At 52.6% G+C, this 115,343-nt stretch carries 101 protein-coding genes and 1 pseudogene (1 of these 102 running past the window's edge); 36 read left to right on the forward strand and 66 right to left on the reverse strand.

Annotated elements, in window-relative coordinates:
- The 7 genes from FFS57_RS04570 to FFS57_RS04600 form a co-directional block, all read right to left on the reverse strand.
- The coding region (locus FFS57_RS04570; protein WP_171013617.1) for an MFS transporter at nt 1-578 on the reverse strand (578 nt) is incomplete at its 3' end.
- On the reverse strand, nt 575-1,549 hold the full coding sequence (locus tag FFS57_RS04575) for a nucleoside hydrolase (RefSeq protein WP_137936586.1): 975 nt from the start codon (nt 1,547-1,549) through the stop codon (nt 575-577). The genes FFS57_RS04575 and FFS57_RS04570, both read right to left, overlap by 4 nt.
- Nucleotides 1,550-1,642: 93 nt before the next feature.
- Nucleotides 1,643-2,152 (reverse strand): VOC family protein, encoded by a 510-nt coding sequence (locus tag FFS57_RS04580; protein ID WP_137936587.1) that lies wholly within the window; start codon nt 2,150-2,152, stop codon nt 1,643-1,645.
- A 13-nt stretch (nt 2,153-2,165) separates the two neighbouring features.
- Nucleotides 2,166-3,161 carry a formylglycine-generating enzyme family protein gene (locus FFS57_RS04585; RefSeq protein ID WP_137936588.1) on the reverse strand — a complete coding sequence of 332 codons (996 nt, stop codon included), beginning with the start codon at nt 3,159-3,161 and terminating at the stop codon, nt 2,166-2,168.
- Between the two features lie 15 nt (nt 3,162-3,176).
- Nucleotides 3,177-3,845, reverse strand: a complete 669-nt coding sequence (locus FFS57_RS04590) for a GTP cyclohydrolase II (RefSeq protein WP_137936589.1) — start codon at nt 3,843-3,845, stop codon at nt 3,177-3,179.
- 68 nt (nt 3,846-3,913) lie between these two features.
- Nucleotides 3,914-5,353, reverse strand: a complete 1,440-nt coding sequence (locus FFS57_RS04595; protein WP_249383883.1) for an HD domain-containing protein — start codon at nt 5,351-5,353, stop codon at nt 3,914-3,916.
- A 123-nt stretch (nt 5,354-5,476) separates the two neighbouring features.
- A complete protein-coding gene (locus FFS57_RS04600) occupies nt 5,477-7,156 on the reverse strand; it encodes a WD40 repeat domain-containing protein (RefSeq protein WP_137936591.1) in 1,680 nt (559 codons plus the stop codon).
- A 663-nt stretch (nt 7,157-7,819) separates the two neighbouring features.
- Between FFS57_RS04600 and FFS57_RS04605 the strand changes: the two genes are divergently transcribed.
- Together FFS57_RS04605 and FFS57_RS04610 are read left to right on the forward strand one after the other, a co-directional pair.
- Nucleotides 7,820-9,505 (forward strand): DUF1800 domain-containing protein, encoded by a 1,686-nt coding sequence (locus FFS57_RS04605; RefSeq protein ID WP_137936592.1) that lies wholly within the window; start codon nt 7,820-7,822, stop codon nt 9,503-9,505.
- Nucleotides 9,506-9,517: 12 nt separating this feature from the next.
- Complete coding sequence (locus FFS57_RS04610; protein ID WP_137936593.1) at nt 9,518-10,900, forward strand: DUF1501 domain-containing protein; 1,383 nt, start codon at nt 9,518-9,520, stop codon at nt 10,898-10,900.
- Nucleotides 10,901-11,168: 268 nt separating this feature from the next.
- On the opposite strand, the gene FFS57_RS04615 is transcribed toward FFS57_RS04610, so the two are convergent.
- Complete coding sequence (locus FFS57_RS04615) at nt 11,169-11,903, reverse strand: alpha/beta fold hydrolase (protein WP_137936594.1); 735 nt, start codon at nt 11,901-11,903, stop codon at nt 11,169-11,171.
- 14 nt (nt 11,904-11,917) lie between these two features.
- A complete protein-coding gene (locus tag FFS57_RS04620) occupies nt 11,918-12,943 on the reverse strand; it encodes a LacI family DNA-binding transcriptional regulator (protein ID WP_137936595.1) in 1,026 nt (341 codons plus the stop codon).
- Nucleotides 12,944-13,541: 598 nt separating this feature from the next.
- Between FFS57_RS04620 and FFS57_RS04625 the strand changes: the two genes are divergently transcribed.
- Nucleotides 13,542-14,294 (forward strand): M949_RS01915 family surface polysaccharide biosynthesis protein, encoded by a 753-nt coding sequence (locus tag FFS57_RS04625; RefSeq protein ID WP_137936596.1) that lies wholly within the window; start codon nt 13,542-13,544, stop codon nt 14,292-14,294.
- A 152-nt stretch (nt 14,295-14,446) separates the two neighbouring features.
- Here FFS57_RS04625 and FFS57_RS04630 read toward each other — a convergent pair whose 3' ends face one another.
- Entirely contained in the window at nt 14,447-15,097 is a 651-nt protein-coding gene (locus FFS57_RS04630) for a TetR/AcrR family transcriptional regulator (RefSeq protein WP_137936597.1), read from the reverse strand.
- A 203-nt stretch (nt 15,098-15,300) separates the two neighbouring features.
- Here FFS57_RS04630 and FFS57_RS04635 point away from each other — a divergent pair, with 203 nt between their 5' ends.
- Both FFS57_RS04635 and thrS read left to right on the forward strand, forming a co-directional pair.
- On the forward strand, nt 15,301-16,533 hold the full coding sequence (locus FFS57_RS04635; RefSeq protein WP_137936598.1) for an arabinose transporter: 1,233 nt from the start codon (nt 15,301-15,303) through the stop codon (nt 16,531-16,533).
- A gap of 239 nt (nt 16,534-16,772) precedes the next feature.
- Nucleotides 16,773-18,677: a threonine--tRNA ligase gene (thrS, locus tag FFS57_RS04640; RefSeq protein WP_137936599.1), complete on the forward strand. Its 1,905-nt coding sequence runs from the start codon at nt 16,773-16,775 to the stop codon at nt 18,675-18,677.
- A gap of 33 nt (nt 18,678-18,710) precedes the next feature.
- On the opposite strand, the gene FFS57_RS04645 is transcribed toward thrS, so the two are convergent.
- The gene (locus FFS57_RS04645) at nt 18,711-21,320 is read right to left on the reverse strand and encodes an EAL domain-containing protein (RefSeq protein WP_171013619.1); all 2,610 of its coding nucleotides are present in this window, start codon (nt 21,318-21,320) and stop codon (nt 18,711-18,713) included.
- 705 nt (nt 21,321-22,025) lie between these two features.
- Between FFS57_RS04645 and FFS57_RS04650 the strand changes: the two genes are divergently transcribed.
- From FFS57_RS04650 to FFS57_RS04660, 3 genes are all read left to right on the forward strand, one after another.
- On the forward strand, nt 22,026-22,583 hold the full coding sequence (locus FFS57_RS04650) for a TRAP transporter small permease subunit (RefSeq protein ID WP_137936601.1): 558 nt from the start codon (nt 22,026-22,028) through the stop codon (nt 22,581-22,583).
- Nucleotides 22,580-24,073, forward strand: a complete 1,494-nt coding sequence (locus FFS57_RS04655; RefSeq protein WP_137936602.1) for a TRAP transporter large permease — start codon at nt 22,580-22,582, stop codon at nt 24,071-24,073. The genes FFS57_RS04650 and FFS57_RS04655 overlap by 4 nt, the downstream gene beginning before the upstream one ends.
- 82 nt (nt 24,074-24,155) lie before the next feature.
- On the forward strand, nt 24,156-25,253 hold the full coding sequence (locus tag FFS57_RS04660) for a TRAP transporter substrate-binding protein (RefSeq protein ID WP_137936603.1): 1,098 nt from the start codon (nt 24,156-24,158) through the stop codon (nt 25,251-25,253).
- A gap of 115 nt (nt 25,254-25,368) precedes the next feature.
- On the opposite strand, the gene FFS57_RS04665 is transcribed toward FFS57_RS04660, so the two are convergent.
- Together FFS57_RS04665 and FFS57_RS04670 are read right to left on the reverse strand one after the other, a co-directional pair.
- Nucleotides 25,369-26,073, reverse strand: coding sequence for a GntR family transcriptional regulator (locus tag FFS57_RS04665; protein WP_249383884.1), 705 nt, complete (start codon nt 26,071-26,073; stop codon nt 25,369-25,371).
- Nucleotides 26,074-26,124: 51 nt separating this feature from the next.
- On the reverse strand, nt 26,125-27,075 hold the full coding sequence (locus FFS57_RS04670) for a LysR family transcriptional regulator (protein ID WP_171013621.1): 951 nt from the start codon (nt 27,073-27,075) through the stop codon (nt 26,125-26,127).
- A 117-nt stretch (nt 27,076-27,192) separates the two neighbouring features.
- On the opposite strand from FFS57_RS04670, the gene FFS57_RS04675 reads away from it, so the two are divergent.
- The 4 genes and pseudogenes from FFS57_RS04675 (at nt 27,193) to FFS57_RS25730 (ending at nt 30,405) form a co-directional block, all read left to right on the forward strand.
- A complete protein-coding gene (locus FFS57_RS04675; RefSeq protein WP_249383885.1) occupies nt 27,193-28,191 on the forward strand; it encodes an MBL fold metallo-hydrolase in 999 nt (332 codons plus the stop codon).
- A 261-nt stretch (nt 28,192-28,452) separates the two neighbouring features.
- On the forward strand, nt 28,453-28,680 hold the full coding sequence (locus FFS57_RS04680; protein WP_137936604.1) for a hypothetical protein: 228 nt from the start codon (nt 28,453-28,455) through the stop codon (nt 28,678-28,680).
- A 251-nt stretch (nt 28,681-28,931) separates the two neighbouring features.
- Nucleotides 28,932-29,478: pseudogene (locus FFS57_RS25725) on the forward strand (serine hydrolase domain-containing protein); the annotation flags it as partial.
- Nucleotides 29,479-30,048: 570 nt separating this feature from the next.
- Nucleotides 30,049-30,405, forward strand: coding sequence for an ATP-binding protein (locus FFS57_RS25730; RefSeq protein WP_249383895.1), 357 nt, complete (start codon nt 30,049-30,051; stop codon nt 30,403-30,405).
- Here the strand turns inward: FFS57_RS25730 and FFS57_RS04695 are convergent.
- From FFS57_RS04695 to FFS57_RS04730, 8 genes are all read right to left on the reverse strand, one after another.
- The gene (locus FFS57_RS04695; RefSeq protein WP_171013625.1) at nt 30,374-34,579 is read right to left on the reverse strand and encodes a PAS domain S-box protein; all 4,206 of its coding nucleotides are present in this window, start codon (nt 34,577-34,579) and stop codon (nt 30,374-30,376) included. The two genes, FFS57_RS25730 and FFS57_RS04695, sit on opposite strands and share 32 nt — an antisense overlap.
- A 736-nt stretch (nt 34,580-35,315) precedes the next feature.
- On the reverse strand, nt 35,316-36,221 hold the full coding sequence (locus tag FFS57_RS04700) for a hypothetical protein (protein WP_137936607.1): 906 nt from the start codon (nt 36,219-36,221) through the stop codon (nt 35,316-35,318).
- A gap of 6 nt (nt 36,222-36,227) precedes the next feature.
- Nucleotides 36,228-36,746 (reverse strand): disulfide bond formation protein B, encoded by a 519-nt coding sequence (locus FFS57_RS04705; RefSeq protein WP_137936608.1) that lies wholly within the window; start codon nt 36,744-36,746, stop codon nt 36,228-36,230.
- Between the two features lie 47 nt (nt 36,747-36,793).
- The gene (locus tag FFS57_RS04710; RefSeq protein WP_137936609.1) at nt 36,794-37,609 is read right to left on the reverse strand and encodes a potassium channel family protein; all 816 of its coding nucleotides are present in this window, start codon (nt 37,607-37,609) and stop codon (nt 36,794-36,796) included.
- Nucleotides 37,610-37,741: 132 nt separating this feature from the next.
- Nucleotides 37,742-38,947, reverse strand: a complete 1,206-nt coding sequence (locus tag FFS57_RS04715) for a patatin-like phospholipase family protein (protein ID WP_137936610.1) — start codon at nt 38,945-38,947, stop codon at nt 37,742-37,744.
- Between the two features lie 130 nt (nt 38,948-39,077).
- On the reverse strand, nt 39,078-39,449 hold the full coding sequence (locus FFS57_RS04720; RefSeq protein ID WP_137936611.1) for a DUF6697 family protein: 372 nt from the start codon (nt 39,447-39,449) through the stop codon (nt 39,078-39,080).
- Nucleotides 39,450-39,592: 143 nt separating this feature from the next.
- Nucleotides 39,593-40,828 (reverse strand): patatin-like phospholipase family protein, encoded by a 1,236-nt coding sequence (locus FFS57_RS04725; RefSeq protein ID WP_137936612.1) that lies wholly within the window; start codon nt 40,826-40,828, stop codon nt 39,593-39,595.
- 188 nt (nt 40,829-41,016) lie between these two features.
- Complete coding sequence (locus FFS57_RS04730) at nt 41,017-41,871, reverse strand: phasin family protein (RefSeq protein WP_137936613.1); 855 nt, start codon at nt 41,869-41,871, stop codon at nt 41,017-41,019.
- Between the two features lie 398 nt (nt 41,872-42,269).
- Between FFS57_RS04730 and FFS57_RS04735 the strand changes: the two genes are divergently transcribed.
- The gene (locus tag FFS57_RS04735) at nt 42,270-42,926 is read left to right on the forward strand and encodes a DUF8198 family protein (RefSeq protein WP_137936614.1); all 657 of its coding nucleotides are present in this window, start codon (nt 42,270-42,272) and stop codon (nt 42,924-42,926) included.
- A 50-nt stretch (nt 42,927-42,976) separates the two neighbouring features.
- Here FFS57_RS04735 and FFS57_RS04740 read toward each other — a convergent pair whose 3' ends face one another.
- Together FFS57_RS04740 and FFS57_RS04745 are read right to left on the reverse strand one after the other, a co-directional pair.
- The gene (locus FFS57_RS04740) at nt 42,977-43,252 is read right to left on the reverse strand and encodes a polyhydroxyalkanoic acid system family protein (RefSeq protein WP_137936615.1); all 276 of its coding nucleotides are present in this window, start codon (nt 43,250-43,252) and stop codon (nt 42,977-42,979) included.
- Between the two features lie 183 nt (nt 43,253-43,435).
- Complete coding sequence (locus FFS57_RS04745) at nt 43,436-45,424, reverse strand: SDR family oxidoreductase (protein ID WP_137936616.1); 1,989 nt, start codon at nt 45,422-45,424, stop codon at nt 43,436-43,438.
- Nucleotides 45,425-45,784: 360 nt separating this feature from the next.
- Here FFS57_RS04745 and FFS57_RS04750 point away from each other — a divergent pair, with 360 nt between their 5' ends.
- Nucleotides 45,785-47,299: a WS/DGAT/MGAT family O-acyltransferase gene (locus FFS57_RS04750; protein ID WP_171013628.1), complete on the forward strand. Its 1,515-nt coding sequence runs from the start codon at nt 45,785-45,787 to the stop codon at nt 47,297-47,299.
- Between the two features lie 88 nt (nt 47,300-47,387).
- Here FFS57_RS04750 and FFS57_RS04755 read toward each other — a convergent pair whose 3' ends face one another.
- The 8 genes from FFS57_RS04755 to orn form a co-directional block, all read right to left on the reverse strand.
- Nucleotides 47,388-47,585, reverse strand: a complete 198-nt coding sequence (locus FFS57_RS04755; RefSeq protein WP_137936618.1) for a hypothetical protein — start codon at nt 47,583-47,585, stop codon at nt 47,388-47,390.
- 202 nt (nt 47,586-47,787) lie between these two features.
- Nucleotides 47,788-49,887 carry an EAL domain-containing protein gene (locus tag FFS57_RS04760; RefSeq protein ID WP_249383886.1) on the reverse strand — a complete coding sequence of 700 codons (2,100 nt, stop codon included), beginning with the start codon at nt 49,885-49,887 and terminating at the stop codon, nt 47,788-47,790.
- Between the two features lies 1 nt (nt 49,888).
- A complete protein-coding gene (locus FFS57_RS04765; protein ID WP_137936619.1) occupies nt 49,889-50,335 on the reverse strand; it encodes a response regulator in 447 nt (148 codons plus the stop codon).
- Nucleotides 50,336-50,552: 217 nt separating this feature from the next.
- Nucleotides 50,553-53,195, reverse strand: a complete 2,643-nt coding sequence (pepN, locus tag FFS57_RS04770) for an aminopeptidase N (RefSeq protein WP_137936620.1) — start codon at nt 53,193-53,195, stop codon at nt 50,553-50,555.
- Nucleotides 53,196-53,293: 98 nt separating this feature from the next.
- Nucleotides 53,294-55,114, reverse strand: a complete 1,821-nt coding sequence (locus tag FFS57_RS04775) for a M61 family metallopeptidase (protein ID WP_137936621.1) — start codon at nt 55,112-55,114, stop codon at nt 53,294-53,296.
- Nucleotides 55,115-55,326: 212 nt separating this feature from the next.
- Complete coding sequence (locus tag FFS57_RS04780; RefSeq protein WP_137936622.1) at nt 55,327-55,815, reverse strand: CinA family protein; 489 nt, start codon at nt 55,813-55,815, stop codon at nt 55,327-55,329.
- The gene (gene pgi / locus FFS57_RS04785; protein WP_137936623.1) at nt 55,805-57,463 is read right to left on the reverse strand and encodes a glucose-6-phosphate isomerase; all 1,659 of its coding nucleotides are present in this window, start codon (nt 57,461-57,463) and stop codon (nt 55,805-55,807) included. Before pgi ends, FFS57_RS04780 begins: the two co-directional genes overlap by 11 nt.
- Before the next feature lie 322 nt (nt 57,464-57,785).
- Nucleotides 57,786-58,331 carry an oligoribonuclease gene (orn, locus tag FFS57_RS04790; RefSeq protein ID WP_137936624.1) on the reverse strand — a complete coding sequence of 182 codons (546 nt, stop codon included), beginning with the start codon at nt 58,329-58,331 and terminating at the stop codon, nt 57,786-57,788.
- Between the two features lie 74 nt (nt 58,332-58,405).
- On the opposite strand from orn, the gene FFS57_RS04795 reads away from it, so the two are divergent.
- Nucleotides 58,406-59,650 (forward strand): M48 family metallopeptidase, encoded by a 1,245-nt coding sequence (locus tag FFS57_RS04795; protein WP_137936625.1) that lies wholly within the window; start codon nt 58,406-58,408, stop codon nt 59,648-59,650.
- Nucleotides 59,651-59,758: 108 nt separating this feature from the next.
- Complete coding sequence (gene rsgA, locus FFS57_RS04800; protein WP_137936626.1) at nt 59,759-60,631, forward strand: ribosome small subunit-dependent GTPase A; 873 nt, start codon at nt 59,759-59,761, stop codon at nt 60,629-60,631.
- Between the two features lie 86 nt (nt 60,632-60,717).
- Here the strand turns inward: rsgA and FFS57_RS04805 are convergent, their stop codons facing one another.
- The 3 genes from FFS57_RS04805 to FFS57_RS04815 all read right to left on the reverse strand — a co-directional run bounded on the left by FFS57_RS04805 (nt 60,718) and on the right by FFS57_RS04815 (nt 64,362).
- On the reverse strand, nt 60,718-62,508 hold the full coding sequence (locus FFS57_RS04805) for an acyl-CoA dehydrogenase (RefSeq protein WP_137936627.1): 1,791 nt from the start codon (nt 62,506-62,508) through the stop codon (nt 60,718-60,720).
- Nucleotides 62,509-62,671: 163 nt separating this feature from the next.
- Complete coding sequence (locus tag FFS57_RS04810) at nt 62,672-63,610, reverse strand: electron transfer flavoprotein subunit alpha/FixB family protein (RefSeq protein ID WP_137936628.1); 939 nt, start codon at nt 63,608-63,610, stop codon at nt 62,672-62,674.
- Between the two features lie 2 nt (nt 63,611-63,612).
- Nucleotides 63,613-64,362, reverse strand: a complete 750-nt coding sequence (locus FFS57_RS04815) for an electron transfer flavoprotein subunit beta/FixA family protein (protein WP_137936629.1) — start codon at nt 64,360-64,362, stop codon at nt 63,613-63,615.
- 367 nt (nt 64,363-64,729) lie between these two features.
- Here FFS57_RS04815 and FFS57_RS04820 point away from each other — a divergent pair, with 367 nt between their 5' ends.
- From FFS57_RS04820 to FFS57_RS04830, 3 genes are all read left to right on the forward strand, one after another.
- Nucleotides 64,730-65,155 (forward strand): MaoC family dehydratase, encoded by a 426-nt coding sequence (locus FFS57_RS04820; protein ID WP_137936630.1) that lies wholly within the window; start codon nt 64,730-64,732, stop codon nt 65,153-65,155.
- A 223-nt stretch (nt 65,156-65,378) separates the two neighbouring features.
- Entirely contained in the window at nt 65,379-66,182 is an 804-nt protein-coding gene (cysE, locus tag FFS57_RS04825; RefSeq protein WP_137936631.1) for a serine O-acetyltransferase, read from the forward strand.
- Nucleotides 66,183-66,250: 68 nt separating this feature from the next.
- Complete coding sequence (locus FFS57_RS04830; RefSeq protein ID WP_137936632.1) at nt 66,251-67,207, forward strand: acyltransferase family protein; 957 nt, start codon at nt 66,251-66,253, stop codon at nt 67,205-67,207.
- 63 nt (nt 67,208-67,270) lie between these two features.
- On the opposite strand, the gene FFS57_RS04835 is transcribed toward FFS57_RS04830, so the two are convergent.
- A complete protein-coding gene (locus FFS57_RS04835) occupies nt 67,271-67,762 on the reverse strand; it encodes a low molecular weight protein-tyrosine-phosphatase (protein WP_137936633.1) in 492 nt (163 codons plus the stop codon).
- Between the two features lie 198 nt (nt 67,763-67,960).
- Here FFS57_RS04835 and rraA point away from each other — a divergent pair, with 198 nt between their 5' ends.
- The 6 genes from rraA (at nt 67,961) to FFS57_RS04865 (ending at nt 72,193) form a co-directional block, all read left to right on the forward strand.
- A complete protein-coding gene (gene rraA, locus FFS57_RS04840) occupies nt 67,961-68,437 on the forward strand; it encodes a ribonuclease E activity regulator RraA (RefSeq protein ID WP_137936634.1) in 477 nt (158 codons plus the stop codon).
- 139 nt (nt 68,438-68,576) lie between these two features.
- The gene (moaA, locus tag FFS57_RS04845; protein ID WP_137936635.1) at nt 68,577-69,557 is read left to right on the forward strand and encodes a GTP 3',8-cyclase MoaA; all 981 of its coding nucleotides are present in this window, start codon (nt 68,577-68,579) and stop codon (nt 69,555-69,557) included.
- 161 nt (nt 69,558-69,718) lie between these two features.
- Nucleotides 69,719-70,054 (forward strand): hypothetical protein, encoded by a 336-nt coding sequence (locus FFS57_RS04850; RefSeq protein WP_137936636.1) that lies wholly within the window; start codon nt 69,719-69,721, stop codon nt 70,052-70,054.
- 222 nt (nt 70,055-70,276) lie between these two features.
- Nucleotides 70,277-70,837, forward strand: coding sequence for a DUF1993 family protein (locus FFS57_RS04855; protein ID WP_137936637.1), 561 nt, complete (start codon nt 70,277-70,279; stop codon nt 70,835-70,837).
- A 69-nt stretch (nt 70,838-70,906) separates the two neighbouring features.
- Nucleotides 70,907-71,263, forward strand: a complete 357-nt coding sequence (locus FFS57_RS04860; protein ID WP_137936638.1) for a YkgJ family cysteine cluster protein — start codon at nt 70,907-70,909, stop codon at nt 71,261-71,263.
- A gap of 183 nt (nt 71,264-71,446) precedes the next feature.
- A complete protein-coding gene (locus tag FFS57_RS04865; RefSeq protein WP_137936639.1) occupies nt 71,447-72,193 on the forward strand; it encodes a lysophospholipid acyltransferase family protein in 747 nt (248 codons plus the stop codon).
- A 60-nt stretch (nt 72,194-72,253) separates the two neighbouring features.
- Here the strand turns inward: FFS57_RS04865 and FFS57_RS04870 are convergent, their stop codons facing one another.
- Nucleotides 72,254-72,652, reverse strand: coding sequence for a hypothetical protein (locus tag FFS57_RS04870; protein ID WP_137936640.1), 399 nt, complete (start codon nt 72,650-72,652; stop codon nt 72,254-72,256).
- 212 nt (nt 72,653-72,864) lie between these two features.
- Nucleotides 72,865-75,546, reverse strand: a complete 2,682-nt coding sequence (locus tag FFS57_RS04875; protein WP_137936641.1) for a bifunctional acetate--CoA ligase family protein/GNAT family N-acetyltransferase — start codon at nt 75,544-75,546, stop codon at nt 72,865-72,867.
- Nucleotides 75,547-75,792: 246 nt separating this feature from the next.
- On the opposite strand from FFS57_RS04875, the gene cysS reads away from it, so the two are divergent.
- Together cysS and FFS57_RS04885 are read left to right on the forward strand one after the other, a co-directional pair.
- A complete protein-coding gene (cysS, locus tag FFS57_RS04880) occupies nt 75,793-77,169 on the forward strand; it encodes a cysteine--tRNA ligase (RefSeq protein WP_137936642.1) in 1,377 nt (458 codons plus the stop codon).
- Complete coding sequence (locus FFS57_RS04885; RefSeq protein ID WP_249383889.1) at nt 77,138-77,680, forward strand: NUDIX hydrolase; 543 nt, start codon at nt 77,138-77,140, stop codon at nt 77,678-77,680. The genes cysS and FFS57_RS04885 overlap by 32 nt, the downstream gene beginning before the upstream one ends.
- Nucleotides 77,681-77,701: 21 nt before the next feature.
- On the opposite strand, the gene FFS57_RS04890 is transcribed toward FFS57_RS04885, so the two are convergent.
- Both FFS57_RS04890 and FFS57_RS04895 read right to left on the reverse strand, forming a co-directional pair.
- Entirely contained in the window at nt 77,702-78,436 is a 735-nt protein-coding gene (locus FFS57_RS04890) for a substrate-binding periplasmic protein (RefSeq protein WP_171013630.1), read from the reverse strand.
- A gap of 380 nt (nt 78,437-78,816) precedes the next feature.
- Complete coding sequence (locus FFS57_RS04895; protein WP_212749157.1) at nt 78,817-79,935, reverse strand: patatin-like phospholipase family protein; 1,119 nt, start codon at nt 79,933-79,935, stop codon at nt 78,817-78,819.
- A gap of 235 nt (nt 79,936-80,170) precedes the next feature.
- On the opposite strand from FFS57_RS04895, the gene FFS57_RS04900 reads away from it, so the two are divergent.
- The 6 genes from FFS57_RS04900 (at nt 80,171) to FFS57_RS04925 (ending at nt 84,714) form a co-directional block, all read left to right on the forward strand.
- Nucleotides 80,171-80,656: an aminoacyl-tRNA deacylase gene (locus FFS57_RS04900; RefSeq protein WP_137936644.1), complete on the forward strand. Its 486-nt coding sequence runs from the start codon at nt 80,171-80,173 to the stop codon at nt 80,654-80,656.
- A 467-nt stretch (nt 80,657-81,123) separates the two neighbouring features.
- Nucleotides 81,124-81,882 carry a substrate-binding periplasmic protein gene (locus FFS57_RS04905; protein WP_137936645.1) on the forward strand — a complete coding sequence of 253 codons (759 nt, stop codon included), beginning with the start codon at nt 81,124-81,126 and terminating at the stop codon, nt 81,880-81,882.
- A 432-nt stretch (nt 81,883-82,314) separates the two neighbouring features.
- On the forward strand, nt 82,315-82,914 hold the full coding sequence (locus FFS57_RS04910; protein WP_137936646.1) for a trimeric intracellular cation channel family protein: 600 nt from the start codon (nt 82,315-82,317) through the stop codon (nt 82,912-82,914).
- Between the two features lie 52 nt (nt 82,915-82,966).
- Nucleotides 82,967-83,593 carry a CoA pyrophosphatase gene (locus FFS57_RS04915; RefSeq protein WP_249383890.1) on the forward strand — a complete coding sequence of 209 codons (627 nt, stop codon included), beginning with the start codon at nt 82,967-82,969 and terminating at the stop codon, nt 83,591-83,593.
- Nucleotides 83,594-83,829: 236 nt separating this feature from the next.
- Entirely contained in the window at nt 83,830-84,321 is a 492-nt protein-coding gene (locus FFS57_RS04920; protein WP_137936647.1) for a hypothetical protein, read from the forward strand.
- A 48-nt stretch (nt 84,322-84,369) separates the two neighbouring features.
- The gene (locus FFS57_RS04925) at nt 84,370-84,714 is read left to right on the forward strand and encodes a hypothetical protein (RefSeq protein WP_137936648.1); all 345 of its coding nucleotides are present in this window, start codon (nt 84,370-84,372) and stop codon (nt 84,712-84,714) included.
- 129 nt (nt 84,715-84,843) lie between these two features.
- Here FFS57_RS04925 and FFS57_RS04930 read toward each other — a convergent pair whose 3' ends face one another.
- The 14 genes from FFS57_RS04930 to FFS57_RS04995 all read right to left on the reverse strand — a co-directional run bounded on the left by FFS57_RS04930 (nt 84,844) and on the right by FFS57_RS04995 (nt 94,840).
- On the reverse strand, nt 84,844-85,497 hold the full coding sequence (locus tag FFS57_RS04930; RefSeq protein ID WP_249383891.1) for a flavin prenyltransferase UbiX: 654 nt from the start codon (nt 85,495-85,497) through the stop codon (nt 84,844-84,846).
- Nucleotides 85,498-85,508: 11 nt separating this feature from the next.
- Nucleotides 85,509-86,012: a surface-adhesin E family protein gene (locus FFS57_RS04935; RefSeq protein ID WP_137936649.1), complete on the reverse strand. Its 504-nt coding sequence runs from the start codon at nt 86,010-86,012 to the stop codon at nt 85,509-85,511.
- Complete coding sequence (locus FFS57_RS04940; protein ID WP_249383892.1) at nt 86,009-86,470, reverse strand: Gx transporter family protein; 462 nt, start codon at nt 86,468-86,470, stop codon at nt 86,009-86,011. The genes FFS57_RS04935 and FFS57_RS04940 overlap by 4 nt, the downstream gene beginning before the upstream one ends.
- Before the next feature lie 37 nt (nt 86,471-86,507).
- Nucleotides 86,508-86,882: a NusG domain II-containing protein gene (locus FFS57_RS04945; RefSeq protein WP_137936651.1), complete on the reverse strand. Its 375-nt coding sequence runs from the start codon at nt 86,880-86,882 to the stop codon at nt 86,508-86,510.
- Nucleotides 86,883-87,719: an RNase adapter RapZ gene (rapZ, locus tag FFS57_RS04950; RefSeq protein WP_137936652.1), complete on the reverse strand. Its 837-nt coding sequence runs from the start codon at nt 87,717-87,719 to the stop codon at nt 86,883-86,885.
- Between the two features lie 263 nt (nt 87,720-87,982).
- Entirely contained in the window at nt 87,983-88,933 is a 951-nt protein-coding gene (hprK, locus tag FFS57_RS04955) for an HPr(Ser) kinase/phosphatase (protein WP_137936653.1), read from the reverse strand.
- Nucleotides 88,920-89,390 (reverse strand): PTS sugar transporter subunit IIA, encoded by a 471-nt coding sequence (locus tag FFS57_RS04960; RefSeq protein WP_137936654.1) that lies wholly within the window; start codon nt 89,388-89,390, stop codon nt 88,920-88,922. Before FFS57_RS04960 ends, hprK begins: the two co-directional genes overlap by 14 nt.
- A 199-nt stretch (nt 89,391-89,589) precedes the next feature.
- A complete protein-coding gene (gene hpf / locus FFS57_RS04965) occupies nt 89,590-89,928 on the reverse strand; it encodes a ribosome hibernation-promoting factor, HPF/YfiA family (protein ID WP_137936655.1) in 339 nt (112 codons plus the stop codon).
- 19 nt (nt 89,929-89,947) lie between these two features.
- Nucleotides 89,948-91,381 carry an RNA polymerase factor sigma-54 gene (locus FFS57_RS04970; RefSeq protein ID WP_137936656.1) on the reverse strand — a complete coding sequence of 478 codons (1,434 nt, stop codon included), beginning with the start codon at nt 91,379-91,381 and terminating at the stop codon, nt 89,948-89,950.
- A 58-nt stretch (nt 91,382-91,439) separates the two neighbouring features.
- The gene (lptB, locus tag FFS57_RS04975) at nt 91,440-92,162 is read right to left on the reverse strand and encodes an LPS export ABC transporter ATP-binding protein (RefSeq protein WP_137936657.1); all 723 of its coding nucleotides are present in this window, start codon (nt 92,160-92,162) and stop codon (nt 91,440-91,442) included.
- Complete coding sequence (lptA, locus tag FFS57_RS04980; protein ID WP_137936658.1) at nt 92,163-92,765, reverse strand: lipopolysaccharide transport periplasmic protein LptA; 603 nt, start codon at nt 92,763-92,765, stop codon at nt 92,163-92,165. It abuts the gene before it with no gap.
- A complete protein-coding gene (lptC, locus tag FFS57_RS04985) occupies nt 92,746-93,324 on the reverse strand; it encodes an LPS export ABC transporter periplasmic protein LptC (RefSeq protein WP_137936659.1) in 579 nt (192 codons plus the stop codon). Before lptC ends, lptA begins: the two co-directional genes overlap by 20 nt.
- A complete protein-coding gene (gene kdsC, locus FFS57_RS04990) occupies nt 93,321-93,845 on the reverse strand; it encodes a 3-deoxy-manno-octulosonate-8-phosphatase KdsC (RefSeq protein ID WP_137936660.1) in 525 nt (174 codons plus the stop codon). Before kdsC ends, lptC begins: the two co-directional genes overlap by 4 nt.
- 8 nt (nt 93,846-93,853) lie before the next feature.
- Nucleotides 93,854-94,840 (reverse strand): KpsF/GutQ family sugar-phosphate isomerase, encoded by a 987-nt coding sequence (locus tag FFS57_RS04995; RefSeq protein WP_137936661.1) that lies wholly within the window; start codon nt 94,838-94,840, stop codon nt 93,854-93,856.
- Between the two features lie 79 nt (nt 94,841-94,919).
- Here FFS57_RS04995 and FFS57_RS05000 point away from each other — a divergent pair, with 79 nt between their 5' ends.
- The gene (locus FFS57_RS05000; RefSeq protein WP_137936662.1) at nt 94,920-96,887 is read left to right on the forward strand and encodes a monovalent cation:proton antiporter family protein; all 1,968 of its coding nucleotides are present in this window, start codon (nt 94,920-94,922) and stop codon (nt 96,885-96,887) included.
- A 108-nt stretch (nt 96,888-96,995) separates the two neighbouring features.
- Here the strand turns inward: FFS57_RS05000 and FFS57_RS05005 are convergent, their stop codons facing one another.
- Both FFS57_RS05005 and FFS57_RS05010 read right to left on the reverse strand, forming a co-directional pair.
- Nucleotides 96,996-98,597, reverse strand: a complete 1,602-nt coding sequence (locus FFS57_RS05005; RefSeq protein ID WP_137936663.1) for a M64 family metallopeptidase — start codon at nt 98,595-98,597, stop codon at nt 96,996-96,998.
- Between the two features lie 302 nt (nt 98,598-98,899).
- Nucleotides 98,900-99,538, reverse strand: a complete 639-nt coding sequence (locus tag FFS57_RS05010) for a type II secretion system protein (protein WP_171013632.1) — start codon at nt 99,536-99,538, stop codon at nt 98,900-98,902.
- Nucleotides 99,539-99,796: 258 nt separating this feature from the next.
- Between FFS57_RS05010 and FFS57_RS05015 the strand changes: the two genes are divergently transcribed.
- The gene (locus FFS57_RS05015) at nt 99,797-101,473 is read left to right on the forward strand and encodes an ATP-binding protein (protein WP_137936665.1); all 1,677 of its coding nucleotides are present in this window, start codon (nt 99,797-99,799) and stop codon (nt 101,471-101,473) included.
- 132 nt (nt 101,474-101,605) lie between these two features.
- On the opposite strand, the gene FFS57_RS05020 is transcribed toward FFS57_RS05015, so the two are convergent.
- The 9 genes from FFS57_RS05020 to mshL all read right to left on the reverse strand — a co-directional run bounded on the left by FFS57_RS05020 (nt 101,606) and on the right by mshL (nt 112,466).
- Nucleotides 101,606-102,331 carry a prepilin-type N-terminal cleavage/methylation domain-containing protein gene (locus FFS57_RS05020; protein WP_137936666.1) on the reverse strand — a complete coding sequence of 242 codons (726 nt, stop codon included), beginning with the start codon at nt 102,329-102,331 and terminating at the stop codon, nt 101,606-101,608.
- Nucleotides 102,332-102,334: 3 nt separating this feature from the next.
- Complete coding sequence (locus FFS57_RS05025) at nt 102,335-103,402, reverse strand: hypothetical protein (protein WP_137936667.1); 1,068 nt, start codon at nt 103,400-103,402, stop codon at nt 102,335-102,337.
- Between the two features lie 113 nt (nt 103,403-103,515).
- The gene (locus FFS57_RS05030) at nt 103,516-103,893 is read right to left on the reverse strand and encodes a hypothetical protein (RefSeq protein WP_137936668.1); all 378 of its coding nucleotides are present in this window, start codon (nt 103,891-103,893) and stop codon (nt 103,516-103,518) included.
- A complete protein-coding gene (locus tag FFS57_RS05035) occupies nt 103,890-104,528 on the reverse strand; it encodes a hypothetical protein (RefSeq protein WP_137936669.1) in 639 nt (212 codons plus the stop codon). Before FFS57_RS05035 ends, FFS57_RS05030 begins: the two co-directional genes overlap by 4 nt.
- A complete protein-coding gene (locus FFS57_RS05040) occupies nt 104,525-106,090 on the reverse strand; it encodes a hypothetical protein (RefSeq protein WP_171013634.1) in 1,566 nt (521 codons plus the stop codon). The genes FFS57_RS05035 and FFS57_RS05040 overlap by 4 nt, the downstream gene beginning before the upstream one ends.
- Before the next feature lie 8 nt (nt 106,091-106,098).
- Nucleotides 106,099-107,307 (reverse strand): type II secretion system F family protein, encoded by a 1,209-nt coding sequence (locus FFS57_RS05045; RefSeq protein WP_137936671.1) that lies wholly within the window; start codon nt 107,305-107,307, stop codon nt 106,099-106,101.
- Nucleotides 107,308-107,311: 4 nt separating this feature from the next.
- Entirely contained in the window at nt 107,312-109,039 is a 1,728-nt protein-coding gene (locus tag FFS57_RS05050; protein WP_171013636.1) for a GspE/PulE family protein, read from the reverse strand.
- A complete protein-coding gene (locus tag FFS57_RS05055) occupies nt 109,036-110,547 on the reverse strand; it encodes a tetratricopeptide repeat protein (protein WP_137936672.1) in 1,512 nt (503 codons plus the stop codon). Before FFS57_RS05055 ends, FFS57_RS05050 begins: the two co-directional genes overlap by 4 nt.
- On the reverse strand, nt 110,544-112,466 hold the full coding sequence (mshL, locus tag FFS57_RS05060; RefSeq protein ID WP_137936673.1) for a pilus (MSHA type) biogenesis protein MshL: 1,923 nt from the start codon (nt 112,464-112,466) through the stop codon (nt 110,544-110,546). The genes FFS57_RS05055 and mshL overlap by 4 nt, the downstream gene beginning before the upstream one ends.
- Before the next feature lie 686 nt (nt 112,467-113,152).
- Between mshL and FFS57_RS05065 the strand changes: the two genes are divergently transcribed.
- On the forward strand, nt 113,153-113,644 hold the full coding sequence (locus FFS57_RS05065) for a hypothetical protein (RefSeq protein ID WP_137936674.1): 492 nt from the start codon (nt 113,153-113,155) through the stop codon (nt 113,642-113,644).
- Between the two features lie 63 nt (nt 113,645-113,707).
- On the opposite strand, the gene FFS57_RS05070 is transcribed toward FFS57_RS05065, so the two are convergent.
- Together FFS57_RS05070 and FFS57_RS05075 are read right to left on the reverse strand one after the other, a co-directional pair.
- Entirely contained in the window at nt 113,708-114,070 is a 363-nt protein-coding gene (locus FFS57_RS05070; RefSeq protein ID WP_137936675.1) for a DUF1428 domain-containing protein, read from the reverse strand.
- Nucleotides 114,071-114,337: 267 nt separating this feature from the next.
- On the reverse strand, nt 114,338-115,343 hold the 3' portion of the coding sequence (locus tag FFS57_RS05075; RefSeq protein ID WP_137936676.1) for an AAA family ATPase. It continues 311 nt past the right edge of the window; only the last 1,006 of its 1,317 coding nucleotides appear in the window; the start codon falls outside the window, past its right edge; its stop codon occupies nt 114,338-114,340.

The following is a 115,343-nucleotide window of genomic DNA, read 5'->3' on the forward strand; positions in this document are numbered from 1 at the left end:
GCTCCTGCAGGCATCAATCCACCCACCCCCACCGCCAGAGCCAGCAACAAAGCCCCATGCCCCAACAGCAAACCTTGCACGCCATAGTGCGCCAACACTGGCGCGGCAAACAGGCTGGCTAAGGAATAGGCCACCCCAAAGAAGGTCCCCCACAGCCCCATGGCAATAGCACGATGCTGTGGCGCACTGAATACATGCATCAAAATTGGCGCCACAATCACCAACACCAAATGCGAGATCCCTTCAATCACCCGGCTCAGCATCAATATTGACAGCGGTGGCAGCATAGCCTGCCCCAGCGATAACAATCCACCAACTGCCAAAGCCAGTAATAGACTGTTGCGATAATCCCATTGCCGGACCATCACACCAGCCGTGGCACCAAAAATCAGGCCTACGATGCCAATCATCGACAGCAACCAGCCCGTTTGCGGCAGTGACAACTGGTATTGTGTGCCCAGGGCATCAAACCCAACCGAGACCTTGGCAAACTGCATGGCGCTGCCAATACCGCACCACCAAAGCAGCAGGATGATTCCCCACCGCGTTCTGGTCGGTGCCAGCTCAGCTTGCGTCATGACACGCATGCTTCATCGGCAGTCAATGACAGCGTGGCCACCATCAATTCGACAAACCGCTGTCGATCAGCACTGAAGGCCACCCTGGCATTCGCTGGTCGATCACCACGCTGGTGGACATCCATCACACTTCGTCCCACCGTCAAGCTGCCCGCCGTTTCCACATCCACATGCACCTGACGTGTGATGATCAATTCCGGGTCCAACAACGCACCGATACACAACGCATCATGCACCGGGGCCGACCCCGGAATGGGCATCTTCTCGGTTTCCTCATGCACATCGATCCGCTGACGGATGAACAATTCCGCCGCCAATGCAGCCGGTGTACCAGCCTGTACCAGGCGCTCGCAATCCTGATAGGTAATCAGCGCGGTATGGGTCGCATCCAGCGGCACCACGGTGACATCCTTGAACCCGGCATTGAACACCACCGATGCGGCTTCTGGGTCAGCCCAGAAGTTGAACTCGGCGGATGGCGTAGTGTTCGCCACCTCATGACCACCGCCCATGATGATCAATCGACGTACATGGCTTGGAAATGATGGATCAAGCTCAACAGCCAGGGCCAGATTGGTCAAAGGGCCAACTGCGACCAGCATCAAGTCCTCACCGTACTGAGCAAAGTGCTCGACCAGAAATTGTGCAGCATGGCGGGCCTCCGCTTGCCGGGATGTTGCCGGTAGCGGCAAGGTCAAACCATGTAAAGCCTTTGGCTTGGCCGGATCGCGAGGCTTGGGGAAATCTGGCCGTACCAAGGGTTTGTGTGCACCACGATAAACCGGTACATCAGCTCGTCCAATGTTATCCAGTACCCGCAACGTGTTGTCGGTGCAATAGTTGACCGGCGCATTACCGTTGACCACCGTGCAGGCCACCAGGTCAAGCCTTGGATGCAGGGCTGCCATCATGATGGCGACCGCATCGTCGGTACCGGTATCCACGTCCAGAACTAGCTTCAATCGTGTCATGTTTTCAGTACTTTCAAGCGTGGCTTACAAAATTCGGCAAAGCGCCTTTGGCAAAGCGGCACAAGGCAGTATCAGGATTTTCGTCCGCCATGCTCAATGTTCGCCGTGTGGGTCACCATACAGCTTGTCGTAATGGTAGGTCTCATGCCGGTCAATGCGTTCGTCGTAACATACCAGCTCCACGGTGTTCCCTTCCGGATCAATCAGGAAGATCGAGCGCCAGCCAATCCAGGTATGCACAGCAATGTTGTGAGGGATCTGCTTCTGTTCCACAAACGCCTTCATCGCCTCGTAATCCGACACAGTGATGGTAAGCGCAATATGGTGTAGTGTTGATTGCTTGGCATCCCAACCAGGCCAGGGCTTGTCATCAAAATTGGAATGCTTGCGACGATTGAACAGTGTCAGCGTTTGTACTTGCCCCGCGACCCCGTCCGCAATCTTCATGAAAGCGACTTCGTCATCGAAGCGCCGCAACAGCTGCAGGCCGATGGTCTCGGTATAGAACTTCAGCATGGTGTCCATATCCGCCACACGCAGCACGACTTCACCAATACCCAAAACCTTGAACGGCCCCTTCTTAGGTACCTGCAATGAATCCATTGTGTTGTCCTGTTCAAATATCTTCAGCCAACCGGAACCCTATGGCGTACAGACTGCTGGGATAGGCACCATGCCGGCGCTGGCAACGTGCCAGATCCGAGAAACGGTTGAATGCGCCCCCTCGGGCAATCCGGTATGCGCCCAGTTTCAGGTAAAGGTCATCCATGACAACCTGCCCACCCGGATACGGGCGATAGGTATCACTGACATATTCCTCGACATTACCAGCCAAATCAGCCACGCCCGCCGGTGTATTCCCCAACGGGAAGGCACCAACCGGTGAGGTACTGAGCAGGCCAGCCTCCATGGTATTGGCGGCATCTGCGGTGAAGCGATCGCCCCATGGGAACGACCGGCCGGTAGCGCCCGCCGCCACATATTCCCATTCAAACTCGGTCGGCAGCCGGAACGCTCGGCCGGTTTTGCGACTGAGCCAGGCAGCATAGGCTTCAGCAGCCTCGGCAGTGATGGTATAGACCGGCGAATTGAGCGCATGCGCAGGTGGTTTGCCATAGGGCCAGCTGGATGGAATCGCTGGGAAATGGGTATCGCTCAGAAATGCCATGAATTCACCATTGGTGACCGGATATTTGCCGATGGCAAACTCACCGATATCAACAGCGAACCTTGGGCATTCTTTTTCAATCCACAAACGTTTGACGCCAAATTGAACATAGCGCTCAAACAACGCATCGACCGTCGATAGATCGGTGCCAATCACGCCACGCCCCCCCTGGACCTTCACCATGGTCGGCTCAAGCGGATTCAGCCGTGGATCGCCTATCAGGCTCAACATCCAGCCCGCCGCAATACGCCGGGCTACCTCGGCCGTTGCATCTTCCACCAACAACGCCAAGTCATGGCTGCTGGCTGAACGGACGCTGTTCATCACGGCTGGCGTAATTGCCAGCGGCGGTGCGACAAAATGCTCGGGCAACCCCATTGCCGCCCGATCGGTAATCTCGTTGATTTCACCCACTACCCGGTCCGGCCACATGTTTGCTTGCATGTAAGGATCCTGTTTTCAAGAAAGCGAATGACATGCCTCGCCACACTGGGCAGCATGGTGGGTGCCATGACCGGCGTCACCAAGACGGATACTATGGTCGGCCTGTTCGGATTTGGATTTCAGGTAGCCCAGATTGTGGTGATTGGAGAACACCCCCGTCGGCAGTTGCTCTACCACCTCAATCCCCAACCCAGCCAATTGCTGCGCTTTGTCCGGGTTATTGGACAACAGTCTGATCTTGGCAACACCCAGTGCCAGCAACATCTCTGCAGCACACCGGTAATCTCGCTCATCGTCCGCAAAATTAAGCGCACGATTGGCGGCAAACGTATCCATACCTTCCGACTGCAACGCATAAGCATCGATCTTCGGGTACAGCCCAATCCCTCGACCTTCCTGTCGCAAGTACAGCAGGTAACCGCCACTGGCATTCAAACGGTATAAGGATTCGGTCAACTGCGGGCCGCAATCGCAGCGTTGCGAACCGAATACATCCCCGGTCAGGCATTCGGAGTGCAGCCGGACCAAGGGAATATCGCCAGTCACCGGCCCCAGCCGCAGGGCAATGTGTTCACGACCATCACTGAGATGATCAAAAGTGCTGAGCCTGGCAATGGCATTGCCTCCCAGAATTGGCAGATCAACTGTCTGTCGAACACTGGCACTGAATTGAGTTGACTTCATGAGATGTACTTTATGCGCTGGTTTAAGTCATACCGTATGGCGACGATTACGCTTTTTTCAAGACGACATCAAGCAAAGACAGTAACCGGCCCGGCAATCATGTCACCCAAATCCCCCACCACCACTTGCGGCGGTGTTGTTTCTGGCAAAACAGCATAGAACTTGTCACTCAAATCGCCACTGACATCACCGGCATAGATGGTCAACGGACGTTGCAACCGCGCAGCCATATGACGCAATGCATTGATGGCAACGCCTGTCGTGTGCACCGTCAGCACGATGAATTCCTGCACAGTTGGCGCCAGCTCGATCATCATCGCCATCAATGACACGCCGCTTGCCATGGCACCATCCACCATCACACACCGTCGATAAGCCGAGGTGGGTGGAATCAGATCACAGCCCACCACCATCCCCCCTGCATGCTTGAAGCGCTTGGCGTGGGGGGCAAGGTAGCGACCGTCGGGTAACCAGCCCAAGCTGTCGGCGAGTAAATATCCTTCACGACGCGGCGCAACGACCAGCGTATCTGAAGCTGACACCAATGCCATCACATCCACAGGCAAAGCACGGTAAATATCCAATAAAATGGCCTTGTAGACGCTTCGGTCTTCAGCCGCGTGTGATGGCTGCCGCGCCAGATTACCCAGTTGGCGAATCTGTTGTGGAATACGCGCCACACCCCAGGAGGCAATCTCCACACGGCTTTGGCTGGCATCCCCATCAAATGGCTGGTGATGCAGTTCATGCAGTTCATCATGCTCGAACGAGATCACCGTCGGCAGCTTGATGTCGTAGGCGTCCTCCATTGCCCGCAATTTGTCACGCAGCGCGTTATCTGCCTGCTCCGAAGCCTGACGCAGAAACGGTGATGGCTGGGCGATATCAGAAGATACCGCCGCTGGTGCAGTACGCAGGATGCCCTGCCTGACTGCTTCATCCAGCAGCGCTTTACCGTGCTGCCATAGCAATGTGGACCCCTGCCCAATCACCGACTTCTTGGCAACCACTTTGTCGTAATGGACTTGTGGATGCTTCCAGGTACCGCCACCACTGTAGAAATTGATCAATAACGGCTGAAAGCGATCCAACCCACGCGCGAAGCGGGCTTCTGGCGTATCGCCGGTTTCAAATTCAAGCCAGGCAGCTTTCAGTCGCTCTCCCAAGTGGGCCGGCAGCATGCCGAACAGGCGATTGGCAGCCTGTTGTTCGTTGTCGTGCTTGTTGTCACTGCCTTTGTCGTCATAAAGAAATACGTCACCTGCATCGATCTCGACAATATCGTGCAGCAGCAACAGCTCGACCACACGTGCCACATTCACCGGTTGGTCGGCATAGTCAGCCAGAATCATGGCCATGACCGCCATGTGCCAGGAATGCTCGGCAGAGTTTTCACGACGAGTACCATCCAGCAACGGAGATTGGCGGTAGACGGATTTGAGGCGATCCATTTCCAGAATGAATCGGACCGTCGCAGCAAGGTTCGGATCAGCAGCAGATTGTGTCACCGTAAAAAGCTCCATCACGTAAAAACAGAGGCTGGACGAGGCACACCCCGTCCTTTTTCAAAATCTGGGGCAAGCGATAGCTGGGTTCTCTGGCATGGTTTCATGGCTCGAGCAAAACCTAGGTTATGAGCAAACCTGATAAACGCGGCCATCATAGGAACTGGCCAGAAAACCATTGGATCGCTGATCGCTGACCAGGCAGGAAATGCCACTGGCGGTAGGCTTGCCCATCTCGATCCAGTCACGTGCCTCTACATCGAAAACGGCAATAGTACCGCCGTAACTACCAGTAGCAATCAAGCGCTGATCTGCAGAAGCTGCAATACATTTCACCGAATGGGTGTGAGGGGTATCGAACACTTCGCTCTCCCCACCCCGCCAGATCCGTAATTTCAAATCACGGCTGATACTGGCAAAGCCACCATCGATGCGTGTACAACCATTGGCTATACGCTCGTGAGCGTCATCGATGTAGCTTTCCAGACTGAAATCGGCCACACGATGAAACGCGACGGCTGATGTTGCACATACGCTGAACAACAGTTCGTCATCAGCAGTAATGCCTTTGATGGCATTGTCGTGCATCGCAACATCACCTTGATACTGCACCTGATCATTTTCATCCAGCACCAGAATGATGGCTTCACCGGTATAGGTACCGATGGCGGCATGCAATCGGCCATCCTTCATGAAAGTGGTAGCACAATTGAGTGGGGAACGATGCCGATGCAATACTTGACCGGAAATAGCGTCAAAGACCGTACCCATTTGTCCACCAGTCAACAGTAACGACCCGAATGGCTGCAGAAAATTGCACAGGCTGCCCACATTGACCGATGGCTCGCCATTGATGTGGAGCACGCCGGCATCGCCAATGGTGTATTCATCGCCTTCTACCAACGCCACGGCATTCAGGCTGATGGCAGGCTCGATCCCATCCAGCTCCCAGCTGTCCTGCCGATGATTCCAGGTGGCGTAACGTGAGCCGAATGTGGCGAATACAATCTGGTCATCCCCCAGCAACGCACAGCTACGTGGCCAGATGACACTGGGTAGTGCCGACTGCGCTATCTGCTGCAAGGTACCTTGGGCATCCGCCCGCCACAGAATTACCGAACGGTCATAGCTCAGACTCACCAGCAAACGACGTACATCATCAAATACGATGCGTTTGATACCCGCCACGTGGGCTGGGATGACGCACGTTTGTACAGGCGTGATCACCGTAATGCGGCCTTCGTCGTCACCCGCGAAGATGGTACCGTCACGTGCCAAAGCCAAGGTATCGGTTTCAACCCCACCCAAGTCGATCAAATCCGTCTGATGGCCACTGGCGACATCCCACCGACGGATCGAACCATCATCACTGCTGGACACCAGACTACGACTATCCGCAGCCCAACTGACCGAGATCACATCCGCAGTATGACCACGCAACACCTTCAGGCATAGTCCAGTCAGGTCAAACAACCGGATGGTGTGATCTCGCGAGCAGGTAGCCACCTGAGAACCATCCGGCGAAAATGCTGCCATTTCAATATCGTCTTCATGCCCAATCAACGCGGCTTTCAAACGAAGTGTCGGCACCGCCCAGATGCGGGCGGTATGATCACTGCTGGCACTGACCAGTAATCGGCCATCGGCGCTGAATGCACACTGATTGGCGAGATGATCGTGCAATACGCGATGAATTGGTTTCTGGCTAATGGCATCCCATAAAATCACCTGATTATCATAGCCAGCAGTTGCAATATATTGATTTTTAAAACAGGCAATACCACTGATCGGGGCAAAGTGTTTCATTATTTCCCTTAATGAAATAAAGCCGTCACCATTTGATAAACCCAGGCCAATAGCTATCAACCAACTCAGGAGCAAATGGCAGCAAAAATAATGGAATGACTGCAGACTGGCCTAGCAAGCGCAACACCTGCCTGGTTTGCACCAAGCCCAACGGGGCATTCACACATGGTGAAACTTCATCACCATGCACAAACAAGCAAGATCGCCTTGGCAAGGCGGCGATCAACATGACATATCAACGAGCCTTATTTTAATTACCTGTACAGCGGTCCTAATCGGGAATTATATTATCCACTAGAAAATAAAACTGCAATCTCGAAAGTCAATTAAATGAAATATTCAATATATCAAAAATGACATCAGACTGATTTAACTAAAAATTAATTTCCAGCTATCATTTATTCAATACATGGCGAGAAGCCAATAATGACACAGCAATGTTTTTCATCAATGTGACAGGCGAGGACCATTTAGTCGCATCAACGTCGAATATACGCATAGGCACAATAAATTCCATTTGATCGGCTATCAGAATTATTCTTCCGCCGATCGGTGAACGGTTTGTTCCATCGGGTTCAGGCACTAAAACAGAGATTCCCGATATCCGTATTCGTCCGCTTTTGAATACCGCACAACTGATGCCAGAACGATGGAGATCTCGCCATGAAACCCATATGCTGTCTTATTTCCACCCTGCTTTATCTGGTCAACCCGGCCGGCGCAAACGCCAACGAAACCCCATCCCTGACAACATCGCCATTGGTTGTCGCCCTGCCGCAACCTGAAGCAGCACGCTTTCTGGCACAGGCTACTTTTGGCCCCAAGCCGGGCGATATTGAGAAATTGGCACAGCAGGGCTTCATCAGCTGGCTGAACAACCAGTTCACAGCACCGCCGACATCGCACAAGGCCTATCTGGATCAGATCATCAGCGGCCTGCCACCTGGCAGCAAAGCATTACCCACCCACGTTTACCAAAGTTTCTGGAGGCAGGCAGCCACCGGGAATGATCAGCTGCGACAGCGTCTGGTATTTGCGTTGTCGGAATTGTTCGTGATCAGTGTGGATGGCAGTTTGAGCAACTATCCGCGCGGAGTGGCCGGCTATCTGGATGTATTGGGACAACATGCCTTCGGCAATTTCAGGCAATTGCTGGAAGCCGTCTCGACCAGCCCGATGATGGGTATTTACCTGTCGCACTTGAAAAATCGCAAGGAAGACCCGCAACGAGGCCGGGTCCCGGACGAGAACTATGCACGGGAGGTGATGCAGTTGTTCTCCATCGGCCTGTATCAATTGAATCCGGATGGCACACCACGACTGGTCAATGGCAAACCTGTCGAAACGTATGGAAACGACGATGTCACCGGGCTGGCCAAGGTATTTACCGGATGGAGTTGGGGCGGGCCGGATCTGTCTGATGCCCGGTTCAATGGATCGGTCAAAGATCCGAACAGAGATGTCATACCGATGCAGAATTACCCGAAATTTCATTCGACCAGTGAAAAACGCTTCCTCGGCGTCATCATCCCGGCAGGTACCAATGGGCCGGACAGTTTGCGTATGGCGCTGGATCGGCTGTTCAACCACCCCAATACCGGGCCGTTCATCACCAGGCAATTGATTCAACGGCTTGTCACCAGCAACCCAAGTCCCGCTTACGTACAACGCGTCGCCAATGTGTTTGCCAACAATGGGCAGGGCATACGGGGTGACATGAAAGCCATCATTCGCGCCATCCTGCTGGATAACGAAGCCCGTAACTTGAACCAACTCAACAGTCCTGCGTTCGGCAAACTGCGAGAACCTGTGGTGCGGTTGGCCAACTGGATGCGCGCTTTCGGCAAACCGTCCAATTCCGGCAATTATCTGGTTGGCAATACCGACAGTACCACCACATCGCTGGCACAAACGCCAATGCGCTCGCCCTCGGTCTTCAACTTCTTCCGGCCAGGTTATGTACCACCTGGCACTGCTATTGCCGACCGGGGCCTGGTGGCGCCGGAATTTCAAATTACCCATGAAACCTCGGTCGCCGGTTATCTGAACTTCATGCAGAACGTGGTGGCAAAAGGCGTAGGCACAACTGCCAATAATGTACGTGATATACCGCCGGATTATGCCGCCGAACTGGCATTGGCCGACAACCCGGATGCTTTGTTAGCCAGAGTGGAGTTGCTACTCGCATATGGTGGTTTAAGCTCAGGCAATCGGCAAACAATCCGTAACGCGGTGGCATCCATTACCATCCCTGCCGATCCAGTCAAAGCGGCCACGGCACGGCGCAATCGCGTGCAATTGGCCGTCTATCTGGTGATGGCATCCTCAGATTATCTGGTACAACGTTAAGGAGGCCCAATCATGACTACACATCAAGCATCACGCCGTGCCTTCCTTCGTCATGCCGCCTCGCTTGGGCTGATGGGTGCAGCAGCACCCTTCGCGCTGAATCTGTCACTATTGAATACAGCTTCGGCAGCCAATGCCAACGACTACCGGGCAATGGTCTGTGTGTTTCTGTTTGGTGGTAATGATCATTACAACACGGTCATCCCCTATGACACTGCCTCCTACCAGCAGTATCTGGACGCAAGGTCAGGTATCGCCCACCCGTACGATGCATTGCAGGAAATCGTCCCAACCAATCCACAAGGTGGGCGGCGGTTTGCCCTACCCCTTGAGTTGGCACCGCTGAAAGCCTTGTTTGATCAGGGCCATGCCGCTGTGCTTGCCAACATCGGTACGCTGTTGGCCCCCATTGCTGATGCGGCGGAGTATCGATCCGGCCGGGTACCGGTTCCACCCAAACTGTTTTCACACAATGACCAGCAGGCCATCTGGCAGGCCCTGTTACCCGAAGGCGCAAAAATCGGCTGGGGCGGCCGCATGGGTGATCTGTTGATGAGCCAGAACAGTGCCGCACAATTCACGACGATCTCAGCCGCATCCAATGCGGTATTCCTGACTGGTAACCAAGTCAGGCAATATCAGATCGGTACTGGTGGCCCCGTCGGGATCTCACACCTGTCCGATTCGCTGTTTAGCACCCCCCAAGGCAGTACCGCACTGCGCAATCTGATTACGCAGGCCCGCAGCCACTTGTTACAGGATGAACTGGGGAATATTACAGAACGCTCCATCCTTGCGTTCGATACGCTCAACACCGCATTGGCGGGGCTGCCGGCAACTGACCCACGCGTTGCACTCAGTGATGCCCAGGCAGGTAACAGACTGGCACAGCAACTGCAGATTGTCGCTCGCATGGCAGGCATCAGTCAGACGATTGGGGTGAAACGACAGGTCTTTTTTGTCAGCCTGGGCGGCTTCGATACGCATGATAATCTACTGACCACACAAGCAGATTTGCATACGATACTGGCGCAAGCGATCGCCTATTTCTACAGTACAACCGTCCAGCTAGGGCTGGATCAGCAAATCACCCTATTCACCGCATCTGACTTTGGGCGCACCCTGACCAGTAACGGCGACGGCTCTGATCATGGCTGGGGCGGTCATCACATGGTTGTCGGCGGTGCAGTCAAAGGCAGGCAGATTGTCGGGACGATACCGGAAACACGTCTTGGGATACCGGAAGACGTAGGCTCGGGCCGACTGATTCCTAAAATTGCGGTGGATCAATATGCAGCCACACTGGGGCAATGGTTAGGCGTGGCAGCATCCGATCTACCGCTGATATTGCCGAACATCGGTAGGTTTACCACAGCCAACCTTGGCTTTTTATAAGCATCCGTGGTCGTAGTCTGCATAACCCAGACCCACCAATAAAAAACCGGCCCAAATCAATGGGCCGGCTTGAATTGAACGGCGATATATTAGTCCGATATTTACTGATTCGGGCATGGACCATGCTGACACAACGAATCAATCACATTGAAATTGGAGGTACTCCATCCATCAGGCTCAATGTATGAAGTGACATTCATAATCCTGCTGGTGATACTGACTGCACACTTCGTCCATAGGAATGCCACCGTGTAAAACGGCCTTGGTTTCAGGCAGGGCTGACTTGTTGATCGCAGTCGTCGATAACAGACCGACTCTCGAGAGTAGACAGAAAGTGCCGGATTGCAATTGCTGCTGCAACAGGGCTGGCTTGCAACAAGCCATGTGGACCTGCAAGCGGTGATACCTGCATGCTGGGTAGCATGGTTTTGAGCAGACTGACCTGCGATGCAGGAATCAGTAAATCATGGGTAGCTTGCAAGTAGCAAACCGGGAGGGCGATTCGCTGCCAATCCGGCAGCACATCCACGTCCAATACTGCTTGCAGACGATGTTGTAGAACGCGCTGCGCAACCTGGGCCAACGCCTTTTCCAGTAGCTTCCGCAACTGAACATGTGCGCCTCGGCCATATAGCAGCATTGCCAGCAAACGTGACGGAAGCCATCGGATCGGAGTCAGGCCAATCAACGGACGCAACCCTATCAAGCTCGGCCGAGGACTGCAAGCGAAGGAGCAGCATAAAATGAGCCCCACCATATGTTGATCTGCTTGTGCTGCAAGTTGTATAGCCACCGGGCCAGAAAAGGATTCACCCAACACCACATAGGGGCCATGGCGAGGCAACGCTTGTTTCACCAACGCCACCAATGCTGAATAACCCAAAGTTTGCTCGGGCGGATAATGGATCGGACATATCCGGACATGAGGTGGCAGATACGGGAGCAGTGGCTCAAATAAGGTTGCCGTACCATCCAGCCCTGGTAACAGCACCAGTGTCAGCATATGTCCACCTGTTTTCAGGAAAGGATCATGCGAGTTGAACGTCTGACTTGCAATGTCAACGCTGGCATGTCCCATTCAATTGGTTTGCGATCCAACAGGCTGAGCATGGCTTTGACGGCAGTAATGCCGATTTCGGCTAGTGGCTGGCGCACGGTGGTCAGTGGAGGGGTCGCATAGGCAGCACCTGGGATATCATCGAAGCCGACGATCGAGATATCCTCCGGCACCCTCAGCCCATGCTCAAACAATGCCAGACGCGCGCCAAACGCGCTTTCATCATTGGCTGCAAACAAGGCAGTAAAAGGCTTGTTGCGGGCAAGTAACGCTTCAGCTGCCGCATAGCCGTCAGTCTGGACAAAATTTCCGCACGCAACCAAATCCGGGTCGAATGGTATATCGTACCTTGCTAATGCATCGTGATAACCGCGCAAGCGTGCTGCAGCATCTTCGTGACCCAACCGGCCATCAATATAGGCAATACGGCGATGGCCTTGCTTCAACAAATGCTCGACCGCCAGCAATGCCCCATCCTGATTATCCAGGGTAAAACCAAACACACCTTCACCATTCAGATGCCGCCCTGTGACAACAATCGGTGTTTTGCGTGCATAGTACAATACCCGTTCATCCGGCAACTTGCCGGCCAATAGAATAATACCGTCGACACGGCGCGCTGTCAGCAGCTCGATCCGCTGCGCCTCCACCGCTTCGGACCAATGCCCAGTCACAATCAGTGGTACATAGCCAGCTTCGGCCAACGCATGTTCAATATTGGTAAGGATCTCGGCAAAATATTGGCTGACCATATTGTGCGCAATCACCCCGACGGTCATTGCCCGGCCCTTCTTGAGGCTTTTAGGCAGTAAATTCGGGGTAAATTGCAGCGCTTCCACCGCCGATTGAATACGTTTGCGACGCTTTTCGGACACAGGTACGGCACCATTGAGAAAACGGGATACTGTACTGGTGGACACCCCCGCCAGCTTGGCGACATCTTCCAATGTGGGGGCATGGGTGGAAATATTGCTGTATTTATTCATGTTCCACCCGTTGCCGACTTGAGATCCTGGACATCACAGCATGATTTGAAACGACGTCAACAGTACCAAGTGGCTGACTATGTAGAGATTTCGATCATGTTCGAATGGGCCAGTAGACTTTACATTTGACCGGCCACTTTTTTGTAACATGGTGCCTGTGGATGACACGCTTGTGAAGCGCGGCGAATGGCTGAATCGACCAGTGGTCTGGCCACGGGATCACCCGGCAGGATGGTCAGATTTATCTGCGCCCCCACACAACTTGCCATCACCAAGTCAAGGCAACCGTCTTTCAGATACGGCTGTCCACCGCACCGAATGGCAACGTGGATTTTGGCTTCCGGGTCAGTTAAAGGGGAACATCACCTCTGCCCATCCAGGTCAATGTGGCGGACCCGGGCTACCATATCAGGATGAAATGGCCAATCTCAGCGCCATGCATGATGGTGCGTGCTGACATCATGATCCCACACCCAGCACAGCACCCAACTACCGTGCGCGCCAAGTCACTTGTCACCAGCCCGGTTTGACACCTTGCACAGCCCCCAACCATAATCCGCGATTATTGATGTGGCCCTGGTCTGGACCAGTGTCCCAAATGTCTGACCTACCTGTATTCCCAATGCGACGACCCTCCCTGTTACTTTCGATGGCAGTCACATTGCTGGTGACAGCCTGCGACCGTCATCCATCAACAGCTCCTGCGGCAAGTACACCCCCACCTATCGACACCTTGCAGGCATTACCCACCGGCCTCAAGCACAAGGGCACCATCGACAAGATTCTGCGTTGGTCAGAGGCAGATGGCGAGCACGTGCTGGTTGCTAGTCACGGTACCCGTGAATTCCATTCAGCGGAATATGGTGATGCGGTAGAAGACTGGCTGTATGCCGCACAATACCGAAAAGTCGGTGACACCTATGACATGTTATGGAAATTGAACGACAGCACGTCACCCTGCCCGGTTGATCATGTGGCTGCGTACTATCAACGTGGTATCCAGGTAACAGACTTGGACAGCAATGGCGTGCACGAAGTCACCCTGGCTTACCGTGTGACTTGCGCTGGCGATGTCAGCCCCTTGACCCAAAAGGTGATCTTGCGTGAGCGCAGCCAAAAATATGCCCTGCGAGGGACGACGATGGATGGAATCCAGATCAGCAATGGCGAGCTCCCGCCAACCGAGCCCCGCTGCCCGCCTGACGCTCAACCTTATTCAATCAATGGCTGCTACGAATCCGACAAGGATTTTGTCGACGCACCCCAACCATTTCTGGCCCATGCACAACAAGTTTGGAAGACGGTATTGAAGGAACACCCGATCCCACAAGAACCGGAATCAGGCAAGTAAGACTACAAACACCGCATGGATACGCAAGGTCAGCTAATCCAGCTTGACAGGCATACCCACTCGGTGCGAATTGACGATACTTCGCCTACCTTTGTTTGATAAGGCAGATGGGGCTGCGGTTTCCAAGGAAACAGTTCATTTCAATGTACCGCTCAACCGCTTCCCTTCAAAACATGAACAGGTGCGTTGCCTACCCTACCTGTCAGATACCCCATCACCGCATCCACGATCGCCCGTTCAATGGCATCCATCGGAAAGTCCGGTGGATCGATGACCGCAGCGTGCACCATGGACTCCAGCATACGTAAGACCACCCAGGTAGCCAGATCCAGATTGTCTGGCACGACCTGTTCTCGCCAATCGCTCAGCAAGCGTCGCACACGCATGAAAATGCTCTGATCGGTTTTGCTTTCCGTCGCTGGCTCGTCAAAGAACGGAAACTCCCGTTCCAGCATTCTGTGCAGTGCCGGTTCAATCAGGTGGGCGGCCAGCATGGCCCGAACCATGCCTGCTACATGTTCCTGCAGTGTTGTCTTGCCCGTTGCAGACAACACCACGTCAATCACCTGATACATCTGCGCGGCATGGCGATCGTGCAAGGCAGCCACCAGTGCATCCTTATTGGGAAAGTATTGGTAGATCGACCCCACGCTGACGCCAGCGTGTTCCGCCACCAGATTGGTATTGGTCCCGGCATAACCTTTCTCAGCAAAAATGCGAGCCGTAGCTTGCAAAATGATCTCGACCGTCTGCTGCGAACGTTGCTGGCGCGGGGCTTTGCGCGGTTTTGGGATGTCTGTCATGGCTTGCCTGGATGCGAGTTTTCAATAGGTGGCGGAATTTATATCATCTGCAGCAACAGTGAGCAAATACTCGCATTTCATGGTCGCGATCGACCACACCAGCCAGGATCAGCCCGCACCATATTGTCATTCGTGCAGGGAACCGCTGAACACAGGTGATTTGCCCACTGGCATCAGCCTTTTCTCATTACAGGAAACTCAGCATGGATACCCACCATCGCACATCACCATCCAATCGTCCGGTAAATGTGATCGACACTTCAAATGTCTTTCTGACGTTACTACCCATCACCCTCGCGGTCCTGGTCGGCTTTTTGACCTTTGGGCTACCGCTACCGGTTCTACCGGTACATATCCAGCATCAATTGGGATTCGGCCCCATCATTGTCGGCATCCTGATCAGCAGCCAGTTTGCGGCCGCGCTACTCACCCGCGCCTGGGCCGGCAACATGGCGGATGGGCAGGGGGCCCGACAAGCGATGACGACCGGCTTCTGGCTGGCAACCGCATCGGGTTTCGCATACCTGGCTTCTCATCTGGCCTTTCGTAACGCCAACATGTCACTCATCCTGCTCTTGATCGGGAGAGTAATCTTGGGGGCCGCAGAAAGCCTGATTGTGACCGGCGCACTGGCCTGGGGTATCGGGCTGGTTGGGCCGCAGCGTGCCGGCAAGGTCATGGCTTGGGTCGGCATGGCCATGTATGCAGCTTATGCTGCGGGGGCACCGATCGGTACACAGCTGTATGCGCGATTTCACTTCAGTGGTATCGCCTTGGCGGCCATCTGCATTCCACTGCTGGCCCTGCTGATCATTCAACGCACACCGGCCGTCAAACCCTCTGGCCAACGTCGGGTACCATTCTACAAAGTATTGGGGGATGTCTGGTTGCCAGGGTTGGGGCTAGCCGCCACCAGCATCGGGTTCGGTGTCATCACCGCATTCATCGCCCTGTTGTTCGCTGCCAAGCAGTGGGAACAAGCATCGCTGGCCTTCACCACCTTCGGCATCGCCTTCATCGTAGCGCGTCTCTTGTTTGGACATTTGCCAGATCAATTGGGCGGCGCCAAAGTCGCCTTGGTCTGCGTCGTGATCGAGGCCGGCGGCCAATGGCTGATCTGGCAAGCATCCACCCCCGCTGTCGCGTACCTGGGCGCAGCATTGACTGGCTTTGGTTATTCACTGGCCTTTCCCGGCTTTGGTGTGGAGGCGGTCAAGCGGGCTCCGGCAGACAGCCGCGGAGTCGCAATGGGCGCCTATGTCGCGTTTCTGGATATTGCACTGGGCCTGACCGGTCCGGTAATGGGTTGGATTGCTGGTCAATTTAGCGTAAAGAACGTCTACTTGGTCAGCACCCTATGTGTTGCCAGTGCGGTACTGATTGCGAGCCAATTGTTACGCCAGCCCGGTCGGCAGGCACAAGCCGTTGCACGCTGACAAAAAGCTGTGTTAGCCTGAAAACATGAACCGAGACGCCGCCCATGCCCTGGTGAACCAGGGATCGATGCAACAAGGTCTGCAATCCGCACACCTTGCGGCCCGGTTTATTGTCACCACCACAACCACCACCTCCACGGCTACCTAGCACGTGCGGAGGTAGCCATCCAAGGCTGCCTCCGGTGATTGAGTGTGAATCCTGCGAGTCAGCCAGGACAACATTCAATCAGGAGTGCACCATGCCCATCATTTCATTACCCGATCGATCGCAACGACAATTCGATCAACCCGTTTCCATCCTCGATATTGCAGTTGCCATTGGCCCACGCCTGGCCAAAGCAGCCCTAGCAGGTCAGGTCAATGGCCAGCTGGTGGATATCAGCCATGTCGTCACTGCGGACGCACAGGTTGCCATCGTGACGGCTGACCACCCGCAGGCTTTGGACATCTTGCGCCATTCCTGCGCGCATTTGCTGGCCATGGCGGTCAAACAACTGTTCCCTGCCGTACAAGTCACCATTGGCCCGGTCATTGAAGATGGCTTCTATTACGACTTTGCCAGTGACCAGGCCTTTACGCCCGATGATCTGGCCGCCATCGAAGTGCGCATGCATGAGTTGGCCAAGCAGGATTGGCCGATCGTGCGCCGCGAACTGCCTCGCGAGGCGGCATCCGCCTATTTTGGTGAGCTGGGCGAAGTCTACAAACAGCAGATCATTGCCGACATTCCGGCCGGTGAGGTGTTGTCGTTGTATCGCCAGGGCGATTTCGAAGACCTGTGCCGGGGACCGCACGTCCCCTCCACGGGCCGAATCGGTGCGTTCAAGCTGCTGAAAGTGGCCGGGGCCTACTGGCGTGGCAATGCCAACAACGCGATGCTGCAACGTATCTATGGCACATGCTGGCGTAACCAGGCCGAGCTGGATGCCTATCTGCTACGACTGGAGGAAGCAGGTAAGCGTGACCATCGCAAGCTGGGCGCGCGGCTGGACTGGTTTCATTTTCAAGACAACGCCCCTGGGGCGGTTTTCTGGCATCCAAAGGGTTGGTCGGTATTCCAGCAACTACTGAGTTACATGCGCGGTCGGCATGATGCGGAAGGCTATGTTGAAGTGAACACGCCGGACGTGATGGACCGATCGCTGTGGGAAATATCCGGCCATTGGTTCAACTACCGCGAGCACATGTTCACGACGCAAACAGAAGATGAACGAGTCTTCGCACTCAAACCCATGAACTGTCCAGGAGCCGTGTCGCTGTTCAAACATGGCCTGCGCAGCTATCGCGAGCTGCCGTTACGCATGGCCGAATTCGGCAAGGTACACCGTTATGAGCCTTCCGGGGCATTACATGGTCTGATGCGGGTTCGCCATTTTACGCAAGACGATGCCCACATCTTCTGTACGCCAGCGCAGTTGGGGGCAGAATGTAAACGGGTAGTAGAACTGGTGCTGGCCATCTATCGCGATTTCGGGTTTGAAGAAGTCGCCATCAAGCTGTCCACACGCCCCGATAACCGCATGGGATCAGACAGCCTGTGGGACCAGCTGGAGCGTGCGTTGTCTGACGCACTGGACGAACTGAACCTACCCTACTCGCTCAACCCTGGAGAAGGTGCGTTCTATGGCCCGAAGCTGGAATTCGTGCTCAAGGATGCAATTGGCCGCGACTGGCAATGTGGCACGTTACAGGTGGATTTGAACCTGCCTGAACAGTTCGACATTCATTACGTGGCAGAAAACGGCGAGAAACAACGCCCGGTCATGTTGCATCGCGCCTTGTTCGGCTCCCTTGAACGCTTCATCGGCATCCTGCTGGAACACTATGCAGGCGCCATCCCCAGTTGGCTGGCACCGGTGCAACTGGCTGTTCTGAACATCAGTGAAGCGCAGGTGGAATACGCCCTGCAATTGGGGGCAACATTGAAAGCAATAGGCATACGGGTTGACGTCGATACGCGCAATGAGAAGATCGGCTTCAAGATTCGCGAAAAAACGCTGGAAAAAATCCCCTATCTGGCGATCGTCGGCGACAACGAAATAGCAAGCGGTCTGATTGCCGTGCGCAGCCGACATGGCGATGATCTGGGCAGCATGCCACTGGCCCAACTGGTGGAAAAGCTGAAAGCTGAGCGACCACACTAGGTTCGGTTGACACGGTTTCATGGCCCGCGCCCTTTACACCCCTTCCCGCCGTGCCAGCAACGGCGGGACCAGGTCATTGCCTTCCATTCTCATCAACCAGTTGACCAACTGTTCTGCGGGCATGGGGCGTTCAATGTAATAGCCTTGAATCAAGTCACAACCCAGCATCTGCAATCGCCGACAGACAATTTCGGATTCCACTCCCTCGGCAACCACTTGCAATCCCAGATCATGTGCCATGTTGATGGCCGTTCGAACAATTGCAGTGTCATCCGGCTGACGATCCAGCGCAAAAATGAATGACTTGTCGATCTTCAGCTCGCTGATCGGCAGGCGATTCAGATAGGCCAACGACGAATAGCCAACGCCAAAATCGTCCATCGATACCTTGATACCGGCATGACGAATGGGGTGCAGCACACGCAGTGCAACATCCTGATCCTGCATCATGGCGGTTTCAGTCAACTCCAGCGTCAGGCAATCAGGCAATGCCTGTGAATCGCGTAACAGGCCCAGCAGATACTCGCAAAAATGCGCCTCTCGCAGATTCTTGGCAGAAATATTGATCGACATATCCAACTGGATTCCAGCTGCACGCCATGCCATCAATTGCTTCAGAGCCTGTTCCAATACCCAGCGTGTCAGTGGCTTGATCAGGCCAGTATGTTCCGCCATGGTCACAAACTGGTCTGGCGGGATAGGACCGTGAACCGGATGTGGCCATCTGAGCAACGCTTCCACCCCGACAATGCGTCGATCCCGCAGGTCGAACTTGGGTTGATAATGCAACTGCAATTCATTGGTAGTCAGGGCTTGCCGCAGTTCGCCCATCATTGACAAGCGACGAGCACTATAGCGGTTTTGCCGGTCAGAATAGACCGAGATATCGTGTTCACCATGGGCAGCCATTTCTACCGCCACCTCGGCACAACGTAACAGGCTGTCGAACTCCTGTGCATGCAGTGGACACAGGCTGATGCCAATCACAACCGGTACATCGATCGACATCTCCAGGTAATTGACCGTCTCCCGCATCGCTTTGGCCAGCTGATTGGCACGCGCTTGGATCAGATCCTCATTGTCAGCCGACAGGATGGCAGCAAAGCTGACTCCTTCAATATGCGCCAATACGTCGCCAGATTCGACATCCAGCAACTGAACCCCAGGTGTGACAGACACAGCCTGCGCCAGCCTTGCGACCACCAGTTTCAATAGTCCATCACCGGCCTGATGTCCCAGTGTGTTGTTGATCTCCTGAAAATGCGGAAACTTGATCAGCAAAAAACCAATCATCCGCCTGGACGCCACCGCCTGGGTAATGATGTTGGTTGTGGACTGCTCCAACAGCAACCGGTTTGGCGTCCCGGTCAGCCGATCGTGCAGTGACTGATGAAGCAGCCGGGATTCCGCGACAGCCCGTTGCTGCGCTTCTTCCAAGGCTGTTTTTTGCGCCATATAGCGTTGACGCCGTTCGTGATTGATGCGATCAGCCAAGGCAATCGACAACACCACAACTTCAAATATCGATCCCAGTTGCACACTGTATTCTGTGACCAGATTACGCGGCAACATGCCATATTTCTGCAATGCATACAGCAGAATGCCTGTCAGGAAGACACTCCAAGCTGCCACGAAATAGCGGGCTGGCACACTGCCTTGATGCAGGCTCAGCAAACCGGCGATAAATGATACCAAGGCTGCCAGCAACGCCAAGCTCACCGCTACGCGAATCATCACCGCATAAGGCAGGAACAGTGCACCAACCGCGACACCTGCTGCCACGACCGATAGCGATCGCAACAGAAACGACAACCTGCGTCGGCCAAGCCACAGCCGCAAAAACTCGTCGGTGAACAAACAGACAAATGTGACAAACAGGGCAGACAACACGGCCATCGACACATCCTGCCACCAGACACTGCTTGGCCAGAGGTATTGATAGCCAAACCCCTGGATGGCCATCTGCCCCAGCAACATCGTCGCCACATAAGCGATGTAATAAAGGTAAACCCGTTCACGAATACTGAACCAGATAAAGGCGTTGTATAACAACAGCACCAACAGCATGCCGAAATACGCCGATTGCGGTACCAGTCGTGCCTGTTCCGTTTCAATGTACCGGGATTGGGTCGACAAGGTCGCCGGTAACTGCACAGTACCCTGCGATGCAACAAAGATCCATACTTGGTAGGTAGACCCTGCTTCCAGATCCAATGGGAACAGAAAATTCCGATGCGACAGCGGCCGTTGATAGAATGGCTCAGCGTCACCAGTACGCCAGTGTGAAATCAGTCGATCATCCCGTATCAGCCATACCTGGACATAGTCGAGTACCGGGTAGGCAATTTCCAGCAACCAGTTGTGCGGTAAATCGTTTTCGACTTTCAGACGTGCCTGGAACCAGTAACCTTTTTGGGAATACCCGAAATTGGGGACATTGGACAGATCCGACTCCCAGACCTGCTCCGGCAATTGTCGAATGATTTCCAGTTGGGTCTGTCCTGTAGCATCGGCATAGACTGACAACGACGGCCCCAACGGTACAACCGCATCTGCATCGCTCAAGACCAGGACTCCGGCAACTGTCACGCTTGTCCACAGCAGCAGGCCCATGCCAAGCAGCCAACCCACAAGCCATTGCATCACCCCATGCCGAGCAAGGCCCAACCGCCAGGACAACATGATCAGTCAACCCTTCCAGTTCGAGAGGTTTTCCCATTTTAGGAAAAAAATCAGGCCCACGTTCAGCCACCAACCCCGAATCGCGGTTGCTATTCAATTGTATTGTGGCAATCCATAACTCATTTTGCAGCGCAGCAATATTTCGCAATTGCAGCAATTAATTTTAGTTCGTTGATTTAAATATTTAAATCAATTAAACAATACAAGCACTGAATCAACGTACGACATACAGAATATATGACTTCGGAAATCCACAAGAAAATCTCTGTTGCCAAGTCATACTTTTTGCGTATGATCATTCCCAGTGCTGCACCAAACCGACAACCAACCAAGCTTTTCATCTCTTGTACATATTGAACCAGCTTGGGTTGCAGCACCGTTTCAGCTTGTCCCGCCCCGCATTCGCAAGTTGAAACACACAATAAAAAAATCATAACAAGAGCACGATCACACAACGGTAGTCATATGTCGCCAGGTTCCCTTGCGCGCAAGCCGCCTGCTGCCCTCAGCTGTCGTTGACGCCGACAGCACTGGCCCTGTGTCGCCTGCGACCTACCACTCCGTTGCCCAACGTGCCCGATTCCGGATCACCAATGCACCTGCATACTTGATGGGCAGAGTGATCAGGAAGCCATGCATCCCATGACACGTTAGAGGAGTCGTTTCATGAAGTTCCTGCTGCAGCTCTCACGGATGATCGATACCATGACCGAGTTCGTTGGCAAGTCGGCTATGTGGCTGGTACTGATCATGGTATTGATCAGTGCAGGTAATGCCATTATCCGCAAGGCTTTCGACATCAGTTCCAACGCATTTCTGGAAATCCAGTGGTACCTCTTTTCTGCCGTCTTTTTGCTTGGGGCAGCCTATACGTTGCTACGCAACGAACACATTCGCATTGACCTGATTGTTGGCAAGCTCAGTCAGCGTGGACAGGTCTGGGTGGACATTCTGGGTGGCGTGTTCTTTCTGCTTCCGATGGCCTGCATGATGGTTTACTACGGCTGGCCTTTGTTTACCCAGGCATTGATATCGGGCGAAATGTCACCGGATGCTGGCGGGTTGATTCGATGGCCCGTGTGGGCACTGATTCCCGCCGGTTTTGGCTTGCTGATCCTGCAAGCGATCTCCGAGATCATCAAACGTGTCGCATTCCTGCAAGGTATGGCACCGTTCCCTGGGGATGCCAAGCATCACACCCATCATGAGGAGAACCGCACATGAGCCATTCGATGATGGCCCCGATCATGTTCGCGTCGCTCATCGCTTTTCTATTGATGGGTTACCCGGTCGCCTTTGCACTGTCCGCTGTCGGCTTGCTGTTTGCCATCATCGGTATCGAAATGGGCCTATTGCAGCCTGCCTTGCTGCAGGCATTGCCTCAGCAGGTGTTCGATATCATGAAGAACGACACGCTGCTGGCAATTCCATTCTTTACCTTCATGGGGTTGATTCTGGAACGATCCGGCATGGCTGAAGACATGCTCGACACCATTGGTCAGTTATTCGGTCGATTGCGTGGTGGGCTGGCCTATGCGGTGATCTTTGTCGGCGCCTTGCTGGCAGCAACCACTGGCGTCGTAGCCGCTTCCGTGATTTCCATGGGCCTGATCTCGCTGCCCATCATGATGCGCTACGGCTACGATGCACGACTGGCTACCGGGGTCATTGCCGCATCCGGCACATTGGCACAGATCATCCCACCCAGCTTGGTACTGATCGTATTGGCTGACCAGTTAGGCGTATCCGTAGGTGACATGTATGAAGGTGCACTGGTCCCCGGCCTGCTCTTGACGGCCATGTACGCCGCTTATGTATTCATCGTCAGTATGCTGAAACCCAGCAGTGCACCCGCCTTGCCACCGGAAGCTCGCACGCTGCATGGCATGAAGCTGTTACTGCGGGTCTGTACTTCATTGCTGCCGCCATTGGTCCTGATCTTTCTCGTATTGGGCACCATCTTCCTCGGTATTGCCACGCCAACGGAAGGTGGTGCCATGGGTGCAGTTGGTGCCTTGATCCTGGCCATGATGAATGGTCGTCTGAATATATCGATGACCCGCCAGGCGATGGAATCCACACTCAAGCTGTCGACTTTTGTCGTATTCATCCTGATCGGTGCGCGGGTCTTCCGCATCGCCTTTCTGGGTGTCGATGGCGATCAATGGGTGGAAACCTTGCTGGAAACCATCCCCGGTGGCCCGATGGGCTTCCTGATCGCTGTCAACGTGCTGGTATTCTTGCTCGCCTTCTTCCTCGATTTCTTCGAGATCGCCTTCATTCTGGTACCACTGTTGACCCCAGTGGCCCAAAAACTGGGTATCGATCTGGTGTGGTTTGGTGTTTTGCTGGGCGTCAACATGCAGACTTCCTTCATGCACCCACCTTTCGGTTTTGCCCTGTTCTACCTACGGTCAGTCGCGCCAAAGGAGATCAAGACCACCGACATCTATTGGGGTGCCATTCCGTTTGTCGTGATCCAGATCATCATGGTGGTGCTGGTCATCAGCTTCCCGCAGTTGGTGGGCCATCATCCGACACCAGACAAAGGTAGCGAAAACGTGGATCTGTTGTATCAGCAAGCGCCAGCCAACAACGATCACACTACAGAACTGCAAGCACCAGATGGTGCCACCATCCCTGCCCCGGAACCGACCGAGGAACCCGACCCTGCCGCTGCCCTGATGGAGGAAGCAGCGAAACAGCAACCCTGAGCCAATCCTTGGCGGTGGCGCCACCGCCAAGCGAGCAACCATAGCGGATGGTCATTAATAAATCAGCAAGAGGAGCCAACACATGGAACGTCGTTCATTTCTGAAAAAGGCAGGCAGCGCAGGCCTGGCTGCAGCTGCCGTTTCCGCCCCTGTCTTTGCCGCAGAGCCTCAGGTCAAGTGGAAGCTGGCCTCCAGCTTTCCCAAAAGCCTGGACACCATCTACGGTGCAGCCGAAACCCTGGCCAACCGGATTGCACAAATCACCGAGGGTAAATTCCAGATCCGTGTCTATGGTGGTGGCGAACTGGTTCCCGGTCTGGGGGTGATGGATGCGGTACAGCAAGGCACCGTCGAATGCGGTCACACCTGCAGCTATTACTATGTAGGCAAAAACAAGGCGTTTGCCTTTGATACATCCATGCCCTTTGGCCTGACTGCCCGTCAGCAAAATGCCTGGATGTACTTCGGTGGCGGCTTGCAACTGATGCGCGAGCTGTTCAAGGAATACAACATCATCCATTTCCCAGGTGGCAATACGGGTACACAGATGGGTGGCTGGTTCCGCGAAGAAATAAAATCCCTGGCGCAACTCAAGGGGAAAAAAATGCGCATCCCCGGTATCGGCGGTGAAATCATGGCGCGCCTGGGTGCGGTGCCGCAAACCATTGCTGGTGGCGATATCTACCCTGCGCTTGAGAAAGGCACCATTGATGCCGCCGAATGGGTTGGCCCTTATGACGACGAAAAGCTTGGGTTCTATAAGGTAGCCAAGCATTACTACTACCCAGGCTGGTGGGAGCCGGGGCCCCAAGTATCGTTCTATGTGAACATAGATCAGTGGAACAAATTGCCGAAGGAATTTCAAGCAGCCTTTGAAGTAGCAGCGGCAGAAGCCAACATAACCATGATTGCCGAATACGATGCCAAGAACCCCGCCGCCTTGGTTCGGCTGTTGGGCAATGGCGTGAAACTGCGCCAGTATCCTGCCGATATCCTGGCTGCAGCCGAGGTGGAAGCCTTCAAGCTGTATGACGAAGAAGCGGAAAAAAATCCGAAATTCAAGAAAATCTATACCGAGTGGCAGAAATTCCGCAAGCTGCAACATGGCTGGCATGCTATTGCGGATTCGACGATGGAACGGGTGATGTACGCCCCTAAAAAAGCACCCACGAAAAAGTAGGCCGATTCCATCGTTGCAAGCCTGTCACCTTGTGACAGGCTTTTTGTTTTCCTCAGAACACCCAGAAGCGGTGGCCACGGGTAGCGTCAAGCTGGTTGGAATCCCAAAGCAGATCTCAGCAATGGCGAGATGAGCGAACCGACATCGGCCCGACCTGTTGACCTCGAAAATAGTCTTCCAATGCTGCCTCGGCACTCAGGATGTGCTCACGCAAAAAAGCCACTGCCCCGATGGCATCCTTGCGTCGGCACAGATTCAACAATTCGGTATGCTCAGCCTGGGCTTTGCCACCCACGTCCGACAACATCAGTTGCATACGGGTATAGCGCTCGGTGCGGTTATGCAACTGTTCCACGATTGCCATGGTCTGTGGCCGTCGTGCCGCCCGGTACAAAGTCATGTGGTAACGGGCATTCAGAATACCCCAGTCCTGTACATCCCTTGACGCCAGGGCCGCGTCAAATTCCGCCAGTACTGCGGTGGCGGCATCGATGTCGGTCTGAGTCTGGCGCGGTACCGCTTCCAGCAGCAGATCGCATTCCAGCAACACCCTGACCCGTAGCAACTCGACAATTTCTTCCAGCGCCAGTGTCGTAACCACGGCACCCTTATGCTCCACGATCCGCACCAAACCTTCGGCCTCCAGCTGCCTCAGGGCCTCGCGCACCGGGACCCGGCTCATGCCCAGATCCCGCGACACAGCCTCCTGCCTGAGTTGCATCCCCTCCGGATAATGGCCAGACAAGATCCGGTTACGCAGGGTTTCAGTGGCAATGGCAGTCAGGGTGCCCTGAGGCAGCACACTGGTCAGGTCTGACATGGTGAACGATCTCCGACATCGGGGGAAGCGGCCATTCTGGCGGTTTTGTCATCAACAAAGCAAGGATGCGGCTGTCCCCTCAGCAACCGGATTGACAATCGACTCAATCTGCGAAAGCAGCCACTGCAAGGCCGGATCACTGTCACGCGTGGCATGCCATGACATCGACACGGTAAACGACGGTAGCGGAATAGGAACGGGGCTGACCTGCAAACCCAAGTTGTTTTGCCAAAGTGTACCCAACACGGCCGGCACCGTCGCCAGCACTGAAGATTGTTGCAATATGGCAGGCAAGGCGGCGAAATGCGGCGTAGAAAAGGCAACTCGGCGACTTAAACCACGTTGTGCCAATTCGTTATCGACCACACCATGGAATGCTCCCCGATAGCTGACCAGCAAATGCGTGTGCTGCACGTATTGCGGCAGCGTGATCGGACTGGCGCTGCCCAGTTGCCGGGCGTCATACACACAGCAATAACCCATCGTCTTCAACGGCCTCATCCGCATCCAGCCTGGGCCTGTTGTGCATACTGCAATACCGGCATCCATCTCCTTCTTTTCCAGCATGTCGATAGTCTGGTATGGGCCACTCGTCTTGACTGCAATCCGGATATGGGGCGCAGTGGCCTGCAAACGGGCAAACAGCAATGGCATCAACCAGATGTCTATCCAGTCTGGCATTCCAAGTGTGAAAGTTCGTTCATCACATGCCGGATCAAAGACCACGGGCTCAAACAGTGCCGACTGCAACTGGCCGATTGCCGGGGCAATGGCAGCTTCCAGCATCAGTGCCTTGGCCGTGGGCTGCATGCCTTGTGCAGTGCGTACCAACAGCCCATCGTCAAATAGTTCGCGCAGGCGCGCCAAGGCGCCACTGACTGCGGGTTGGCCAAGATGCAGCTTGTCTGCAGCCCGCGATACGCTGCGTTCTCGCATCAACACCAGAAAGGTGACCAACAGATTCAGGTCGACCCCTCTGAAATCTCTTTCAATGATATTCACTATCAAACCAATCGATTTGAATGATATTAGCCATTATTGGATCATGGCAATCCACGCAGCGCAACCAGTCCAGGCTTGGTGCTGCAGCAGATTGCACCCCAACCATACTCGATAAGGATGAATCCCGTGTCCATCTTCAAAACCATTCGGTCCCGCGCTATGTTGCTGAGCCAACTGTCAGCACTGGCAATAGGTAGCACACTGCTGACCACACCGTCAGCGCAAGCTGTGCCACCCCAGGTCAAAACGCAGGCACCGGGTTATTACCGCATGATGCTGGGTGATTTCGAGATCACCGCCTTGCTGGATGGCACAGTGACACTCCCTATTCATACCCTGCTGACCAACACCACGCCTGCCGAGGTCGAAAAGCGTCTGGCAGGTGAATTCCTCAAGCCCCAGCTCGAAACGTCGATCAATGCCTACCTGATTCATACCGGATCGCGGTTGATCTTGGTCGACACGGGAGCCGGTGTCTTTTTTGGCGAGAAAGGGGGGGGGCAGTTGCTGACCAGCCTGAAGGCGGCTGGATACCAACCGGAAGACATTGATACAGTGCTGCTTACCCACATTCATGGCGATCATTCGGGTGGATTGACCTTGTCGGGCGAAGCATCCTTCCCGAATGCAACCGTGTATGTAGACCAACACGAGGCTGATTTCTGGCTGAACCCAGCCAACGAGGCGAGTGCCGCAGCCAATCAAAAGGCCGGGTTCGCCACCGCTGCAACATTGTTCGCCCCCTATCTGGCAGCGGGCAAGGTCAAGACCTTTCAAGGAAACACCCAGTTGTTCCCAGGTATTCGTACGGTGTCCAGCTATGGACATACCCCAGGCCACAGCTTCTATGCGATCGAAAGCCAGGGGCAGCAGCTTCAGCTTTGGGGTGACTTACTTCATGTCAAGGATGTGCAATTTGCATCCCCATCGGTCACCATTCGTTTCGATGTGGATTCACCCGCCGCAGCGCAGCAACGCCAGAAGGCCTTTGCCAATGCGGCAAAACAAGGCTATTGGGTCGGTGCTGCCCATATTTCCTTCCCTGGCATAGGCCATGTACGCAAGTCAGGTAACGGGTATGCCTGGGTACCCGCCAATTACAGTCTGCCGCGATAACCCTTGTGACATGATCTTGGTGGTAGCCAAACAACAGCTACCACCGATCATTCAGTAATCGGCACATTGGCACAAGGGCCATTTGCCAGCATCTGCAAGTCACACAGTCGGTCGCCATGCCGATCTGATTGCATGACGGCCAATCATGGGTAATTGACCCAATCATCCGAGGTCGCTCACAATTTCCCAACAGGATGCGAAAGATTGATCTGAACAGGCTGCATACGATGCTGGGTATCCCATGTTGATGAAAGCCAACCCATGCGTAATGCGCTTACCAGCCTTACCTTACCCATGTTGCTGATGTTGACCGCTTGTGACAATGACACCAGCAGCCAATCCACCGATTACTCGACAGCCATCGCACAACTGCAGCAATCGATTCGCCAGAACATGGCCACCCACCAGGTCACCGACCTGACTGTAGCACTGGTCAACGATCAACGAGGGTGGCGTGCCGGCTTTGGCAGTGCCGATACAAGCCAGTGACGCCGGATATGGCATTCCAGGTGGTATCGGTTGCCAAGATATTTACCACCATAGCCATCAGCAATTGGCCGAACAAGGGAAGTTGCCACTGGACACCCCACTCAATTCAGTGCTGCTGATATTTCACGTCCAATCCCGGTTTCTGCCACACCAGAGCAGGCAGATACCAACGTTACCTTGCGGCGTATCATGACCCACCGCGCTGGCTCCCTGAGGCTTATCTTGCCGGCACCCATCTGCCACTGGCCAGCTTGGCCACCCGTACCAGCGGTACCTGGCTGGCAGCCCCACTGGACATGATGCACGCCTACTCGAATCTGGGGTTCAGTTTGCTGGGCGCTGCGGTGCAGCAAGTGGCAGGCAGGCGGTTTGAAGATCAGATGCGGGAGGCGATCTTCCAGCCACTCAACATTTCGCATCACATCAGAGATGCAGCCTTGGTTGGCACAAGGCCATGCCGATGGCAAACCTGCAGACGAATCTGATGACGGCACCAGCTTGATGCCCACCGGCGGGATGTGGGCCAGCGCCAATGACTTGGCTCGCTTCGCGCACATGATCTTTGCCGATGGCACGCTGGATGGCAGACGCATCTTGCGCCCGGCAAGCCTAGCGCAGATGTTCACGATACAGAATCCGGGCACCCCTTATGACATTGACTGCAGCATGGGCTTGGCATGGATGCTCGCCGCATGTGGTGACGCCCCCTTCGCGGCAGATGAACTGATTGCCCAACATGGTGGCGACCAGGATCTGTTCCATGCGCAGATGGTCCTGCTGCCCAAGCGAAAACTGGCCGCCATCACATTGACCAACTCGAAAGATAGCGGTGAAGTGGCCGGCCCACTGGCATACCAGGCAGCACGCCTGATGTTGACGGCCCAAACGGGCAAACCGATACCGCAACCGACTCATCCCACACCGCAACTATCCCCGCCCACCAAGGCCGACCGTCAACGCTTTACCGGCATCTACACGATGATCGGGTTAGGCAATGCCAAGATTCACACCCAGGGGGATGAGTTGCACTTTGCACTTGGGGGAAAAGACCTGGTGCTGATGCGTGATCAAAATGGTTGCAGCCCCGACACCAGTCCCTCCTCAACTGACTTGCCGGAGAGCTTGGCCAACCTGCGACTGACCCTACGCGAACTGGATGGACATCATGTATTGATAGGGCAAAACAACGTCAGTACCCGCATCATGGGTGAACGGCTATTGTCTGTTGCAATCCCGCCAGAATGGGCTGCCATGATCGGTACATACACCACTATTGATCCCGACAGTGGCTCATCCAACCCGATCAACATTTTCGTGACACAGCTGGATGCAGGGAGTATCGACACGATTCAGGTCGACCTGAAATTCATGGCACGCGCGGTCATCAACCTGTTGCTCAATGGCATTCGGCATGCCATTGAGCAACAGGTCAATTTATCCCTGCATCAACTACCTGATCGCATGGAGCTGCATGTGGATGACGATGCCCCCCGGCGTACCAGAGGACGACCGGGTACGTATTTTTTCGCCCTTTGTACATTTGGACACCAGCCGTACCCGCAGTACGGGGGCATCGGGCTTGGGTTAGCTATTGTCAAACGCATCGCCATCGGACACGAAGGCAGCGTCATTGTCCGAACAGCCCCACTGGAGGGCGCTTCCTTCATTCTGAGTTGGCCATTGCCGCCGTCAGTCAACCCACCATGCCAGATCCAAACTGCTTGATCGACAACCAGGGTTTGGTGTTGTACCACATGGCACACCATTGCGGGAACAGCTCGGGCGGCATCGGCTTGGCAATGCCGTAGCCTTGAGCATGGTGGCAGCCTAGTTGGCATAACCTCGAACCGTGCTCCAGCGTCTCGACCCCTTCGGCAATCACTTGGCGGTTGAACACCGATGCCAACAGAATGACCCCTTCAACAATACCCAGATCATCTTCGTCGGTCAGCATGTCACGTACAAAGCTTTGATCGATCTTCAAGGTATCGACAGGTAACTTCCGGAGGTAGGTCAATGATGAATAGCCGGTGCCAAAGTCATCCAACGCAAAGTGCACACCTAACTTCCTACAATTGAGTAATACGTCGATCGCCTGATCAACATCAGCAATTGCCGCACTTTCCAAGACTTCCAGCTCCAGATTGGATGGCAACACGGTGGGGTATTGGTTCAAGACCGTTTGCAAATATTCACCAAATGGCGGTGTCAGCAAGTGATTGGCACTGATGTTGACGCTGACACACACCGTCAGTTGTTGCGTCAGCCAACTTGCCAGTTGAGCCATCGCCTGCTTGATCACCCATTCGCCGAATGCCACTTCCAAACTACTACCATAGATATGTGGCAAGAATTCGGCCGGTGAAACCAAGCCCCGTTCCGGATGCTGCCAACGGATCAATGCTTCGGCCCCAATGATGGTGCCATTCAACAGATCCACCTTTGGCTGGTAATACAGTGTGAATTCATTATTATCCAGTGCAACCCGCAACAGCTCCATGTAACGCCGGCGAGTCTGCGCCTTGCGATCACTTTCCGGGTCAAACAGCTGGAAGCGATTCTTGCCGGCCTCTTTGGCCTGATACATGGCTTGATCAGCATGGCGTAGCAAAGTATCAGGGTCAGCATTGTCGTCGGGATACAGGCTGACGCCAATGCTGCCTGACACGCGAAACACTAAGTCTCCATAACCCACCTCGGTGTTGATGGCTGCCAGCACACGCTCCAGAATCAGCGTGCACTCCTCTGGAGAATCAATGTCGGATAGCAACAGCACAAACTCGTCCCCACCCAGACGAGCCAGGGTGTCATCAGCCCGCATGATCGCCTTCAGGTTCTCGGTCACGCCGATCAACAATTGATCACCTGCTTCATGGCCGTATTGATCGTTGACTGCCTTGAAGCCATCCAGATCAAGAAAGCAGACAGCACAGGTTTTGCCACTGCGTGTTGCCCGCACAATTGATTGATTCAATCTGTCGGATAACAGGCGACGATTGGGTACACCTGTCAACGGATCAAAGTTGGCCACCCGGTCCAGCTCTGCCTCATGCGCTTTCAACTGACTGATATCGGAAAAAATACCGATGTAGTGCTGTATGTCGCCTTTCGAATCACGCACAGCTGATATCGACAGCAACTCGGCGTACAACTCGCCATTCTTGCGCTTGTTCCAGATTTCCCCACGCCAGAAATCGCGCCGCTGCACCGAATCCCACATGTCTATATAGAACTGCTCCCCCTGCTGGCCGGAAGACAGAATACGAGGCGTCTGACCGACTGCTTCTTCTGCACTGAATCCAGTAATACGGGTAAAGGCGGCATTGACCTTGGTAATCACCTTATCCGGATCAGCCACGATAATGCCTTCGTAGCTGTTGTCGAACACCACCGAGGCCAACTGCTGCGCCTGTTCCAACCGTTTGCGCTCAGTGATGTCAGTATGCGTACCTGACATCATCAACGGCCTGCCAGCACCATCCCACTCCACCACTTTGCCCCGCATCAACACCCAACACCAATCACCAGCCTTGGTCCGGCACCGGGTTTCAGCTTCCACGCTACCAATGTCTCCGGCAAGGTGACGCTTGATGGTTGCCTTGATGGCAGCAAAATCATCTGGGTGAATGATATCCGGCCAATGCTCAAACGATACGTCCACCTCCCCTGGTGCATAACCCATCATCCGTAACCAGCGATCGCTTCCCTGAAAGTCATCAGTCTGCACGTTCCAGTCCCAATAACCCTGATCCGCGCCTTCGATCACGCGTTCCAGCTGCTGCTCCCGCTCCCGCAATGCCCTTTCCGCCCATTTCTGTTCGGTCAAATCGCGGCCGAATACCATGTAACGCCCATCGTTCATTCGTTCGGTGGTCAACTCAACAACGATGTGATGGCCATCGGCACAGCTCAGTGACCACTCACGACGGATATACCGCTCTTGGTCCAGCAATGATACGTGTTCGGCAAACGCGGTCTGATTGTCCGCTGCCAGCAAGTCACCAAACGCCATGTACATAAGGTTATCGGCCTGATAACCCGTCATCCGGCACGCTGCCGGGTTGGCAAACAGCACACGTAATCCATGATCCATCAACCAGATCGCATCCCCTGCTTCATTCAACACGAACCGCAGATCATCATCCGTCCGCTTCCGCTCAGAGATATCAGACAACGAGCCAACCAAGCGTAACGGTTTGCCCGATGCATCCCTGGCGACCACACGCCCCCGGCCCAATATCCATTTTGTTTCTCCGTGCCCGCTCACCATGCGGAACGTAAACTCAAGTTGCGGGGTGACTCCGTTGAGATGCGACTCAAGGCTAGCCATCACGCTGGCAAGATCATCGGGGTGAACCAGTCGCTGAAAAGCCGCCAGATCACCGGCATCGTGCTCCGGCGCATATCCAGTGACCTCAAAATACCGTGATGACCGATATATCTCACCAGTGACCAGATCCCAGTCCCAAAAACCATCACTGGTTGCATCAACCACCAACTGCAATCGCTCTTCGCTGGCCTTCAGCTGCAAAGCCATCTGTTTACGTTCGGTGATATCCAGCACGGTACCTTGCAACTTGACAATTTCCCCCTGCTCGCCACGCATGGCATCGCCTCGGGCAGTAATCCACCGGGTACTGCCATCGGGCCGCACGACTTCGGCATCGCATGCATAGGATGTACCTTCGGTGAGACAGCGTTCGATGGCTTCCGCCAACTGGTTGCGACTTTCTTCACTGAAATACTGCATCACCTCCGGATAACGAAGTGGTGGCAAGGTCGGATTCAACCCAAAGATCAGATAAACCTCTTCCGACCATTTGTGTATATCGGTCTGTAAATACCATTCCCAACTTCCCAACCCCGCGAGCCACTGCACCAATCTCAATGAAGCCTCGCTGCTTCTCAAGGCCTCTTCCTTCGCTTGTAGTGCTGTCACATCACGAGAAATGCCAAACAGGCCACATGACTTGCCGAAACGATCGAATACCGGCCCCTTGGTAACCAGAAACACCAACGACTGGCCACCTTGAAACGAGAGATGTTCGAGATGGGTCTGCACCCGGCCTGCAGCCAGGACTGCCTGATCTTTTTCACGCAATTGTCGGGCAGAGGACTCGTCAAACAATGCCTCGTCATTCAAACCGAGAATCGCCTTACGAGAACGGCCCGTGAAAGCCGCCCCTGCGTCATTCACCATCAAATACCTTCCTTGCAGATCTTTCACAAAAACTGCATCGGATGTACCCGATACGATGGCCTCCAGCAGATGATGACTGGTTTCCTGCCTGGCGATTGAACGCCACAACAAACCGCTCAACAGGCTCACGGCGATACCGTTGCCACACAGAAACAGCCACTGCAACTGCAATACCGGGTCGCTTTCCAACATATGTAGATGTGGCTCAATAGCAAAATCGATCCCGATTACCGCGATGGCAGTGGCTAGCAATCCAGGCCCTACCCCACCGATCAGCGCACTGAGGATGATCGGAAACATGAATACAATCATCATCGGGCGTTCAGCCACATTGTCAGACATGCTCAGTCGGAACATCAGTGTAAGCAGCGTCACCACAATGGCAAAAACATAGACCATCCCCTGCAACCAGCGGTTACGCCGTTTGCCAAAGAAGGAGTCGCTTCCCACCAGGCCAGCATCGCTGCGTTCAGTGGGTGGTACCGACAACAAAGCCACCAAGAACATTGCTGCACTCACCACCACGAAAAGTGCACCTTTCATCGTGGACAACCAGACGATTGAACCCTTGTCAGGTAACCGCGCAAGCAATTGGTCGGAGAAATAGATCCAGGTCAATGCCAACAACACGTAGCTGGTAACGGCGAACACAATAAAGCAGGCTCGGGCTGAAGGTCGACGTGGTAGATGTCGGTTCATGAAGAGCATTAACCTCCAAGCCGAGTCGATATCGGGCAACTCGTTGTTGCCGGGCGCTTGAGGGGCGGGCAATACCGTACTCCTGTTACCTGGCCTTCATCCAATCAGGCAGCCCTGACGACACATTTCATTCAGGAAAATCACGGCATCAACAGGCTGACGTGAACATTTTGTCATCATCGGGTCTTGTACAGCTGTTCGTTCCTCACCCGTTGAATCGATGGTCTTCTTGACGTTATAGTCAAGATGCCTGCCATTGACAGCCGGCATCCTGTTGCTCCCGTCAGTGCAAACATCATCACCAGTCACCAACCTGCACTCATCGATTGGTCAACATTCACACGTTTTTAATGCACTATCCCGGCAACCACACGCACCACTTGTATACAAAAACTCACCCGGTTTTAGCCAGAAAACACGACTATCACACTGATTTCAGCCAAACCAGTCACACCTTCCTGCGCTTTCCTCAGTAAAATCAAAATCCATCCGAGGCTACATACACACACCACTGCACATGTTTGCGGTTGCGTGGTCTCTAATTTTGTATACAATCAGCAAAAACAACACAACGAACACCCGAGGTAAGCACGCGGTAGATAAGGCAAGTCAGCAGCAGCCATCGACAGAGTGGCGCGATTGACCATAAGCCACCGCAGTCAGCACGCCATGACGATTGCACACGTCATGGCGTTTTTGTTTTCTAGTTCAGGGAAATGAACAATTTGGACGAAGCTCAATGGGCATCGGTTTTGGGCTTGGGTACCGTCGCTTTTTCAACGGACTTGTCTGTATCTGTGGATTTCTTGGCAGCATCTACCGGTTTGGTAGGGTCTGCGGGCTTGCTGGGCAAGCCCAGGCAATTTCGTAAGCTCTCTCGAATGGCGGCCGGGTCACTACCTTCCAGACTGCAATCACCAGCAAATGCGGGCTTGGACTCGGTTGCCGGGGCAGCTGACTTACCCTTGGCACCTTGCTGCGCTTCGAAGGCCTTACGAGCTGCATCCAACGCCTGTTTTTCCGCTGCCAATTGGGCTCGTTCCTGTTCCAACTGTTTACGTGCCTCGGCAAGCGGGTCGGCCGGTGCCGATGAAGGTAGCTGATTTGCTTCAGCTTGTGGTGAGATATGAACAGCATCGCCAGATTCCGGCGGTTTGGCTTCCTCTGGCTTGGCGGAACGCATTACATCAGGCTGCTTGTTGGGTGCAGGGGGGGCCTTGATGGCCGGCTTCGTGGGTACACTGTGAGCCGTCACCGTGGCATTGGGCGGTGTTTTACGCTGTTTGGCCACAACCATGACAACCAGCGTGATCACCACCCCCAACAAAACCACACCAGTCAAGATTACAATCAACAGCACCTGGGCACGGACGAACGCCATGAATCCCCCTGTCCTGGTCGACGCTTCCTCACCGCTCGCAGCATGGGGTTCACCTTCAGCATCCGGCTGGCGCCGTAACGACGCCAGCAATCGACCGATGAAACCAGGACGCACAGCAGGCGCGTCGGCTGTGGTCAAGGTATCTGGGGATTGTGCTGCCGCAGGAGAGCGGCGCAAGCGCCCCAACAGCCGGGCGAGGAAGCTCGGCTTGGGGGGGGATGCAACGTCAATGGAGTCAGTCGCTACAGGTCGGTCTGACATGCATGATCAATTGGACATACGCTTCAGATCTTTATACACCACCAATAGCGTATAGACGATCAGGCCTGCGAAGCAGACCATTGTCCAACTGGGAATAGTCAGCCCCAGAAAACGCCAACCGGCCTCGGCACACTCACCAGAGCCATGCAAAACCTTGGCCAGCGCAGCCGACCACGGCATGGTCTCCAGCATGAACTCCAAACCGGGGCCGCATGATGGCACCAGCTCTGGTGGCAGATTCTGAATATAGACATGGCGGCCAGCAATCCCCAATCCAACCAACCCTGGCAACATGATCAATGCGGCCCACAGTTTGGCACCCAACTTACCCTTTGGGTGAAAAACCGCTGCCAGCAAGAACATGACACCCATGGCGATCACGGCGACCCGTTGCAGAATGCATAGTGGGCAAGGTACCTGGAACTGGAAATACTGGAGATACAGTGCATAGCCAATCAAACCGGCACAAAACAAAAAACCAAGCGCATTACCAAGACGGCGGGAGGGGATCAGTTTGAGCAACATGATATCCAAAAAAAGGTCAGTGAAAGCCGCTGCGATACGGCAGATAATCAGTCATCGCGTTTTGGTTGCTGATTGTGCATCAGAAGTTCCCGCATGGCACGCAGTTCCTCACGCATTTCATGGATATCGTGATGTAGCTTTTGAATATCGTGATGCATTTCCCGCCGCAGTAACTTTTCGTCCTCACCAATGAAAATCGACGCAATACTGGCGGTCACCATCCCAAGCATGCTGTATCCGACCAGCACCAGAATCACCGCAAACACACGAGAGGCCGGTTCCGTGGGAACCAGGTCGCCATATCCAACGGTAGCTGCTGTAGTAAAGGCCAGCCAGACACCTTCACCAAATGATTGAATGGTCGGCTCCAGCCAGAAAAAGATCGCGCCACCACACAACATGGTAGCCACCCCAAACAACAATACATAAGGCAAGCCATCTGGCGAAAACAGATGTCGAACCGAACTCATGACCCGAATCATCATCATAGCCACAGCAGTCAAGCGTAATAACCGTGCAACCGCCACCCATTCGGTACCAATGCCGGTAAAGCTGGCAGCACTGGCCAGGATGATCATGATGTCCAACCAATTGTGTAGTAGATAGCGTTGACGCTGCTGTACCACACGCAGCATCCAGATCAGCTCAAAACTGAATGCCATCAAAATCAGGACATCCAACCAACGCCCAATCTGGTGCAGCGGACTGCCCACAGCAATCTCTTCCAGATAATACGTTGGCAATGCCAGCAAAGCGACAAACAGCATCAGCCAGTGCAGTCTACGCTCCCAGGCATAGGCTTCAGGCCTGTCACCCGGTGGCACACCTGCGGCTCCGAAATACACGCGGAATTTGTTATACACAGTTGATGTCCAGCAGTTGGTTATTCACAAACCGTGCAGGATGAAGCCTGTAACGGCTTGACAACGATGGAATCAGTTTGGCAGGTTTAAGCAGGGCTTGTGTTGATCCGTAGCAATGTCAATTGACAATCGTTAACTGGGCTCCGTCTCCATTTGCTGGACCGGGCTGGATGTGGGTTCTGGATGGTAATTGAGGAAGCGCAGCACGGCTTCCTTTTGCTTCATCGTGTCATCGTATCCCAGCCGAATCAATTCACGGGTATAGTGCTTATCAAATAACAAATAGCTGGCCAACACCGAGCCACGACGACGTAACCCTCCAAGACCACGCAACAGAAAGCGAATCATGTGTGGAAAACGGTGAACATGTCGGGAGGCCACTTCGTCGATGTCACGACTGGGGTGAATCACCAGTACATCAACCTCATGCAGTACAAATTTGGACTCTTCTTTCACGGCCGACGGGATCAATTGCACGGTACGATTCACCCGCTCCAGTCGCTCCAGATCGGCCGCCATCCCATCCAGAAACACGCTGTTCAGCATATGGCCAATCACCTGCGCCATGGACGGGTAGCCATTACTTTTGATCCGCTCCGGATTGCTGCGTATCTGCCGACTGACACCAACCACCAGCACTTTCTCTGCGCCAAGATGCAAGGCGGGGCTGATTGGCGCTGTTTGGCGGATCGAACCATCGCAGAAATATTCCCGATTCAGATGCACCGCCGGGAACACAAAAGGAATGGCCGATGAGGCCATGATGGTGTCGATGACAATGTTGCTGGGTACCCCCAGCCGATGCACACGGTTCCAGCCAGCCAGCTCCTGACGTCCCTGAAAGAATGTGACCGATTGGCCTGACGTCAACCCGGACACGGTCACTGCCAATGCATCCAGCGAGCCGGTTTCGATGGCCCGCTCCAGACCTGTCAGATCGAAGTTTCGTTCCAGCAAGCCTCGTAGTGGCGTGTTGTCCAGTAGCGAGCGCGGGTTGTGTTTGCCGAAACCACCCAGCAGAATCGAGAAGATCCAGTGCCAGATGTGACCAGAAACCGACACGAAATCGGTTCGATAGATTTTGTCTGGTGTCAGATTCTTCCAGAGATAATCCAACCGGCAAATACCATTGCGAAATTGCTTGGCTGCCATGGCCACGCCTATTGCGTTGAAAGCGCCTGCGGATGTTCCGCAAATGATTCGGAACGGGTTCCTTGCATCCTTGGGTAACATATGTGCAATCGCACGTAGTACTCCTACCTGATAGGCCGCACGAGCCCCACCACCAGACAATACCAGCGCTATTTTCGGTTCATCAGATAAATCTTGGTCGGACATCACATACAGCTCGCAGTTTTATTTCAGCCTAGGCACTGCCGACTGAAAAATAAAGGCGACTATATGTGCGAATGCACAATTAAAAACCGGCCTCACGGCCGGTGCTGACTGCAACGGATAAGCCGCAGAATCAGCAGCGTTTCAACTTGATGACACGGGAAACCTGCCCCGCCGTAAAGCTGCTGTTACGGGCAAAGGGAGCACAATCGTTCGGTGTAGTCAGCGACGCTATGGGTGAGAAATTCCCGACATAACGCCATTTATCCGTTTGTTGACGAATAAATACCGGAATCGGGTCAATCTGCTTGGCCAATGTCCTTCCTGCCGCACGGGCTGCCCCACCACTATTGCACAGAATCACATCGGGTGCATGCGGATTGAGATCCGGTCTCAAGCAGGCCGCGACTACCTTGCCTTTGTAAACGGGCAAAAATGCCTGCTTGTTTCCGCCACAGTGGCTATGGATATCATCACGCGTGTAATCCTTGCCAATTTCGAACATAGTTTTCTCCGAGGAAATACACAGTCCATGACTGCGAAATCAATCCTCAGACATTAACGATACTCGTATAAAACTGGTGTAAATTTGAATTCAGCCCAATATGGGCCGACGTTTGAGCAGGACGAGATGTTGCAGCAAGATGATCAGGCAGCTCGTTTTTCAGCTCGGGCCACATGCTTTAACCAAAGCTCCAACTGATCCAGCGTATCACTGAGCTGCTCCGTTGTGGTGCGTTCATCAGCAACCTGATTCACGATATTGCCAAGCACACGACTTTGATCGAGAAGACGATCCAACCGCACTTCAATGCCATGGCGTGCAAAAACCGGTGCCAGTTCTTCATAACGCGCCAATAGGTCTTGCCGGGTACGTTGATAGGCGTGTTCTGCGATCTTGTGACGGTCGGTGTAGCTGAACACATTGGCAAAGAACATTTCGGCATCGGCATGACTGGGTTCAAACAGCACCACATCGGCATGCGGATAAAGGTTACGGTATTTCGCCATCCCCACCTTCATGCGGGAATGGATGATGGCGCGGAACGTTTGCGACAACACCAACGGCAATCCCCCCGCTGCCAGTTTATCGTGCTGAACCAAACCTACCTTTGGATATTGACGCGCATCGTAAGGTACCAATGGGTTCAGACACAGCACCAAGTCGGCGCCTTCATCCAGCGACACAGATGCATGCAAGGTACGCAGCAATGCACCGTCTACATAGAAATTGCCATCGATTTCCACCGGCGGATACAGACCGGGTAAAGCACAGGACGCAGCCACCGCAGTCGAAACTGGTATGTGATCGTGCCCACGGGCGCCAAACTTGACTGATCGACCAGTATCCAGGTCCGTTGCAATCACATACAGCCGCTTGCTCAACTCTCGAAAGTCATTGCAATGGCCAGGCGCAGAGAATACCCGTGCCAAATATTCGCTGATGGCACCAACATCAAACACGCCAGTCGGAATAGCACGCCCCAAGGTCGCCAATGCCCCTGGCAATGACACATCCTCCGACCGCGTCACCATACGCCATGCAGCATCCAGCAACGCTTTCGGAATCGCCAATGCACGTTGCCAGTATTCGCGATAGGCCGGCTGCAGGAACAGCTCCGGCCGGAATGGATCGTCGTAGCGCGGGTCCTGATCGATCATGATGCGATACATCTCGGCAGGCGAATAGCCATTGGCCATGGCCGCAGCCACCAAGCTACCAGCGGAAACGCCAACATACACATCCAGATCGTTGAAATCCAGACCATCCAGAGATTCCTGCAGCGCACACAGGGCACCAATCTCATAAATGCCGCCCAAAGGCCCCCCACCGGCCAGATTCAAGCCAATTCTCGGGCACCCGTCTTCACGCGGCTCAAGCATATGTCCAGTCCGATTCATGCGTGTTTTTACTGCTTCCAGAAACGATGCAAAACGATGACGACGTGGCAGCTTGGGCTTCGCTGAAAGCCAACATATTCCAACCAACGAGTCGCTCTCGTTTGCCCCCCTCACAATGGGAAGGAAACGCGCCCCGCAAATGACCAGTCAACAGCGAAGCGCAGTCATGGTCAACCGTTATTGTCACCTGAACCCGTTGCTGCAGTAGGCGTTGGCTTGGCTTTACTGGTAGCAGGCTTGGCTGCAGGTTTGGTAGTCTCCGCTTTAGGTGCGGCAGGTTTCTTGACCGGGGCAGTTTTTACAGCAGGTGCTGCCACTTTGACTGCTGCCGGTTTGGCTGTTTTCTCCGTGGCAGGTTTGGCCGCTTTGGCAGCCACTGGCTTAACCGCAGCCTGATTGGCAGTAGCCGGTTTGGCTGCAGCCTTGGTGTCCGCAGGTTTAGCCACAGCAGCTTTAGGCGCGTCCACTTTTTTCGCTGCGGGCTTGGTTACTGTAGATGGAGTTGTTGCAGGTTTGGCTGCTGCAGGTTTGGCTGCGGTAGGTTTAGCTGCTGCAGGTTTGGCTACGGTAGGTTTGGCAGTGGCAGGCTTGGCATCTGCTTTGGGTTCAACAGCCTTTACATTGGCAGCTGTGGGTTTGGCCGCGGCTTTGCTAGCGGGCTTCCCCAGCAGAGCGTTGACACTGTCGGTCAGTTCTTCTACCCGCTTGCTCAATGCCTTGACATCCGATTCGGTCGGCACTCCCAGTCGGGACAAGGAGCGTGCAACCCGATCCTGAAACACGGTTTCCAGCTTGTCCCAAGTTTCAACTGCCCTGCCTGTTGCCTCACCAACCCGATCCCCAGCAATGCGCTTGCCTTCTTCTTCAATTTTGCGGCCGGCATCAACCAGGGCTTCAAATACCTTATTGCCCTCAACCTGAGCACGGGCCAAGGCACCTAGCCCGGCAAGCCAGATCTGATTGGCGGAATCGACGATCACGGAGGTCAGTTGCTTCTGCGGTGCGTTCTTTTTGAGTGATTTCATTGCTCTTCTCCTAACTTATTTCAATTTGTCTTCTGACCGCAGCATATCCTGACAACGCTCGGCACCAACTCGGTGCAGATCAAATTGGGAACAGCTTGACAGCAGGTTCTATTGCTTATTCTGATTTACTTATTATCAATATCCAGTATCTTGCCGACGTTGATCAATGTCAATCTCGATACTGCGAATTCATGGCATTTTCCGACAATGTCGCGTATTTGATGCAGAGTCTTGTGCCATGAGGCCTCCAGACTTGTTTCAAGACTTGTCTGCTTCCGATTTGCTCGCGATACTTCGGCATAGACCAATTCACGCCGGCTTGCAGCCTCATTTCACCCCCAACAGGGCAAATAGGCCTGATAACGGCTTTTCAATGGCTTGTTTCCATCGAGTTGCACATGTTCACGCCACAGCGTCTTCAACTAGCTCAATGGCAGTCGGATCGACTAGCCTACACTCACCGGGATTTGCTGGCTCATCCACGTTATCACGATGCCACTGACTATTTTCTGTGCGATCTTTATGCCGCACGTGACTTCAGCCTGCGAGATCAGCAGATCGAACGCGTGCACCACAAATTGCAAACCATGCTGCCAGAGCATATGGTCATTCCGCTGACCGATGCACTGAATCTGAATCAACTCAGTCAGCAATTGGATCAACGTATAACCGATATGCTGTTCGATGAAATGAAGGTGGATGCCATCACGGAAGCCAATTATTGCGAGGCTTATCGGCGATGCGACAATGCCGTGCTACGAGAACAACAGATCGATCTGACCGAACGTCTGGGTATGGATCTGGATAAGCTGATCCGCAAACCCATGATCAAATCGTTACTCTATATGTCGCGCCTGCCCGCCAAGATGGCAGGACTGGAAGAACTACAGCAATCGCTGGAGCGCGGATTTGCTGCCTTTCGCGCCATACGCGGCTCACAGGAATTTGTTGAACTGATCATCAAACGTGAACGCCAGTTCATGCATCGCATCCTGGTGAGCGATCCGCATCCATTTGCAGCGGTCGATGCAGCCGCGCCAATCTGCCCCAACTGAAATCAATATTGAGGCTGATCGACAACAGGCTGCTGATCAGGGAAAACTGATCACTTCAAGTGCTGATCGAGATAGCGAGTCAACTCCTGCTCAATCTTACCCTTCAGGCCAGAAAGCAGCATACCGAGCTTGACCTCTACCTTGACGCGTTTATCACTGACCAGGAACTGACCACTCACACCCGGCCGATCGAAATGCAAGGCGTCACCTGACCATCGGTAATCCAGGCCAACATCGCGTTTCAGCTCATCCGCAGCCTGCTGAACCAGATTGCGTGCTTTTTCCAGCGGCAACTGATGCTGCCGTTCAATTGAAATATGTGCCATCTACATCACTTGAATCAACGGAATGCCCAATAGGACTGGCTATCAGGCAAGTTGTCTTCATCCAGCCCACCATCATGGCAGGCAGAACCCCTGCTTTATTGTGAGACGAAACAAGGGGAGGTGACAACCACCAGACACAAGCCACCTTCCCTATTACATGCCAATCCCTCGCTGACAAAGCACTTACATATAGATGCCCTTCATGATCTGGGTAAAGGCGATCTGGTCAGGTGTCATGTTGGTGCTACCACCTTCCTTCTTCCCTAGTGCCGCATCCGATTCACCGAACATGCGATACGAGGTATTCATGATCACTTGGCTGACCTTCGGCATCAGTGCATGCACTACCTGCGCAAAAATACCCAGCTTGGTGGCAATCCGCTGTGGCCGGTAGATGATGGCTTGTGCAATCAGATCAGCAGCTTCATCCGGTGTGGCCATGGGCACGTTCTGATACAGCTTGGTCGGTGCGGTCATGGCTGTCTTCACCAGTGGCATGTTGATGGTGGTGAACTCAATGCCCTTGTCGGCAAACTCCGATGCTGCACAACGGGTAAAGGCATCCAGCGCTGCCTTGGAGGCTACATAAGCCGAGAAACGTGGGGCATTGGTCAATACGCCGATCGACGAGATATTGATTACATGCCCTTTACGGCGCGATGCCATATGTGGCATCAAACCCATGGTCAACCGCAAGCAACCGAAGTAATTGAGCTGCATAGTGCGCTGGTAATCGTGGAAACGATCATAGGAATGCTCAATACCACGTCGAATGGACCGACCGGCATTATTGATCAGTACATCCACCCCGCCTTGTTCATCCAGCACCAACTTCAGCATGGCGTCAATCTCGTCCAGATTCGCTAAATCGCAGCTATAGGTGACCACCTCACCGCCCACCGCTTCGATTTCGGTCTTTGCTGCAGATAACTTCTCCGGGTCACGTGCCACCAGAATCAATTTGCCACCGGCTTGCGCAATTTTCAACGCAGCTGCCAGGCCAATCCCTTGCGACCCACCAGTGATCAGCACAGTCTTGCCTTTCACCGCGCCATTCAGAGTACGGTCAATGTGCAGATCCGGGTCCAGATGACGTTCCCAGTAATCCCACAATACCCAGGCGTAATCCTGCAACCGAGGCACCTTGATGCCTGCAGGCTTCAACAAAGCCGCCGCATCGCGGTTGTCAAAGCGGGTGGGGTAGTTCACGAAGCGCATGATATCGGGCGGCAAGCCCAGATCGCGCATGACCACATCACGAATTCGTCTAACGGGCGTCAGCATCATCATCCCTTGCTTGATAATGGGCGGGATGAAGCCAAACAGTGCGGTGTTCAAGCGCACCGCAATATGCGGTGCATGGGCTGCACGGGCAAAGATCTCAAGAATTTCCCCAACACGGTACGGTTCGGTATCGGTCAGATGGAAACACTTGCCATCCTGTCCTTCCACGTGGGCGATATGGTCAATGGCCTTGACCACATAATCAACCGGTACCAAGTTGATGCGGCCACCATCGATTCCGATCGTAGGCATCCAGGGCGGCAATAGCTTCCGGTATTTCTGGATCAGTTTGAAGAAGTAATACGGCCCATCGATTTTGTCGATTTCACCGGTTTTCGAATCGCCCACCACCAAGCCGGGGCGATAGATGCGCCAAGCACCTTTGTATTCTTTGCGAATGATCGCTTCCGAATCATGCTTGGTACGGAAATAGGGATGTTGCAGGTTCTCTGCTTCATCGAACATGTCTTCGCGGAAAATCCCCTCATAGAGGCCTGCCGCCGCAATGGAACTGACCAGATGAAAGCACCCTGCCTTCACGCCTTCGGCAAAGTGGGCTGCATTGCGTGTGCCTTCCACATTCGCTACCTGCTGATCTTCATCAGATGCCTTTAGATCGTAAATGGCAGCCAGATGCAGCAAATGCTTGATCTTGCCCTTGAGCTTCTTGATCTCGGTGGTTTTCACACCCAACTGCGGCATGGTTACATCACCGATCACCGGCACAATCTGGCCACGAGCATCACCCCACTTGGCCTTCAGCTCATCCAGCTTCCCCAGTGACGATTCGCGTACGAGAACGTAGATGGTGTCTTGCGAGCGGGCCATCAATAGCGGAATCAAATGTCTCCCAATGAAGCCTGTTGCTCCCGTCACGAAGTACGACATATTTTCTCCTAAGAATATTTTAATTTACTTCTACAACCCAACCAAAACATACTCGATCATTTAAATTACCAATTCAACAAATACGAAAATAGCCACTAAAAGCAATAGCATAAATTCGCAATCCATCTGCGCATTATGTCATAGCAATCCGAAAAATATTATTATCCCACCTGTCAAAAATGTTTGGGTATACTCTTTTTCGAAAATAAATTTCGCAGGCCGCAGTCAGCAAAAAAGTGCAACCCAGCGCGATCTAGGGTGCCGGGCAAATCATCGCACGTCTTCTAAACTTCAAAATATAAAGCAGACATGTGGCCAGTTGAGATGAGCTTGTTTTTTAGCCTATTGGATGGAGTCAAAATGATCTGGAACCTCAATGGTCCGGAAAAACGCAGTATGTCTGCAGTGGATACCGCCTGGCTTCGCATGGATAGACGCACCAATCTGATGATGATTGTTGGCATCCTGATTTTCGAATCCCCGCTGGATATTGATGAATTTAAGCAATTATTGGAAACCCGTTTTCTAAAATACCGGCGCTTCAAACAATGTCCTGTTGGCAGTGGCACATCCTATTACTGGGAGGATGATCCCGACTTCTGCCTCGATAACCATATCAGCCGGCTACAACTATCTGACCATGCAGATCACGGTGATCTGCAAGCTTTCGTATCAGAGCTTGCCAGCACCAAGCTGGACGACCGACGACCGCTCTGGCATTTCCATCTGGTGGAAAACTTTGAAGGTGGGACTGCGCTGATTGCACGCATCCATCATTGCTACGCCGACGGTATTGCGTTAATTCAGGTACTGCTAGGCATGACTGATAATGCCCCTGCTGCGGGCGGCAAAAGACGTAAACAACGCCATGAAGAAGCCGATAATGATCTGTGGAACAAGCTGTATCGCCCATTTGCAGGAGCTGTCACAGGTGCGATCAAGCTGTATTGGGATGTGATTGAAGGCACTATTGATCTGGTGAAATCCCCTTCCAAATTGATGAAATACACCAATCTGGGTTTGGGTATCACAGCCGATGCGGCACGTGTGCTGAGCATGCCGAACGATCCGCAGACCAGCCTAAAAGGTGAACTGAGCGACCGCAAGAAATGCGTTTGGGCCGAACCGCTGGATTTGAATGAGGTCAAGCAGATTGGCAAGGCACTGGATTGCACCATCAATGATGTATTGCTCGCCAGTGTGGCCGGCTCATTGCGCAATTATCTGCTGGAGCGTGGCGACGATCTCGATGGAAAGGATATCCGCGCCTTCATTCCCGTCAACATGCGGCCGGCTACCAAAATGGACAGGCTGGGCAACTATTTTGGGCTGGTTGCACTGTCGCTGCCGATTGGCATCGCTAATCCATTTGAACGACTTTATGAGTTGAAGCGGCGAATGGAGGAATTGAAGAACTCGCACGAAGCGATTGTCGCGCTGGGTTTGTTGGGTGTTGCCGGTGCCTTGCCGAATGCGGTACAACAATTCTCGTTCGATCTGCTGACCAAGAAAGGGTCAGCAGTGATGACGAATGTACCCGGCCCGCGTGAAGCCTTGTCGATGGCTGGCAGTAAATTGAAGGATATCCTGTTCTGGGTGCCGTCATCTGGCGAGATTGGTCTTGGGGTGAGTATTCTCAGCTATAACGGGCAGATTCGCTTTGGCATCATTGCCGACAGTCATCTGATCCCCGACCCGGAAAACATTGTGAATCGGTTGCAATGTGAATTTGACAAACTGCTGTATGGCACGCTGCTGAATTCGTGGGAAGCCCCGCTGTCACCGATGGTCATCGAACAGGAAATCCATGACTGGGTAGCAGTTCAACAACTGGAATCCGTGCTGGAAGCAGCGCGCATGCCACAAGAAGCCTGATCCAGCTCAATCGCTGATTTGGCGATCTTTACCTTACTACAAAAAAAACGAGCGGTTGACACCGCTCGCTTTTGTGAACAAACGCCGATTACTGCTTGGGCGCCTCTTCTTTTTTCTCTTCAGCTTTAACAGCTTTCTTAGCCTTTTTGGCTTTCTTGGCCTTCTTGACTGGCTTGGCTTGCTCAGTTGCAGCAGCCTCAGCAGGCTTGGCCTCTTCGGCAGCCACAGCGGAGAAGGATACAGTAGCAAATACGGCGGCAATCAATGCGGACAGAAGCTTGTTCATTGCAATCCTCTTTTCAGTTGAAAGGTCACAGCAACCGTTCGGCGTGCGTGTGACACCGAAACCGGTAGCCAGATGGAACCGTCGTTCCACCCTTCCAACAACGTGACGTTACAAAGCTGGTTGACACAAACCCAGACCTGCCTCAAAAAATGGCTGCTTGATCCACCTTGCACGGGAGGAGGAATGGGGTAATGTTCTGGTATCACCAACGTGGATTGGTACGAATCAATTCGGTTGCTGCTTCAGCGCTGAGTGGTTTGGCAAAATGATAACCTTGGGCCAAATCGCAATTGAGTTCGCGCAGTACTTCCAGATGGCCCGCCGTCTCGACACATTCCGCAATGACATTCATACCCAAGTTATGCGCCAGCATGACGATGACACGAACAATCTCTTTACCCTCGATCTCCTCAGTAATGCGACGCACGAAAGAACCGTCGATTTTCAGCGTATCGCAAGGGAAGCGATGCAGATAGGATAGCGATGAATACCCTGTGCCAAAGTCATCCATCAACACCTTGATATTCTTTTCCCGCAACCGGGTCAACATCTGCCGCGCGGATTCCGGGTTTTCCATCAACATGGTCTCAGTGATTTCCAGCTTCAAATGCGAAGCGGATAAACCAGTCTCACCAATCACACTTTCGATTTCTTCCACCAGATCCGGCTGACTGAATTGCTTGCCAGACAGATTGACACTGACCGGAATCAGGTGATGGCCCGGAAAGATTCGTTGCCACTCCACCATTTGCATGCAAGCCATTTCCAGCACCTGCTTGCCGATTTCAATGATCAAACCAAGTTCTTCGGCCAGTGGAATGAATTCATTCGGCGAAATCAACGTGCCACTGGGTTTGAGCCAACGGATCAACGCCTCAAAGCTGGCCAGCTCGCCGGTTTTCAGATCAACAATTGGCTGATAGTGAACCTGAAATTCCCGGCGCTCGACTGCACGACGCAATTCGTGCTCCAACTGCAAAGTCGTGACAGCGCTATCATGCATGGTGGCATCGAAGACCTCCATCTTCTTTTTACCACGCTTGCGGGCCCTATGCATAGCCGTATCAGCATCACGCAGCATGTCTTCCGGCAAGGTATAACCGCCACTGCTGAATGCCACGCCGATACTGCACCCTGGAAAAAATTCATGCCCCCCCAGCCCCAGCGGCCGACCAAGTACGCTTTGCAGCATCTCGGCAAAACGGGTCGCCTCTGTTGGGTCACGCACATCATCCATCAGTACTGCGAATTCATCCCCACCAAAACGTGCGGCAGCATCCCCTGGTCGCAATACCGAACGGATTCTCGATGCAATCTCGATCAGAAACTGATCACCGATGCGATGGCCGAAGCTGTCGTTGACGTAGCGAAAGCGCTCCATATTCAAAAACAGGACAGCAGAAAGATAGGCTTCATTACGCTGCCGGTGTTCCAGCGAAAAACCGAGTAGGTCTGTGAACAAAGCGCGATTTGGCAGACCGGTCAGTCCATCGTGAAAAGCATCATGCAGTAATTGCTCTTCTGCACGCTTACGTTCAGTGATATCGGTCTGGGAGCCTGCCATGCGATAGGCTCGGCCATGCTCATCCCGTACCGCCAGACCACGGGTCAGCATCCAGCGATAGCCGGATGTCTTGTGCAGCATGCGATGTTCAATCTCAAAGTGTGGGGTCAATCCCTTCAGATGACTGATCAGCTTGGTTCTGAATGACTGGCGCTCAGCGGGATGCAGACGGCTTTGCCATTCATTGACGGAATCACCAATTTCACCATCCTCATAGCCCAGCATGTGCTTCCAGCGGGCGGAAAAATACATGGTGTCATCCAGTACATTCCAATCCCACAAGCCATCGTTCGCGCCCGCCATAGCCAGCTTGTAGCGTTCCTCGCTGATACGCAGTGCCTCTTCGGCACGTTTTTTGGCGCGTCGCAATTCGGCTTCGCGCAACTCGCGCTCTACGACACTGGATAACCTGGGTAAATTGGTTTTCAGGACGAAGTCACTGACACCCATCTTCATCAGGGCCACAGCAGACTCTTCACCAATCGTACCGGTGACAACGATGAACGGGCAGTCCAAGCCCGCTTCGGTATAAAGATTCAGTGCAGCTGGTCCACTGAAACGCGGCATGGTGTAGTCTGACATGACCAAGTCCCAATGCTCTTTCAGTGCTGCCTGCATGGCATCGGGTGTGTCGACACGCCGGTGGAACACCTGGTAACCACCGCGCTTGAGCTGCAGCAACATCAACAATGCATCGTCTTCGGAGTCTTCAACGACCAGCACCCGCAGTTCGGACACGCTATCTCCCAACTGTCGGCAGCGACTCGTTCAGCACCAGCCAATACAACCCTACTTGGCGAACCGCATCAATGAACTGATTGAAATCAACCGGTTTACGGATATAGCTATTCGCACCAAGCGAATAGCTCCGGAGAAGGTCGTCTTCTTCTTTCGACGTGGTCAGCACCACCACTGGGATCAGGCGAGTGCGGGCATCATCCCGCAACGCCTTGAGTACGCCCAGGCCGTCCAGCTTGGGCAATTTGAGATCAAGCAGAATCAACGCAGGATGCACCGGTTCGGCGCGATCGGCATGGGAACCCGTCCCGAACAGGTAATCCAAAGCTTCAACGCCATCGCGTGCAACAACAATCTCATTGCTGATATTGTTTTTTTTGAATGCTCGCAACGCCAGCATCTCGTCATCTGGATTATCTTCTACCAGCAAAATTACTTGGTTTCGCATCGGATTCCGCCTTGAATTACGTTCCGCCCCTGATTTAGTTAATAGTCGAGTTCAGGTCACTACGCCAGTCCCGCGAATGGACCTGAAGCTGGACGCCCTACCCAGCCCGGCAGGGCGGCGCAGTATAACCGAATGTATGCTGCCATCGGCCGGCAACGACAAAAAGCATCCAGCTCCATGGAGTCGGCGAACACCCACTCCATGTTGAGCAGCTAACTTACAACAAGGCTTTGCTGACGATTTCGTAGGTATCCTTCGATAACCCGTCGGTTGACACAATACGGATCAACTCAGCCTTCATCAGCCCCTGACGTGCCTCGTCAAACCGCTTCCAACGATTGAACGCCCCTGCCAGACGCGCCGCTACCTGAGGGTTCAACTTGTCCACCGCCAATACCTGGTCCGCATGGAAGCGGTATCCTGCCCCGTTCTTGTCGTGGAAGCAAACCTGATTGGCGGCAAAGACACTCAGCAATGACCTGACCTTGTTCGGGTTCTTCAAGGTAAAGGCAGGATGGGTCAGCAACTGCTGTACACGTGCCAATGTATCTGGCAATGTCGACGAGGCTTGCAACGTCAGCCACTTGTCCACGACCAATGCGTCACCCTTCCAGCGCTCATAAAACGCTGCCAGCGTCGGCTCACGTTGCGGGCATGCAATGTGGGTCAGTACTGACAAGGCACCCATGGTGTCCGTCATATTGTTGGCCATGTTCGCCTGGCTGACGCACAACTCACGCATTTCATGCTCATCCAGTTGCAACAGGTAGGACAGACACAGATTCTTCAGCGCACGTTGGCTGACCGCTTTCTGCTCATAGCGATACTCGCCTTTGGCATCATTGGCATGGAAAACCGCAAGCCAATGCGCGCGCAACACAATGGCCAACTGGGTGCGTACAAAGTCACGCACCACATGGATCGCATCCGGGTCCACCACGGTCATCTGGTCACCGATATAACTTTCTGCCGGTAATGTCAGCGCCAATGCGATCAACGACTTGTCCAGCGTCTCATTCAGCAGTGTCACACGGAAAGCATCCACCACCGATTGCGGTAGCAACAGCGCCCGGCCAGCCTGATAGTCGGCAATCAAGCGCAGAATCAATCGCAAGGTCAATGTCTGACTAGCTTCCCAACGATTGAAATCATCGGTGTCATGTGCCATCAAGAAGGTCAGCTCGTCGTCATGCCATTCATAATCCAGCTTGACCGGTGCTGAGAAACCCCGCAGTAACGAAGGCACCGGCTGCGACGGCACATTGACGAACACAAAGTGCTGTTCAGCTTCCGTGAAACGCAGTACTCGTGACTTGCCGCTGGCCGTTGCCTCGCCTTCCAGTTGCAATGGTAACTCGTGTCCCAGACTGTCTAACAGCCCAACGGCCATGGGGATCAGGAACGGCAATTTATCTTGCTGGTCTGGTGTAGCTGGGCAACTCTGTTTCAGCGTCAGCGTATAAGTTCTGGCTTGCTCGTCATACCGACCAATCGCCTTCACCGCAGGGGTGCCCGCCTGGCTATACCAGCGTTTGAATTGCGACAGATCCGTCTCGTTGGCATCCGCCATTGCAGCCAGAAAGTCATCGGTGGCCACCGCTTGGCCATCATGACGACGGAAATACAGGTCCATGCCTTTGCGGAAGCCAGCAGCGCCCAACAAGGTATGGTACATACGTACCACTTCCGCCCCCTTCTCATACACAGTGACCGTATAGAAGTTATTGATTTCTATATAGGACTCCGGCCGTACCGGGTGTGACATCGGGCCTGCATCTTCGGGGAACTGGAAGTTGCGCAAGGTGCGTACCTGATCAATCCGCTCCACGGCATGACTCCCCATATCGCCTGAGAACATCTGGTCACGAAAGACGGTCAATCCTTCCTTGAGCGAAAGCTGGAACCAGTCGCGGCAGGTCACACGGTTACCAGTCCAGTTATGGAAGTATTCATGGGCGATCACGGCCTCGATACCGGCAAAATCAACATCCGTCGCGGTATCAGCCTTGGCCAGTACATACTTGGTGTTGAAGATGTTGAGACCCTTGTTCTCCATGGCCCCCATGTTGAAATCGCCCACCGCAACAATCATATAGGTATCCAGGTCATATTCCAGGCCGTAGACATCCTCGTCCCATTTCATGGATTTTTTGACCGATGTCATCGCATGATGACACTTGTCCAGATTGCCGGGCTCCACATAGATCTCCAGCTTCACTTCCCTGCCCGACTGCGTCTTGAAGTGGTCGTCCAGCTTCACCAGTTTGCCAGCCACCAACGCAAACAGATAGCTTGGTTTGCGGAACGGGTCCACCCACTTCACCCAATGTCGTTGCTTATCGACATTGCCATGCCCTACCAGATTGCCGTTGGACAGCAATACAGGAAAACGCTGGCGATCAGCGGTAATGGTTGTGGTGTAACGCGCCATAACGTCTGGGCGATCCAGGAAATAGGTAATGCGACGGAAACCTTCCGCCTCGCATTGTGTAAACAGGTTGTGGTTGGATTCATACAGACCCGACAACGCAGTATTCAACTGCGGCTGAATACGAGTGGCCACCTCAAGCACACAGCTGGCCGGCAGATCACGCACCGTCAGCGTAAAACCCTCAATCTGGTAGCGGGATGCATCCAACACCTCACCATCCAGCTTCAGCTGAACCAGAATCAGTTCTTCGCCATCCAGTACCAATGGTGCGTCCACGATCGGATGGGCATCATTGCGATTGAGCACCATGCGGGAATGCACATCAGTATGCTCATCGAAAATATCGAATTTCAGATCAACGCGGTCGATCAGAAACGGGGGGGGCGTGTAATCCTTCAAATAGATTGTCTTGGGGGTATCGTTCTGCATGCTCTCGAATCCTGCTCTCATTCGTATGCCCAACCACGCGGCACGTATGCAACCACATGCCTGATCAAACGTGGTGGCTCAAGGTCGTTGTTATAATCCTACTTGCCCTGCAACCATGCCTGACGTGCAGCCAATTGTGCCTTACCAGGCTTCTCAGCCAATTGCAGCACGCAGGTATCCGACTGCGGTGCCAGCAACTTGACGGTAAATGTCATCAATTCATCGCGACGGAAGGCATGCAATATCACTTTGTCGCCCACTTTGTGGCGCTCGATCATCGCATCCAGATTACTGCCTGCTTTCAACCCATCCACCGCCACGATCAGATCGCCAGCAGACAAGCCTGCAGCTTGAGCTGCACCACCATCCAGAACATGGGTCAACTTGGCCAAGCCATTTTCCGTACTGCTGCGCCCCCCCAACACCGGGCGTTTGACCAGAGCTTCATCGTTCTTGCTTGCCGCCGTACCACCTTTATCATTGTTGGATTCGGCCGCACGCAAAGTGAAATTGACACCGAATTTCTTCAACAGTGCCGACAATGGCAAATCTTCAACCGAGCGCAACGCGTGATCGAAGAACCCCTTCAGATCCAAACCCGTTACCTCGCTGGCAACCAGCTCCCATTCTGCCTCGCCGATCCCCTCACCGCGTGTCAGGTAGAGCTGCCACAGTGCACGCATCACATCATCCAGCGAGTGTCTGCCGCTGGTTTTGTCGCGAATGGTCAGATCCAGTGCCAGTGCTGCCAGCGCGCCTTTGGTGTAGTAGCTGACCAGGCTGTTGGGCGAGTTTTCATCTTGTCGATAGTATTTGATCCAGGCATCAAAACTGGCGTCCTCAAGCGTCTGTTTCAACCGCCCCGTACCACGAATGACACCTGTCACGGTTTTCGCAACCAGTTCCAGATACTGAGGTTCGGTAATCAAACCTGAGCGCAGCAATGCCAGATCGTCATAGTAAGATGTCACGCCTTCCATCGCCCACAGCAGGCGGGTATAACCCTCGCGGCTTAAATCATAGGGCGCGAACGCTTGTGGCTTGATGCGTTTGACGTTCCAGCTGTGAAAATATTCGTGGCTGACCAAGCCCAGAAACTGCCGATAACCACTGGACTGTGCTTCATCTCCCACCACGGGCATATCGCCACGTGAAGCGATCAAGGCAGTTGACGCGCGATGCTCCAAGCCACCATAGCCATCACCGGTAAGCATGGTCATGAAGACGTAACGATCAAAGGGTGCGGGCTCACCAAACAACTTGATCTGGTATTCGCAAACCTTTTTGATATCACGTGCCAGGCGTTTCATATCCGCATCATGCTTACCTGCCAGCACAAAATCATGTGGCACGCCACATGCCTTGAAGCTGATCAGGGTGAAGTCACCCATTTCAACGGGATGATCAATCAACTCGTCGTAGTCAGCTGCTTCATAAGTGCCAAAACCGTACTGCTTGGCCCCCTTGACACGCAATGCTGTGGCGACCTGCCAGTCCTTATAGGCCTTGCCTTCCGGCGGTACGATCTCGACCTCGCAAGGGGTGTTCTCCTGCCCTTCCACACTCAGGAATACGCTGGTGCCATTGAAGAAAGCTCGGGTTTGATCAAAATAGGCACCACGCACCGACAAGTCAAACGCATACACCTCATACTGCACGGTCAACGCCCCTTTGGTGGGCGCCACCAGCCAGGTGTGCTTATCCAACTTGGTCAACGGTACTGGCTTGCCATTGGCAGAGGCCTCGATCCGTACAATATGACGAGCAAATTCGCGAATCAGGTAACTGCCGGGAATCCACGCAGGCAACGATAAACGTTGTCCACTTTTGCTGGGCTCGGGAATGGTCTGGGTAACGTGAAACAGGTGCGCCTCAGGTCGGGCACATTCGATGCGATAACGGATCGGAGATGTCTTCATGCGTTTGTCTGGCCGCTCGCTTATGGCGATCAACCTCATTCGGTTTAGGGTAAAACCCCTAGTTTAACCTAGAAACACTTTCATGCTACGTCCCTTCATAGACCTATCCACGCGGCTTCCATGGCAACATCTTGTTTTATAAAGCGGGAGTTTTTTACGGCCCGATATTGGCGACACGGATGCCAATCAGGCATCCGTGTTTACGAAAAGAACTATGACGCCAATGCAATCAACCCCTGCAAAGCGGCCTCTACCGCTGCTCGCCTGATCGCTTCACGATCGCCAGTAAAATGATAGCGCTGGACAATTACAGGGCTTCCATTCGACACCCATCCCAGCCAGACGGTGCCCACAGGCTTATCCGGTGTTCCACCATCTGGACCGGCAATGCCACTCACCGCCACAGCCAAGTCTACCTTGGCCATCCGCATTGCGCCTTCTACCATGGCCTGAACGGTCTCACCACTGACCGCTCCAAAGGTTTGAATACACTCGGCCGGTACCCCCAATAGCTCACATTTGGCGCGATTGCTATAGGTAACATACCCCCGGTCAAACCAGGTAGAGCTGCCTGGGATAGCTGTCAGTACTTCGCCAATCCAGCCGCCAGTGCAGGATTCTGCCGTCGCCAACCACCAGCCGCGCTGCCTGAGCAGCCCACCTAGTTCAATAGCCAGGTGTTCCAGTTGCTTATCGGCCATGACCCAACCGTCGGTAACGTGCAATCAGGCCGCTAGTGGAAGCGTCATGCTCTGCCAACCCACTGTCGTCCGCCAACTGTGGAATGATGCGTTGAGCCAGTTGCTTGCCATACTCCACCCCCCACTGGTCGAACGAGTTCAAACCCCAGATCACACCCTGCACAAACACTTTGTGTTCATACATGGCGATCAGGCTACCCAGCGAATGTGGAGTCACCTTATCAAGCATGATAGTGTTGGATGGCTGGTTCCCTGGGAACACCTTGTGTGGCAAAAGTTGCGCCAGCGCGTCTCCAGACAGACCTTGCGCCTCCAGCTCTTGTCGGGCTTCCTGTTCAGATTTGCCACGCATCAGCGCTTGGGTCTGGGCCAGGCAGTTTGCCGTCAGGATGTCGTGGTGGTTACCCAATGGGTACAAGGTTTTCATCGGCAGAATGAAATCTGAAGGAATCAACCGCGTGCCCTGATGTAACAGCTGGAAGAATGCATGCTGACAGTTGACCCCGGCTTCACCCCAAATGATCGGTCCGGTATCAAAATCCAGCGTGAAACCATCGCGTGTCACCCGTTTACCATTCGACTCCATATCCAATTGCTGAAGGTGCGCCGGCAAGCGCGACAGGCTTTGATCGTACGGAATCACCGCATGAGTGTGGGCACCGAAGCAGGTGTTATACCAAATGCCCAGCAAGGCTAGAATGACGGGGATATTGCGCTCAAAGGGTTGTGAGAAGAAGTGCTGATCCATCTCGTAAGCCCCCTGCAACATCGCCTCGAAATGATCCATGCCGATCTGAATGGCAACGGTCAGGCCCACTGCTGACCACAAGGAGTAGCGGCCCCCAACCCAGTCCCAGAACTCGAACATGTGCTGTGGATCGATCCCGAACTCAGTCACAGCTTGGCTATTGGTCGACACTGCAACAAAGTGCTTGGCCACGGCAGACGGATTACCCAGCCGACGCACCAGCCAGTCGCGAGCTGACGTTGCATTGAGCAGGGTTTCCGGAGTAGTGAAAGATTTCGACGTCACCACGAACAACGTCGTGGCCGGGTCAAGTTTCACCAAGGTTTCAGAAAGGTGCCCACCATCCACGTTTGACACGAAATGGGTACGAATCCCCACCGAACCATATGGTCGCAAGGCCCTAGCGACCAGCATCGGGCCCAAGTCCGACCCGCCGATACCGATATTGACGATATCGGTGATACGTTGGCCAGTATGGCCCAACCATTCGCCATGACGTACGCTCTCAGCAAAGACGCGCATGCGTTGCAGCACGGCACGTACTTCGGGCATCACGTCCACACCATCGACCAGGATAGAGGAATCGTCACGATGCCTGAGTGCGGTATGCAACACAGCCCGATTCTCACTGACATTGATGTGATCCCCGCGACGCATGCGCAGCATCCAGTCAGCCAGATTCACGTTTTCTGCCAGCTCAGTCAACAGCCGTAACGTGTCATCGGTTATCCGGTTTTTGGAGTAATCCAGAAAAATCGGGCCACATTCCAGCGAAAATCGCTCAAATCGGCCCGGGTCTGCTTCAAACAGATCACGCATATGTACTCGCGCCATCTGTTGCTGATGCCGCCATAGCGCGAGCCAAGCCCTCGCTTGCGGCGATTTGAACAAGTCCTTCATAGTTCCCAGAGTTTCTTAAGTTTGTAAGTGCCTGCAGGTCATTGCCCGCAGGTCATTTATGATTGAAACAAGGTAGGTTGCCCTGCCTTTAAACGATGACTCCAAAGCACCCTGACCAATCCCATCCCGCAGAACACGTTCAAGATCCGTCATGAGCGACTGTCAGTGAGGTAAAGCACGGCACAAAAACCAGAATGTATGTGTGATACATGAGGATGATGAACAGCACATGAGCCCAGATCATGGTCGCGCAATAAGACATTGAACAGGTTCTTAGACAAAACAAAGCCACCATAAGGATGACATATTGGCCGAGTACGCTTTAAAGCTTGATGAAATGCTCACGGTAGTACTTCAACTCTTCGATTGATTCGTAAATATCCGCCAACGCTTCATGCTTGCCGTGCTTCTTCAAACCTTTGGCCAGTTCAGGCTTCCACCGCTTCACCAGCTCCTTGAGTGTGGACACATCCAGGTTACGGTAGTGGAAGTAGGATTCCAGACGCGGCATCCAGCGTGCCATGAAGCGACGATCCTGACAGATCGAATTGCCACACATCGGGCTTACACCACTTGGCACATGCTCCTGCAGGAATCCGATCATCTGCGCTTCGACCTGCGACTCATTCAGTACCGATGCCTTCACTTTGTCAATCAATCCTGAACGACCGTGGGTATTCTTGTTCCAGTCATCCATCGCATCCAACACAGCGTTGTCCTGATGCACTACCAGCACCGGGCTCTCTGCAATCGTGTTCAGTTCGCTGTCGGTAATCACGACAGCCACTTCCAGCACCTTATCGGATTCCGGCACCAAGCCAGTCATTTCCATATCAATCCAGATGAGGCGGTTTTGATCTTGTGGCATACTCATTTCCTTACTTGTGCGCTTTTATTCTCGCACAGTTCTCATTCAAACGTCATTGACACCCGTTCTCACGCATGTCCACATTTACCTTTGTTTTTATCGGCGCGATTGTACTTACAACCGCCCTCCGTTTGTGGCTTTCCTGGCGACATTTCAGTCATGTTCGCCACCATCGGGATCAAGTCCCTGCTGCATTTGCCAACCAGATCAGCTTACCCGACCACCAAAAAGCGGCGGATTACACCTGCGCCAAAACCCGCTTGGGCTTCGTCGATACCCTTATTGACGTCACCGTGTTGCTAGGCTTTACCTTGGGCGGTGGCATTGAATACCTGCATCAGTTCTGGCTTGGCCACCTTGGTTCAACCATCTGGCAAGGCATTGCGCTGCTGTTTTCAGTATCGTTCATCAGCGGCCTGATTGGGTGGCCGTTATCGATCTATGCCACTTTTGTGCTGGAAGCCAGGTTTGGATTCAATCACACCACGCTCGCAACCTACCTGTCAGATCTGCTGAAGCAGACTTTGCTGGGTATTGTTTTGGGCGGGCCATTGCTTTATGCCGTACTGTGGTTGATGGATAAAATGGGCGCTAACTGGTGGCTTTATGTATGGGTGCTATGGGTGGGTTTCCAGCTATGCCTGCTGGCGATTTACCCAACATGGATTGCCCCATTGTTCAACAAATTTTCACCACTTGAAGATGGCCCGGTCAAAACCCGCATTGAAGCCTTGCTGGCCAAATGTGGTTTCACCAGCAACGGCCTGTTCATGATGGATGGGTCAAAGCGCAGTGCACATGGCAATGCTTACTTCACCGGCTTCGGTAAAACCAAGCGCATCGTGTTCTTCGATACCTTGCTGAAGCAACTGGAGCCCCAGGAAATTGAAGCAGTACTGGCACATGAATTAGGCCATTTCAAGCGTCACCATATCGTCAAGCGTATCGGCTGGAGCTTTATCACCAGCTTGATCATGCTCTACGCACTGGGCATGTTGATGCAACAGCAATGGCTGTTTACCGGCATGGGTGTTGCCAGTAGTAGTACTGCCCTGGCACTGCTGTTGTTCTCGTTGGCTGTACCGATTTTCCTGTTCCCCTTGACCCCATTGAGCAGCCTGTATTCACGCAAGCACGAGTTCGAAGCAGACAGCTATGCAGCCGAGCATGCCGATGCCCATGACCTGATTCAGGCCCTGGTCAAGATGTATCGTGATAACGCATCGACCCTGACGCCAGATCCACTGCACTCGACGTTCTACGACTCTCACCCTCCTGCAGCCATTCGCATCGCGCATCTGGAAGCACAACAGGCATGAGCCAGACCTGCTGTTTGAGGATACTGGGCCAGTTCAAACTGGCCCAAATTTCCGAGTATTATCCGCTGCTTGATACCATCCATTCTTCTTTTACCAGGTCGTACCGCCATGTCCCAAACCGTTGAAGGCCAAATCATTGCCAGTCATGGCCGTTCGTTTCGTGTCATGGTGGCGGGGCAAATCTACGAATGCACCGCACGCGGCAAGCGCACTGACCTAGCATGTGGCGATAAGGTAGATGTGCAGATCAGTAACCAGCAACAAGCAGTAATCGAACGTACCCACCCACGAAAAAGTTTGTTGTATCGTGCGGATGACTGGCGGGAAAAATTGATTGCGGCCAACGTCACACAGGTTGTGATTGTCGTGGCTCCATTTCCGAGCTTCAGTGAGGAATTTCTTGGCCGGTGCCTGGTAGCCTGTGAAGCGGCTGATATCCAGCCGCTGATTGTATTGAACAAGTGTGATTTGCCTGAGGCGGATCAAGCCAAAACGCAATTAGCCTTATACGAACAATTGGGTTACCCGCTTCTGATGCTGTCTGCCAAGCAAAGTATCGCTCCGCTTCAGCCTCGACTGACAAGCCATACAACCGTGTTGATTGGCCAGTCCGGCATGGGTAAATCCACACTGATCAATGCGCTGTTACCCGATGCCAAGGCACGCACTGGCGACATTTCCGTCGCGCTGGATTCAGGCAAACATACCACTACTCACGCTACGCTTTACCCGTTGGATATCAACAGCGCCATTATTGACTCACCTGGTATGCAGGAGTTTGGTCTTGCCCACTTGCCTGCCGACTCGCTTGCATCCTGTTTTCCTGACATGCGGTCTTATATTGGTGATTGCCGTTTTGCCAATTGCCGTCACATGGCTGAGCCCAATTGCGCCATGACACAAGCCCTGACGGATGGCCGTATTACCGAACGACGTCTTATGCTGTATCGCAAATTGCGCCAAGCAATCGACAAGAAATAAGCTATCTGCAATAAAAAAAGCCGCAAGGTCGACTTGCGGCTTGTCAATTCAGTCAGGCGATCAACGCCCGCCTCAGCGTATTACATTTAAAACAACTCATCAGGTAGTGCTAATGTGCTTTCAGCACCTTGCGTAATCTCATAGTGATAGCCCAACGCCTGGCTTGCAATATGCTCAGCGAAGAAACGTGCTGTAATGATTTTGGCTTGACAGAACTCAATATCTGATGTACCGGCCTTCAGTTGCTGCGAGGCAATCAGTGCGGATTTAGCCAGCAACCAGGCCCCTAGCGTCACCCCCATCAGCATCAGGAAAGGCACGGAGCCAGCTGCCGCATGCTTGGGTTGTGCGTCAAAGTGGTTGAGAATGTAATCAGCCGATGCCTGGGCAGCCTGGGCGGCCTGCGTCAGACCACGCTGAATCGCTGTCAAGGCGGGGTCATCTGTACTGGCCAGCTCACTGATTGTGGCATTGATCTCAGACAATAGCGCATTGCATGTTGCACCTTTCTCTGACACCAATTTACGGCCAATCAGATCCATCCCATGAATACCGGTTGTACCTTCATAGATTGCCGTGATCCTGGCATCGCGCATGTGCTGGGCTGCGCCAGTTTCTTCAATGAACCCCATCCCGCCGTGCACTTGTACACCCAGAGAAGTCACCACATTGGCGACTTCCGTATTCCAACCCTTGATAATAGGGATCAGGAAATTGATCAGATATTGATTCCTTTGTTTCTCCACTGTATCAGCATGGCTTGCAGCCTTATCCAGCGCAGCACCACCGAAATAGGTCAAAGCACGCATGGCCTCCGTGTAGGCACGCATGGTCATCAACATGCGACGCACATCGGGATGGCGGATGATAGCTGCCGGTGCAGGATTATCCGAGCCCAGTTCGCGAGATTGAACCCGATCTTTGGCATAGACAACGGCCTTTTGATAGGCACGCTCAGAAATCGCCATGCCTTCTACACCAACCCCCAAGCGGGCATGGTTCATCATGGTGAACATGTAAGCCAAGCCCTTATTGGCCTCACCCACCAGGTAACCAACCGCCCCACCGTTATCACCATAGCTCATGACACAAGTTGGTGAACCGTGGATGCCCAACTTGTGCTCGATCGATACGCAATAAGCATCATTTCGTTTACCCAGGCTACCCTCTGCATTGACCAGAAACTTGGGCACCACAAACAATGAGATTCCCTTTACGCCAGCAGGCGCATCCGGCAAACGAGCCAACACCAGGTGGACAATGTTGTCCGACATGTCGTGCTCACCCCAGGTAATGAAAATCTTCTGTCCGGAAATCAGATATGTTCCATCGGCCTGCGGCACAGCTTTGCTGCGTACCTGTGCCAGATCCGAGCCTGCTTGTGGCTCTGTCAGGTTCATGGTACCCGGCCATTCGCCACTGGACATCTTCGACAAATATACAGCCTTGAGCTCATCCGAAGCATGATGATCCAGCGCCTCGACTGCACCTAGCGTCAATAGCGGGCACAGCGAAAAAGCCAGGTTAGCAGCACACCACATTTCTTCTGTCGCCATGGTCACCAAGGCAGGCAACCCCTGGCCACCAAAATCAACCGGGGCACGCATCCCAACCCAGCCTGCATCGCGAAACTGGTGATAAGCTTCTTTGAAGCCCGCTACAGTGGTCACCGCGCCGTCCACCAGCTTGTGGCCTTTGTCACCCAACTTGTTAAGCGGGGCCAAGATGTCAGAGGAGAATTTGCTCGCCTCCTCCAGAATGGCATCCACCAACTCGACACTGGTCTCTTCATTTCCCGGCAAGGCCAGAACAGCTTCCAGCCCAGCAATTTCCTTCAATACGAATTGCTGGTCCTTGATCGGCGCGGTGTAAGGCATGCTTCTCTCCGTTTTGATTCAAATCAACAGGTTACCCGGCCATCCGGGCTGCACAAGGCGTAAAAAAGGCACAGGCAGGCAAACTCCCTGTGCCCAATATTACTTATCGTTATTGGATAGGTAGGATATCAGCGAGTGGGGACGCCACTTACCTGCCTATTGGTTATTTGGACAACTCGGCAATCAAATCCGGCACGATGGTGAATAGATCTCCGACCAGACCGTAGTCCGCCACCTGGAAAATAGGCGCTTCTTCATCTTTGTTGATTGCAACAATCACCTTGGAATCCTTCATCCCGGCCAGATGCTGAATTGCACCGGAGATACCAACAGCTACATACAGTTGCGGTGCAACAATCTTGCCGGTCTGTCCAACTTGGTAGTCATTTGGTGCGTAACCGGCATCAACTGCAGCGCGTGAAGCACCCACAGCCGCACCGATTTTGTCAGCCAACGGTTCGATGACTGCCTTGAACTGTTCCGCCGAACCCAGCGCACGACCACCCGAAACAATGATCTTGGCAGCAGCCAACTCGGGGCGATCAGACTTTGTCAGTTCTTGGCTGACAAATGAGGATTTACCAGCATCAGCACCCGCACCAATGCTCTCCACCACTGCAGCACCACCTTCCGTTGCCGCCGGGTCAAAGGCTGTGGTACGCACTGTAATCACCTTGATGGTGTCAGCCGATTGCACGGTTGCAAAAACATTGCCGGCATAAATCGGACGAACAAAGGTGTCAGCAGAATCAATTGCGATGATGTCGGAAATCTGGGCTACGTCTAGCAGCGCCGCGACACGCGGCAGAAAGTTCTTGCCATAGGTGGTGGCGGGTGCCAAAACATGACTGTAACCCTTTGCCAAACCCGCTACCAGATCACCCACGTTTTCAGCCAGGCCGTGAGCAAAGTGGGCGGCATCGGCGACCAGCACTTTAGCAACGCCAACAATCTTGGCGGCAGCCTGAGCTGCTGCTGCACAACCGCTACCGGCAACCAGCAAGTGAACGTCGCCACCCAACTTGCCCGCAGCAGCAACAGTGTTCAATGTCCCGGATTTGATGGACGTGTTGTCGTGTTCTGCAATAACCAGGATGCCCATGTTTAGATCACCTTTGCTTCATTCTTCAGTTTTGCAACCAACTCGGCCACCGAGCCCACCTTGATACCTGCCGAACGTTTCGGCGGCTCTGCGACTTTCAACGTCTTCAGTCGCGGTGCAGCATCTACGCCCAGATCAGCCGGCGTAGTCTTGTCCAGCGGCTTCTTCTTGGCAGCCATGATGTTGGGCAACTTCACGTAGCGTGGCTCATTCAGGCGCAGGTCGGTTGTTACTACTGCAGGCAACTGCAGCTTGACGGTTTCAAGACCACCGTCAATTTCGCGTGTCACGGTCAGCGCTTCCGTTGTCAGCTCAACCTTGGAGGCGAACGTACCTTGCGGCATGCCAGTCAGGGCTGCCAGCATCTGACCAGTCTGATTGGAATCATCATCAATCGCCTGTTTGCCCAGAATGACCAGCTGCGGTTGTTCCTTGGTTACGATGGCCTTCAACAACTTGGCGACAGCCAACGGCTGCAGGTCAATATCGGTTTCCACCAGAATGCCGCGATCTGCGCCCATGGCCATTGCAGTACGGATCTGCTCTTCGCACTTACCGGAACCCATCGATACCACGACGATTTCGCTGATCTTACCCGCCTCTTTCAGGCGCACGGCTTCTTCAACGGCGATTTCATCAAACGGGTTCATCGACATTTTGACGTTGGCAATATCGACATCGCTACCGTCGGCCTTGACGCGAACTTTCACGTTGTAATCCACAACGCGCTTAACTGCGACTAGAGCTTTCATGATTCTCCTGCTTTGGTCTGAGGGCAGCGCTGGCTGCCGTGAATACTTGAGTGCGGGAGGAAGCCGCACCCGATTTGAAATCAGGGCTTGTTGGCATCGAATCTATCAATCCAAAGTCGATAACAACAAACCCTAGAGCCTATCATGCCCCAGAAGGGGTGTCATGATAGTGCCCATCTGCAGCGCGGGACATTTAATATACCATGCGCAAAAAATCAAACAAGCGTTTGATTTATACACCAACCGGTTTTAATCGGCAACTGAAACTTTTTTGTTTTAAACGATAGTTTGAAACGCCGCAGATTTGCGTTTTTTGAAGGGCATCCTGACAATAGCGGGCTACACAACACGCTTCGGGTATCGCAGCATGACTACCGTTTATATTGAAGACATGGAAATCGGCCAGACAGCCGAGTATGGCAAGACCATCACGGAGGCAGACATCATCATGTTCGCAGGTGTCACCGGAGACAATAATCCGGTACATATTGACGAGGAATACGCTGCAACCACACCCTTCGGCACTCGTATCTGCCACGGTATGCTGACTGCTAGCTTGATCTCCACTGTACTCGGGACACGATTGCCCGGCCCAGGAACCATCTACCTCAGTCAGTCAGCCAAGTTCAAAGCGCCAGTCAAGCTAGGTGATACCGTCAAGGTTCGCGTGACCGTCAAAGACCTGGATCGCGCCCGAAAGCGCGTCACGCTGGAGACCAATTGCTATGTTCAAGGTAAATTGGTCCTGGAAGGTGAAGCCTTGGCAATTGCACCGAGCAAACCAGCGGCGTAAACTCACCACATCAAACCAGACCTAGGCGACTGTCCTACCGGGCGGTCCAACACTGAATGCCAACCAACACGATCTATCGATCCGTTCCTTTTTCTATCGTATGCTCCTTCAGCACGCGATGTTGATTCATTCCCATCCGCTTTAAACCCGTTTCATCTTTAACTCCGCAACTGTGATGCCATCACGGTTTTCGGCTTATTGTCCTAAACGAGAGCGACAAGGCATGAATCAACGTATCCATCAACATGACGTCATCTGGTCCACGATCCGACAGGAAGTGGAAATCGCAGTCCAAACTGAGCCCATTCTCGCCAGCTTCCTGCACATGACCGTATTGCGGCACAAATCGCTGGAAGATGTCATCGCGTTTCATCTATCCAGCAAACTGGCCACCAGTACCATGGATGCACGTACTTTAATGGAACTGATTCGGGAAGCACTGGATGCCGATCCCGATATCGGCAAGGCCATTCGAGCTGACATTCAGGCTTCTTTTGACCGAGACCCGGCTTGTACCACCTTCTCGACCCCACTGCTGTATTACAAGGGCTTTCATGCCTTGGCCAGCTATCGCATCATGCACTGGCTTTGGCAAATGGGGCGCCATACACTGGCATTGTTCCTGCAGAACCGAATCTCAGAAACCTTTACTGTCGACATTCATCCTGCAGCCCGCATTGGCCGGGGTATCATGCTGGACCACGGGCATGGTTTTGTGGTCGGTGAAACCGCAGTGGTAGAAGACAACGTGTCAATCTTGCATAACGTGACCCTAGGTGGCACCGGTAAGGAGACCGGTGACCGCCACCCAAAGATTCGGTCCGGCGTTCTGATTGGCGCCGGCGCCAAGATTCTCGGCAATATTGAAATTGGACGTGGTGCGAAGATTGGGGCAGGCAGTGTCGTCATTGATTCGGTCCCTCCACACGTCACCGTTGTAGGGGTACCGGCCAAGATTGTTGGCATGGCTGATACTGCTGAACCAGCATTGGATATGAACCAGCGATTTGACTGTACGGGCCGCTAGGGCGGCTAAAACGATCTAACGCCAACTGTCTTTCCGGTTGGCGTTGTCACACGGAGCCCAACCACACTATGGCTTTTTCGCGTGATGTCAGCCGCAATTTTGAATCTGCCAAGGTATTGGCTATCCTGATTGTTGCCAGCGGACACTTCTTCCCTGCTTCCGCCTATTGGGTGGTGGTATCAGTGGCCTTGTGCATGTTTGGCTTTGCCTCCGGCTACTTCACTGCGGAAATCTATGGCAGCAACCCGGCACCCTGGCCATTCATCCGTAATAAATTGATCCGACTGGGGCCTGACCTGCTCGCTATCAATCTGGTGCTGCTGGTCCTGTTTTTGTTCAAAGAAGAAGATGGTATTGCAACTTGGCAGTCGCTGGTCGGCATATTGGGGCTAACTGGTTTTCTGAACTGGTTTCACCTGCCCAACCCCAGCCCTTTTGGTGGTGGGTTGTGGTACTTCACCCTGCTGTTGATATTTTATGTCTGTTATCCATTACTGACCAAGTTGTTACGGCCTGGGCCTATAGGCATCGGCGTCACATTTACCTTGCTATTGGCCGCACTGGTTTTGACACATCGGGTACCTTACGGCCATATGCTTTGGTTGACTGCATTCTCGTTTTGCTATGGTGTCGCATTCGCCAACCAGGCTTGGCGAGTTACCGCCATAACAACTGCTACCTTGCTGCTCGTAGCCATACTGGCTTGTGCCATAGCCAAATTTGGATTGGGCACCCCAGTCAATTCGCTTGCAGTGATCGTCGTGTTATCAATTTTCACCCTACAGTGGCTGCTATGGGCAAAATTGCCCGACTGGTGCCACGCACCCTTCAAACCATTTGGCCCCTGCGTAGTGGAAATCTACATTCTGCATACCCACTTTTTCCTACATCCCACCGACTTGGTAGCGTTGGATTTTGCCATCTCACTTGTAGTGATTTTAGGTGTGTCTTATGCCGTTAAACGGCTAGCCATGGTATTTCAGCAATACTTGCTGCCAGAGGGCAAATGGGCCAAGGCGACATGAGGCAGTAACAGCATCGGATGGAAACAATTCATGTCGTCATACCATCAGGGTTAAACATAGGAATCAGCTTTGGCTGTTCGCCAATCGCTTCCGCAGATCCGTCAATAGCCCGGCAGAGGCATCCTCAACCAGATCCAATACGTGTTCAAAACCGCTTCCACTGCCGTAATATGGGTCGGGTACTTCTCGTTCGTCAAAGTTACGCGCATATTCCAAAAACAACTTTAGCTTGTGTTGTTGCGCAGGTGAACATAAGCGCTGAAGGTTGCGCAGATTCTGTTCATCCATCGCCAATACCAGATCAAACATTTCAAAATCAGCTGTCTTGACCTGACGAGCCCGTAAGCGACTCAAATCATAGCCGCGTCGTGCCGCAGCCATGGAAGAGCGGGGATCGGGCGCCTCTCCGGCATGATATCCGTGCGTACCGGCCGAATCGATGTTGATTCGCTTCGCCAATCCCGCCGTCTCGACAAAATAACGAAACACCCCCTCCGCCGTTGGTGAACGACAGATATTGCCCATGCAAACAAACAAAACTGAAACACTACTCATAACAATCGACAACTCTAGAAAATGAAGGCACCACAACAGCGGCACCGAAAGTTACCATCGTTAAGTCTATCAATCAAACAGTTACATCAAATCGGTGATTATCAACCTGTGTTGGCATCCAGCTCGCTTTTCCTGCTGCGCTGCAACATGCTACAGTTTCCCAACAAATCAACAATAGCTTTTACTTAGGAGAACCACATGACTTTTCAAACTGCCGACCTCACTGATGAGCATGATAACTTGCAAGTGGCTACCCCCATTTTTCAGCAGTTTGGCAAACGGGTGCGCTTTCATGGTGAGATCGTCACCGTCAAAGTGTTTGAAGACAACGTGCTGGTCAAGGATGCATTGACCGAGTCAGGTGACGGGAAGGTGCTTGTAGTGGATGGTGGGGGCTCACTTCGCTGTGCGCTAGTGGGGGATCAGATTGCTGCCATGGCCGTCAAAAATGGCTGGTCAGGTATTGTGGTCTTTGGCTGCATTCGCGATTCTGCTGTGATCAACGATCTGGACATCGGTGTACGCGCCCTGAATACCCACCCACTCAAAAGCATCAAACAAGGTGCTGGCTATCGGGATATTGCCGTGACTTTCGCAGGCATCACCTTCCGACCAGGTGAGCATATCTATGCGGATGAGGACGGTATAGTCCTTTCGGCTACTGCCCTATTGTAAGCAATCAGCCTAAAATTCGACTGAGCGTAACCAACTATACCGATCGGAGTTTTCTGGCCGATTTGATACGTTTCAAGCTGTGGCTAGCCGGTTTGAGCTACCCAGAGCGAACACCGGCTCCACTTGCGAGGGTTTTCTGATGGCTGCATTGACTGATCGCTTCGGTAGACGCATCGATTACTTACGCCTGTCTGTAACCGACCGGTGCGACCTGCGCTGCAGCTATTGCATGCCCGCCGGTTTCAAAGGGTTCGAAGTTCCAGAACACTGGCTGACGTTTGATGAAATCGAACGGTTGATTGGCGCATTTGCAAGATTGGGTGTCAGTCGTGTACGACTGACTGGCGGTGAGCCATTGTTACGCAAGGATCTCCCTATACTGGCAAGCAGATTGGCTGGCCTACCAGGCCTGGATGATCTGTCGCTCTCCACCAATGCCACTCAGATGGAACGACATGCTGAAATGTTGAAAGCTGCAGGCATCAGGCGTATCAATGTCAGCCTGGACTCGCTCAACCCCTGTAAATTTGGCCAGATCGCTGGTCGTCAAAGCTTTGACAAAGTAATGGCCGGGTTGATGGCTGCCAAAAAAGTTGGCTTTGCCCCAATCAAAGTCAACATGGTTGCCATGAAAGGAGTGAATGACGATGAAATCGACAGTATGGTTGATTTCTGCCATGACAACGGCTTTGTCCTGCGATTAATTGAAGCAATGCCAATGGGTGATACTGGTCGCAATACTCAGTTTATGGATCTTCAGCCCGTTGCCGACCGCCTGAAACAGCGATTTCAATTGCAGGAAATCGCCATTCCACTTGGTGGCGGTCCAGCCCGCTATCTGGCCAGTCGCGATGGTAAATTCAATGTCGGCTTCATTACGCCAATTTCCCAGCACTTCTGTGCCACCTGCAACCGAGTTCGTTTATCAGTGGATGGCACGCTGTACATGTGCCTGGGACAAGACGAAAAATTCGAATTCCGGCCGTTATTACGCCAAGGCGCAACAGATCAGGATCTGGAAGCAGCCATCCGTACTGCAATTGAACTGAAGCCGGAACGCCACGAATTCCGAGAAAACCCTAAAAAAATCGTACGATTCATGTCTATGACTGGTGGGTGAGTGTGTGGATTAGGTTTGCCTGCCAAACCACCTCAGGACACAATTTCGCCCTCAAATGGTGCAAGCCGTTGCCCCATTGCCGGCATCCGGATATCCCCATTACACGATGTAAAAATCACCCAGCTAGAATCGGCGCCTCAATCAAGACAGGAGTAAAACCGATGCTACTTGGCAAATTGTTATCGCTCCATCCTAAAGCCACTCGACAGCTTGAAGACTATATCAGTCAGTCTGCACCGATGAAGTATCGGACCTATCGCCTTTGCATCCGTCTATGCCAAACCAGCCAGTGGTGCCTATTGCTGGCCATCTTGCTATACGTTGTACTGGGTATCCTATTGCATCCCACCCAAGTCCCCGCCCAAGCCATTCGGTTGAATCTTGATACCATTCTGATCTCGGCAATCGTGTACGTACTGGGTGGTCTGTTTGGCGCAATATTGAAGAATGCGCTACAACCTGAGGTCAAGCGGGCGATCCGGCTCGGCTATGCTTGATTGCAACGGGCCAACAATCCTGCCATAGCACCAGCAAGACCTACCGCCCCTGACTCACAAACAGGTATGATGCCCCAACAACAACTTGGAGCGTAATACCTGTTTGGCCCGACAGATACCGATCCATACAAGGCAAGTGCTGACAGCAGTGGCCATTGCCCGCATTCATTCAACCAGCAGCATTCCAAGGCTTCCCATAGTTCATCACGGTAACTAGACACAATGTCGCTTTATACTGCTTCGGTACCTGTATTTGTTCGTTACCTGCATAATCTTAGCCACTTGCTCGCTTTAGCAGATCAACATGTCCGCAAACATGCCATACCAGAAATTAAACTATTGAATGCCACACTGAGCGATGGCATGTTCAGCTTTGCCCAGCAAGTCAATGTTGCCTGTGGCTTTGCCTTAAGAGCCAGCTATCCACTGGCCAATCTCGAAATTCCCCATTTACCAGATGGCGGCGACCATCTTGGAACCTTGCAAATTCGGGTAGCAAAAACCATTGAGCAGTTGCAAGCCCTACCTGCGGATACCATGATAGGCACTACAGGCCATCACATTCGATCGATTGCCGGGTTTGCAGAACTTGACCTGCCCGCAGCGGATTACTTGTTCCACTATGCCTCACCCAATTTCTTTTTCCACTTATCCATGGCCTATGCAATCTTGCGTCAGCAAGGTGTCGAGGTCAGCAAGCAGCATTTTGACGGTTTCCACAGCTATCCATCAGGTTTCCGCTTCCCTATACCGACTATCGAACCAACATCGGACCATGGCTGACCCTGTCAGGCTGGTTTGCGGCATATCATTGGCGTAATATACATTGCTCACCTAGATCATTACCTCACCATGAGTAGTAGTACAATCCAAACTATCCGTTTCTTTCGCACGCGCATTCCATCCTTCGAATGTATCCCTGGCTGCCATGACTGTTGCGGGCCAGTGACCACATCCAGCGAAGAAATGTCACGGCTGCCGGTGAAAACTGAGGCTGAACATCAAGCTGCGCTGGCTAACTGGAGCTGCCCACACTTGAGCGAACGAGGCTGTGAGGTCTATACAGAACGACCGCTGATCTGTCGGCTATTTGGCACAACACCTCAGTTGACTTGTCCACATGGGCGGAGGCCAGCTCGCATGATTGATCCAGAAATTGAACGACAGGTTTTCCAATTCTTCAAACAAGTACGTCAAGTATTGGTCTAACTGCTTTAGCAGCACAGCATTCAACACCCGCTTATCCCATACTCCACCTGAACTGGTGCAGCATGGGCCACATACCACCAGGAACCCACCTTGCTTTTTTCCACGCCTGGTGTGGCATCGCCTATATTCAAGTTATGAAATCCAGGCACTAAACCATCCGCTCATTCCCCCAAGGCAAGAATCATGCTGACGCTGCTGTACTGGTTACGGATGTTGATTGGTTGGCTGGATTTGGCCGGGTTCACATTACTGATGATTGTGTTGGCACAATTTCCACGTCACCTCGTCAAAAAGATCTACCCGCCATTGTTCCATGCTTGGTGTCGAACATTTGTACGAGCCCTGAATGTCGATTTGCGGTTACATCAGAAGAATGTCAAGCCCCTCCCCTCCCGATACATTCTGATCGCCAATCACCCATCCGCATTTGAGGATGTCGGCGTCCCCGCGCTGTTTCCGGTGGTCTCGCTGGCCAAAGCCGAGGTGGCAGACTGGTGGATTGTAGGCCGTATCGCAGTGGCCGCCGGCACCTTGTTTGTACAACGAGAATCAGCTGAGTCTCGCCAAGCGGCACTTCAGTCAATTGTGGATGGTTTGAATGCGGGCAAAAATATTTGCCTCTACCCTGAAGGTGGCTGTAAAGGGCGACGACTGTTCAAGCTGTTTCGTTATGGGGCATTTGAAGCCAGCCTACGCTCTGGCATACCTATCCTACCTGTATTCATCCACTATGAAGCTCAAGAAGATTTTGAATGGCAGGAGCCATGGACCTTGCTCGACAAGTTACGCCACTTCATGACCACTCGTAACAATCGGGCAAATTATTACGTGTTTGATGCCATCAATCCGGCTGAATTTCCGGACAAGCAAACTTACACCGACCATGTGTACCAGCTTTATCAACAATGGCAACAACAGTATCTGGAATGACACAGACAGAAAAAACGCGTGAATAAAATCACGCGTTTTTTACAGGAAACAACCCATAGATCAATGCAGCCATTTATCGTAATCTTCCTTCCGACGACCAAAACCATAGCGCTGTTCGCACCCATTCAGGAACAAATTCATCAAAAACATTTCACGGCATTCGTCGTCAGGCTGAGCACGGCGATCATTCATCCGCCGATCATAAACTTGCTGCTCTTGCAGTTGACGTTGCTGTTGATAGTAGTACTCATGCTCTGCATTGGGTGGATAGGTTGGCACTGCATATTCATCACGAGCACCTGCCTGCTCGGTTTCATATGGATATTGCTGCTGTGAGTAATAGTGTTCACCAGGCTGCTGAGGGTAAGGCTTCATCTTGATATCCTCCTCGTTCTGGAATCCATATGGCCACCATGCCAGAAACACAACAATGGCACCATCATGGGACGCACGCGACATGAGCCAATCAGCACTGCCGCACGTTGTAAGGCAGCGTGCTGTTACAGTTTCACATCATCGACAGCGGGAACTTGCATCAGCACAGAATACGACGACATCGAGTTTTCAGGTCTTGCCTGATATGCCAAACCGGCACAGGAACAACAGCGTCAAAACCGTACAGATTGCCTTCTTTTTGAGCATAGGCTACGGTCGACGGTTCCACAACCGCATCACAAAAATTTGATAGCCAACCGCAATGTACTGTCTTCACGGTGTGGGCGAATTTCGAAACCCAGTTTATCCATCAATTTCAGCATATTACTGTTTGCTGCAAAAATTTCCCCTACCATGATCTTCAACCCTTTGTCACGTGCGGCATCGAACAGTTGAGTCATCAGCAAGCTCCCCACACCTTTACCCTGCCAGGCATCAGCCACCACCAAAGCAAACTCGCAACTTTCACCATCTGGATTGGCTGCAAATCGGGCCACCCCAATCTGCATCTCGGCACCGTCCTGTTCCACATAGGCAATCAGTGCAATTTCCCGGGCATAATCCAACTGCGTCAGACGAATCAGCAAGCTATCGGGCAATTGCTTCATGGTATTCATAAATCGATTGTAACGAGACTCCTCCGACAAATTACGCACGAATACCTGCTGCATTTCGGCATCCTCCGGCCGCATCGTGCGGATATGGATGAGGGTGCCATCACGAGCCGTTGCGTCTTTCGTCAAATGGGTAGGGTAAGGATGAATGGCCATATGGCCATAACGACCACCCATTGTCGCAAATGGTGCCAACGCCACACGGGCATCCAGTGCCACAACACCGCTCTCGTCGGCAATCAGCGGGTTGATGTCCATTTCGCGAATGGTCGGCAATTCGCATACCATTTCCGACACCCGCAGCAGTACAGCCTTCACCGAATCCAGCGGCACGGGGGGATAGTTGCGGAACTCGCCCAACAGTTTGCTGACCCGGGTAGATTTGATCATCTTGTTAGCCAGAAAATCGTTCAAGGGCGGCAATGCCACCATTCGATCATTGACGATTTCCACCGTGATCCCACCTGAACCAAATGCAATCAGCGGACCAAATACCGCATCGTGCGTCACTCCTACCATCAGTTCGCGACCAAAACGTGGGCGTACCATAGGCTGAATCGTTACTCCCTGGATCTGTGCATCTGGCCGCCTTAGCCTTGCGCTATCAATAATCTGGCGGAAGGCATCACGTACCGCTTCGGCATTTTTTAAGCCCAGCAACACCCCTCCAACATCGGTTTTATAGGTGATGTCAGTTGAGTTGATCTTCATTGCCACGGGATAACCAATTCGTTCAGCCACTACAACTGCTTCGTCCTGGTTTCCAGCCGGTTCACTGGCTGCAACCGGTATATGAAAACAGGACAGCAGCCGCAAAGCCTCATACCCCTGCAACACCTGCCTGCCTGCCTTCAGTGCAGTTTCGATCAATTCATGGGCTTCTGCCACTCTGGGCGGTACTTCACGATGCGCCAAAGGGCCTGGTACTTGCATCAATAGCTTCTGATTACGCTGGTAGACTGCCAGAGCGTAAAACACCTCAACCGCATTTTCTGGCGTACGGTAATGGGCGAGTTTATTCTCGACAAACACCTGTCGTGCCGCCTGGACTTTCGCTTCACCCATCCACACCAGCAACAATGGTTTACTGGACTCCTGGCGTAACTTCACCATTAGCTTCGCTGTGACTGCTGCATCAGTGCGAATTTGCGGGGTAAAAATCACCATGACCCCATCCACACCAGGGTCATTCAGGCAGGCACGCGTTGCGGCTTCAAAACGCTCAGGTGGTGCATCACCAACAATGTCAACAGGATTGCTACCCGACCAAGCTGGTGGCAACAACGAATCCAATTCCTTGATTGTCTCTGGGGCCAACTTGGCAACGCGCACCTGCAGATCAGACATCCGGTCTGCCGCCATCACCCCAGGCCCAGCACCATTGGTGACCACTGCCAAACGCGGGCCACCAACGCGATAGTTTGAGGTCAGCACTCGGGCAGCAGCAAACAAGTCAGAGACAGATCGCACTCTGACAGCTCCGGCCCTTCGTATGCACGCCTCAAATGCATCATCACTGCCCACCATGGCGCCACTATGCGTATAAGGACTTTGCAATACCATACCATTACGTCCTGCCTTGATGGCAATCACAGGTTTGCTGCGTGCTGCAGCTCGCATGGCACTCATGAACATGCGCGCATCGCGAATACCTTCGATGTAAAGCAGAATGGCCTGGGTATGATGATCATTGACCAGAAAGTCCAGCGTTTCGCCAAAATCCACATCCACCGTAGCCCCGAGCGAGACTACGCTGGACAGTCCGACCCCGTTGCTCTCGGCCCAATCCAGAATAGCGGTGGACAAAGCCGTAGATTGCGACACCAACGCCAAATTGCCAGGTTTGATTTCTCCTTCATAGTCGGTGGCATTCAGGCCCAACTCTGGCCGCATGATGCCGAACAGATTGGGACCCAATAGCCGTAACCCATGTTTACGCGCCATGAATCGGGCGTCGTTTAGGCCCTTCACATGTGCCGGGTCTGACAGATTCAAGCCTTGTGACAGGATGACTGCAGCTTTCACACCCTTTTTGGCACAATCAACCACCACATCCGGCAACACCGCCCCTGGTGTCGCAATTACTGCCAAGTCAATTTCCGCTTTGATATCGCTGAGACGATGGAAGACAGGTAGGCCATGTACTGTCTTATGTCGTTTGTTCACTGCATATAAATCACCCTTGAAACGGGCTACCAACAAATTGCGCATGACCACATCACCCATCGAGCCAGGGCGTTCACTGGCCCCGACCAGCGCGACCGAACGCGGCGCAAATAGCGAACTCAAATAATGTGGGCCCATACAAGGCTCCTGTTCAGATTGATTGAGTTGGATCGTACCAGAAACGTATTCCCGAATATTTACCTGGATCAACTACACCAAGGTTCTCACAAGCAATTCCTGGTCCAGAAACCACAAGTCGCATGTTTGGACATAGGTTCCTCGCTGCGTTTATACAAAGTTTTGATAGAATCGACTGTTCCGGCTGGTACTGGTCACTTGCACTGGTAACAAGCCGGCGACTCCATACTGATTTCAAGGAACATCATGTTAAGCCTATACAACACGCTGACCCGACAAAAGGAAGTCTTTAAACCGATTACCCCAGGCCACGTCAAAATGTACGTCTGCGGCATAACGGTTTATGACTACTGTCACCTCGGGCACGCACGGATGTTGACGGCGTTCGACATGGTGCAACGCTGGCTGCGTACCAGTGGTTTGAATGTGACTTATGTTCGTAATATCACCGATATCGACGACAAGATCATTAAGCGCGCCGCCGAAAATGGTGAATCAATCGATGTATTAACGGGACGTTTCATCGATGCCATGCATGAAGACCTGGGTTTGCTAGGCGTACAAGCTCCTGATTTCGAGCCGCGCGCAACAGATGCCGAATCCATCCATGGTATGTTTTCACTGATTCAGAAGCTGATCGAAAAAGGCTTGGCTTATTCGGCAGACAACGGTGACGTGTATTACTCCGTCCATGCGTTTGATGGCTATGGCAAGTTGTCCGGCAAATCGTTGGATGACCTGCGTGCAGGCGAACGGGTTGGTGTAGACCCACATAAACGTGATCCACTGGATTTTGTGTTATGGAAAGCAGCCAAGCCAGGTGAACCAAGCTGGGAAAGCCCATGGGGACCAGGGCGCCCCGGTTGGCATATTGAATGTTCGGCAATGAGCGAGCGCTTGTTGGGTACCAATTTCGATATTCATGGCGGTGGCCAGGATTTGCAATTCCCACACCATGAAAACGAAATCGCACAGTCAGAAGGGGCGCACGGTCATGGTTACGCCAATTACTGGATGCACAATGGCTTTCTGAATGTGGATAACGAAAAGATGTCGAAATCACTCGGCAACTTCTTCACCATCCGTGACGTGTTGAAGGAATACGATCCCGAAGTTGTACGTTTCCTGCTGTTACGCACCCATTATCGTAGCCCGTTGAATTACTCACAGGTTCATCTGGATGATGCTAAGGGCGCCCTAACACGACTGTATACTGCCTTGAAGCACGTTCCGGCAACGACTTGCGAGATTGACTGGCACAATCCATATGCCAAGCGTTTTCAAGACGCCATGAATGATGACCTCGCTACACCAGAAGCCATCTCTGTCTTGTTCGAATTGGTCGGTGAAGTCAATCGCAGTCAATCCGTTCAAGAGGCTTCCCTGCTGAAAACGTTGGCGGGCATCCTTGGCTTCCTGCAACGTGATCCACAGGCCTTCCTGCAAGGTGGTGATTCACATGATGGTTTATCCAACGAACAGATCGACAGCCTGATTGCACAACGCTTGGCGGCCCGTCAAAACAAAAACTGGGCTGAATCGGATCGCATTCGTGATGAGCTGAAAGCAGCAGATATCGTACTGGAAGACAGTGCCCAAGGTACCACCTGGCGCCGTGCCTGATCAGCCGTTTATCCCCACCCGTCCGAACCGCCACGCGGTTCGGTTGGTGGTGCTTGATCCTAACAATCGTGTCTTACTGATTCGCTATCACGATGACCCACCCATCCACGCCAATCATCCGCAGCTTACAGATTATTGGTGTACCCCTGGCGGTGGCCTGGAACCAGGTGAAACCCATGAAGCGGCGGCTGCCCGCGAGCTGATGGAGGAAACGGGTCTTCGCGGCGAAATCGGCCATTTACTGGCGACCCAGCAGCGGCAGATTCGCCGCCCAGACTGTGCGTACATCCAAGCCGAACGTTACCTGCTGGTCCGCGTCAACACAACCGACATTGAACCCACTGCACTTGAACCGGATGAACTCTTGGAAATTCAGGAGTTTCGCTGGTTTACACTGGACGAATTACGTTCCGAAACACTGACAATCTTGCCATTTTGCTTTACAACATGGCTACCTAGCCTTCAGCAAGACCCTACGAATATGACCACCATGGATTTTGGTACGCTCTGAAATGGGTTCTCCGTTATGGCCTCAACGTCCATAGCGAACACGAATTGCCTTTAACGTTCCGTCAGCCTGCAATACGGCAATAGCATTATTAATTGCCATAACATCGGCAGGTGAAACACTGCGCTTGCTAAACATCAGATGAACAGGGTTCAAATTGACTACCGGGCCAATCTGCTTAAGTTTCAAACCATAGCTCTGCCTTGCCGTATGCAGTAAAGCCTCGTGGTCCCCCATCAAGTATTCACCGCGTCCAGCAACAAGCATGCGCACCCCCTGTTCGTAATCTTCATAGCCATACCACCGCCCCGCGGCAAGCATTCTGGCCTGTAGACGAGCATAACCCTCCCCATACCAGCCAGTGTTCGGGGCCAACAAAGCACCAGGTAGCTGCAGGATGTCATCGAGTTGCTTGATGTTGTCTTGTTTGGTGGTCAAGCTGAACACGCTGATTTGCTCTTGGCGATAGGGTTTGGAGTACCAAGCAATGGCATGGCGTTCTGGGGTGTCGGATGCGGCGTAAAGCAGGTCAAGCTGCCCCATTTCAAACATCTTGTGACGGCGCTTTCGGGGAATGTCTCTCAGTAACACCACCTCGCATACCGCTTTTCGAAAAATGGCCTGGATCATCTCGATGTCCATACCACTCGGCTTGCCATCCTGCGCAAAGAAAGAATAAGGCGCCCAATCTTCTACCACTAACTTGAAAGGCTTTTGGCATGCAGCCTGAAGTGGAGGACCGGCAAGGGTCGATATCATAATGAACCACTTGATTGCTGACATAAGACAATCGCCACCAACATCATAATGTTGAATTGAAGCATGACAGGCATCTTTCCAGCACACGGATATTAAGATGTTTCACGACATACCGTGATTTTTGAATACGGTCGCCAGCATCTCGCCTACATACACAATGCCAATAAACTAACAACCACACCACCGGCATATGATGTTATCAGAAAAGACGTGTATTGCAGGATGCAAGGTGCCGTTATTCTCACTACTGCATGACAATGGCTATCATTGCGGTACTGGTAGACGAGAAAAGATTATTCTTGGGATGTGTTTTTCGACTTGGCAGTCAATGAGTGCCAGGACCTGCATTTGTATGCAACCACGCACTCACCAAGCGTAGATCAAGCCACAACGGCAGCCTCTGCTTGCTCACTCAACTTGACACGGCGGCCAATCCGCATTGGTTTAATGGTTGGATTGAACATGATATCGAGCTGTTCAGCATGTTGTTCACTGAACATCAGGCCAGCATTGAAGCCAATCCTGAACAGTTTTTCCAGATTGTAGCTGGACCAATCCAGCACTTCAGGCAAATGGTAATCCGGTATATCAAATGGTACCTTCAACAGGTTTCGCAACGGTTTGCCATCAGCATCCCTGTTATATTTGAGTTCAAAGAGTTCTGTGTCATTGCGTGCCACATCAACCAACGGGGCAATGATCGACAACGTATAGGCATCCCATAAGTTGCGGGGTTCGCGAATCAACTTATCACTACTCAACACATCAAATACAACAATGGTATCAATGTCGGCATGCTTGCCACCTTCTGCCTCAAGCAACCCTTTGTAATTCAAACAATCGACTACTGCCCCTTCGTAGTATTTTTTCCCATCAATTTCACAGGGTGCATACAAGAATGGATAAGACAGGGCAGCTTGATAGTGTTTGAGGGTGATGTCATGCTTACTCCAAATTGCCATTTCGCGATCGGTGATATTGTAGGCGTTGACATAGAAGTCAGGCCGAATGCCCGGCAGCCGATCAAAATCCACCAGATGGTCGACGAATGGAACGTGAGCACATAAACCTTGGCTGTTCGGATTCAGATCTGTTGGACACGCCATTGCCAACATCAGTTTCATCCAGTCATCGACGAAGCCAGCCAACCGATTCCCAGAACGCTGCGATTGCAACATCTGCATCATCGGATTGGATGACAGTAACTGGCGAAACCACTCCGCTTGCGGGCCAGGTTTATTGAAGACTTTATAGTTAACTGGAAAAGCTTGGTAAATTGGGTCAGATACACCTAGTTCGACTGTATTCCGCAATGCTTCGCTGGGCGTACCATGCTTCGGCACAGTGTACAAGAGGCCAATCGTGGTGCCGGCGCCAGAGCATGAAATCACATCAAAGCTCACACCCTGCTGCTCGAACGCAAGCAAAGCTCCCGCCATTAAGGTTGCATTGGGTGCCCCACCACCAAGAATCAGGGCTTTCTTATTCTTACGTTTCACTTGTATATTCATTAACTTGTAGCCTAATCCACGTAATCAGGCATCGAATTTGTTGCAATGCAACATTCTAATATTCACATACAATAAGCGCAATACTAAAATGCCATACCCAACCTTCAACCCGTCAACTTACGCCTTAAACCTTATGCCACTTGACTGTCATAAGCGGTCTGCAGATGCTTAAAGGCTGGAATGGATTTAAAATCCACACTTGACTCATCTGTGAACGATCCCTATGGCTCAAGAAAAAATGCCAGTTACAGTGGCAATCCGGGTTCTACGCCAACATGGCATTGCTTTTACTGATCATCTGTATAGCTATGAAGAACATGGTGGGACGATTGTCTCCAGTCGAGAGCTAGGTGTAGAGGAACACATGGTCATCAAGACATTGATCATGGAGGATGGGCACAAGAAACCGTTGATTGTGCTGATGCATGGCGATCGTGAAGTATCCACCAAAAATCTAGCACGTCTGATTGGGGTTAAGACCATTGTTCCATGCAGGCCTGAAGTAGCAAATCGGCACTCTGGCTACGTAGTAGGTGGAACCTCTCCATTCGGTACCAAGAAAGCCATGCCCGTATTTATGGAACAAACCATTCTAGATTTACCGAAAATCTACCTAAATGGCGGTAAGCGAGGATACTTGATCGGCCTGGATCCCCAAATATTACTTCCCATTCTCAAGCCTGTGTTGGTGAGCATTGCAACCGACTAGTCCTTCAGTCAGTTCAACTAAAGAAGTTGGTAACGTTTAGGATAACTACTTGTCCTCAGGTAGCAAATGACACCAACAACGCAAATTAGTCCGCTCAAATACGTGTTTCAAGTAAAACTGACTACAAGTTTCTATACTGGAAGTTCAGTGAGCCAAGGTGCAACCTAATAGAGCCAGTTCAATATCTGTAATGAGTGGCCATCAATGGGATGAAGCGTGGGGGGAAAACGGGAACGGATGTTTGATACATGAGGGTGTTGAGCAGCACATGCGCCCCGATCGCGGTTGTGCATTAAGGTTTTGAACGGGTACTTAGCGGCTAACAGTATGTTACAAAGTGTCTGAGGCAAAGCATGCCGCCACAGACAATATAAGCGTATGGCAAGGTGGCGTTATAAGTATCAAGATTTTGTTAACCTTTTTTAGTGAAGATTTTGTCTCACCATCTCGACTGAGCCCACATACAAATGGCGGTTTTATGTCAGATCACTTCAATAACCTGCCTACTGGCCTGTTTGACCTATGGCGCGCAATCCCATGCTGATTACAAAATAGGCACTCTCGATTACCCCCCCTATACCTGCCAGCGTGCCGGCCGAATACAGGGAGTGGCCACGGCTTTAGTCCAGCAACTGCTGTTACAGGCCAAGTTGGATGCGCAGATGCAGCTCATGCCATGGAAACGCGTATTGGCTTCTGCTCGTGTTGGTACCGTCGACGCCATCTACCCGGCTTTGAAAACAACAGAACGTGAAAAATACTTGATTTATCTGGATCAACCGCTCTGGGTGGAAAGTGTCGTACTGGTGAGGCTAGATGAAGGACCGAGCCTAGGTGGCGACTTATCCAAGCTCGCAGGAAAAAGTGTATGTACGGCTTTGGGTTTCAGCTTGGGTAGTAAGTTTGATAACGCATTCAACCAATATGGCATCAATAAAATCGAGCAGCCTACATCAACCAGTTGTATGCGTTTACTCATGCAAGGTTTGGTGGAATTTTATGCAACAGATCTACTGACAGCGCAAAACCAGCAGAGCAAGGCAACTTACCGAAACTGGGTGACCATCGACCCGCATGCTATCGATGAAACACCAAGCTATTTGGCAGTATCTCGTCGGAGTCCATTAGCCCAAAAGATGGCTTTGCTGAATCAGCAGATGAATCAACTTCATTTGAGTGGCAACAAAAATAGGTTGGCTCAACAAGCGTTGAATGAATGCGATTGAGTGACCATAACCTCAGTGTTGGTGGTAACCAGGTTGGGATCGACCTTGTCAATGACATCCTAAACTATGGCTTTCGCATGTCTAGCATGTGAGTTTTTGTGTAGGGCAAGCACACTTTCATCAGTGAAAGTATGCTTTTAGCGTAAATCAGCTAGGGATTTTGGGCGCCTTCCCCAACTCGGTGATTCATCGCGAGCCTAATTTTTATGCCAAATAAAAGTTCGATCCCGCCATGGGTGGTAACCACTACCTGCTGAAAGATCATCACAAAGTACCGTACAGTATGATCACTGATCACCATATGTTAAGCCAAGCAGTCACGAACAAAATGAAAGAACCTTGACCGCCTTTCGGCAATGGCAATATCCATGCACATTAGTCTGCTGAACTCAATAGCACCCGAATAGACTACCTTCGCATACAATAATCGGTATGGAATTTCTTTTTCTGATTGGCACCCTTTCATTTACTGTCAGTGGCTATCTTGTCGGCGTCAAGAAACAGTTTGATCTGCTGGGCATTATCATCTTGGCCCTGTTGACGGCAATTGGTGGTGGCATCATTCGCGATATGTTGTTGAATCGCATTCCCAGCTTGTTCATGGATGCCACACCACTATGGAGTGTCTTTGCCGCCTTGGCGATTGCCTGGATGATACGAGCCCACCGGATTACGAGCTTATGGCTGAATCGGTTGTTCATCGTGGCTGATTCCATTGGCTTGGTGGCGTTCAGCATTGCAGGGGCACGTATTGCATTGGATTTTCAACTGGGTAGTTTTGGCACCATCGCCATTGCCTTCATCAATGCTGTCGGTGGCGGACTGATTCGTGACATGTTGGTGAACGATGTCCCGTTCATCCTACATCGTGACTTCTATGGCACGGTTGCTATCCTAGCGGCACTCGGGGTAATGGCGCTCGACCATTTTCAAACGGCAAACTCAACAGGTTTGTACGCAGTATTCCTGACTGGTTTGGTGCTTCGCCTAGTGGCGCATTATCAAGATTTCCAACTGCCACGCCATAGATGATTGCAACGCCTCAGCTACAATGTACCTATATCCATTCATGTAAAACACCCGCATGACCTTCAATGACATGCAACGTTGGCTGACCCAACGACTATCCGGTCCACAGCCCGACCAACTCAATGGCGATAGGCTCGAATCCATTATCACGCCACTGACACCAGCTTCAATTCTCGCACCTATCGTTTTTGATCCTACTAATCCAACCATACTGCTGACACAACGAACTCGTCATTTAAACAAGCATGCTGGCCAAATCAGTTTTCCAGGCGGTCGTGCAGAACCTTCCGATATCAGTCCGGAAGCAACTGCATTGAGAGAAACCCAGGAAGAAATCGGCCTACCCCCCTCCTCGGTGGTCATCGTGGGCAGTCTACCGCAGTACATTACCATTACCGGATTTTTTATCACACCTATCGTAGGTTTAGTCCATCCCGGATTTACCTTACGGGTAGATCAAAATGAAGTTGAAGAAGCGTTTGAAATACCGTTGAACCTCGTGCTGAATCAGCATAACTATCAACGTCATTCCTATAATGTGGAAGGATGTGAAGGCAGCTACCTAGCTATTTCATACGGTGAACGTTTCATATGGGGTGCCACAGCCGCCATGCTAATGTCACTATGCAAATGTATTAAACTGGAAAATGCTGATGAGCAATACTGGCAACATGGCAATTAATCCATTAAACTCGCTGACAAGCCACTCATTTTTGCATATTCGTCATTAACAAGTCGTCTTACCGACACATTTCATGTAGTTAACATTTTCGATAGATCAAATCAGCTTGCCAAAACAACCAATACAAGCTGAAATGAAGCATGGCCAACTAAATAGTTTGCTTATTCGCATGATAAATCTCGAATTGCATCACCAGCAAAACTTTGGCCCCATGCCTAGTCCTCATTCGGTGCACCATGTTGAAATCCAGCCATTGCCAATCAACGACTACGCCCCCGTTTCTTGAATTGCCCAATCCGACCCAACCCTTTGACGATATCTGGCGGCAAATGACACATTACTGGTGGCAAGCTGGACCAGATGAATCATGGTTGGACAGGTGGGAAAACAGTCTGGATGCATCTCGTGACTACTATTTGGCTAGCCTTCAAACCCAGCTCAAACTTGCCAGCGTATCAGACCAACTGGTTGGTAGCACTCGCCAAAGTATGCTGGATTTTCTGAATCAGCTTTCTCAGCAAACTCCTGCCGCCTTGGGAGCACTCTCTCCATTTCAATCAGCCTTGACCATGGGAGGTTGCGCTTATGACTCTATGTCCAAAGCCACACGGCAGGTCAGCAAATTTGCAAATACCAATTTATCTGCGGCGGTAGTAAAAGCAGTCAAGCATAGTTATCGAGAAGCATTGCACTTCGATCCTTCTCATCATCCCCGCCGGAAGCCGTGATATTTATGTGCTATAACCATAAAGCTCGATAGCGGGTTATCCAAGCCAATGAAAACTGCCATTGTTATCAATCTGGATTACGAACGGTTCGGCTATGAGCTGTGCAGCCAATACTGGAATCAAGTGACATCCGTCATGGAAGCATCTGGTTTCATTCTCAATAACCGCATGTTCCTCACCAATTTGTCTCCGGAAGAGGCTTATAACAACGCACGCTGGGTCATCAATCAGATTGATGAACTGACACGACACAATTCGATCAGTCTATCTCAGGCAATTCGGGAATTTTACGGGTTGGATTATACGCAGGTCACCAACCTGTTAACGCCCCCAACCAGTACCATTGCTGTCGAATTCATCGACAATGAGTTTGTTTCTCAGTCCGTCAATTAGCTTGGCTAACAAAATTCAGCAAAGTGGCTGAGGCAAGGCGCACGGGTATGGCCAAGTGACACAATGCAGCATCCGGATTCTTGTTAGTCACACTTAAACTCTCGCCCGGCCATGTCGCTGGGTAATCCATCAGCCCCAGCGCTTGATCAAACGATTCCCGATATCGATGTGATCGAGCACTCTTGCCACGACAAAATCAATCAAATCCTGCACAGTCTGAGGGTGGTGATAGAAGCCTGGGTTAGGCGGCAGAATCACAGCTCCCGCCTTGGCCAGCTTTAGCATATTCTCCAGATGGATGACAGAGAAAGGTGCCTCACGCGGAACAATGATCAGCTTCCGCTGTTCTTTCAGCGTTACATCTGCTGCTCGCTCAATCAGATTGTCGCTCATCCCTGCTGCAATCGCCGCCAATGTCCCCATGGTACATGGGCAGATAACCATTGCATCGGGAGGATTGGAGCCAGAAGCAACCGGTGCAAACCATTCCTCCCGGCCAAATACCCGAACCTTGCCAGGCAATACTGCAAACTGCGCACTTAGCACCGCTTCCACTTCTGCAGCCCGAGTGGGCAATGCCCAATCCATCTCTTGTCGTGCCACTATTTGAGCCACTTGTGAATACAGCAACCAGACTTCCACGCCGCTCGCCAATAAACATTGCAGTAACCGGATTCCATAAGGCATGCCAGATGCCCCGGTGAGAGCCAAAGCGACAGTTTTGCCAACTACCTGATCGACATCAGGGTGTTGTGCCAGCATGGTTTGATACTGGAGATCCATGGACTGATTTCTCAATTTGGGGGAACAGCATCCGGCTTGATACTGGCTGGCAAGGAATCCATTAGCTCTTTTTCCAGCATCGGTTCTAGTTTCGGCACAGCCACCGACTTAACACTTGGCGACAACAGACGTTTTTGACCAATCATCCGGCAAAGTACCGTCTCCAGCTGATCGGCTAGGGAATCGGGAACAATGAGTGAAGCCTCTTTATCTGCCGAGCCGGCGTGATCAACTTGCAATCCAACCCGATCAAACAGCATCCAGTTTAAAGTCAGCAAAGTATGCTGAGCACAGTCAATCCGCTCTCTGAACAAGCCACTACTGACAACTCCCTGTCGTATTGTCTGGGGGCTACTGAATACTACCTTTCGCCAGTAGGTAATATATGTGCTGTCAATCAGTACCTTTGACTGATCGATACTGTGCAAATGACTGTCATTCAGACGCAATGCTTGCCAATCAGCCCCCCATGACAAAGCTGGCAAGAACAAACATAAAAGGCGGTACCATTTCATTGCGACGTTTCATTCAATAGTCGGGCTACGATCAAACCATTTATCAAGCCAAATAAACTGGCCGTAATCACAAAACCAGGTGCCAGCATGACCACTGCCCGGTGTGGAAGCAACCAAGCATAAGCCACTAACAACTGCCCTGTGGTATGTGCAAATGCTGCACACAGACTTTGGCTCACCGGCCCAAACCATTCACGCGGCAACAAACAAGTCAACCGCAATACTGCCAGACAGGAGAAACCGCCAGCCAAACTAAGAAAAAAGCCAGGGGTCAGAAAACTACCAAACAACAATGCCGCCCCAAGGATACGTAATATGGCGACCCAAGCAGCTGTTTGCCAATCAAATCGGTATAACACATACAGCGTCACAATATTGGCCAAGCCCGGCTTGACGCCGGGGATGGGGGAAGGCAAGGCATTTTCGATCATGGCCAACATGATACCGGTAGCTGCCATACTGGCCAGCAACCGATCACGTGAGGTTACAACCAATTTAGTAGCTGAGGGAATCATAACGCCGACGTGGCCCGGACAATTCAACACTGGTTTGGTTTGGTAGGCACAAAGCTATCTGTCCTGCTCGTGACAGCCAACCCTGCAGTACACAATATTGACGTGGGCTGGGATCACGTTGCACACGAGCTTGACCAGCACGAACCTCAATAACTGTCTCACCTAACGGCCCCATGGCAGAGATAACGTGATCCTGATTTAAAGGAAGTTCTGCAACCAACTGGCCTGACGCCCGGACCAGGGCACGATCAGGCACTTCACGAAACCAGCACCAACGCGCACATGCAATGCATACCAATATTGCCAACAGAATGATCAACCAATCACCAGGGCGAACCAAGACGCCCCAGCGCATTTACGCAAGTTCACGATGACGAACGATTACTTGTTGTTCATTGCTGAAACGCTTACCCAGTTGCTCTGCAAAATAAACAGAACGGTGCTGACCACCTGTACACCCAATCGCCACGGTCAGATAGCTGCGGTTATCACGAACAAAACTAGGCAACCAACGTGCAATGTAACTCTCGATATCGTCATACATTGCACACACTTCAGTCTGTGCCTTGAGAAAATCGACCACAGGCTGATCACGACCAGTCAAAGGTTTGAGATCAGGTACATAATGTGGATTAGGGAGGCTGCGTACATCGAAGACCAGATCAGCATCCAACGGAATGCCATGCTTGAAGCCAAATGATTCGACAATCAGGGTTAGACGTGACTGATCCATATCAACCACAGTCTTGACCCAGTTACGCAAGGTATTGGAGTTCAGATCAGAAGTGTCGATACGATGCGCGAAATCCCCCACGCTCGCCAGCATTTCCCGTTCCAGCGCAATTGCTTCGGTAACGGTCAGCGAAGACATTGCCAGTGGATGCCGGCGGCGGGTTTCAGAGAAGCGCTTGACCAATGTCTCGGTTTTCGCTTCCAAGAACAACAATCGTACGTCCACCCCTTGTGCACGTAATGCATCCAATTGCTGTGGAACGGCATCAATGCTTGGGCCGCCACGCACATCCACACTGATCGCCAACTTGTCGTGGCCATCTGCTTGAAGGTAGCTAGCAATCTGTGGAAGAAACGGTGTGGGCAGGTTGTCAATACAGTAGAACCCGCCATCCTCCAGCACCTTGAGTGCCACACTTTTCCCAGAGCCGGACAATCCACTAATAATGATGAGTTGCATCGATGTCTCTATGATGAATCAACGATAGACCAATGTTTGAGCATGCCTGAAAGCGTACGTTCCCGCTACCGTAAGCGAAAGACAAATTAGTCGACCATGCTGGAAAGACGATGGTTACACAGCAAATCTGATATGCAACACCTTGTTTGACTATACCTAAAACAATACCAAGGTTCGGCGATAACGTCAGGAACGAATTTGGATATCGTCGTAGCTGACAACAATCGCAGCTTATCTGATGTAACTCACAGGAAATCTTGCGATCAGTTCATGCCCTCGCCAGATTCCATATAACGTTGCTGGCGCTCAATGAATTCCTTGGTACTATCCAAGCCGCGTAATTGCAGAATGTAGTTACGGACCGCCGCCTCTACCAACACCGCCAAGTTACGCCCCGCAGCCACCGGCAAGACAACACGCCTGACTGGAACACCCAAGACATCCTGAGTCGCTTCATGAGAGGCCAGTCGATCTAGCATCGCCATGTTTTCCGGGTTGGCTTTTTGCAAGTGAATCATTAGCTTCAAGGTCTTTTTCGGTCGGACCGCGGTCTCGCCAAAAATTGCTTTGATATTGAGGATACCTAAACCGCGAACTTCCAGAAAATCGCGCAACATAGGTGGACAACGGCCCTCTAGAATCTCCGGCGCCACTCGGAATACTTCGACCGCATCATCTGCCACCAAACCATGTCCACGCGATATCAATTCCAGCGCCAATTCAGACTTACCCATTGCGGAATCCCCTGTGATCAGCACCCCCACTTCCAATACGTCCAGAAACACCCCATGTAATACCGTGGATACCGCCAACGCTTTTGACAGATAAAAGCGCAGCACATCCATCAGGTATGGACTTTTTTCTGGTGAGCTGAACAATGGCACTGATGACGCTTCACAGGCATCAATCAGAACCTGCGGAACCTGTTCGTCATTGGCAACAATCATGGCTGCCATTTGATTGGAAAACAAATGGGCAATGGATGTACGGGATGTATTGTCATCCAGCGTATGCAAATACTCCATTTCTGCCAAGCCAAGTACCTGTACACGGTTGGGATGTACGAAATTAAGATGCCCCACCAATGCCAAAGTGGGCTTTTGCACAATATCGTTGGTCAGCAGATTACCCGCGCCTGATTTACCTGCAACCCAGGTCAGGTGCAGTTTCTTGGCATTGTCATCAAATAACTGCTGAACACTAATTTGGGGCATAAGGTTGCCATTCCATGATCAGACGATAGGCTTCCTGCGCATCATGCGCTTGTTCCAGTGTCTCGCGAAACTGTTTATGGCTGAACATGTCTGCAAGTTCGGACAACAATTGAAGGTGCAGATCTGTCGCCGATTCCGGTACGAGCCACACAAACAACAAGCCAACAGGCTTGCCATCTGGAGCATCGAAAGGAATGGGTTGTTTAAGCTTAACAAATGCACCGACAGCTTCGCGGAGGCCCTTGATCCGCCCATGTGGTACGGCCACACCATGGCCAAGCCCTGTCGAGCCAAGCTTCTCGCGCGCAAACAGTGCATCAAACACCGTGCTGCGGCCAATATTGTTGTTATTTTCGAACAACAGTCCAACCTGTTCGAAAACCCGTTTTTTGCTTCCCACATCCAAGTCGAAAAACACGTTTTCGGCTAGCAGAATTTTTTTGATCAGTTGTGTCATACACGCCGCCTGAGTACGGCCTTGTTCAAACGCGGCTATTGTATTCTCGTCTTGCCGCCGTTGCCATTGCTGATATCAAATCGGACAACATCCCTGAGAAGAAAAAGGGCGCGATGCGCCCTTTCCTACCAGCTGCAATCCCAATGGGGGAATAACAGGTACTACCCGCGCGGCAATCAGTGCCGCCACCTCCATCACATCAGGACGCAGCTTCCCCAGGAACGGCCTGATACTTCAACGCACCATCGTGGCGACGTTCCTGATACTTTTCCTTATGCCTGAGAACCTGGCGATCAAGTTTATCGATCAGTGCATCAATTGCAGCATACATGTCCTCATCAATCGCTTCGACATGGATGTCCTTCCCTCGCAGATGGACGTTCGCCTCAATCTTTTGCTGCAGCTTGTCAACAGACAGGATCACGTTTACATCAATCACGTGATCAAAATGCCGCGTCACACGATCCAGCTTCGAAATCACATACTCACGGATCGCGGGAGTGATTTCAAGGTGATGCCCACTGAGGTTGAGATTCATATGGTTCTCCTTACATCGTTTATAGGGACTTGCGCTGGTTAACCGGTGGAATCTGCATTGCTTCGCGATACTTGGCGACGGTACGACGAGCCACATTGATGCCCTGCTTGGCCAACACCTCTGAAATAGCACTGTCAGACAAGGGTTTTTTCGCATCCTCATTGCCGACCAATTGCTTGATCAACGCTTTGATGGCAATGGCTGAACACTCTCCGCCCGCCTCTGTCTCTACATGACTGCCGAAGAAGTACTTTAGTTCAAAAATACCACGTGGCGTGAACATGAATTTTTGTGTGGTGACGCGTGAAATAGTCGATTCATGTAGATCAAGCACCTCAGCAATATCACGCAACACCAGTGGCCGCATGGCCACTTCACCATGCTCAAAAAAACGATACTGACGATCAACAATCGCCTGTGACACCCGCAAAATGGTATCAAAACGTTGCTCTACGTTCTTAATCAACCATTTCGCCTCTTGCAGTTGCATTGCCAATTGTGACCCACCATTTTCACGATGTTGTTGCAAAATGTTGGCATACATTCGATTAACCCGCAGGCGTGGCATTGCGGCCGAATTGAGGCTAGCCACCCAAGCACCTTTGACCTGTTTGACCACCACATCAGGAACAATATAGCGATTGTCGCTTTGAGCAAATTCAGCGCCAGGGCGAGGATTCAGGCTACGAATCAGATATTGTGCGCTTCGTAGGGCCTCTTCGTCGCAACCCAACAGCTTTTTCAAGCGTGCATAATCTTTCCCTGCCAACAAATCCAGATGGCGTTCACAAATCTGCCTGGCCAGACGGACAGTCGGCGTTGTTGGCATCGGTGCCATCTGCAACATCAGGCATTCGCTGATCGTACGTGCACCAATGCCAATAGGCTCAAGGTTTTGCAGATAGCACAATGCAATCCGCAATTCCTCCATCTCGACTTCCAGCTCCTCTGGCAGGGTTTCCAGCACTTCATCCAACGAAATCGACAACAAGCCATCATCACCCAGATTGTCGATCAGAATCGATACCAGCGCATGATCTCGGGTCTCCAGCGGCAACAAACGCAACTGATCTTCCAAATGATCCCGCAGCGTAGGGATTTCAGCGGTCTGCTGCGAATAGTCACTGTCATCGTCGTCATCACGTGGCGTATTGCTATAATTGATCTCGCCCCAATCATCAGACGCAAACTCGTCTGATGCACTTCGTTCTTCCGTTGGCGCGGTTTCGTTTTGCACTTCAGTACGGGAATCTCCGTTACTGAAATCTGACGCCTCGCCAGGCATATGCATTTCAGGCTCATCGGCCCGCTCAAGCATAGGGTTTTCTTGCAGGAAGCGTTCAATTTCCTGATTGAGATCCAACGTTGAGAGCTGCAGCAGCTTGATTGACTGCTGCAACTGTGGCGTGAGCGCCAGATGTTGGGTGAGCTTGAGCTGGAGTGATTGCTTCATAGATGTAGTCGGCGTGAACCTTGCGGCCTACGCTGTTTCCGCCCGAGCCTGACTGCGGCTAGAGCCGGAAGTGTTCTCCCAAGTAGACCTTCCTCACGCTTTCATTATAAACAATTTCATCTGGATGGCCTGCGGCAAGTACCGATCCTTCGTTGATAATGTAAGCCCGATCACAAATCCCCAATGTTTCCCGTACGTTATGATCAGTAATCAATACTCCAATACCACGTGTTTTCAGGAAACGAATGATTTTCTGGATATCCAGCACCGCAATCGGATCCACCCCTGCAAACGGCTCATCCAACAAGATGAACCGTGGATTGTTGGCCAGTGCTCGCGCGATCTCAACTCGACGACGCTCTCCACCAGAGAGACTGATGGCAGCCGCATCGCGTAAGTGTGCAATATGCAGATCATGCATCAAATCATCCAGCTTTGCAGCGATTTCAGTCTTACTACCACCATGCAGTTCAAGAATGGCCTGAATGTTCTGTGCCACGGTCATTTTGCGAAAGATCGAGGCTTCTTGCGGCAAATAAGACAACCCCATGCGTGCCCGGCGATGGATCGGTAAATGGGTGATGTCCTTGCTATCCAGCTCAATCGTTCCGCCATCAGCGGGGACCAGACCGACGATCATGTAAAAACTAGTGGTCTTACCCGCACCATTTGGGCCAAGCAAGCCAACCACCTCACCACTATCGATAGACAATGAAACGTCCCGTACAACTGTACGCGACTTATAAACTTTCTTCAGTGAATTGACGACCAGATGACTCAATTATTCCTCACGTGGTTTGCTGATACTGGATGAGGGCTTGAGCGGTGTCACCTGTTGGGTATCAGCCGGCTTGGCCGCATCCTTGCCATCTTTTTGCGGTTGGGGTTGCAACACCATGCGCACACGGCCAGTCGGTGCGGTCTTGGTGCCAGCTTCCGGGCCGACCTTGAAATTCCCGTTGAGCTGGTCATAGAAGATGTAGTCACCACGGACTTCATCTGTTCCGCGCTTCAAACGGGCTTTGCCAAACAACTGCAGTTGACCGAGTTTACCGTTGTATTCCATCCGTTCCGCCTGGCCTTCGATAAAATCGTCGGCATCGTCACGCTTTTCTCGATAGGTTAGCGGACGGCCATTAGCAGTGGCATGATAATTACCCTCCACATCCTGCTTGATGATGGCCTTATCAGCACGCATCAACAATGTACCTTGCGTGATAACAACGTTTCCTTCATAGGTACTGACCTTGGTTTTTTCCTCTCCGAACCAGGAGTCGGCTTCAACGTTGATCGGTTTTGCTCGGTCGGCGCGTTCTGCCAGGGCGCCAGTGTGAATGGTAACCAACAGGCAGCAGGCCAGTATTTTAGACAGGAGGTTTGACATAGGTCGCTCTCACTCTGGATTTCAATTTAATCGTACCGTTGTTGCGATCGAGATCCATACCAACTGCGGTGACATGCATGTAGTCGTCACGAATCTCAACAGCCTGATCAGTGGTCGACAGCCCCTTCTTTGGCCATACCCATAGCTTGCTGGTAATCAGATGCAGCGCTGAGCGCTGTGCATCCGGGTTGCGTTTCAAATGGGTGACACCGTTGAAATAAAAGGTTTCATCGTTATGGCTCATACGTACGTCTTCAGCCACGATACGCATTGGAGCCTGATTTGGTGTCAGATCAGTCATTTCGACCGTGAACAGATCGGTATAGTTGCCCTGCTGATAGTGCTGCATTTTGGCTGCTGTCACCAGATACTGTGCAACGCCATGTTCGCCGGTCTGCGTCGCGTGAAAGCGCTCCATGGTGACATCAGGCTTGCCGCCAGTATTGGCTTCACGGGTTGCATCAGGCAAGCGGCTGAGTCGATCGAGCCAAAATGTACCAGCCGCCAATGCAGCAGCAACCATCAACGGGGCCAGCAGGCCTGAACGATCCAGATTCATACCAAGTACGGCGCCAGTTGCTCGTCCAATGTCCCTTGAGCTTGCATCAGCAGTTCGCAAACCTCACGTACCGCGCCTTCCCCCCCTTTATTTTCAGTAACATAGTGAGCATGGCGCTTTACAAAAGTTGGCGCTGCCGGCACGGTAAAGGCTAAACCACTGCGTCGCATGACTGGTAGATCAATAACGTCATCTCCCATATACGCCGTTTGCTCAGCCTGTAAACCCAGTTTGCCCAATAAATCATGAAAGGCATCCAGCTTGTTTTCCACCCCCTGGTACAAGTGGGTAATGCCAAGATTACGTGCGCGCAGCGCCACTAGATTCGAAGTCCGGCCAGTGATAATTGCCAATTCGACACCACTCAGCCGCAACATTTTCATGCCGTGGCCATCCAGCGTGTTGAACGCTTTGATCTCTTCGCCTGAATCGGAGAGATACAGTTTGCCATCAGTCAGCACGCCATCTACATCAAATATCATGAGGCGGATCGATACCGCCCGGTCATAGACTGCTTGCATGTTGTTCCTTAAACGACGCCGGCGCGCAGCAGATCCTGCATATTGAATGCGCCGACGAGATGATCGGATGCATCAACTACCAGTAATCCGGTAATCTTGTAGGTCTGCATCATTTGCACGGCTTCAGCCGCCAGTTTATCCGGGTTGATACGGCGTGGGTTAGATGACATCACCTGATTGACTGGTGTTGACTTGAGATCGATATCGCGATTGAGTACGCGGCGCAGGTCGCCATCAGTAAAAACACCCACCACACGGTTGTCACCATCTACCACGGCCGCCAATCCCAAGCCGGATTGAGACATCACCAGCAGGGCATCCCGTAACAGGGTATTCACATGAACAACCGGCAGCTCATCACCGCTGTGCATGATATCTCGTACATGTATCAGCAAACGGCGTCCCAGCGTCCCGCCCGGGTGAGACATGGCAAAGTCGTCGGACCCAAATCCCCGCAGATCCAATAACACCACGGCCAGAGCATCCCCCATGGCCAATTGGGCTGACGTACTGGCAGTAGGAGCAAGATTGAGGGTACAAGCTTCTTTTTCAACACCCGCATCCAGCACCACATCCGCTTGGCGCGCCAGGGTAGACTGCAGATTGCCAGTAATGGCGACCAACGGTACACCACGGCGCTTGATTGGATTGAGCAAAGCAACCAGCTCGTCACTTTCTCCCGAATTGGACAATGCCAATACCACGTCATGATCGGTAATCATACCCAAGTCGCCGTGCGCGGCTTCCCCCGGGTGCATAAAAAAAGCAGGTGTCCCCGTGCTGGCCAGTGTAGCGGCAATTTTACGACCAATGTGGCCGGATTTACCCATGCCACTGACCACAACACGCCCTTTACAGGCGAGAATCAATTCGACGGCTCGGGCAAAGCCCTGATCCAGCCTTGATACCATTGCATGAATGGCATCCGCTTCGATTTCCAGCACTTCTTTGGCGAGCGTCAATACTTTGGCGATTTCGGTATTCGTCTGTGTCATGGGGCGGAAGTATAAAAGGTTATAATCAATCGGACAAAGAACCGTGGCGATCACGGCCCCATAAACAACGAGTACATGCATGCACGGAGCCCTGCCCGCTACCCTGATCCTGCTCGCCGCATCCGTTCTGGCGGTTGCTGCCTGCCGGCAACTCAAACTCCCTGCCCTGCTGGGCTATCTGCTGGTAGGAATCATCATCGGACCCAATGCGCTGGCCTTGTTGGAAGATAGCGCCGATACAGCCTACCTCGCCGAATTCGGCATTGTGTTCCTGATGTTCAGTATTGGCCTGGAATTCAGCCTGCCCAAATTAAAAGCTTTACGACGGGCCGTATTTGGTCTGGGAATGGGGCAGGTTGCCATCACGATTGTGCTGGCATTACCGATGGCTCTGTTCGATTACTTGTCTTGGCCTGCCAGTGTTGCATTGGGTGGCATTTTGGCAATGAGTTCCACGGCAATTGTCAGTACCATTCTAAATGAGCGACTGGAGTTGACCACTGCGCATGGCCAACAGGCTATCGGCGTATTGCTATTTCAGGACTTGGCTGTCGTCCCCTTACTCATTCTGATTCCAGCATTAGCGAATCCCGCTGGTGGTGTCGTACAGGCATTGGGTTGGGCGGCATTGAAGGCGGTCGCTGTCTTGACGATTCTGTTGTACTTTGGCCCACGCATTTTGCGGCCATGGTTTCACATTGTTGCCAAGCAGCACTCCAAAGAACTCTTCATCGTCAACCTGTTATTGTTTTCACTTGGTACCGCCTACCTCACCTCGTTAACGGGCTTATCTCTGGCGCTAGGTGCCTTTCTGGCTGGCATGCTGATCGCGGAAACCGAATACCGCTATCAGGTCGAGGAAGATATTCAGCCCTTTCGCGATGTTTTACTGGGCTTGTTCTTCGTCACTGTCGGTATGCGATTGGATATGGGTGCGCTGGGTGATAACGTGCCATTATTACTGATTTTTCTGGCGCTACTGATCCCACTGAAAGCATTGCTGATTTTCAGTATCAGCCGCGCAATCGGCACATCTTCAGCAACAGCCTGGCGTACTGGCTTGTTACTCGCCCAGGCAGGGGAATTCGGTTTCGTGCTGATATCGCTCGCCCACGAACATTTGTTGCTGCCTCGCGAACTGGAACAACCTCTACTCGCAGCCGTGTTGCTGTCCATGCTGATTGCACCATTCTTGATCCAGAAACGGGATTGGTTAGTGCGCCGATTTGTCAGCTCGGAATGGTTGAATGAATCGGTCGCACTGACGCAAATTGCCGTACAGGCAATGATGACACGAAATCATGTGGTGATCTGCGGCTACGGACGCAGCGGTCAGAATCTGGCACGGTTGCTAGACCAGGAAAATATCGGATTCTATGCATTGGATCTTGATCCAGAACGGGTACAAGAAGCCTCGACAGCTGGCCATAATGTCTCGTTTGGTGACGCCAGCAAGCGTGAGGTGCTGATGGCAGCCGGCCTGTCACGAGCACGGGCCGTCGTTGTCACGTTCGCCGATACACACATGGCAATGCGAATTCTGAGTCATGTCCAAGCATTGCGGCCTGACGTACCGATCATTGTTCGCACCTTGGATGAAACCGATGTGGACAAACTGAAGGAAGCGGGGGCTGTTGAGGTTGTATCGGAAGTCATGGAAGGCAGCCTGATGCTGGCATCACACACCCTGATGATGTTGGGTACGCCGTTGAGCCGTGTATTGGCGCGTATCCGTCAGGTGCGTGAAGAACGTTATGACCTGTTCCGAGGTTTCTTTCACGGTGCCACCGACAATCTAGGTGACCCCAATGAGCAGGCTCAGCCTCGACTGCATAGTGTCATGATCACTGACACCGCAACCGCCATTGGTAAAAAGCTGGGTGAATTGCAATTGGATGATCTGGTCGAAATCAAGACCATCAAACGTCGTAATGTCCGGTCACTGAAACCCACACCGGATCTGGAGATTCTGGTTGGTGACGTACTGGTACTCTTAGGCAGACCCGAAGAGTTGGCCAAAGCCGAATACAGGCTGTTGACGGGCTAACAACCTGTCAATCACCTACCCATACAACTACAGCATATAAGCCATTCAAATACAAACAGGGCAGGTGTTCCTGCCCTGTTTACATATTGCCTTTACACACTTCTTTTCTTATTTCGGGAAGGCATAAGTCAAGGTGTAATTGCCAGTACCAGAATAAGACTTCACCTCGATATAGTAATCTCCAGCAGTACCGTTGTAGTTGATATTTTCCGTTGAGGTCGGACCGGTTGCGTTTGCCACCACGGCCCAGGCCCTTCCGTTCCATTTATACAAGGCCAGCTCGAAGTCGGCATTGGATGGCCCGGTCAAACCAAGTTTGAACACCCCGCCGTTCGCGCTGCGATACACTTGCTGCGGATGATTGTTCCAGCCTCCGGAGTGACTCAAAGTACCTGTCAAACGGACTTCACCGTTCCCCGCATCAGGTTTGTAGTACTGACCAAAAACAGTTTTAATGCGATTCTCGTTGACAGCATGCCAAGGCTGCCCCAACGAACGCATTTTAGAATTTTCAGTTGGCCGATACATACCGGATTCACAGTAACGGCCACCACTAAACAACCCTACGGTCCCATTCGATACTGAACCCGCACGTGTTGGCACACTGACATTACCCGGAATCAAACTACCCCACTTGATGTAGGAACGATTGGTCTGCAAAGTTGCATTGGCTTCGCTTGGCTCGCGACTGCGGTCGCAAGTGCCATAGTCATATTCATCTGCCAGCTTGAAAGCAGTGTGGCCGATTTCATGCAACGCCAGCTCAATTGCTGAAGCATCGGTGGTCAACGTCGCAATTGGCCCGCCGCCACCGCCATAGCGGGTGGAATTTGCCACAGCGACGATCAGGTCACGTCCGTCTGGGCTGGTGATCGGATCAACAACCTGATGTACACGGTTATAATCGACACATGCCAAACGGGCGGTGTTGAAGCAACCCAGCGTCATGCCATACACCGTATTACGCTGAATACCACGATCCACTTCACTCACCCCAGACTGGGCACTAGGCATATCTACCCGGCGAATATTGATACCCTGGCGATGAGCAGCAAACATTGGGTCGGCCATGATGCCATCGGCAATCATCTTAGCGACCTGAGCCCATTTCCCTTGCTCGGCCGTAGTATAGCCATCCCCTACCAGTACAATATCCATCCGATTGGCAGAAGGACCGGTATTGAGCAGCATGGTGGATGTGGCACCGGCAAATGCTTGGCGTTTCAGAAGGCTGGATTCGGTTTTGCGAAGTGCCTGATCAATAGTTTGTCGGTCGAACGAGAATGCACTGCGTTCCGCCATAAAGCCGTTACGGCTGGCAGATGGTTGCAGGATTTCCACTCGATTCAGATTGGCGTGATCTGGTACGCGCACTTCAAACTGCGACAACGGCAATTTGATCTTTTTTACCTGTTCAATTTCACCCGTTTTGGGGTCAAACGACTCTGCATGCAGTACACCTGGGTTACGTATTGCCGTACGGAACAGCTCACGGCCACGGCGATCACGACCAACAACGATCAGATCGTTCTCATCGGCTTCTGTTGACAAGGCCTGATGGGCAAATGCACCTTTCTCGGCATTCACCAACTCAAAATCAGCTGCTGCACCACTCTCCTGTTGCTGAATCTGCAGCAACAGGTTGTCTGCCATTACTTGCCCACATGCAAGTAGTGTTGCGGCAACCATCAATTTGGGGATGAATTTCATGTCTTAGCCTCCAGTACCTGTTCTTATGATGAGAGACATCAATAAATGCTGACGTCATTTTTAATCCGACGTCATAATGCACATGATTCCAAATACTGTCAAACATTAATGCGCACATCCGAATTAATTTCTTTTCGGAAATTCGAAAAGTCTTACTTACTGCTTATTTTTAAAACAAAATTGATCCGAGCGACAAAATTTGGCAGATACAAAATCCGCTGCGCCAGAAAACGGATACCAGGACTGACAGACAATAAAAAGCCGGGGGTACCCCGGCCTGTTTGCAGCATCAAGCAGTTGAATTACGGCAGTAATCTGATAGCCACGGTGGCATTCCCTGCCAAACCAAAGCAATCGATACTGGGCTGAGGTGCAGCCAACGTGCCATAGGCATTGCTGCTGGAACGCACGATGCCACCATCCGCCTTACCATCATCGATTTGCCTATCCAGTGCACAGATGTAACGCACATCCACGTTGGCAGGAGCCCCACCAGCGGTGGTTGCTGCCATCAGATAAGTCGTGTTGGCCACCCGGCGCTGGGCAGCATTGGCCCCCGTCTGCAGTACCCAGAATCCATTCCATATGGTCTTGGTATCGGCCTCGGTCATTGCATTGGTATTGGTCAACAGACGCAATGCAGCTGTTCCTTCATTGCCGCTGGCAATCAGTCCATCGCGAGCCCCGCCAGCCGCACAGGTCGTGCCGGTAAAGGTTGCAGCTGCTTCGGTTCCGGTACATCCATCACCTGGCAGCGAACCATATTTCTCCTGATAACTATTAATGGCCGCCTGGAATTTATTGACTGCCGCAGCCGCATTCTTGACCCGGGCTCCATCGATCAGATCACGCCCCTTGAAAGCCAAGCCAAGAATCAGACCGATTACAACCAACACAATAGAAAGCTCGACTAATGTGAAACCTTGTTGCTTCGCTTGCATGTTTGGGCTCCTTGCCGACAAATGACATCGTCTGGTAATCATGCAAAGGGTGTGCCATCCCATCCACGATCAAGTCATGCTGCCTGCACATGTGGTAGGCAAGGAATCACCTGTTCAGATGATGGCATGGATAGCATGCGTTTCGTTCAAGACCCTGTCGGCATCAAGACAACCCTGTCATGAACTCGACAGGCTCTATGTCGAAAACCCGACGCCGTCTACTATAGTTCAGGCATCCTATCCCTGAGCCTGACCCACATGGCCTTGCGCAACCAGGTTGAGCAGGTGCCGGTTTCATGGCTGACCTTGGCCATGTTGCTGCCACTGCATATGGCAATATGCTGGGTATCGGCACCACCATCACGCTTCGCGCTCCTGCTGATCCACGTTGGCCTGTTTGTACTCTGGCAACCCATACTTGAACGCCAACGACGTATTCCGTTGGGGCAGGCAGGTATCGTACTGTTAGCTTGGCTGACCGTGACCTATCTTGCATTGTGGTGGTCATTGATGGCTTGGCTGTCCGTGCTGATTGGCGTAGTTGCCAGTCACGAGGTAAAGCGACATGGCGTCTTGCTGCATTTGGGCTTGGTTGTCTATTTGCTACTAGCTCTGTTCCTGATTGCACTGCCCCAGGCGATTCAAGTTCCATTGCCAGTATGGTTGCAGCTGACATTCAGTTGGGCCTCTCCACCAGTGTTAATGGTTGCTGCCTGGCTGGGTCAAGATGATCGCCGCCATGGCCAACGTGCGTTGGACTTGATCTACGGTGTACTCATCACGCTGCTGACCCTATTGATCGCGATGTCTACTGTAGTCTGGAGTCTGCAAGCTGGCATCGCTTATCTGGAGGCACTGGGCTATACCCTGTTGGTTGCAGCTGGGGGCACTTATGTCCTGTCGCGCATCTGGTCTGAAAGCCTGAGTCGGTATCGATTTGGTGTGCTGTTTTCACGCTACATGATCAGCCTAGGGACGCCTTTCGAGGACTGGGTCGGCAAAGTTGCACTGCTTTATCGTGATGCAACGGATTTACCACACTTTGCCCAAACCGCCATTAATGAGGTAGCCAAACTTCCCTGGATGATTGGTGGCGAATGGCAATGGGATGGATTGTCTGGGCAATTCGGCCAACATAGTCGCCATGCACTGGCAATCCATAATGCCGGCTTGGATCTCACCTTCTACACCCGACATTCCGCGGCGCCCGCACTGGTACTACACTGCAAGCTGATTACGTTGATCCTTGCTGAATACGGGTTGGCCAAGCAACGTGAACAGGCCATGCGTACCCATGCTTTGAACCAGGCGATTGCCGAGACAGGGGCACGGCTGACGCATGATGTGAAGAATCTCTTGCAGATCCTGCAAGGCTTGTGTGCCGCCATTGATACCGCCACACCTGACGATGCAGAAGCTTTGCAACGTTTGATCCAGCGACAGTTGCCTGCCATCTCGCTGCGGCTGGAATCAACTTTGGTGAAATTGCGCTCGCCCGCTGCCATGGACAGCCCACTATCGCCTGCCAATGACTGGTGGATGGCCCTGCAGACACGCTATGCCAACCAGCCAATCCAATTCGAAGGCAAACGCTTGCGCGATCAGGATGTAGTGCCAGGCGAAATGATGGATTCCATACTGGATAACCTGTTGCGCAATGCGCTGGAAAAACAACAGTGGCAGCAGGGCATAACCATTACTGTTACATTGGCTTGGCTGAATGGGGTCACTGTTACCGTCGTAGACAATGGCTCAGCCGTTCCGGCAGAAATTGCCAAGCAACTGTTGCATAACCCGGTTCAGTCCACTTCAGGTGGGATGGGTGTCGGCCTATGGCAGGCAAGCCAGCTGGCGAGTCAGTACCAATTTGGGTTGAGCCTGACTCAGAACCGGCCGGGACAAGTCTGCTTCACGCTGCAACAGCAAATCGTTTAACGCTGTTAAAAACTCGGCGATGTGTTTCTGATCAGGCCTGAAAACGAAGGCCGTGCAGGTATGACATGTTTGCGAAACAAAAGCGTTTTGTCAGCGCTGCTTGGTATCCATTCCTGCTGTTCATAGCCACATTCAAGGCAATTTGCCAGCCTGAACCATTTTCGCCATCAGGGTCGGTGTGGCCATCCAGCGAATGATATGGTCGAAGTCGTCATCGGCCGTCGTCTGGCTGACAAAGCTACGGTCACCATCTGCATTCTCGATCACCCGGGGATCGGTGCCGGCCGCGATCTGCGAACCGTCGGACATGAATGCCCCCTGACCGCGCTTGCCATGTGACAAGATCAGCATTGGCGCGCCTAGCACCTGGCGGTTCGTGTTGATTTGCGGTAGACGTGTATAGACGTCGATCCTACCTGTGCTGTTCAGCGTAAATTTTGGCGTTTTGCTTGCCTGTGCATCGAAGTCGAGGGCAATCGCATAGGTCATGCGATGCCCCCAGGCATCATTCTCCGGCAAACCCAGCGTCACCCAGGGTAGCACGCCGACCGCTACGCTCCCGGGCCCAAAAACACAATTGGCCGGTGCCACACCGGCCCCATTGCTGCCGGTGGCAATGGTGCCCACCGCAGGGCATGGCAAACCACCGTTGGCCATAGCGTAACCTGCCAGGGCTTCCAACGCGGCATCCAATGTCAATCGCGATTCGTTTACCCTTCGGGCTTCCTGCTGTGCGGAAAGTGGCCCCATGACGCCCGCCATGATCAATCCCAGCACCAGCAATACAACCACCAGCTCAACCAGTGAAAAACCACAACTGGCACCAGGTGTTTCAGAATAAATGGGCCTTGATTTCATAGGTCAACACACTCCTTGCCGGGTCACATTCCCACGACCACCTTGACGTTGAATTGTCCAAGTGGCGTTGCATCGGGCAAAAGTTAGAGTGATGGTATCGCCAGTAGCCGCGTAATGGGTAACCGATCCCCAGTTATTCCAGTCGTTATCGACAAACCACGGGGTACCAATGCTGGGTGGCGTAACAGGATAGCCTGCACTATAGGCCGCATCAGCTGCCAAGCGGATTTCGGCCGCCACTCGCGTCAATGCATAAGTCATCCACTCTTTAGCCGTGACATAGACAATGCGATCATTGAACACGACATCCCCCGCTGTATTGCGTTGAATACCCGCCAAGGTGAATCGCCCGCTCAGGTCGGTATGGTCAGCCACGCCCGGCAACCGCTCCACATAAGTATTCAGCACCTGCCGGGTCAGTTGGACTGGCAATGGATTGACACGAACCTGCCCTGACAATGCTTTGCCTGGGTGAATCAACACCATGGCCACCTGATTGGATAATACCTGGCCATTGGCATCCACCACTGTCAACCATTTATGCACCGGCGATCCCAACATGGCGTCACTATTCAATTTTTGCACACCCACCGCATCCACCAGATTGCCGGAAATGGCCAGCAATGGAATGTCGCCCATGACAAATGCAGATGGGTCAAAAGACGAACCAACCTGCAGATCCCGCCAAGGCAATAAGCCGATGCACAAGACCGTCGTATTGGCGCTACCAGAACCTGCATCCCAGACATTGCGGGCAGGCAGGCCGGTTGGGCTGGTCGATTGCAAGCAGTTGACTTCAGCTGAGCCATTGAAATTGCGGTCGGGTGACAACAGCCTTCCCGGGGTAAACGTACTGTCATCCTCCCCCCAGGTTGTCGACGCATTCAATAATAGCTGACGGTAAGCACCCAGCATGGCGGTATGGCGGACTGATTCACGTGTACGTTTCAGTACATCGTTCAATTTGGTCACCATCACCGTTGCAGCAATCACACCCAGCATGACTGCCACCACCAGCAATAGCCCCCCAGCTTGCCGAGGTTTCACCCTGGGATGGATTGCTGACTTCACCGTTTACCTTGCTTCAATTGAAATGATGTCTGAGACTCAAGCAATTTCCAGGCCTTATAAACCATCTTGTTGCTACCGCAGCATACAATCAACCACCGTGCCAGCTTACGATTTCACGGGATGGCCACCGCGTTGATCTGCTGCCCTGGTTTGCCTTGTAACAACTGGCCATACCAATGCAGCCGTACTTGGTTGTTGGTTGGGTCCACCCCTATTGCGGTAACTTGACCATATTGCACCCCGAATGGCACCGCCCGGCCATTCAGCCACAAGGTGGATCGACTGCTGGTGCGATTGACATAACCGTCAATCCAAATTGCCAACACCTGAGGCTCCGGTGCAACAGGTAATGCGCCCAGTGCTTTTCCTTGATTCAGGATTTGCCGTTCCTGCGGTGTGTAGAAAAGCCGCCCCAGAGTGGGCAACTCGGCCCAAACCATTGTTGGTACAGCGGCAACATAAAGCATGACACAACTGACAATCGACCTCATGGCGCCTGCTCCTCTGTCGCATTGACCGGCAATGCTCGATGAATGGTCAGCAGATTCAGATCACAGCGTGCAATCAATCGCTCACCATCCACCGCATTTGACGATTCCCCGGGCAGGCTCAATCCACATCCACGCAATACCGGCTGACCACGCAGTTGTTGCAGCAAGCTAGCCAACAGTTGCTGCATGGCTACCTCGTGTAGTGGTGTGAAATCCAGCCGGATACGAGTTACATATACCTGCAAACTGCCAGCAAGGTTGGGGATCAGGTCGGATACCATTTGCGGGGTCAATGAAAAGTGCAGTTCCAACCCTGGGGACTCCCGCCCCAGTCTGGTTAGCACTTCCACCCACTGCAGCCGGTCTTCGTTACCGACGATTCCAGTCTGCTGAAACACTGCAAAGCGAGGGCCATACTGCTCCCAATCGGCTTTTGCCTGTTCCACCTCCGCCAACTGTTGCCTGGCCTGCGTCAGGCGATGTCGCGCCTGATCGTTTTCACGCTGTTGCCGTGCCAACTCATACCATGCCCCACCACACAACAAAACCACCAGTAACAGGACACCAGCCAGAATCAGCAATTGTGGTAGCAGGTATTTCAATTCATCTCGATTGAACCTGAACTCACTGATCATGGTGCCTCCACAATCACTGCACGTGACAATGTCAGTTCAAAGCTATGCTGTGGTGGAACCTTGTCAATATCTGCCGGGGGCAACGTGACCGTACCCGTCGGTCGCGTATCCAACGGGGCCAGGGTAATATCGAGTTGGGTATCACGCCGCTGCAAACCCCGAGCCAGTTCAGCCACGCGGATATCGGCACGGCGGTAGTCATCAGACCATGGCTCAACGCTGCCACGCACCACAAACCGTTCCCGCCAGGTCACTATTTTGGGCTGGCTTTCAAAGTCTACCTCGCCCTCCTCGGGGGCAGAAGGCAACACCGGCGGCGCATCTTCATCCAACCGATAGGGCAATTCACCAGTGCCAACCGTCCATTCCATGACATGCAGGCGTAAATCCAGCGACTGATCCAACGCCATGGACAATGCCTGCCAACGATCATTCATGACAGGCCAAGTACGGCGCAGCTGTTCAATACGCTCCACCACTTGCCGCATGATCGACGGGTCATATTCACCCGTGATGACTTGCAGAGAGCGGGCTCGTTGCTCTGCTGCCAATGCTTGCGGTACCAGTTCGGTACGACGCCGTTCCAAATCATGGGCATCTGCAAGTAGCCAGCCAGCAACAGCAACCCCCACGCCCAAACACATACCGGCAGCAGCCAGCAAGGCGCGACGGGCCTGCCACAACCGCAAATGGCGCATCCGTTCAGGTGGCGCATAGTGATTACGCCACCCTCGCTGAATCAATCGCAACAAGATCTGCACCAGATTCCGATCCGCAGCAGCAGACAACTTGAATGTCCGTGCAACTGCAGTCGGATCAATCAATTGGTAGGTGAATTCCTCAGTATCGGGGGGCAAACCAGCCAGATCATGTTGGTGGTCCTCATCAGCCAGCACCAATACATGTAACGGTGTGTCGCGATTGATCATGCGCAGACTGGCCACATACTGCCGAGTGCGGGTACATTCACCGATAATATGCTCGACCATCAATTCATCATGATCGCGTGACAAGGTCAGTCGTGAGAATTTCAGCTCACCCTGGCGGTAATAGCATTGTCGGACACCATTTTCAGCCTGGATCGACACCAGCAACACATGGTCATCATCATGATGTAGCCGCTTGGCCAAGCTGGTGCACAGCAACGCGAGTGAATAGATGCCAACCAGCGGAACCTGATGCTGATCCAGCACGTTAAGCCAACGATCAAGTAGATCCGGATTGATGATGCCACTGAACAATACCCGATCATCCCGACGCCCTTCCGTTTCCCGTCCTTGCACCCAGCCATTGGCATAACGGATGCCGCGAAACTGGTTCTGCAGCTTGCGCGCCATCAAAGCTCGGTGATCACGGCCAGTAACGTGTGGTAGCAGCTCTACAATAAAATCCTCTTCCGCCACATCTACCAGTACTGCGTAACGTGCATCACGCTGCGCCGCCACATCGTGGGAAAAGGTGGCCAGTCCGCCCTCATCAGCCTGATAGTACTGATGCAAACGTATTTGCGCCCCATCCGTGCAGTACGAATACACCCTATCGTCAGTGATAAACAGCAACATCAACCGACTCATCTCGTCCCTACCTTACTGATCAGGTCAAACACCGGCCCCAATACTGACGACATGATCCACGCCAGCATCAACCCCAGTATCACGGTCATCACGGGCTCGATCATCACTTGAACCCGTTCTACCGATTCCTTCACATCACGGTTGTAGAAGTAACAGACATTCAACAACGCCGTATCAAGTTGACCAGTGTTCTCACCCACCCTCAACATGCGCAGCACCAGCGGCGGGAACAGCCCCACCAGCTGAAAACTGGCCGCAATGCCCGTGCCTTCGCGAATCGAACGCTGCACCTGGGCCACGCCTTCGGCAATCACTTGATTGCCGACAATGCCCTCCAGTACCTTCAACGCATCCAGCACTGGAATACCTGCCGAAAACATCAGCGCAAAGTAACTGGCCAGCCTGGCCAGGATGATTTTGCGCAGAATCGGGCCAATGAACGGGATGCGCAGTTTGTAACGATCAAGCTGATAACGATAGCGTGGTTGGGTGCGCAAGCGCAGCATCACATACAGCCATGCTGCCACCGGTACCACTACAAACACGTACCAATAGCTGCGCATGAAGGCGGACAGGGCCACCAGCATGCGGGTCTGGGCTGGGATATCCACCTGCAGCGACTTGAACAGCTCTACCAGTTGCGGCACTAGATAGATCAGCAGGAAGGCGAACACCGCGACCACCAGCACCAACACAAAAGAGGGATACAGCACGATTTTCTTCATTTGCGCGGCCAGCTCGTCCTGCCATTTCAGGCCATCGGACAAGTCTTTCAGCACTTCTGGCAAGCGGCCTGTCGTCTCCCCGGCGCGAATCAAGTTACAGAACACTGCGTCGAAAATGCGAGGATGAACCGCCATTGCCTCAGACAACTGCTTGCCCCCTTCAATACTATCAATCAGGTCTGCCACCACTTCGCGAAAGCGCGGGTTGTCAACGCTGTCACGCAAGTCAGCCAAACCATCCAGAATCGGTACACCGGAACGAGTCAACTGCTCCAGATGGAAACAAAACGTGATGAGTTCCTGTCGATCAATCCTTGCCCCGCGCCGTCGCAGGCCATTGGCCGCCGCTTGATCGAAAGTCAACAAATCCAGCCCCATACGAGCCAGCCGTTGCTCCAGATCCCCCACGTTGGCAGCGTCAAGAATGCCAGTCACCTTCTCACCGGTACTGTTCATCGAGGCATAGCGATAACGTGGCATGGTGTTACATGATCACGGTTTGGCCGGTGACACGATCAGTCAGGTCGACCACCCGGCTGATTTCATCCAGACTTGTGATTCCCTCCAGCACTCGGCGAATAGCATCGTCTGCCAGCGGGCGAAACCCTTTACGCAATGCAGTGGTGCGGATTTCGCGAATGGTCGCACGACGGGCCAGCAATTCGTCCAGATCGGCGTCCATCTTCAGCACCTCCAGCACTGCAACCCGCCCCTTGTAACCATGATGATCACATGCAGGACAACCAGTAGCCCGGTAGACCGTAGGTGCAAGCTGGCCATCATGCAGACCCAGCAGCATGCGCTCGAATGGGTCCAGTTCATAGGCCTCACGACAGGCCAGGCATAGCTTGCGCACCAATCGCTGGGCAATCATGCCAATGATGTTGCCAGCCATCACATCCGGCAGTACGCCAATATCCAACAAACGCGGTATGGCACCAATGGCCGAATTGGTATGCAGGGTGGAATACACCTGATGGCCCGTCATGGCTGCACGAAACGCCATCTCAGCTGTATCCTGATCCCGCACCTCACCAACCAGGATCACGTCAGGGTCCTGACGCATCATCGACCGCACGCCACTGGCAAAATCCATCTTGGCCGCTTCATTGACGCTGGTCTGACGAATCATCGGCATCGGGTACTCCACCGGGTCTTCCAGTGTCATGATGTTGACGCCTTCAGCATTGATGTAATTCAGTATGGAATAGAGAGTAGTCGTCTTGCCCGAACCTGTCGGCCCGGTCACCAGAATGATGCCCTCCGGCCGGGCGATCATCAGCTTCAGCAGTGAAAGCGAATCTGGCGGCAGGCCCAGATCCTCGATTGGCACCAGCCCTTTCAGGCGATCCAGTATCCGCAGCACAATGTTTTCACCATGAATGGTGGGCTGCGAGGCCACACGAAAATCCAGTGGCCGACCCAGCAGGGTCAGCGAAATGCGGCCATCCTGTGGCGCCCTTGATTCAGCAATATTCATCCCGCTCATCACCTTCAGCCGCACAGCCATGGCTGGCCAATAGGTACGATGTAGCGATCGTACCTGCCGCAGCACACCATCGATACGGTAGCGGATTCGCAGAAAACTTTGCTCCGGTTCGAAATGGATATCGGATGCCCCTTTCTGTACCGCATCGCCCAACAAGGCATCGATCAGTCGTACCACCGGTTGGCTGTATTCATCACCCGCGTTGGCCAAGCTGGAATAATCCACCTCGCCAGTCTCGATTTCACGCAAGATGCCATCAATGGACAGCTCATATCCGTAATACTGTTCAATTGACCTCAATACATCCGATTCAGCCGCCAACATCGGCTCGATCGGCATCGCATCCCTGGTCAGCAGGCGAATCTGATCCAGTGCAACCAGGTTATTGGGGTTGGACATGGCCAGCCGTAACGCACCGTTTTCGCGAGCAAACCCGATCGGCACCAAGGTAAAGCGCTTGGCGATGTCCTTGGGGACCAGCTTGACTGCTGCCGGGTCCACCACCACGCGTGCCAGATCGACGCTTTCCTGTCCCAGATTTTCTGACAACGCCTCGCGCAGCGTTGCCTCTGACAAAAAGCCCAGCCCCACCAATTGCTTGCCAAGTGGCAAACCCGTGCTGCGCTGTTCACGTAGCGCAATCTGCAACTGATCTGCGCTGATAACACCTTTGCTGACCAGCAATTCACCTAGTGGTAGCTTGGCTTTGGCAAGGATATTCATTGTGGGGCAGCACGGGCCTGTAACGTGGCAATACGCCGATCGAGCAATGCCCTGTCGAACTGTGCCGGATAGTGTTGCGCACGCGACGCAGCTTGCTGGTAGTAGCGCAATGCCAGTCGGGGCTGATCGATCCGCTCCAGGCTGATCGCCAAATTGAATGCAGCATCTGGGCTATCTGGCTGCACGGTATAGGCTCGGAAATACAGTTGTTGCGCATCGGCCCAGCGCTGCTGGTTGTGATAAGCCATAGCCAGCTCCTGCAATAATGGTGCATTGCCAGGCTGGGTGTTGAGCAGCTCCTCCAATTGAGCGATCCGTTCGACACCGGATTGCTTGCGACTGACCATGGCCAAGCCAGCTTGTGCGTCGACATCTTGCGGGTCCAGCACCAGCATCTGTCGATAGTAAGCCTGCGATGCATCCTGGCGGCCCTCATGTGCTGCCAGCACCGCCATGCCCAACAAGGCATCCCGATTGTTTGGCTCCTGCACGAGCACATTCTGATACAGCCGATTGGCAGCCCCCCAATCCCGCGACTGAAAAGCCGCATAGCCACGGGCAACGTCAGATGGCACAACATCACTGGTCACACTCTTGGTGATCTGAACCGCCCCATTCGCCGACAACGTGGCAGCGGGTGGTGCCGGCAGCACAGATTCAGGCTTCGGTGTCACTTGTTGCATAAGCGGTGTCGAATCGTGTGTTACAGGTGCAGATGATGCGGGCAATTTACCGCCACTCGACACACCCACATCATCAGCAGATCTGGGTGGCGTAACCGACGCGATGGGTACGTCCGGCTTGAGCTCGAATGAGCCAGCCGGTGTTGGATCTGTCATGCTTTCAGACACGGTTGCCGTATTCTGGTCATCTGGTTCAGTCGGGGTGCTTGGCACCGGCTGTGAAGCCCACCACAACCATACCAATATTGCGACCACTGCCACCCCACCAACCACAACAAGCAGCAAATGCCAATTCACTGACGGTCGAACGGGGGCGGTAGCTGACAAGACGCGCTTGGCCGTATCTCGCTGGTGTTGAGGATTGACCGATGACTTAGGTGCAGCAGGTGACGATGACGCGGCGGACAAACGAGATTCCGGATTGGGTGATACAGGTGCAACAGCCGGCTTTTTGGGAGGCACCTCGGCTACAGGCGGTGGCATAGCCTCACCCACCACCGTTGTTTCGACTCCAGACTTGGTAGTATCCACGGGTGCCAGCGATAAAGCATCAGCCATCGTAGTGGCCGAATCGCGTACTGGTAATGGTTCCTCATCTGCTGATTGTCGATCAAGTGGCATTGGCGCAGGTTCAGCTGGAATCGATTCAACCGGTGACAGTTCAATTTCCGCAAAACTGATCTCCGGTAAGCCAGGTTCCGGCTTTTGTTCAGTAACCTTGGCCACGCCAGTTTCAGCCATATCGGCAACTGGTTCTGCATCCAACTTCGCCTGCTGACGCTTGGCCTCCTCTGCCCGTCGCAATGCATCCAGCAACAGGCTCACCGCTGCCCCCCTTCTGTACTGCCGATCGGAACAGCAAGGTTGTCACGCTTGTCATCAAAGAACAGATTGCTGGGTAAATACGGTTTGAACTGTGCCAGATCGCCATTTACGCTTGGGTCGTTGATCACCAGCGGTCTTAGAAAGATCACCAATTCGCCTTTGCTGCCAGTATCGTTACGCTGACTGACCAGATTACCAATCCCTGGCAGGCGTGACAGCCAAGGCAAACCATCCCGCTTGTATTCGATCTTGTCGCGGATCAACCCACCCAATACAGCCACCTGCCCACTCATCAGCTTCAGGGTGGATTCCATTTCACGGACTTCGATTTCCGGTATCAAATTATCGAAATCCGACTTCAACAAGCGCGGCACTGGATCAACCTTGTAGCCGGTGATATTCGAAATGGTGGGTCGGACATTCAGCGACACCGCCCCCGACTCGGCAATCTGCGGTGTGACATTCATCACCACACCCACAGGGACTGTATTCAACGTACTGGTGTACTCTCGCTTTTCTGCGGTTGTGGTTGTCGCTTCGGTGATGCGGATATCGGTGGTGAAATAGACTTTTTCTTCCACCACCTTCAGCAACGCGGTCTGATTGTTCAAGGCCATGATCTTGGGACTGGAGATCACCTTGGTCTTGCCAAAGGTTTCCAGCAATTTGATGGTGGACTTGAAGGTACCGCTGAACAGACGCGGGTTGGCAATATTGAAGGTCAACGCGGTAAAAGGTGAATTCACCAGCGTGGCCGGAGTCAACGATACCCCGGTATTGCTGTAGTTACGTGTGCCCTCCGCAATACGGGACCAATCAATACCGGATTGGAACTGGTCAGACAGATCGACCTCGACAATGGTTGCCTCGATCAGCACCTGTCGCTGTGCGCTGGCCATGACTTGTTGTAGAAAACGCTGAATCTCCTTATGTTGACGGGAATTTGCCACCACAGTGAGGGTGCCTGTTTCCGGATGGACAATCACATCCTTATTATCGACAGCCGATGATGCTGATGGGCCAGATGGGCGTGTCGAGAGAGCACTTGGCTCTGCAGATGCAGCCGAATCAGCAGGTGACGATGCCTGTTGCAACTGATCAAACAACTTGGGCGCCCCAGCCCCGGCTTTTGCAGAAATTTCTGCGTCTTTCCTCATCTCTTCTTTTTGAGATTGCACGCGACCTTCCCGCTGCTCACGCTCGGCGGGTGTCATTCTTGCCAGCTCGCGCTTGACTTCCAGCTTGGTACGTCGTGTTTCCTCCTGACTACGAGCAGCATTGGTGGATTCGATGATGGCGATGATGCTGGTACGAATGGAAGCCCAGAACAGATTTTCGGATACGTTACTCAGCTCGGCTTGGGAAATATTGCCAACCTCGCCTTGTCCGGCCGATTTGCTGCTCCCCCCCGTTGTCCGCTCTCCCCCTGTCGCAATCGCTGTGGCTACACTGACCCGACTATTCATCTTGCGGGTCATATTGACATAATCAACCTTGTAATGCTGTACATAGGGTACTTCTGGCATAACAACCAGATTGCTACCCAGCATTTGCCAGCGCATATCCACCTGGTTGGCAATTCGCTCCAACAGTTGCGGCAAAGTCTGGTTGATGGCATTCAGTGTGACAGTGCCATCCAGCCCTGGATGAACATCGACGTTCACTTTGGCATCCCGCGCCAAGGCAAACAGCAACTCGTCAACCGGTACGTGATTAACCACCACACTATAGCGCTCCGGCTTGGCCATCGGCTTGGGGGGTGGCAAGACAGGCAATGGCGCAACGGGTGCTGGAATATCCTCAACTCGATTCGGTGGTGAGGATAAATGAATCTGGTCGGGTATGGGCGGCCGAAAACTGGTACAAGCCACCAAAGACAGCACAACCAGCGGGGCGCAACGCAGCGTCAGGGTCATCATTGGCCATCAAACAGAATGGAAGCAACCAGTTGGGTCGCGTTGATTCTGTATAGCATCCATTCACCCGCTGCGTTCTGATACAACATCATACTGCCCGATGTTGCCTGATTTGGGTGGTTGGACGAGTCATACTTAACGACTTGGCCATTGCATCACAAACCCGCTTACCAGCAGTCATTATGGAAATGATATTTTTAAAATACAAACCCATAAAGAAATAACCATAACATAATGATTATTATTAAAATAATTTAAAAATAGATAACCACCAAGATCACTTCCAAGAAAGGTTAAGTATTATTACCAATAAAATTTAATGGAACTAATCAATCAATAATCAATCTACTTCCATACCTTTAATTTTTCAAAAAAATAGTCATGGGAATATTGAAATAGAAAATCACTTGATACACCACCTCTTGGTGATTCGGAAAATTTCAGGTGTCCAGCCTGTCAACAACACCATGAGAATGGCTGACAAAATTCAGCAAATGGGCTGAAGCGCGGTGGCACATAGCAGCATCAAGATTCTTGCCAGCTACGCTAAACACCGCATGGCACTGCCAAAATGCTTAGCCAACTTGCAACGAATCCGTTGTGACTCGTCTAACATCTCATTCATTCTACAATCCACGCGCCCTATCGCCATGGGGATGCGCCTTAGAGAACGAAAGTCATAAATCATCATGCAAAAACCTTCCCTTCTCATCTTATCCATGCTGATGACACTTGCCGCCTGCGGTGGAGATGGTAACAACAGCCATCCCATTCCTAGCTGGCCTAATGCAACCGACTCAGTCAATCGCACCTATAACCTCACCTGGCAGAAAGAAATCAAGATCCGGACATCCAACAGCCGCCATTCCATTCAGCAATTGAATCGATACATGGTTGAGGTGTCTGGGGATGACAACATGATCGACTTTGCCAAGTCACAGACTGTCCGTAAATTGGAAGTCACCGGTCACCGTAACAAGATTGAAATTGATCGTGATGCACAAATCGACGAGCTGATCATCAGCGGCAATGACAACGCATTCCGTCTGCAACCTGGCATGAGCATCCGAAAACTGATCGTGACTGGTAACAACGCCACCATCTGGATTCCATCAGGTTATGCATTGACGCGCAGTGAGGGTAATGGAGGGAATCTGGTCATTGCTACGTTTGCCCCCTGACAATACAGGCACCAGAAAAAAATGCGGCGATAACTCGCCGCACATTGTCTAACATGCCACCACTCAGTAATCCACCAGCACGTTAAAACCACCGTAGGCCATCCGTTTGCAATCAAACGCATGATTGTTGGGATCCATCATGTCTTTCATTCTTGGATCAGCCATTACTGCCTTGTTGACTTCATCACGATGTGCCTTGGATTTGTATATGATCCAGGCAAAGATCACGACTTCCTCATCAGTCGCACCGGATGACTGGGTAAACGGCACCATATCCTTCACTTGCAGCTCATCTCCAACACATTCGACATACGCCAATGCGCCATGCGCTTTCCAGATATCACCACAACGCATTGCCATTTGCCGATATGTATCCAAATTGCTCCGAGGAACTGGAAGAAGAAACCCATCTACGTATTTATCCATGCCATGCTCCTTTGTGAATCAGGCTATCGATGTGTACCCACGCCAAGTCTTTAGATACCGAACAGGTCGGCACTGCCTGGATGCCAGGATTGATCAATCAGAACTTTACAGGTTGGTGAGCAATCCTTCCCCCATCACCCAACCCGAACGTCACACCAGACCTGTACTGAATGCGAGTTTGACCCCTTTTGCATGCCATGGGTTCACCCTGTCGGCCTGCACTTGCCCACATAGCGTGCATTTCGCCAAATCTGCACACGGTACGTGCTAACCGTCTCGTCGTACGCCACCCAACGTTCGCAGTACCGGCCGACCGACTCGTACGGAATCTGGTAATGCCATCATTGCCTGCAAGGCATCGGCCCGGTTGGCATAAGCCCCATAATAGACCACATAACTTGGGCGCCCCTGCAAGGTGGCCTGCAACACATAAAGCTGACGCAGATCCAGTTGTCGTGACAAATGCATCAACGTGCTGCGCAATTGATCGGATGAGCTGTTGACCATGCTCATCAGTTGAATAGTAAAAAAATCCGGGGGTGTATTCAGTATCCAGTCAGTTGCAGCCTGCAGGGGAACATCCAGCGTATGGGGGGCGACGGCCGTTTTAGGTACAGGTGATGTCGTTGCAACAGCCTCAACTGGCGAAGTCAATTGCACAGGCGCACTGCCCGAAGCCGGCATGACACTTGATCCAGCCTGGAGCCCCAAGCCCAGCGACACCCCCAAAGTCAGGCTGCCACCAATCCAGACAATCCGCCCCCAGGGCAATATTACCGCTCTAAATCCACTGTCCCGAATCGCTTGACGAGCGTGCCGGACAGTAACCTGGAAACCGCCGTCCGCAAAGGCTGCCAACAATGCTTTGTCTGCCAGGATATTGATGCGACGTGTCAGGCCTTCTGACTCCTTGGCAATCAAGCGAATGGCTGCCGAAGCAAAATTGTCCGGCCCTTTGTAACCTGCCGCCCGCATGCGGAATTGCAGATAATCTGCTACATCTTTGCGAGCCAACGGAGCTAGTTGAAAGTGATGGACAATACGCTCACGCAATTGGCGCATGCCAGGCAACGCAAGGTTCTGCTCCAATTCCGGCTGACCAAACAACACCATCTGCAACAGCTTGTGATGGCCATTTTCCAGATTGGACAACAATCGAACACGTTCCAGGCTCTCTGGCGGCATCGCATGGGCTTCATCAACCAGCACCACTACCTGCCTGTTGGCCGAGTACTTGTCGATCAGGCAAGCCTGTAGATTTTTCATGGCCTGT

Origin of the sequence: Chitinivorax sp. B (assembly GCF_005503445.1) — a bacterium.
Classification (GTDB): domain Bacteria; phylum Pseudomonadota; class Gammaproteobacteria; order Burkholderiales; family SCOH01; genus Chitinivorax.

Bases quoted from the DNA above. Each gene is read 5' to 3' on its own strand.
- FFS57_RS04575 (WP_137936586.1), bottom strand. From the start codon at position 1,549: ATGACACGATTGAAGCTAGTTCTGGACGTGGATACCGGTACCGACGAT.
- FFS57_RS04580 (WP_137936587.1), bottom strand. From the start codon at position 2,152: ATGGATTCATTGCAGGTACCTAAGAAGGGGCCGTTCAAGGTTTTGGGT.
- FFS57_RS04585 (WP_137936588.1), bottom strand. From the start codon at position 3,161: ATGCAAGCAAACATGTGGCCGGACCGGGTAGTGGGTGAAATCAACGAG.
- FFS57_RS04590 (WP_137936589.1), bottom strand. From the start codon at position 3,845: ATGAAGTCAACTCAATTCAGTGCCAGTGTTCGACAGACAGTTGATCTG.
- FFS57_RS04600 (WP_137936591.1), bottom strand. From the start codon at position 7,156: ATGAAACACTTTGCCCCGATCAGTGGTATTGCCTGTTTTAAAAATCAA.
- FFS57_RS04605 (WP_137936592.1), top strand. From the start codon at position 7,820: ATGAAACCCATATGCTGTCTTATTTCCACCCTGCTTTATCTGGTCAAC.
- FFS57_RS04610 (WP_137936593.1), top strand. From the start codon at position 9,518: ATGACTACACATCAAGCATCACGCCGTGCCTTCCTTCGTCATGCCGCC.
- FFS57_RS04615 (WP_137936594.1), bottom strand. From the start codon at position 11,903: ATGCTGACACTGGTGCTGTTACCAGGGCTGGATGGTACGGCAACCTTA.
- FFS57_RS04620 (WP_137936595.1), bottom strand. From the start codon at position 12,943: ATGAATAAATACAGCAATATTTCCACCCATGCCCCCACATTGGAAGAT.
- FFS57_RS04625 (WP_137936596.1), top strand. From the start codon at position 13,542: ATGTCTGACCTACCTGTATTCCCAATGCGACGACCCTCCCTGTTACTT.
- FFS57_RS04630 (WP_137936597.1), bottom strand. From the start codon at position 15,097: ATGACAGACATCCCAAAACCGCGCAAAGCCCCGCGCCAGCAACGTTCG.
- FFS57_RS04635 (WP_137936598.1), top strand. From the start codon at position 15,301: ATGGATACCCACCATCGCACATCACCATCCAATCGTCCGGTAAATGTG.
- thrS (WP_137936599.1), top strand. From the start codon at position 16,773: ATGCCCATCATTTCATTACCCGATCGATCGCAACGACAATTCGATCAA.
- FFS57_RS04645 (WP_171013619.1), bottom strand. From the start codon at position 21,320: ATGCAATGGCTTGTGGGTTGGCTGCTTGGCATGGGCCTGCTGCTGTGG.
- FFS57_RS04650 (WP_137936601.1), top strand. From the start codon at position 22,026: ATGAAGTTCCTGCTGCAGCTCTCACGGATGATCGATACCATGACCGAG.
- FFS57_RS04655 (WP_137936602.1), top strand. From the start codon at position 22,580: ATGAGCCATTCGATGATGGCCCCGATCATGTTCGCGTCGCTCATCGCT.
- FFS57_RS04660 (WP_137936603.1), top strand. From the start codon at position 24,156: ATGGAACGTCGTTCATTTCTGAAAAAGGCAGGCAGCGCAGGCCTGGCT.
- FFS57_RS04665 (WP_249383884.1), bottom strand. From the start codon at position 26,073: ATGTCAGACCTGACCAGTGTGCTGCCTCAGGGCACCCTGACTGCCATT.
- FFS57_RS04675 (WP_249383885.1), top strand. From the start codon at position 27,193: ATGAATCCCGTGTCCATCTTCAAAACCATTCGGTCCCGCGCTATGTTG.
- FFS57_RS04680 (WP_137936604.1), top strand. From the start codon at position 28,453: ATGCGTAATGCGCTTACCAGCCTTACCTTACCCATGTTGCTGATGTTG.
- FFS57_RS25730 (WP_249383895.1), top strand. From the start codon at position 30,049: ATGGCACGCGCGGTCATCAACCTGTTGCTCAATGGCATTCGGCATGCC.
- FFS57_RS04695 (WP_171013625.1), bottom strand. From the start codon at position 34,579: ATGAACCGACATCTACCACGTCGACCTTCAGCCCGAGCCTGCTTTATT.
- FFS57_RS04700 (WP_137936607.1), bottom strand. From the start codon at position 36,221: ATGTCAGACCGACCTGTAGCGACTGACTCCATTGACGTTGCATCCCCC.
- FFS57_RS04705 (WP_137936608.1), bottom strand. From the start codon at position 36,746: ATGTTGCTCAAACTGATCCCCTCCCGCCGTCTTGGTAATGCGCTTGGT.
- FFS57_RS04715 (WP_137936610.1), bottom strand. From the start codon at position 38,947: ATGTCCGACCAAGATTTATCTGATGAACCGAAAATAGCGCTGGTATTG.
- FFS57_RS04720 (WP_137936611.1), bottom strand. From the start codon at position 39,449: ATGTTCGAAATTGGCAAGGATTACACGCGTGATGATATCCATAGCCAC.
- FFS57_RS04725 (WP_137936612.1), bottom strand. From the start codon at position 40,828: ATGCTTGAGCCGCGTGAAGACGGGTGCCCGAGAATTGGCTTGAATCTG.
- FFS57_RS04730 (WP_137936613.1), bottom strand. From the start codon at position 41,871: ATGAAATCACTCAAAAAGAACGCACCGCAGAAGCAACTGACCTCCGTG.
- FFS57_RS04735 (WP_137936614.1), top strand. From the start codon at position 42,270: ATGTTCACGCCACAGCGTCTTCAACTAGCTCAATGGCAGTCGGATCGA.
- FFS57_RS04740 (WP_137936615.1), bottom strand. From the start codon at position 43,252: ATGGCACATATTTCAATTGAACGGCAGCATCAGTTGCCGCTGGAAAAA.
- FFS57_RS04745 (WP_137936616.1), bottom strand. From the start codon at position 45,424: ATGTCGTACTTCGTGACGGGAGCAACAGGCTTCATTGGGAGACATTTG.
- FFS57_RS04750 (WP_171013628.1), top strand. From the start codon at position 45,785: ATGATCTGGAACCTCAATGGTCCGGAAAAACGCAGTATGTCTGCAGTG.
- FFS57_RS04755 (WP_137936618.1), bottom strand. From the start codon at position 47,585: ATGAACAAGCTTCTGTCCGCATTGATTGCCGCCGTATTTGCTACTGTA.
- FFS57_RS04765 (WP_137936619.1), bottom strand. From the start codon at position 50,335: ATGCGAAACCAAGTAATTTTGCTGGTAGAAGATAATCCAGATGACGAG.
- pepN (WP_137936620.1), bottom strand. From the start codon at position 53,195: ATGCAGAACGATACCCCCAAGACAATCTATTTGAAGGATTACACGCCC.
- FFS57_RS04775 (WP_137936621.1), bottom strand. From the start codon at position 55,114: ATGAAGACATCTCCGATCCGTTATCGCATCGAATGTGCCCGACCTGAG.
- FFS57_RS04780 (WP_137936622.1), bottom strand. From the start codon at position 55,815: ATGGCCGATAAGCAACTGGAACACCTGGCTATTGAACTAGGTGGGCTG.
- pgi (WP_137936623.1), bottom strand. From the start codon at position 57,463: ATGAAGGACTTGTTCAAATCGCCGCAAGCGAGGGCTTGGCTCGCGCTA.
- orn (WP_137936624.1), bottom strand. From the start codon at position 58,331: ATGCCACAAGATCAAAACCGCCTCATCTGGATTGATATGGAAATGACT.
- FFS57_RS04795 (WP_137936625.1), top strand. From the start codon at position 58,406: ATGTCCACATTTACCTTTGTTTTTATCGGCGCGATTGTACTTACAACC.
- rsgA (WP_137936626.1), top strand. From the start codon at position 59,759: ATGTCCCAAACCGTTGAAGGCCAAATCATTGCCAGTCATGGCCGTTCG.
- FFS57_RS04805 (WP_137936627.1), bottom strand. From the start codon at position 62,508: ATGCCTTACACCGCGCCGATCAAGGACCAGCAATTCGTATTGAAGGAA.
- FFS57_RS04810 (WP_137936628.1), bottom strand. From the start codon at position 63,610: ATGGGCATCCTGGTTATTGCAGAACACGACAACACGTCCATCAAATCC.
- FFS57_RS04815 (WP_137936629.1), bottom strand. From the start codon at position 64,362: ATGAAAGCTCTAGTCGCAGTTAAGCGCGTTGTGGATTACAACGTGAAA.
- FFS57_RS04820 (WP_137936630.1), top strand. From the start codon at position 64,730: ATGACTACCGTTTATATTGAAGACATGGAAATCGGCCAGACAGCCGAG.
- cysE (WP_137936631.1), top strand. From the start codon at position 65,379: ATGAATCAACGTATCCATCAACATGACGTCATCTGGTCCACGATCCGA.
- FFS57_RS04830 (WP_137936632.1), top strand. From the start codon at position 66,251: ATGGCTTTTTCGCGTGATGTCAGCCGCAATTTTGAATCTGCCAAGGTA.
- FFS57_RS04835 (WP_137936633.1), bottom strand. From the start codon at position 67,762: ATGAGTAGTGTTTCAGTTTTGTTTGTTTGCATGGGCAATATCTGTCGT.
- rraA (WP_137936634.1), top strand. From the start codon at position 67,961: ATGACTTTTCAAACTGCCGACCTCACTGATGAGCATGATAACTTGCAA.
- moaA (WP_137936635.1), top strand. From the start codon at position 68,577: ATGGCTGCATTGACTGATCGCTTCGGTAGACGCATCGATTACTTACGC.
- FFS57_RS04850 (WP_137936636.1), top strand. From the start codon at position 69,719: ATGCTACTTGGCAAATTGTTATCGCTCCATCCTAAAGCCACTCGACAG.
- FFS57_RS04855 (WP_137936637.1), top strand. From the start codon at position 70,277: ATGTCGCTTTATACTGCTTCGGTACCTGTATTTGTTCGTTACCTGCAT.
- FFS57_RS04860 (WP_137936638.1), top strand. From the start codon at position 70,907: ATGAGTAGTAGTACAATCCAAACTATCCGTTTCTTTCGCACGCGCATT.
- FFS57_RS04865 (WP_137936639.1), top strand. From the start codon at position 71,447: ATGCTGACGCTGCTGTACTGGTTACGGATGTTGATTGGTTGGCTGGAT.
- FFS57_RS04870 (WP_137936640.1), bottom strand. From the start codon at position 72,652: ATGTCGCGTGCGTCCCATGATGGTGCCATTGTTGTGTTTCTGGCATGG.
- FFS57_RS04875 (WP_137936641.1), bottom strand. From the start codon at position 75,546: ATGGGCCCACATTATTTGAGTTCGCTATTTGCGCCGCGTTCGGTCGCG.
- cysS (WP_137936642.1), top strand. From the start codon at position 75,793: ATGTTAAGCCTATACAACACGCTGACCCGACAAAAGGAAGTCTTTAAA.
- FFS57_RS04890 (WP_171013630.1), bottom strand. From the start codon at position 78,436: ATGATATCGACCCTTGCCGGTCCTCCACTTCAGGCTGCATGCCAAAAG.
- FFS57_RS04900 (WP_137936644.1), top strand. From the start codon at position 80,171: ATGGCTCAAGAAAAAATGCCAGTTACAGTGGCAATCCGGGTTCTACGC.
- FFS57_RS04905 (WP_137936645.1), top strand. From the start codon at position 81,124: ATGGCGGTTTTATGTCAGATCACTTCAATAACCTGCCTACTGGCCTGT.
- FFS57_RS04910 (WP_137936646.1), top strand. From the start codon at position 82,315: ATGGAATTTCTTTTTCTGATTGGCACCCTTTCATTTACTGTCAGTGGC.
- FFS57_RS04915 (WP_249383890.1), top strand. From the start codon at position 82,967: ATGACCTTCAATGACATGCAACGTTGGCTGACCCAACGACTATCCGGT.
- FFS57_RS04920 (WP_137936647.1), top strand. From the start codon at position 83,830: ATGTTGAAATCCAGCCATTGCCAATCAACGACTACGCCCCCGTTTCTT.
- FFS57_RS04925 (WP_137936648.1), top strand. From the start codon at position 84,370: ATGAAAACTGCCATTGTTATCAATCTGGATTACGAACGGTTCGGCTAT.
- FFS57_RS04930 (WP_249383891.1), bottom strand. From the start codon at position 85,497: ATGGATCTCCAGTATCAAACCATGCTGGCACAACACCCTGATGTCGAT.
- FFS57_RS04935 (WP_137936649.1), bottom strand. From the start codon at position 86,012: ATGAAATGGTACCGCCTTTTATGTTTGTTCTTGCCAGCTTTGTCATGG.
- FFS57_RS04940 (WP_249383892.1), bottom strand. From the start codon at position 86,470: ATGGCAGCTACCGGTATCATGTTGGCCATGATCGAAAATGCCTTGCCT.
- FFS57_RS04945 (WP_137936651.1), bottom strand. From the start codon at position 86,882: ATGCGCTGGGGCGTCTTGGTTCGCCCTGGTGATTGGTTGATCATTCTG.
- rapZ (WP_137936652.1), bottom strand. From the start codon at position 87,719: ATGCAACTCATCATTATTAGTGGATTGTCCGGCTCTGGGAAAAGTGTG.
- hprK (WP_137936653.1), bottom strand. From the start codon at position 88,933: ATGCCCCAAATTAGTGTTCAGCAGTTATTTGATGACAATGCCAAGAAA.
- FFS57_RS04960 (WP_137936654.1), bottom strand. From the start codon at position 89,390: ATGACACAACTGATCAAAAAAATTCTGCTAGCCGAAAACGTGTTTTTC.
- hpf (WP_137936655.1), bottom strand. From the start codon at position 89,928: ATGAATCTCAACCTCAGTGGGCATCACCTTGAAATCACTCCCGCGATC.
- FFS57_RS04970 (WP_137936656.1), bottom strand. From the start codon at position 91,381: ATGAAGCAATCACTCCAGCTCAAGCTCACCCAACATCTGGCGCTCACG.
- lptA (WP_137936658.1), bottom strand. From the start codon at position 92,765: ATGTCAAACCTCCTGTCTAAAATACTGGCCTGCTGCCTGTTGGTTACC.
- lptC (WP_137936659.1), bottom strand. From the start codon at position 93,324: ATGAATCTGGATCGTTCAGGCCTGCTGGCCCCGTTGATGGTTGCTGCT.
- kdsC (WP_137936660.1), bottom strand. From the start codon at position 93,845: ATGCAAGCAGTCTATGACCGGGCGGTATCGATCCGCCTCATGATATTT.
- FFS57_RS04995 (WP_137936661.1), bottom strand. From the start codon at position 94,840: ATGACACAGACGAATACCGAAATCGCCAAAGTATTGACGCTCGCCAAA.
- FFS57_RS05000 (WP_137936662.1), top strand. From the start codon at position 94,920: ATGCACGGAGCCCTGCCCGCTACCCTGATCCTGCTCGCCGCATCCGTT.
- FFS57_RS05005 (WP_137936663.1), bottom strand. From the start codon at position 98,597: ATGAAATTCATCCCCAAATTGATGGTTGCCGCAACACTACTTGCATGT.
- FFS57_RS05010 (WP_171013632.1), bottom strand. From the start codon at position 99,538: ATGCAAGCGAAGCAACAAGGTTTCACATTAGTCGAGCTTTCTATTGTG.
- FFS57_RS05015 (WP_137936665.1), top strand. From the start codon at position 99,797: ATGGCCTTGCGCAACCAGGTTGAGCAGGTGCCGGTTTCATGGCTGACC.
- FFS57_RS05020 (WP_137936666.1), bottom strand. From the start codon at position 102,331: ATGAAATCAAGGCCCATTTATTCTGAAACACCTGGTGCCAGTTGTGGT.
- FFS57_RS05030 (WP_137936668.1), bottom strand. From the start codon at position 103,893: ATGAGGTCGATTGTCAGTTGTGTCATGCTTTATGTTGCCGCTGTACCA.
- FFS57_RS05035 (WP_137936669.1), bottom strand. From the start codon at position 104,528: ATGATCAGTGAGTTCAGGTTCAATCGAGATGAATTGAAATACCTGCTA.
- FFS57_RS05040 (WP_171013634.1), bottom strand. From the start codon at position 106,090: ATGTTGCTGTTTATCACTGACGATAGGGTGTATTCGTACTGCACGGAT.
- FFS57_RS05045 (WP_137936671.1), bottom strand. From the start codon at position 107,307: ATGCCACGTTATCGCTATGCCTCGATGAACAGTACCGGTGAGAAGGTG.
- FFS57_RS05050 (WP_171013636.1), bottom strand. From the start codon at position 109,039: ATGAATATCCTTGCCAAAGCCAAGCTACCACTAGGTGAATTGCTGGTC.
- mshL (WP_137936673.1), bottom strand. From the start codon at position 112,466: ATGATGACCCTGACGCTGCGTTGCGCCCCGCTGGTTGTGCTGTCTTTG.
- FFS57_RS05065 (WP_137936674.1), top strand. From the start codon at position 113,153: ATGCAAAAACCTTCCCTTCTCATCTTATCCATGCTGATGACACTTGCC.
- FFS57_RS05070 (WP_137936675.1), bottom strand. From the start codon at position 114,070: ATGGATAAATACGTAGATGGGTTTCTTCTTCCAGTTCCTCGGAGCAAT.